The organism is Streptomyces sp. NPDC052396 (assembly GCF_044593195.1).
Taxonomy (GTDB): Bacteria; Actinomycetota; Actinomycetes; order Streptomycetales; family Streptomycetaceae; genus Streptomyces.
Genome location: NZ_JBIUAW010000006.1, coordinates 108318 through 219956 on the forward strand (window position 1 = coordinate 108318; position 111639 = coordinate 219956).

Sequence of the window (111639 nt, forward strand, 5' to 3'; positions counted from 1 at the left end):
AGCCCCGCGAGCATCCGCAGCGAGGTGGACTTCCCGCAGCCGGAGGGGCCGACCAGGACGAGGAACTCACCGTCCTCGATCTGGATGTCCAGCTGGTCGACGGCGGGCTTGTCGGCGCCCGGGTAGATCCGGGTCGCCTTGTCATATGTGACCGTGGCCATGGTGGTGGGTCCCTTCACCGGCAGGAACGTGCCGGACGATCCGAGTAGAGGGAGTGGTCCAGTCCAATTCGGACAGGTTCCCGGTGACGCTACCCGGGGTCCGGCGGCTTGTCAGTAGGGTGCGGGTCACGAAAATCGGGGCTGGGCCGGGCGGGAAGTCTGGGTAGACTGCTCGCCGTGCCGTCTTAGCTCAGCTGGTAGAGCAGCTGTCTTGTAAACAGCAGGTCATCGGTTCGAGTCCGATAGGCGGCTCTGTGTGAAGCCCGGGTCAGTTCTTCGCTGGCCTGGGCTTTCTTTGTGCCCGGTGGCCGCGATCATCTCTGACGCTGGATCAGGGGGCGGCAAGCGCAGATGCCCCGACCGGAGTCCGGTCGGGGCATCCGCGCTTGCGGGGAGTTGAGTTGGGTCAGGGAACCCGGTCCGGGCTAGTAGCGCCCCACCTGCTCGCCCTCGCGCAGCGGCGCGGGGCCGGACGCGTGGGAGGTCTGGCGGGGGGCGTCCTGGTGACCGGGCCACCAGGCCTTGTGGCCGAGCAGGGAGGTGATGGTCGGGACCAGCAGCATCGCCATGATGAAGGCGGTGAGCAGGATGCCGAAGGCGACCGCGAAGCCCATCTGCTGGAGCATGGAGTTCTCGGAGATCATCAGCACTCCGAAGCTGCCGGCCAGGATGATCGCCGCCGAGGCGATGGTGGGCGCGGAGCGGGAGACCGCCACCCGGATGGCCTCCCGGGAGGAGACGCCTCGCCGGACCTCTTCGCGGAGCCGGGCGACCATCAGGATGTTGTAGTCGGTGCCGATGGCGACCACAAAGAGATAGACGATCACCGGCAGCATGAACAGCATGCCGTCCTTGCCCTTGACGTCCTGGAAGAGCCAGACGGTGGCGCCCAGGGTGGCGCCGAAGCCCAGGGCGACGGCGATCATCAGGTACAGGGGAGCGATCAGGCTGCGCAGCAGCAGGCCCAGGATGATCATGATGGCGAGGCCGGCGACCGGGAAGACCACCTTGTAGTCGTGGTTCACGGCCTTCTCAATGTCGGTCAGCACGGCAGAGGTGCCGCCGACATACGCCTGGGTGCCCTCGGGAGCCGCCTGGTGCGCCGTGTCCCGCAGCGGGCCCTTGGCGATCTCGATGGCCCGGTCATCGGTGGACTCGTACTTCAGCACCACGGGGTACTGGGCGACCGAGTTGTGCGAGCCCATCACGGCGGCGATGGGGTGGCCCTTGTCCACGCCGTCGATGGCGCCGAGCTTGGCGGCGAAGCCGTCCACCGTGCTCTTGCTCAGGGCCGAGCCGTCCTTGGACTTCAGATAGACCAGGGCGGGGTCGGACTGGCCGGCCGAGAAGCCCTTCTGCATGTCCTTGGCGGCCTGGACCGACTCCACCTTCTGCGGCAGCTGGCTCTGGGTGTTGAAGTCGGACTTGAAGCCGAAGGCGCCGATGGCGAGCACCGCCAGGACCGCGGTGGACAGCACCGCCATCAGGCCAGGACGGCCCGAGACCAGCGAGCCCACGCTGTTGGCCAGGCGGTTCTTCGGCAGCTTCTTCCAGGCCTTGGACGGCCAGAACGCCTTGGTGCCCAGCAGGGAGAACACGGCCGGGACCAGGGTGAGCGCGGCGATCAGGGTGACGGCCACCGAGATGGCCAGCGAGGGGCCCCAGGTCCGCATCATGCCCATGGTGGACAGCAGCAGGGCGAGGAAGGCGGCGATCACCGCGCCGGCCGCGGAGGCGATGGTCTCGCCCACCCGGGCGACCGCCTCCACCAGGGCCTCCTTGGGCTGCTGCCCGGCCCGCAGCTGCTCGCGGTAGCGGAACAGCAGGAAGAGGATGTAGTCGGTGCCGACACCGAAGAGGACCACGATCAGGATCGCGGTGATGGAGGGGTCGGCCTTCAGCCCGCCGAGCGAGGCGGCGGTGCCGATCAGACCCAGGGCCACCGAGAACACCGCACCGATGATGAGCACCGGCAGGATGGCGATCAGCGGGCTGCGGAAGATGACCAGCAGCAGCACGATGATCAGCAGCAGGGTCGCCGACATCACCATGGCGTCGGTGTTGCCCGAGGACTCCTGGGCGTCCAGGTTGGTGGCCGCGGTGCCGGTGATCCCCATCTTCAGATGGGTGCCCTTGATCAGGTCCTTGCCGTCCTCACGCATCTTCTTGACGGAGTCGGTGAGGTCTTTTTCGTAGGAGTTCTTGGTGGTGGCGACGACCTGGGCCAGGGCTATCTCACGGTTGGGCGAGACGGACTTCTCGCCCGCCGTCACCACCTTGGCGACCAGCTTGTAGTGCTTGGCCTCCAGCCCCTGGCTGACCTTGGTCACATCGCGTACGTCGGCGGCGTCCAGCTTGCCGCCGTCGGTGCGCTGGAAGACGAGGGTGGCCGAGGACTGGTCGGTGTGCGGGAAGGCGTCTTCCTGGAGCTTGGCCGCCTGCACCGACTCATAGTGCGAGGGCAGGAACTCGGTCTCGTCGTTGGTCGCCTTCAGCCCCGGGGCCAGCATGCCGAGGGCCACGGCTGCGATGATCCAGGCCGCGATCGTCAGCCATGGTCGATGGACGGCGAATCGTCCGATTCGTCGGAACATGGTCGGGGCTCCCCCTCTGGTACTGCCAAGGTGCGAAAGTTCGTACGGGCAGAGCCAAGGTAGGGAGTCTCTTTATGCGGAGACAACAAATCCCAGGGGAATCAGGGGGAAATCGGTCCTGGGGTGGGGGAACCCTCCTCCCTCGGTAGGAGAGGCTCTCACCCGTGGGGTAGAGACCGGACTGCCGAACGCCTGCGCCCGGATTACTCTGCCCCCATGACCGACGCTGCCTCTGCTGCCAGTGCTTCCGAGAACTACGCGGCCCGGATGGAACGCGCCGTCCGGTGTGCCGCCCAGGCCCGCATGGCGGGTCTGATCGTGATGCCGGGCCCCACCCTGACCTGGCTGTGCGGCTACCGGCCGGTGGAAACCGAGCGGCTGACCGCGCTGTTGCTGGTGCCCGGCGGCAAGCCCCGCCTGTTCGTACCCGAGTTGGAACGCCATGATGCCGAAAAGGCGCCGGGAGTCGACCCGTTGACGGTCACCGGCTGGCGGGACGGCGAGGATCCCTACGCGGTGGTGGCCGGGCATCTGACGGCGCCGGGCCGGTACGGGGTCTCCGACAACACCTGGGCGCTGCACCTGCTGGCCCTGCAACGGGCCTGCCCCGACGCCTCTTTCGCGGCGCTGACCGAGGCGCTGCCCATGCTGCGCGCGGTCAAGGACGCCTTCGAGGTGGAGCGGATGGCGGCCGCGGGCGCGGCGGCGGACGCCACTTACGAGGAGATCGTCCAACTGCCCTTCGCCGGGCGGCGGGAGAACGAGGTGGCCGCCGACCTGGCCCGGCTGCTGCGCCGGTACGGGCACAGCCAGGTGGACTTCACCATCGTCGGCTCCGGCCCCAATGGCGCCAACCCGCACCATGAGGCGGGGGACCGGGTGATCGGCAACGGCGACATGGTGGTGCTGGACTTCGGCGGCCTGCTGGACGGTTATGGCTCCGACACCACCCGTACGGTCCATGTCGGCGAGCCCACCGCCGAGGAGCGCAAGGTGCACGATCTGGTGCGCGAGGCGCAGCAGGCCGCGTTCGAGGCGGTCCGGCCCGGGGTGGCCTGCCAGGAGATCGACCGGGTGGCGCGCCAGGTGATCAGCCGGGCCGGCTACGGCGAGTACTTTGTGCACCGCACCGGGCATGGCATCGGGGTCACCACCCATGAGCCGCCCTACCTGGTGGAGGGCGAGCATCTGCCGCTGGTGCCGGGGATGTGCTTCTCCATCGAGCCGGGCATCTATCTGCCGGGCCGGTTCGGGGTGCGCATCGAGGACATCGTGGTGTGCACCGAGACCGGCGGGCGGCGGCTGAACAACACCGCCCGGGAGATGTGGATCGTCTCCTGAAGCGGCCCCGGAAAATCACTGGCGGCCCGGGCGGCGCGTACGCAAGCTGACCGCATGCTGATCAGAGACGCGCAGGCCGGCGACTGGGCCGCCATCTGGCCGTTCTTCCGGGAGATCACCGAGGCCGGGGAGACCTATGTCTACCCCCGGGACCTCTCCTTTGAGCAGGGCCGCGAGTGGTGGATGGAGTCGCCGCCGGCCCGGACCGTGGTGGCGGTGGACGAGGACGGCAAGGTGCTGGGCAGCGCCAAGATGGGGCCCAACCGTCCGGGCCCCGGCTCCCATGTGGCCACCGGGAGCTTTATGGTCGCCGCCGAGCACGGCGGCCGCGGTGTGGGCCGGGCGCTGGGCGAGGAGCTGGTCTCCTGGGCGCGCTCGGCCGGTTACCGGGGCATCCAGTTCAATGCCGTGGTGCAGAGCAACACCCGGGCGGTGGCGCTGTGGCGGTCGCTGGGCTTCACCGTCGTGGGCACCGTCCCGGAGGCGTTCCGGCGCCCGGACGGCTCGTACACCGGGCTGCACATCATGTACCTGCCGCTGCATGGCTGAGCGGCGCTTTCCCTTACGGGGCGCCCCCTAGCCGGCCCGCATCCGACGGGCGCCATAGGGCGACGCCCCCCGGTCCGCGGGGACGCGGTCCCGGTGTTTGGGGGCCGGGGCGGTGATCAGCGTCCAGCAGGTGGCCGCGGCCAGCAGCATGATGCCGGAGGCCCAGGCCAGGCCCACATGGAAGCCATGCACCTGGCCCTGTTTGACGATGGCCTCGTGCACGGCCGGGTTGATGGCGCCCGCCGCCCTGAGGTGGCTGCCGATATAGCCGGCCGCGGTGGTGGTGGCGATGGTGTTGAGCAGCGCGGTGCCGATGGAACCGCCCACCTGCTGTGAGGTGTTGACGGTGGCGGAGGCGACGCCGGAGTCGGCGGGGGCCACCCCGCGGGTGGCGGTGTCCATCACCGCCACAAAGGTCAGGCTCATCCCGATGCCGAAGAGGATCATCGAGGGCAGCACATGGGCCGCGTAGGAGGCCCGTACCGGCAGGAAGGTGAGCAGGAACAGGCCGACGGCGGACAGCAGGGCGCCGGGCACGATCATCAGCCGGGGCGGCAGGTGGTGCAGCAGCCGGGCCGAGACCATGGTCGAGGTCAGCATGATGGTGGCGGACAGCGGCAGGAAGGCCAGGCCCGCGGTGACCGGCCGGTAGCCGAGGACGCCCTGGAAGTAGTACGTCATGTACAGGAACATCCCGAACATGGCGACCACGGACAGCGCCAGGGTGAGGAAGGCACCGGCCCGGTTGCGGTCGCGGATGATGCGCGGGGGCAGCAGCGGGCCGGCCGCCCTGGTCTGCCACCAGCCGAAGACGGTGAGCAGCAGCACCCCGCCGGACAGCGCCCCGAGCACCGCCGGGCTGCCCCAGCCACGGGGTCCGGCCTGGCTGCAGCCGTAGACCACCGCCACCAGGCCGGAGCAGGCCAGCAGCACCCCGGGCAGGTCCAGCCGGGTGTGCTGCTGCGGGCGGTGGTTGCGCAGCGACCAGGCGGCGCCCAGCGAGGCCGCCACCGCGATGGGCGCGTTGACATACAGGCACCAGCGCCAGTCCAGGTACTCGGTGAGCAGCCCGCCGGCCAGCAGGCCGATCGCCGAGCCCGCGGCGGCGATGCCGCTGTAGACGCCGAAGGCCTTGCCGCGTTCCCGGGGGTCGGTGAAGGTGGTGGTCAGCAGGGACAGGGCGGACGGGGCCAGGACGGCGGCGAAGACGCCCTGCAGCGCCCGGGCGCCGAAGAGCTGCCACTCGGTGCGGGCGGCGCCGCCCAGGGCCGAGGCCACCGCGAAGCCGGCCAGTCCGGCCAGGAAGGTGCGCCGCCGCCCCACCAGGTCGGCGATCCGGCCGCCGAGCAGCAGCAGGCCGCCGAAGGCCAGGGTGTAGGCGGTGATCACCCACTGCCGGTTGGCGTCGGACATATGGAGCTCGCGCTGGGCGGAGGGCAGGGCGATGTTCACGATGGTCGCGTCCAGGACCACCATCAGCTGCGCCAGAGCGATGAACACCAGTCCCCACCAGCGGCGGGGGTCGGCCTCCGAAGCGGTCATGGACAGGGGAGCCGAAGGGGGTATGGGGGGTTCGCTGGATGCGCTGGTCGAGCCCATGCACTCAGCGTAGGTGCGGCCATCGGGGAGCGCGCGCCGAGTTTGCCCGGACTTGAGCCCTCACTTGGACCCTCCGTACCGTGGCCGTCACACCCGGGGAAAGCGGGACTGGAGGTCCCAGACGGCCGGGTTGTCGGCCAGCCCCTCGTGCATATCGGCCAGGTCGGCGATCAGGTCGTGCAGGAAGTCCCGGGCCTCCCGGCGCAACTCGGCGTGGTTGAAGGTGAGCGGGGGCTCGTCGGCCGGCACCCAGTCGGCGCTGACCTCCACCCAGCCGAAGCGGCGCTCGAAGAGCATGCAGTCGGTGGACTCGGTGAAGTCCAGCTCGGCGAAGACCGGGGTGGCCGAGCGGCTGCCGCGCGGGTCCCGGTCGAGCTGTTCCACGATGTCGCACAGGGCCCAGGCGAAGTCCAGCACCGGCACCCATCCCCAGGCTGTGGACAGCTCCCGGTCCGCCGCGGTGTCGGCGAGGTAGACATCGCCGCAGAACAGGTCGTGCCGCAGTGCCCGTACGCCGACGGTGCGGTAGTCGGTCTGCGGGGGGTCGGGGAAGCGGCGGGAGAGCGAGTAGCCGAGGTCGATCACGTCCCCGATGGTGTCATGGCGGGCCGGTGCCCCCGGCGGTGGCCGGGGGCACGGCTCGGGCTGTGTGGCGCTGCCCGGGCTACTTGACGTTGATCGCGGTCCAGGTGGCCGCGACCGCCTTGTACTCCTTGCTGTTGTTGCCGTACAGGGCGGCGGCCGCCTGCAGGGTGCCGGTGCGGGCCGCCTTGTAGTTGGTGGTGGAGGTGAAGTACGTGGTGAGCGCCTTGAACCAGATGCGCTCGGCCTTGTCCCGGCCGATGCCGGCCAGCTTGGAGCCGTCGGCGGTGGGGCTGTCATAGCTGAAGCCGTTGACGACCTTCTTCCCGCTGCCCTCGGACAGCAGATAGAAGAAGTGGTTGGCCGGGCCGGAGGAGTAGTGCACATCGATGCCGCCGATGCCCGAGGACCAGTAGTCCTTGGAGCGGCCGTCCTTGCTCGGCTGGTCCATGTAGCGCAGCGGCTTGCCGTTGCCGAAGATGTTGATCTGCTTGCCGACGAAGTAGTTGCCGGGCACCGCCGGGTTGTTGGCGTAGAACTCCACGGCCTTGCCGAAGATGTCGCTGGTGGCCTCGTTGAGGCCGCCGGACTCACCGCTGTAGATCAGCTTGGCGGTGGCGGCGGTGACGCCATGGGTCATCTCATGGGCGGCCACATCGAGCGAGGTCAGCGGGTGGGTGTTGCCCTGGCCGTCGCCGTAGGTCATGCAGAAGCAGCTGTCGTTCCAGAAGGCGTTGACATAGCCGTTGCCGTAGTGGACGCGCGAGTAGGCGGCCTTGCCGTCGCCCCGGATGCCGCTGCGGCCGAAGACGTTCTTGTAGAAGTCCCAGGTGACCGCGGCGCCGTAGTGGGCGTCCACCCCGGCGCTCTGCCGGCCGCCGCCCCAGGTGTCGGTGTTGTTGGTGAACAGTGAGCCGGTGCCGGAGCTGCCGCCGTTGAGGTCGTAGGTCTTGTGGCCGCCGCGCTTGCCGTCGCTGAGGGTGTACTTGGCGCCGGACTTGGTGGTGTCCAGCGGCACCTTGCCGCTGTAGGTGCTGGTGCCGGTGCCGGTCTCGATGGCCTCCTGGCCGAAGAGCTTCTTGCCGGTGGCCGCGTCGGTGACCACATGCAGTTCGCTGGGCGTGCCGTCCGGCTGGACGCCGGTGACCACGGTCTCGTACGCCAGGACGGGCTTGCCCTGTGCGGCCCAGATCACCTTGCGCGGGGCCTGGCCGGCCTCGGCCTTGGCGGTCTTCTCGGCGGCGGCCGCGCTCAGCGCGCTCCGCTGGGCCGCGGCGGGCGCCAGCCGGGCGTCGGTGGAGGCGACGGCTATCTTCTCCTCGGTCGCCTTGGTGACGGTACGGCTGCCGTTCTTCGCCTGATGGACCACCAAGTCGCCGCCCAGCACCGGCAGTCCGTCATAGGTGCGCTCATAGCGGGTGTGCACCGTGCCATCCGCGTCCTTGATCACATCGCGGACGATCAGCTTCTCCTTGGCACCCAGGCCGATCTTCCCGGCCGTGGCGGCCGCCTCCTGCTGGGCGCCGGCCAGGGCGTCCGCCCGCTGGGCCGCGGAGAGGGCCAGCGGCGCTCCGCCGCCCTGGTCGGACGAGGCGGTGGCGGAGCCGGTCTGCGCACCGACCGCGACCATCGCGGCGGAGGCGACCAGCGCGGCGGCGCGCAGGGCGTTCTTGCGGGGGCCGGCTGTGCGGATGCTTCTCAACTCGGTCTCCTCTGAGGGGGGTTCGGGCCGACGGGGGGTTGACGGCCCGCTGGTGCACAAGATGTGGGAGCGAATTGAGCAGAGCGTGCCAGCAAATGCTCACCTTTGACAGGGGCGCAACAAGGATGTGATCTAGCGTTATCCAAGGAGGGGTCAATTCCGGTCGTGCTCGGCCGAGTTGGTTTAGGCCACGTGCAAGTGGGCCGCCGCGAAGGATGCGGCGGCCCGTGGACAGCAGTGGGCCCCACCGGTCGCGGGGCCGGTGGGGCCGTCTGGGGAAAGGAAGTTGATGCAGGTCAGGACGTTCGCGGCGGATGAGGTTCCGGCCGCGCTGGCCCGTCAGGCCGAGGCGCTGGCCGAGCGGGAGTGGCCGGGCGGCGGCGCGCATGACCCGGCGCTGCGGCCGGTGGCCATGCTGCTGGTCTCAGCGGAGCGGGAGGTGGTGGCCGCCCTGGATGTGCTGTCCAAGGAGCTGGTCCACCGGGGTCGTGCCTGCCGGGCCTCGGGGCTGAGCGCGGTGGTCACCGACCCGGCGCGGCGCGGCCGGGGGCATGGGCGGCATCTGGTGGCCGCCGCCCGTGAGTTCATCGCCCGGAGCGGCGCGGATATCGGCCTGTTCACCTGTGACCGGCCGTTGCGCGCCTTCTATGAAAGCGCCGGGTGGGAGGCGCTGGAAGGCACCGTGCTGATCGGCGGAACGCCCGGGGATCCCCTGCCCGGTGACGCTCCCGGCTTCGACAAGGTCACCATGGCCGGATTCTTTTCCGCACAGGTGAAGCGCGACGCGGCGTCCTTCCGGAACGCCCGCATCGCGCTTCACCCAGGGGTGATCGACAGGCTGTGGTGAGAGGGCTACGGCTGGTCGTCGGTCGGCGGACGGCTGCCGATCTGCTCGTCGAGCCTGCGCTGGGCCGCGTCGACCTGGCTCTGGTACTTGTCCCCGGTCCTGGCGTCAAACGCGTCCCCGGCCTTCTCCACCCCCTGGCGGGCCGTGTCCTCGTGGCCCTTCAGCAGGCCCTTGAGCTTGTCGAGCATGGACATGGGTGTCCTCCTTGGAAAGGTCTGACTCAGCCAGGATCACGGCATTCGCCCCGTTGTGCATCCCGGGTGGCGACCCGTAGGGGGAGCCCTCCTCCCTTGGCATGATCATTCAAGTGACCGCCGCGCCCTAAGGTGATCCCGCATCAGCTCACAAAGATCGAAAGGCCCGGCTGCCGCTATGAAGCCGTCCCGCAGAACCACCGCCCTCGCCGCGCTGCTCGCCGCCGGTGTGCTGGCTTCCACGGCCGCTCCGGCCCTCGCGGCCCCGGCGGCCCACCGGCCCGTCGACCGGACCGCGCTGCAGCGGGCGCTGGACAGGCTGGCGGCCGACGGTGTGCCCGGCGCGGTGGCCGAGGTGCGGGACGAGCATGGTGTCTGGAACGGCTCGGCCGGCCGGGAGGACCTGCGCGGCAAGCAGCGCCCGGCCGTCGACGACCGGTTCCGCGCCGGCAGCGTGACCAAGAGCCTGGTGGCCACGGTCGTCCTGCAGCTGGTGGCGGAGAAGAAGGTCGGCCTGGACGACCGTGTCGACCGCTATCTGCCGGGCCTTATCCCGGCCGACCACTATGGCAGGCAGATCACCGTGCGCCAGCTGCTGCACCACACCAGCGGGCTGCCCGACTTCCTCGACATCCTGAAGAGCCGGCTGATGGGGGAGTGGCACGGCGACTACAACAAGCTGCGGACCGAGCACTACACCCACCGCCAGCTGGTCTCGATGGCCCTGACCCTGCCCTCGGAGTTCAAGCCGGGCGAGAAGGGCAAGTGGGAGTACTCCAACACCAACTATGTCGTGCTGGGCCTGCTGGTGGAGCGTGTCACCGGCCACTCCCTGAGCCAGCAGGTCGACCAGCGCATCATCCGGCCGCTGCACCTCAAGAACACCTCCATGCCCACCACGTCCCGGATCAACGGGCGTCATCTGCACGGCTATCAGCGGTTCCCCCGGCCCACCGGCCCGTTCGCCGACATCACCGAGTACGACCCCAATGTCTTCTGGGGCCCCGGCAATGTGGTCTCCAACGCCCATGACCTGAACACCTTCTACCGCGCCCTGCTGGGCGGCAGGCTGCTGCCGGCCAAGCTCGGCAAGGAGATGCGGAATGTGACCCCGGACGGCGCGGACCGCCCGGGCCGCTACTACGGCCTGGGGCTGGAGGGCACCACCGAGTACACCCAGGCGAAGGCGTACGGCCACACCGGCAGCGTCCCCGGCTACCTCACCTACAGCTTTGTCACCGAAGGCGGAAAGCGGCAGGTGACCCTGGCGCTGGGCAGCAACCTGGACCTCAACCCGAACCAGAAGGCGGCCGATGACGCCAAGGCGTTCATCAAGGCCGCGCTCAACGGCAAGTAAGGCCCGCCGGAGGGGAGTCAGGCCGCCGGGCGCCGCCGCAGGTGCACATGCCCGGGCTGGCTGTAGTGCGGCGGCCAGGGGTCCAGGATCCGGTCGAAGCGGTAGCCGGCCTTCTCGGCCACCCGGCAGGAGGCCTGATTGCCCTCCTGATGGCGCAGCTCCAGCCGCTCCAGCCCCTCGCCGGCGAAGGTCTCGAAGGCCCAGTCGGTGAGGGCGTCCAGCGCGGCCGGGGCCACGCCCCGGCCACGGGCGGGGGCCGCGGTCCAGTAGCCGACGTTGGCGCAAGTCCGGTCCGGGCCCGGCCATTTGACGACCACATGGGCGGCCACGGCGGCTTCCAGGCACACCGCGAAGCTCAGCCGCCGCCCGCTCTCCCAGCCGGCCTGCTGGGTCTCGATCCAGCGGGCCGCGTCCTCGGCGTCGTCCACGGTCATGGAGGTCCAGCGGCGCAGTTCGGCGTCCCGGGCGGACTCCACCAGGGCCTGGGCGTCCTGCTCGGTCCAGGGCCGCAGCAGCAGTGCGGGGTCCGTGGTCCGCAGGGTGACGGTCATCAAGGCCCTCCAGGGGACGTGCGGTTGAGCGTTGCCCCATTCGAGCACGGAACGATCACTTCCGGGTGGGTGCCGTGGGTCACCTCGCCGGGGGGTGACCCACGGTGCTGTCCGGTCCGGTTCAGTCCGGCTCAGACGTTGACGCCGAAGTCCTTGGCGATGCCCACCAGGCCGGAGGCGTAACCCTGGCCCACCGCACGGAACTTCCACTCCGCGCCGTGCCGGTAGAGCTCGCCGAAGACCATGGCGGTCTCGGTGGCGGCGTCCTCGCTGAGGTCGTAACGGGCTATCTCGGCCTCGCCGGCCTGGTTGACGATGCGGATGTAGGCGTTGCGCACCTGGCCGAAGTTCTGCGCGCGGGACTCGGCGTCATAGATGGAGACCGGGAAGACGATCTTGTCCACATCGGCCGGCAGCGCGGCCAGGTTCACCTTGATCTGCTCGTCGTCGCCCTCGCCCTGGCCGGTGGTGTTGTCACCGGTGTGCACGATGGACTGGTCCGGGGTGGACTTGTTGTTGAAGAAGACGAAGTGGGCATCGGAGTAGACCCGCCCGGCGGCGTTCACGGCGATGGCGCTGGCGTCGAGGTCGAAGTCCGTGCCCGTGGTGGTGCGGACGTCCCAGCCGAGGCCGACGGTGACGGCCGAGAGACCGGGGGCCTCCTTGGTGAGGGAGACATTGCCGCCCTTGGACAGGCTTACCGGCATGGAAGTGATCCTCTCGTCGAGTCGCGTGGCGGGCCGGGCGAGGCCGCCCGCCGTCACCCTCCCCAACGCCCGGCACGGGCCCGGCGGTTCCGGATTCCTTTACTTTCTTTACCGGCTTCGGATGCCGCACCGGCCGGGGGCCGGGCAAATCGAGGTGACGGACCGCTCCGGGCGAGGGACCATGGGGTCATGTCCGGTCCCCATGTCATCCGCGGCTCCGTCACGCTGCCCGAGTCCGAGCTCCAGTGGCGCTTCTCGCGTTCCTCCGGGCCGGGCGGCCAGCATGTCAACACCAGCGACAGCCAGGTGGAACTGCGCTTCGACCTCGTCAGTACCGAGGCCCTGCCCCCGGTATGGAAGGAACGGGCGCTGCAGCGGCTGGCGGGCCGGATGACCGGGGGCGTGCTGAGCGTACGGGCCAGTGAGCACCGTTCGCAGTGGCGCAACCGGGAGGCCGCCGCGGTGCGGCTGGCCGCACTGCTGGCCGAGGCCACCGCGCCGCCGCCCAAGAGCAGGAAGCCGACCCGGATCCCGCGCGGCATCAATGAGCGGCGGCTGCGGGAGAAGAAGCAGCGGGCCGACACCAAGCGCGGCCGCTCGGGCCGCGACTGGCACTGAGCCCGCCCAACTGCCGCGTCCGAACCGCCCGTCCGCCCAACTGCCCGCCCGCTCAGGCCAGATGGCGGTAGCGGCCGCGGAAGTAGGTCAGCGGGCCGCTCTCCGTACCGGGCGCGGTGGCCGTCAGCACCCGGCCGATGACCAGGATGTGGTCGCCGGCCGGCACCCGCTGCTCGGTCCGGCACTCCAGGGTGGCCAGCGCCCCGCCGACCAGCGGCGCGCCGGACGCCTCGCCGCGCTCCCAGGGGAAGTCCGCGAACAGCAGCCGGTCGCTGACCCGGCCCTTCATGGCGAACCGCCCGGCGATCTGGCGCTGTCCCTCGCCCAGTACCGATACCGCCCACCGGTCCACCCGGGCCAGCAGGTCGTCCATCCGGGAGTCATTGCGCACGCTCACCAGTACCAACGGCGGGTCCAGGGAGACCGATACAAAGGCGGTGGCCGTCATCCCGACGTCCTCGCCGCGTGGACCGTCCTCCGGGTCATGCGCGGTGACCAGCACCACGCCCGCGGCGAGGCGGGCGAGGGCGGCGCGGAACTCGTCGGCGGTCACCCCTTCAGGATGCGCTATGCCGGTCGCGGAGGGCTGGGTGGTATCGCACGTCGTCTGGAACACATGAGCACGCTATCCGCACCGCGCCGGCCGCGGCATCGGGCTGCGGCCCCACTCCGCTTCTGGTATTGGTCCTAGGCCCCGTCACCCTTCTCGGTCAGCCGCCGGACGGACCGTCGCCTTTTCCTGAGCAATTCCGCGCGGCTTTCGCGCAAATGCATTGCATGGCCTGCCCAATTTGCGTTGAGAAAGCGTGAGAGGGCGCTCAAGCCCCAGGTCGGGACCGCTTCGTCACGCGCTGTGACATGACTCACAGCGGCGGTTATTTGTTGACCCTGTGTACCGAGTTGTCAGCTCGCTGTGATTCAGTGGCGTGGTAAGTGGACGACAAGAAAATCTGGAGTAGCTGTCGAGGTCTCGGGGGAGAGCGAGCTATGGAGTCCGAGTCGGAGCCGTATGTACGCCTGGCGACCTTGAGGCAGGTTCACCAGGCCGTGGCGGATCTGAACACCGCGCGCAGCCTCGCCGACACCCTGCAGACCGTCGCCGACGGTGTGGTGTCCGGCCTGGGCTATGAGCTCGCGGCGGTCAATCTGGTGCGGCCGGACGGCGATCTGGTGGTGGCCGCGGTCGCGGGCAGCGCCGGCGCCGAGGCCTTCCTGGCCGGGCGGGTGGGCTCCCGGGTGTCCTGGGAGCGCCGGCTGGCCATGGGTGACCGCTGGGGTGAGCTGCGCTTCATTCCGTACACCGAGGGCTGGGTGCTGGACGACGACGACGTCCCGCAGTGGCGCACCACCGGTCCGGCGCCGCGTTTCCCCGATGAGTGGCACCCCATGGACCGCCTCTTCGCCCCGATGCACACCGCTGGAGCGTCGGGCGGGGAGCTGCTGGGGGTGATATCCGTCGACAAGCCGCGAAACGGACGTCGGCCCGGCGCCTGGGGGCGTGAGGCTTTGCAGATGTATGCGTTCCAGGCGGCGGTGGCGATCAGTAACGCTCATCTACGCGCAAATATGCAGCGCGCCCTGGTCCGGCTGGAACGCGAAGGGCAGGCGCTGCGCGCCAGCGAGGAGAGTTTCCGGCAGGCCTTTGAATTCGCGCCCAGCGGTATGGCCATCGCCGAGATGGGCGGCGACCAGCACGGCCGGCTGCACCGGGCCAATGACGCGCTGTGTCGGTTGCTGGGCCGGTCGGCCTCCCAGATGCGCCGCTACTCCTTCTCCGACCTGGTTCACCCGGAGGACATCGGCACCCTGCTGCGCACCTCCGCCGAGGGCGGCCGGGCCGAGCTGCGCCTGCAGCGCCGGGACGGCAGCTATGTCTGGGTCTCGCTGCGGAACTCGGTGGTCGCCGACGCCGCCGACGGCCCCCGCTACCTCCTCACCCATGTAGAGGACATAGAGGACCGCAAGCGGCATGAGCTGCAGCTGGCCCACCGGGCCAGCCATGACTCACTGACCGGCCTGCCCAACAGCGCCGAGCTGCGCGCCCGGCTCAGCAGCCGGCTGTGCTCCCGCCCGCCGGGCAGCGACGCGCATGCGGCGGCCACGCTCTCGCCCTTCGGCCGGCTGGACGGCTTCGCCGAGGTCACCAGCCTGGTCTCCACCGCCGGCTATGGCCATGGCTTCGGGGGCCAGGGCGTCCCCGACCGCGCCCCCCAGCCGTCCGGCGACGAGCACGCCGCCGAGCCGGCCGGTGAGTACCGGACCGGTGACGGCTTCTGGGACGGCGGGGCGTACGACCACCATGAGCACACCGTCGCCCTGGACGAGACCAGCGACGACGGGTCCAAGGGCCTGGCCGTCCTCTTCTGTGACCTGGACGGCTTCAAGTCGATCAACGACCGGTTCGGCCACCACACCGGCGACGCGGTGCTGATCGAGGTGGCCCGCCGGCTGACCAGCGGCGTCCGCGACGGGGACACGGTGGCCCGGCTGGGCGGCGACGAGTTTGTGGTGCTCGCCGATGGCCTGGGCCGCGCGGACGCGGAGGACCTGGCGGTCCGGCTGCGCAACGCGATCATCCCGCCGATCCGGGTGGACGGCCGGGCGGTACGGGTCGGCGCCAGCTTCGGCATCGGCTGGGCCGGCTGCGGGATGTCCGCGGATGAGGTGCTGCGCTCGGCGGACCAGCGGATGTATGTGGAGAAGCGGTCCCGGGCGAAGGCCGGGCGGCGGGCGGGCTGAGCCTGTTCTCATCTCGCTCGGGTAGGCTGCGCCGATGCGGCACCGCCGCCGATCGTGGTGGCCGGACCGGCTCCCGACATCGCGGACCGGGCGAGCAGAGCAGGGGTGCCGACGGGCGGACCACTTGGGGAGTGACACGGGATGACGGCCGGTAACAATGGCACGGGCACGCCACAGGACGACGACCCGTTCGCCTATCTCTACCGCTCGGAGGGCGGTGAGCAGGGTGGCGACGGTGCTCCGTCCGCACCCCAGCCCGGCGTCCCGCGCACGTCGTACAACCAGGTCCGCCCGGTGGGCTCGCGCCAGTACGGCCAGCCGCAGGGCGGCACCTACGGCGCCCAGGTGCCCGGCGGTACCTACGGCGGCGGGCAGCCGATGCCCCCGCACCAGCCCGCGCCGCACTACGCCGCCCCGGAAACGCTCCCCGGCGGCGCCCCCCGGCACCCCGCCGCCTCCGGCCATGGCCATGGCCACGCCACCGCCGAGCGCCCCAAGCGGCGGGGGCTGCTGGTGGCCGCGATAGCCGTGGTGCTGGTGGTCGCGGGCGGCATCGGCGTGGCGATGCTCAACAACTCCTCCGACGACTCGGGGAAGAGCTCGGCAGCGGACAGCTCCAACCAGCCGAGCTCGCCGTCCAGCGGTAAGCCGTCCGGCAAGAAGAAGGGTTCCGACGATTCCCAGAACCAGACGGTGGACGGGGAATGGAAGCGGGACGCGGCCGAACTGAAGCTGAGTGGCGGGGCCACCACGGCCAAGAATGTGCCGGGGGCCAAGGCCGCAGGCGGCACCTACATCACCGGAGTCAACCAGCCGGGGTCGGGTGTGGAGTGGGTGGTCGATGTCAAGGACGCGGGTACGTACCGGCTGAACGTCGGCTATGGCACGCCCAGCGGGGGTGGAAACCTTTCTGTCACCACCAATGGCAAGCGGGACAGCCGGGCGATAGACCTCAGGAGCTACGGCTCGGACGGCTGGTTCAGCTCCTGGCAGCTGGTCGAACTCACCAAGGGCAAGAACACCATCAAGGTGTCCTGCGAGACCGGCAACAAGTGCGGGATGAATCTTGACCAGCTGTGGCTGAGCAAGCCGTGATGCCACGCATGACTCTCATCAAGCCCCCGGCTGTGCGCCGGGGGCTTGTTCAGATGTCTGTCAGTTGAGCCGGAGGTACGCGGCCACTGCTGATGCCATCGCCTCTCGGGCAGGGGCGAGGTACTTGCGCGGGTCGACGGTGGAGGGGTGGGCCTCCAGGAAGGCGCGGACGGCGCCGGTGTACGCCTTGTTGAGGGCGGTGCCCACATTGACCTTGCGGATGCCGGCGGCGATCGCGCGGCGGAGTTCGGCGTCGGGGACGCCGGAGGAGCCGTGCAGGACGAGGGGGACGGGGACGGCCTCGCGGAGCCGGGCGATGAGGGTGTGGTCGAGGGTGGCGGTGCGGTCGGTCATGGCGTGGGAGCTGCCGACGGCCACGGCGAGGGCGTCCACGCCGGTTTCGGCGGCATAGCGGGCTGCCTCGGTGGGGTCGGTGCGGATGCCGGGGGTGTGGGCGTCGCCGGGTTTGCCGCCGATGCGGCCCAGTTCGGCTTCGAGGGTGATGTCTCGCCGGTGGGCCCAGCGGACGGCTTCGGCGGTCGCTTTGACGTTGTCGGCGTAGGGGAGCCTGGACGCGTCGAACATCACGGAGCTGAAGTCGTGGGCGGCGGCCGCGTGGAGGAGTTCCTCGGACTCGATGTGGTCGAGGTGGAGCGCCAGTTGGGCGGTGGAGGTGCGGGCCACCGCGGCGGTTGCCGTTGCCAGGGGGGTGAGGTTTCCGCCGTGGAACTTCACGGCGTTCTCGGAGATCTGGAGGATGGCCGGGGCGTTGGCGGCTTCGGCGGCGGTGGCGATGGCTTCGGCGTGCTCGGTGGTGATGACGTTGAAGGCGAACAGGGGGTGGGCGGTGGTGAGGAGTTCGCGGGTTCGGGCCAGGGGCACGGGTCACCTCCAGGTGGTTGGGTGGGCACGCCCCTTCGGGGCGTCGGTGCCATCCCCACCCACGCGCCGCAGTCGCCGACGGCGGCCCGCCCCCACTGGCGGCCTCGGCCAACGCGGGGGACGGTAACGGATGGTGCGTAGGTGGGGCTGACCGCCGGAGGCGGGAAACGGCGCCGCGCCCGGCAAGGTGCGGGGGTGGAACTCCGCGGGAAACGGCGCCGCGCCCGGCGGCCCGGCTCACGCCGGGGTGACCTTCACCCGTGGCAGCAGGGCTTCGTACGTCGCACCGTCGAACTCCCCGGCCGTGCCGGCCCGAACCGTCGCGCCCGACAGGGCGACGGCCTGGGCCAGCCGCTCGGGCCAGGGGACCCCGCGCACCCAGCCGGAGAGCAGCGCGGCGACCACCGCGTCCCCGGCCCCGGTCGGGTTGCCGGAGAGGCGTTCCGGCGCGGCCGCCCGCCAGGAACCGTCCGGCGTGACGGCCAGCATGCCCTCCGGCCCCAGCGAGGCCACCACCGCGTACGCGCCCCGGCGGCGCGCGTCCAGCGCCGCCCGCAGCGGATCGGTGGAGCCCGTCAGCTCGGCCAGTTCCGCCGCGTTCGGCTTGACCACATCCGGCCGCGCGGCGATCCCGCGCCGCAACGGTTCTCCGCCGGTGTCCAGCAGCACCGGCACGCCCCGCGCCCGCGCGGTGCGTACCAGAGGGGCGTACGCCCCCACCGGCACCCCGGGGGGCAGGCTGCCGCACAGGGCCACCGCCCGGGCGCCGTCCAGAAGTTGGGCGTAGCGGTCGGTGAACTCGGCCCACTCGGCGGCCGAGACCTCCGGTCCGGGCTCATTGAACTGGGTGGCGTCACCGGTGGCGGTGTCCACCACCCCCACCGTGCGCCGGGTGTTGCCCGCGACCGGGACCAGCGCGTCGGCCAGCACCCCGGCCCGGCCCCGCGCGGCCCCGGCGAGCAGGGTGCGCAGCGACTGGCCGTTGACGCCGCCGGCGAAGCCGGTGACCGTGACGTCATGGCCCAACTCGGCCAGTACACATGCCACGTTCAGCCCCTTGCCGCCGGCCCGTTCGGCGACCTGGACGACCCGGTGCGAGCTGTGCGGACGCAACCGCGGTACGCGGTACGTCAGATCGAGCGCGGCGTTGAGCGTGACCGTGAGGATCACCGGCGCCTCCCTCCCAGGATTGCGGGAGCGATCATGCCAAAACAGAAGCGGCAGGCCCAGAGTCCGGGACCCACCGCTTCTGTTCAAGAGAGTTCAAGGGCGCTTGGAGCGCACTTCAAGGGCGGGATGAATCACCGCACTTCTGGACGGACCAGCCAGTCGCCCTTGCGCATCACCCCGACGAGCTCGAAGGAGTGGTCCAGCACCACCAGGTCGGCGTCCTTGCCCGGTTCCAGGGAGCCGACCCGGTCGTCCACGCCCAGCAGCCGGGCCGGGTTGGCGGACAGGGCCCGCACCACGTCCTCGACCGGCAGCCCGTCGATGGTCACCGCGCGCCGGAAGGCGGTGTCCAGGGTGAGCGTGGAGCCGGCGATGGAGCCGGCGGTGGGGCCGTCGGCGATCCGGGCCACCGCGTCCTTGACCTCCACCCGCATCGGGCCGAGCGCGTACATGCCGTCGCTCATCCCGGCCGCGCCCATGGCATCGGTGATGAAGGCGACCCGCCGCGCGCCGGCGCGGGCGAAGGCGAGCTGCAGGACGGACGGGTGCAGATGGGTGCCGTCGTTGATCAGCTCCACGGTGACCCGCTCGTCCTCCAGCAGCGCGGCGATCGGGCCGGGGTCCCGGTGCAGCAGCGCGGGCATGGCGTTGAACAGGTGGGTGGCCACCGTGGCGCCCGCCTCGATGGCCTCCAGCGTCGCCTCGTAGGAGGAGTCGGTGTGGCCGACGGCGGCGATCACACCGAGGTCGGCGAGCATCCGGACCGACTCCAGGCCGCCGGGCAGCTCCGGGGCGAGGGTCATCATCCGGGCGGTGCCATGCGCGGCGTCCACCAGCTTGCGGACGTCGGACGGGTCGGGTGCGCGCAGCAGCCCGGGCTGGTGGGCGCCGCAGCGGTGCGGGGAGATGAACGGGCCCTCGAAGTGGACGCCGGCCAGGTCGCCCTGCTGGGTCAGCTCGGCCAGCACGGCCGCCTGCCGGGCCAGGTCGTCCAGGTCGCCGGTGACGGTGGAGGCGGCCATGGTGGTGGTGCCATGCGCCCGGTGGGCGTTGATGGCGGTGAGCGCCTCCTTGGGGTCGCCGGAGGCGAAGGACGCTCCGCCGCCGCCGTGGACGTGCATGTCGACGAAGCCGGGGACGATCCAGTGGCCGGTGAGGTCCAGGGTGGGGCCCTCCTCGGACCGGTCCGCCCCGGGCCGGAGGTCTGCCTCGGGCCGGAGGCCTGCCTCGGGCCGGAGGTCCGTCTCGGGCCGGACGGCCGTGATGCGGCCGTTCTCGATCGTCAGGCGGCCGCCGTCGGCCACTCCGGTCGGCAGCACCACGCGGGCGCCGGCGAGAACCGTTCGATCCACCATCAGGCGGTTACCTCCGTGAATTCCATGGCGAGCAGGTCCCAGGCGAGCAGGCCCGCGCCCAGGCAGCCGGCGGTGTCCCCGAGGGCCGCCGGGACGATCAGGGGGAGCCGCTGGAAGGTCAGGCGCTCCTGGACGGCCGCGCGCAGTGGTGTGAACAAGGTTTCCCCCGCCTCGGCCAGGCCGCCACCGATGATCAGGGTATGGGGGTCCAGCAGGGTGAGGCCGATGACCAGGCCGTCGGCCAGGGCGTCCACGGCCTGCTGCCAGACGGCCCGGGCACGCGGGTCGCCGGAGCGGACGGCCTTGGCGCAGTCGGCGGCGTCGGCGGTGCGGTCGCCGGTGGTCCGCGCCCAGGCCCGGCTGATGGCGGAGGCGGAGGCCAGGGCCTCCAGACAGCCCGTGGCGCCGCAGCCGCAGGGGGGCGCGTCCGGGCCGGAGCGGACCCGGATATGGCCGATCTCGCCGGCGGAGCCGTGGGCGCCTTCCTCGATGCGGCCGTCGATGCCGATGGCTCCGGCGATGCCGGTGCCCACGGGCATGAACAGGAAGCGGTCGGTGGCGCGGCCGGCGCCGATGCGGCCTTCGGCCAGGCCGCCGGTGCGGACGTCGTGTCCTACCGTCACGGGAAGGCCGAGGCGCTCGCCGAGCCGCTCTTTGAGCGGGACGTCGCGCCAGCCGAGGTTGGCGGCGTAGACGGCGGTGCCGGTGCGGGTGTCCACGATGCCGGGGACGGCTATGCCGGCTGCTTCGGGGGTGCGGCCGTAGCGGGTCTCGCCGAGGGTGCGGAGTTCCGCGGCGAGGTCGAGGATGCCGTTGACGACGGCGTCGGGGCCTTTGGCGGCGGCGGTGGGGCGGCGGGTTTCGTGCAGCAGGGTGTGGTCCTGGCTGACGAGTGCGGCCTTGATGGTGGTGCCGCCCACGTCCAGGGCGATGACGTGTTTCACGTCGTCCAGTGTCGCGTGTGCGGGGCGGAAAGGTCTAGTCCACTGTCCCGTTCGGGTACGGGTGCGGGTGCGTTGCCGGGTGCGGCGCCGTTTCCCCGCCTCCGGCGGGGTTCGCCCCACCCGCGCCCCACCCGTGACCGTTGTCCGGGTTGGTGGGACTCGCCGGTGGGGCTTGCCCGCCATCGGCGACTGCGGGCCGTAAGCCGCCAACGGCGGGAAACGGCGCCGCACCCGGCAACGGTGGAACCCGCCTACGTCCCCTCCGGCAGGACCACGCTCCGCGTCAGGTTGCGCGGAGTGTCGGGGTTCAGCCCCCGTCCCTCCGCCACCGCGACAGCGACTCGCTGCGCCCGCACCAGATCCGCCAGCGGATCCGCACCCACCTGCACCAGCGTGCCGCCCGCCCCGACCACATCCGCCGCCAGTCCCTCCGGCAGCGGCCCGAACGCCCACACCACCCGCCCCGGTGCGGCGATGGCGACCGGCCCATGCCGGTACTCCATCGCCGGGTACGCCTCCGTCCAGGCCCCCGCCGCCTCCCGCATCTTCAGCGCCGCCTCCTGCGCCAGGCCGTACGCCCACCCCAGGCCCAGGAAGGTCCACTGCTCCGCCTCCAGCACGGCCGGCGGTATCGGGTCGGTCAGCGCCGCGTCGGCCTCGTCCGCGGCCGCCGCGACCGGCCCGACGGCCTCCGGAAGCGCGCCATGCCCCTCCAGCCCCGCCCGCAGCAGCGCCAGCGCCGTGGTGGCGAACCGGGTCTGCACTACGGACTCCTCGTCCGCCCAGTCCAGCACCACCGCCGAGCCGGCGGCCCGCCGCACCGGCGCGGTGGCGTCCGCCGTGATCGCCACCGTGCGGGTGCCGCTGTCCCGCAGCCGCTCCAGCAGGGTGAGCACCTCCGTGGTGGTGCCGGACCGGGTGATCGCCAGCACCCGGTCATAGCGCCGCCCCACCGGGAACTGGGAGGCGGCGAAGGCATCCGTCTCGCCCTGCCCCGCGGCCTCGCGCAGAGCCGCATAGGACTGGGCCATGAACCAGGAGGTCCCACAGCCGGTGACGGCGACCCGCTCGCCCGGCCGGGGGAGCTCCCCGGCCGACGGCGCCAGCGCGGCGGCCCGCCGCCAGCAGTCGGGCTGGGTGGCGAGTTCGCTGGCAGTGCGGGAGGGGGAGGGCTTCATGCGCGGGCTCCTTGCCGGATCGGTTGCCGGAACGACGGGTGAACGACGGGCGGCACGGTCATGATCGGTAGTCCGCCTCCGTGGATAGCAGCCGCCCCGTAGGGGAGGGAAGGGCGAGGGCGGGGCGAGTGTCCGTTCGAGTAGCGCTTAAGGTGGCGCGGAAGAGATGGCGGTCTCCCGTCAGGGATGGCGGTCTCGATCCGAACTCCATCCGAATGGATTTCTCACCGATCACGAGGGCGGAAAGCAAGTGCAGCGGCGGCGTTTCTTGGGTCTGACGGCGGCTGGTGCCGCCACGGCGGCGATGGCGCCGGCTCTGGCGGGGTGCGGCAGCGGAGCGGGCGGTAGCAAGACGATCACCCTGGTCGCGGCGGAGTACGGCGACGGCAAGCCCGCCAACAGCTCCAAGCGGTACTGGGACTCGGTGGCCCGTACCTTCGAGGGCGACCACAAGGGCGTGAAGGTCTCGGTCGAGGTCTACAGCTGGACCGAGGTGGACAAGCGGGTCGCCGACATGGTCGCCGCCGGCAACGCCCCGGACATCGCGCAGATCGGCGCCTACGCCGACTTCGCCGCCGCGGGCAAGCTCTACAGCGCCGACCAGCTGCTGTCCGTCCCCACCCAGGCCGACTTCATCGACTCCATCGCCGCCGCCGGCGATGTGCACCGGATGCAGTACGGCCTGCCCTTTGTCTCCTCCACCCGGCTGCTCTTCTACAACAAGACGCTCTTCGAGAAGGCCGGCGTGCTGCGCGCCCCGCAGAGCTGGGACGAGCTGCAGGCCGCCGCCATCAAGCTCAAGGCCGTGGGCGTGAAGATGCCCTTCGGGCTGCCGCTGGGCCCCGAGGAGGCGCCCGCCGAGACCCTGCTGTGGATGCTGGGTGCCGACGGCGGCTACACCGACAAGAACGACGACTATGTGATCAACTCGCATGAGAACGTCCAGGCGTTCACCTGGCTGCGCGACGAACTGGTGGGCAAGAAGCTGACCGGCGCCGACCCGGCCCGCACCAACCGCCAGGACGTCTTCGACGCCTTCTGCAAGGGCCAGGTCGGCATGCTCAACGGCCACCCCAGCCTGATGCAGCAGGCCGAGGCCGGCGGCATCAAGTACGGCATGGCGCAGCTGCCCGGTATCAGCGGCAAGGCCAAGTCGACCATGGGTGTGGCCGACTGGCTGATGGCCTTCAAGCAGCACGGCCACCGCAAGGAGATAGGCCAGTTCCTGGACTCCGTCTACGGAACCCAGACCGTGCTGGACTTCACCAGCCAGTACGGCCTGCTGCCGGTGACCCAGTCCGCCTCCGACCAGATGCACAAGGACGGCCAGAACAAGAAGCTGCTGCCCTTCCTGGAGCCGCTGCAGAACGCCGTGTTCTACCCGGCCAACAAGACCTCCTGGGCCAAGGTCAGCAAGGCGATCAAGGAGAAGGTCGGCCAGGCGGTGCAGCCGGGCGGCGACCCGATGGGCGTGCTCAGCGAGATCCAGACGCAGGCACAGTCGGTGGAGGGGCCCCGTTAACCTGGGCGGCATGGACCAGGGCGGTACGGACCAGGACGGCACGGCGGAGGGCGGGCACGCGCTCTCCGCGCGGGACCGCGCCGTGCTCGCCCTGGAGCGGGAGTCCTGGCCGGGGCCGGGAGCCAAGGAACGGGCCGTCCGGGAGCGGCTGGGCATCACGCCGACCCGCTACTACCAGCTGCTCAACGCCCTGCTGGACGATCCCCGGGCGCTGGCCCACGACCCGGTCACCGTCAACCGGCTGCGGCGCCTGCGGGACGCCCGCCGAGAGCGCCGTTGAGTCCCCGGGGAGCCCGGGAAATCGGTAGGGTCGGGGCATGGGCAGCCACCCTCTCCCGGAACCCGTCACCCAGGCCGGCCGCGACGGCCTGGCCGCACTGCTGAAGCGGCCCGAACGGGCCGTGCTGGCACTGGACTTCGATGGCACGCTCGCCGAGATCGTGCCCGATCCCGAACAGGCCCGGGCCCACCCCGCGGCCGTGCCGGCCCTGGCCCGGCTCGCCCCGCACCTGGGCTCCGTCGCCGTGATCACCGGCCGGGCGGCCGGGGTCGCGGTGCGCTATGGCGGCTTCGCCTCGGTGCCGGGCCTGGAGCGCCTGGTGGTGCTGGGCCAGTACGGCGCCGAGCGGTGGGACGCCGCCACCGGCACCCTACGGGCCCCGGCCCCGCACCCCGGAGTGGCCGGGGTCCAGGCCGAACTGCCCGGAGTGCTCGACGAATCCGGTGCCTGGCAGGGTACTTGGGTCGAGGACAAGAGCCGCGCCATCGCCGTCCATACCCGCCGCGCGGCCGACCCGCAGGGCGCCTTCCAGGCCCTGCTGGGTCCGCTCACCGAACTCGCCCACCGCCATGGGCTGATCACCGAGCCCGGACGGCTGGTGGTGGAGCTGCGCCCGCCGGGCGTCGACAAGGGCGTGGCGCTGGCCGAGTACGTCCGGGAGACCGGAGCCGGCTGTGTGCTCTACGCCGGCGACGACCTCGGCGACCTCGCCGCCTTCGCCGCCGTGGAGCGGCTGCGCACCGAAGGAGTGGCCGGGGTCCTGGTGTGCAGCGGCAGCGCCGAGGTCGCCGAACTGGCCGCCCGGGCCGACCTGGTGGTCGACGGGCCGTCCGGGGTGGTGGGCCTGCTGACCGCCCTGGCGGAGCGGCTGGGCTGACGGTCAGTCGTCGTCCGGGTCCTTGGCCACCGCCTTCTTGCCGTCGTCCTTGATGCCCAGGCCGGCCAGCGCGGTGGTCCAGTCATGCGCTATGGCCCGCTGGACATCGGCCAGTTGGGCCTTGCCGGAGCAGATCGCGGTCTTCAGCTTGGTCTCCACCACGTCCTTGGGGTTGTTGGGGCCGGCGCCGTCCTTGTGACCGGGCGACGGCGGCTCCACCCACAGATTGCGCGGGTCATTGGGGTCCCCGCCCAGCTGAAGGCTGATGAGGTGGTCGTACTCGGCGTCCCGCATCGGGCCCTTGTAGCCGTAGGAGGCCGCGTTGGCGGTCTTCTCCTTGCCGGTGACGCCCACCGGCGGCCGGATGTCCTTGGTGTAACCGGCCTTGCAGATGGTCTCCTTGATGGTGGCCTGGGTGACCTTGGGGTTGGTGGCGCCCGGGGTGCACTTGGGGTCGGGCAGCGGCTGCTTGTCCGCGGTGTAGTGATAGGAGCAGCTGCCCGCGGCGGGCTGCTGCTGCACGGCGTACTTGGTCTGCGGGCCGGCCCCCACCGGCACCGCGCCGGACGAGGACGAGGAACCGGGCGAGGCCTTGCCGTTGGCGGAGGCCGAGGAGGAGCCCTTGGTATCCGACTTGGCGTCGGACTTCTTGCCGGAATCGGAGGAACAGCCGGTGGCGGTGAGGGCGAGAACCGTCACCGAGGCGGCCGCAAGTGCGGCCCAACGGGGAGCAAGTGACATGGCACCATGATTACCCGTGCGCGGGGCCGTCCAGCCGGGGCCCCGAAGCGGGGCCGCGCACGGCCCGCGCCGGGCGAGCGCCGTGCGCTCCGGCGCACTAGATCCGCTGCAGGGCCGTCAGCTGGTCCATGAACCACCGGGCCGGCGGCAGCGCGGTGGCCGCCGCCGCCAACCGCTTGCAGCGCTCGGCCCGTTCGGCCGGGTCCATCAGCAGCGCCCGGTGCAGCGCCCGGGCGGTGGCCTCCACATCGTAGGGATTGACCAGCAGCGCATCCTCGCCCAGCTCCGCCGCCGCACCCGCCTCACGGGACAGCACCAGCACACAGCCGGCGTCGGAGACCACCGGAACCTCCTTGGCCACCAGGTTCATTCCATCCCGGATCGGGTTGACCAGGGCCACGTCCGCCATCCGGTACGCCGCCAGCGAGCGGGCGAAGTCATCCTTGACATGCAGGTCCACCGGCTGCCAACCGGCGCCGCCGAACTCGGCGTTGATCTCCCGGGCGACCCGCTCCACGGTGGCCGTGTAGTCCCGGTAGACGGCCAGGTCCTGCCGGGAGGGATAGGCGAAGGCGATATGCACCACCTGCCCCCGCCACTCCGGCCGCTCCTGGAGCAGCCGCCGGAAGGCGAGCAGGCCGCGCACGATGTTCTTGGACAGCTCGGTGCGGTCCACCCGCACAATCGTCCGGCGCCCGCCGGTCCGGGCGCGCAGCGCCGCCATCCGCTCCTCGACATCCGCCCGGTGCGCCCGCTCTCGCAGGAACTCCCCGTCCGTGCCCAGGCCGTGCACCCCCAGCCGGGTGGTACGGCCCTCGAAGCGCACCGCGGTGGCGATGCCGTTCTCCCGTTCGGTCTCCGCCCCCAGCACCTGCTCACAGCAGTCCGCGAAGGACTGGGCCCAGCGCCGGGTCAGGAAGGCCGCCCGGTCGCCGCCCAGGATGCCGGACAGCACCTGCCGGGCGACATCGTCCGGCAGCAGCCGGTAGTAGTCCGGCGGCGCCCAGGGGGTGTGCGAGAAGTGCCCGGTCCGCAGGTCCGGCCGCAGCGCGCGGAGCAGCCCCGGCACCAGCGTCAGGTGGTAGTCCTGCACCAGCACCACCGCCTCCGGCGCGGCCTCCTCGGCCAGCGCCTCGGCGAAGGCGGCGTTGTACGCCTCGTAGGCGGCCCACTGGGCGCGGAAGGCGTCGTCGAAGACGGGCTCCAGGGGCGTCTGGTAGAGCAGGTGATGGACAAACCACAACACCGAGTTGGCGACGCCGTTGTACGCGGCGGCGAAGGTGTCCGGCGCGATGTCCAGCATCCGCACCCGGTGGCCGCCGGTGTCGGCGGCGTCGAGTCTGCCGCCCGAGCGGCGGGCCGCCAGGCGATCGCCCTCGCCCAGGGCCGCGCACACCCATACCGCCCCCGACTCCGGGCCGATGGCGCTCAGGCCGGAGACCAGCCCGCCGCCGCCCCGGCCCGCGGCCAGCGAACCGTCCTCCCGCACGTGGTAGGAGACCGGGCCCCGGTTGGAGGCGACGACGATCGGGGCCGAGGGCCGGTGCTCAGTGACCATGACGCGAGCCTTGCCGCCCCGCCATCCGCTCAAACGTACGCTTAGGCCGCGCGATGCCGGGCGTACTCGGGGACCTCGGCCATCGGCGGACGCTCCTCGGTGTCCACCGCATAAGTGCGTGGAACGAAGCCTTCCGCCGTCCTTTCGAACTGGGTCAGAACCGGACGTACCAGGGGCGGCCGGGCGAGCCGCAGCTGGGCGGTGCGGTAGATCGCGGCCGCCATCCGGCCGAGGGCCCGGCCGTCCTGATGACGGTGCTTGCGCACGCCCACGTCCACCTGGGCCAGCGCGTCCAGGCCCACGGTGTGCAGCGCGTCCACCAGCAGCCCCAGCTCCACCCCGTACCCCACCGGGAACGGCAGCCGCTCCAGCAGCGAGCGGCGGGCCGCGTACTCCCCGCCCAGCGGCTGGACAAAGCCGGCCAGCTGCGGCCAGTGCAGATTGAGCAGTGGACGGGCCACCAGCTCGGTCACCCGGCCGCCCTGGCCCACGGCCTCGCCCAGGGGGCGGTCGTACATCGCCTTGACGAACTCCACCCCGGGATCGGTCAGCAGCGGCCCCACGATCCCGGAGACAAAGTCCGCCGAGAAGTCCCGCAGGTCGGCGTCGATGAAGCACACGATGTCACCGGAGGTCACCAGCAGCGACCGCCACAGCACCTCACCCTTGCCGGGCAGCGCGGGCAGCCGGGGCAGCACCGAATCCCGGTGCACCACCCGCGCCCCGGCGGCCGCGGCCACCTCGGAGGTGCGGTCGGTGGAACCGGAGTCCAGCACCACCAGCTCGTCCACCAGGGGCACCGCCTCGGTCATCAGCGCCCGGCGGATCTCGGCGACGATCTCCCCGACCGTCGCCTCCTCGTTCAGTGCGGGCAGCACCACGCTGACCGTGCTGCCGGTCTCGCGTTTGGCGGCGAGGAGCCGGTCGAGCGGACGGTCTGTGACGGACCAGGACCGCCGGGCGAGCCAGCGCTCCACCTCTTCCAGCACGTGAATGACTCCTCGTTGTGTGATGCGTCTCGCCTTACGGACGGCCCTGAACACGGCCATGGCCTTCCGATACAGTCTTGAACAACGCGGAACCCCGTCCTATGTCGGGGGTCGCCGCACGCATAAACGCCTGGGCCCCGCCCAGTGCCATACCGCTCATCCAGAGGGGCAGAGGGACACGGCCCGTTGAAGCCCCGGCAACCCTCCAGCCGGTCTCCGCAGACAGCGCGAGGCTCCCGGCGGGGAAGGTGCCAATTCCGTCTCATGGCGAGGTTCGCCATGAGGAAGATGAGGAGAAAGGGCCTCGCCTGTCATGGCTGCTGCGCATACCGTCGCACCCTCTTCCGTCTCCCTGGGCCCCGCCGTGGCGCTGTCCTGCCGCGAGTGCGGCGAGCGCGTTCCGCTGGGGCCGGTGTTCGCCTGCGCGGCCTGCTTCGGGCCGCTGGAGGTGGCCTACTCGACCGGTCTTCGCGGTGCGGAGCTGAGGCGCCGGATCGAGGCGGGCCCCGCCAGCATCTGGCGCTACGCCCCCCTCCTTCCCGTCCCCGCCGATGTGGCGGACCGGCCCAACCTCAACCCCGGCTTCACCAAGCTGGTCAGGGCCGACAACCTGGCGCGCGAACTCGGCGTCACCGGCGGCCTGTTCGTCAAGGACGACTCCGGCAACCCCACCCACTCCTTCAAGGACCGGGTGGTGGCCATCGCCGTGGAGGCCGCCCGCGCCTTCGGCTTCACCACCCTGTCCTGCTCCTCGACCGGCAATCTGGCGGGCGCGGTCGGCGCCGCCGCCGCGCGGGCGGGGCTGCGCTCCTGTGTCTTCATCCCGCATGACCTGGAGGCGGGCAAGGTGGTGATGGCCGCCGTCTACGGCGGCGACCTGGTGGGCATTGAGGGCACCTATGACGAGGTGAACCGCTTCTGTTCCGAGCTCATCGGCGACCCGCTGGGGGAGGGCTGGGGCTTTGTCAACGTCAATCTGCGCCCCTACTACGCCGAGGGCTCCAAGACCCTGGCGTACGAGATCTGCGAGCAGCTGGGCTGGCGGCTGCCGGACCAGATCGTGGTGCCCATCGCCTCCGGTTCCCAACTCACCAAAATCGACAAGGGCTTGCGGGAGCTGATCGCGCTGGGACTGGTCGAGGACCGGCCGTACCGGATCTTCGGCGCCCAGGCCGAGGGCTGTTCCCCGGTGGCCCGGGCCTTCAAGGACGGGCTGGATGTGGTGCGGCCGGTACGGCCGGACACCATCGCCAAGTCGCTGGCCATCGGCAACCCGGCGGACGGGCCCTATGTGCTGGACATCGCCCGGCGCACCGGCGGTGCGGTGGAGGATGTCACCGACCCGGAGATCGTGGACGCCATCCGGCTGCTGGCCCGCACGGAGGGGATCTTCGCGGAGACCGCGGGCGGGGTGACGGTGGGCGTCACCCGCAAGCTGATCGCGGCCGGCGTGCTGGACCCCTCGCTGACCACGGTGGTGCTGAACACGGGCGACGGTCTCAAGACGCTGGACGCCGTGGCCGCGGGGCCGACGGCGGTGATCCGCCCCAGCGTCGAGGCGTTCCGCGCCGCGGGCCTGTGAGCGTCCGGCTCCGCCGTATCACCGGGCACCACCCGGAAGTTGACCACCGACATCCACCGAAGGTGAGAACCCCATGAGCGTGACCGTCCGCATTCCCACCATCCTGCGCACCTACACCGGCGGGCAGGCCGAGGTGCCGGCGCAGGGCGCCACCCTGGCCGAGGTGATCGACGACCTGGAGCGCAACCACCCCGGCATCGCGGCCCGAGTCCTGGACGACAGCGGCACGTTGCGGCGCTTCGTCAATGTCTACGTCAATGACGACGACGTCCGCTTCGAGGGCGGCCTGGGGGCGGTGATCCCGGACGGCGCGGGTGTCTCCATCATCCCGGCGGTGGCCGGCGGCTGAGGAACAGCCGGGCCCGCGGCTGAGGAACAGCCGACAAGTTTCGCAACCTTCCTGCACGGATACCGGAATCGCCCCGCCCGTTAAACGGACGGGGCGATTCCGGCTGTTGAAGCGCGATACAGTTGGGGCGTTCCCCCATCGGTGTCAGTGCCGAACGCATATGAGAACTCGTCAAGTTGCGCGAGAAATACGCGAGCGATTTGTCGGGTTGGCCGGGTATGCCCGGCCCGACTTGCCCTGGCTCACCCCGAGTTGGCCGGTTATTAGCCTTGGGTTGCCATGGGATTTCTCGTCCGTCTGACCTGTTGCGGACGGCATCCGTACAGATACATTCAGCCGCGGTCGACGCGTTCCGGCGCACACCCCCAACCTCTCGGGGGTGAGGTCTGACCCGGGTCCGCGAAGTGCGGTCCTGTGCAAGGGCCAGTAATAGGGGAGTTAGGCATGGCTCAGGGCACCGTCAAGTGGTTCAACGCGGAGAAGGGCTACGGCTTCATCGCGGTCGACGGTGGTGCGGATGTTTTCGTCCACTACAGCGCGATTCAGATGGACGGCTACCGCACCCTCGAGGAGGGGCAGCGGGTCGAGTTCGAGATCTCGCAGGGCCAGAAGGGGCCTCAGGCGGACATGGTGAAGGTGACCGCCTGACCGCGGCGCATCGACCACCCGGTCATCAGGCTCGAGCGAGGGCCCGCACCCATGGGGTGCGGGCCCTTCGTGTACCCGCGCGCACCCCGGACGGCGCCCCGGAGATATCCCCGAGTGGCTTGCACTCACCTACCCCGAGTGCTAATGATTGGGCTTAGCACTCTCCAAGTGAGAGTGACAGATTTGGACCGTCGGTGAGGTCGGCGCGTCAGGCGGGGCAAGGAACCGCCGGGCCCGCGGGCCGTCCGTCGCGGGCGCCAGAGCGGTCCGGAGCACTCCACCCCAGTCCTGGGAGGACCACTTCACATGGCCAAGATCATCGCGTTCGACGAGGAGGCACGGCGCGGTCTCGAGCGCGGGATGAACCAGCTCGCCGACGCCGTCAAGGTCACCCTCGGCCCCAAGGGCCGGAACGTCGTCCTCGAGAAGAAGTGGGGCGCCCCCACGATCACCAACGATGGTGTTTCCATCGCCAAGGAGATCGAGCTCGAGGACCCGTACGAGAAGATCGGCGCCGAGCTGGTCAAGGAGGTCGCGAAGAAGACGGACGACGTCGCCGGTGACGGCACGACGACCGCGACCGTCCTCGCCCAGGCACTGGTCCGCGAGGGCCTGCGCAACGTGGCCGCCGGCGCCAACCCGATGGCCCTGAAGCGCGGCATCGAGAAGGCCGTCGAGGCTGTCTCCGGCGCCCTGCTCGACCAGGCCAAGGAGGTCGAGACCAAGGAGCAGATCGCCTCCACCGCCTCCATCTCCGCCGCCGACACCCAGATCGGCGAGCTGATCGCCGAGGCCATGGACAAGGTCGGCAAGGAAGGCGTCATCACCGTCGAGGAGTCCCAGACCTTCGGTCTGGAGCTGGAGCTCACCGAGGGTATGCGCTTCGACAAGGGCTACATCTCGGCGTACTTCGCCACCGACATGGAGCGTATGGAGGCCTCTCTCGAGGACCCGTACATCCTGATCGTCAACTCCAAGATCTCCTCGGTGAAGGACCTGCTCCCGCTGCTGGAGAAGGTCATGCAGTCCGGCAAGCCGCTGCTGATCATCGCCGAGGACGTCGAGGGCGAGGCCCTGTCGACCCTGGTGGTCAACAAGATCCGCGGCACCTTCAAGTCCGTCGCCGTCAAGGCCCCGGGCTTCGGCGACCGCCGCAAGGCCATGCTGGGTGACATTGCCATCCTCACCGGCGGCACGGTCATCTCCGAGGAGGTCGGCCTCAAGCTGGAGAACGCCGGTCTCGACCTGCTCGGCCGCGCCCGCAAGGTCGTCATCACCAAGGACGAGACCACCATCGTCGACGGTGCCGGTGACAGCGACCAGGTCCAGGGCCGCGTCAACCAGATCCGCGCCGAGATCGAGAACAGCGACTCGGACTACGACCGCGAGAAGCTCCAGGAGCGTCTGGCGAAGCTGGCCGGCGGCGTGGCCGTCATCAAGGCCGGTGCCGCCACCGAGGTCGAGCTCAAGGAGCGCAAGCACCGCATCGAGGACGCGGTGCGCAACGCCAAGGCCGCCGTCGAGGAGGGCATCGTCGCCGGTGGTGGCGTGGCCCTGCTCCAGGCGTCCGCGGTCTTCGAGAAGCTGGAGCTCGAGGGCGACGAGGCCACCGGTGCCAACGCCGTCAAGCTGGCCCTGGAGGCCCCGCTGAAGCAGATCGCCGTCAACGGTGGTCTCGAGGGCGGCGTCGTGGTGGAGAAGGTCCGCAACCTGGCCGTCGGCCACGGCCTCAACGCCGCGACCGGCGAGTACGTGGACATGATCGCCGAGGGCATCATCGACCCGGCCAAGGTCACCCGTTCCGCGCTGCAGAACGCCGCCTCCATCGCGGCGCTCTTCCTCACCACCGAGGCCGTCATCGCCGACAAGCCGGAGAAGGCCGCCGCGGCCGCTCCGGGCGGCATGCCGGGCGGTGACATGGACTTCTGAGCGAACTCGCTTCGCTCGGCTGTTCAGTCGGTACGTACCGAGGGCGGTACCCCATCACGGGGTACCGCCCTCGGGCGTTTCCGGCGCCCGGTAAGGGGCGCCCTGCACGCCCCGGCACCCGAAGGCATATGTCGCCGCGAACCCGGCCGCGTACCCCACCAGCAGCCCCGCCCCGTACACCGCCATCGCCTGCGCCGGCCCCTGCCCGCCACCGCTGAGCAGGGGGAACAGGGCCCAGCCCGAGGGCCCGATGGCCCGGGCGCCGATCGGTTCGCCCCACTGGCCCAGCAGCCCCAGGAAGCCGCCGCCGAACGCCCCGCCCACACAGGCGGTGACAAAGGGGCGGCCCAAGGGCAACGAGACGCCGTAGACCAGCGGTTCACCGATGCCCATCAGGCCCGCCGGGAGCGCGGAGCGCACCGTGCGGCGGATCTCCGGATGGTCGCGGGCCAGCCGGAGGTAGACCGCCAGCGCGGCGCCCACCTGGCCAGCGCCCGCCATGGCGAGCAGCGGCAGCAGGGTGGTCTGCCCCTGCTGGGCGATCAGTGTGGCGTGGACGGGGATCAGCGCCTGGTGCAGCCCCAGCATCACCATCGGCAGGAACAGCCCGCCCAGCACAAAGCCCGCGGCCGCGCCGCCGCCGGACAGCAGCCGGTCGGTGAAGTGGCCCAGCGCCAGGGAGAGTTCGCCCGCCGCGTACATCAGCCCATAGACCGTGGCCAGGCCCGGCAGCAGGACGGTCAGCGCCGGGGTGAGCAGCGCATCCAGCGCCCGGGGCACCAGACGGCGGCAGGCCCGCTCCACCCACACCGCCAGCAGGGCCGCGGCCAGCGCGCCCAGCACTCCGCCCTGGCCGGGCGCCAGGGTGGTGCCGAAGGGGTGCGCCCGGGCCACCGCGGGGCAGACGATCACGGCGGCAACCGCCCCGCCCAGCACCGGAGTTCCGCCGAACTCCCGGGCCGTCTGCCAGCCCACGAACACCGCGATCAGCGACATAAAGCCGGAGGAGACGGCGGTGAGCGCCGGGGCCAGCGAGGGCGCCCAGCCCAGGTTGCCCAGCGTCCCGGCCAGGGCGGCGACCAGGCCGCAGCCCACCAGGGCCGGGATCAGCGGGACAAAGACCTGGGCGATCCGGCGCAGGGTACGCCCGCCGGGCGGGGAGCCCTGGGCGGGACCCGGCTCCGGCCGCTCCTCGGTGGCCGTCCGGGCGTCCGCGACCAGGCGGTCCAGGGCGGCGGCGGTCCGGGCCGCGGTGCCGGGGCCCAGCACCACCTGGTACGCACCGCCGCCGTCGACCACGCCCAACACCCCGGGCAGCGCCCGGAGTTCATCGGCCCGGACCAGGGCCGGGTCGTGGACCACCGGCCGCAGCCGGGTCATACAGTGCGCCAGGGAGGCGATGTTCGCCGCGCCGCCCAGCAGGGGCAGCAGCGCGGCGGCGGTGCGATGGGGGTCCTGCGGGTCGTTCATGGGTCCTCCGCGAGCCGGCGGCCCCCCTCGGTGTGCGGTAGCGCGGCATGGGCCCGGCTAGGTGGTGTCCGGCGGCGTGTGACCGGGCCGCGCGATGGCCAGCGCCCGGCGCAGATGGCCGTCGGCCCGCTCCAGCAGGCGGGCGGCCTCCGGTCCGTCCACTCCGGCCAGCAGCACCAGGATGGCCGCCTTGACCTCGCCGCCGGTGGCGGTGAGCGCCTGCTCGATCTCCGGGTCCGGCGCACCGGTGGCCAGCGAGACGATCTGCCGGGAGCGGGCGCGCAGTTTGTCGTTGGAGGCGCGGAGGTCCACCATCAGATTGCCGTAGGTCTTGCCCAGCCGGATCATGGTGATGGTGGAGAGCATATTGAGCACCAGCTTCTGCGCGGTGCCGGCCTTCAACCGGGTGGAACCGGCGATGAGTTCGGGTCCGCAGACCACCTCGATGGCGTGTTCCGCGGCCGCGCCCAGCGGTGAACCGGCGTTGCCGGCCAGCCCGATGGTGAGCGCCCCGGCCCGGCGGGCGTGGCGGACCGCCGCCACGGCGTAGGGGGTACGGCCGGAGGCGGAGACGCCCACCACCGTGTCCGGCGGCCCGATGCCCAGTGCGGCGAGGTCGGCCTCGGCCCGCCCGGGGTCGTCCTCGGCCCCCTCGACGGCGCTGACCAGGGCCGTGGGCCCGCCCGCGATCAGCCCGAGGACCTGCTCCGGCCGGGTGTTGAAGGTGGGCGGGCACTCGCTGGCGTCCAGCACGCCCAGTCGCCCGGCGGTGCCGGCGCCCGCGTAGACCAGCCGGCCGCCATCGGACATCCGGGCGCTGATGGCGTCGATGGCGGCTGCTATGGACGGGAGTTGGGCGGCCACCGCGCCGGCCACGGTGGCATCCTCGCCGTTCATGAGGGTGGCGATGGCCAGGGTGGGCAGCCGGTCGATCCCGGCCAGCCCGGGGCGGACGGCCTCGGTGGCCAGGGCGGCCAGCTCGGTGCGCAGGGTGTCGGCGGCGGGGGAGGTCATGGCGCTACCGGCCGGTGCGCGGGTCGTGGCGGTGGACCAGCGCCTCGTAGGAGGCGGCCAGCGCGGGTGCCGCCCGCTCGTAGGTGCGCTGGGCGACCCCGATGAACAGGCAGTCCACCACCAGGAGTTGGCTGGTGCGGCTGGCCATGGCGGCCGGGCGCAGCTCGCTCTCCCGGGCCGTGGAGGTGGTCAGCACCAGGTCGGCGTACTGGGTGATCTCACTGTCCGGGCGGCCGGTGACCGCGATGGTGGTGGCGCCGCGCTCGAAGGCCGCCCGCAGCGGTTCGATGACATCGGTGGTGCGCCCGGAGTGGGTGATGGCTATGGCCACATCACCGGGCCGCAGCTGGACCGCGTTGGTGACGGCCAGGTGGGGGTCGGCGGGGGCGTGCGCGATCAGGCCGATGCGCAGCAGCTTCTGCACCAGGTCCTGGCCGACCAGGTTGGAGGCGCCGACGCCGTAGACATCGGTCCGGCGGGCGGCGGCCAGCGCGGCGGCGGCCGACTCCAGCTGGGCGGTGTCCAGGGCGGCGGCGGTGTCGGCCAGGCACTGGGTCTCCTCCTGGGCGAGCTTGGCGACCACGCGGGCCATTGGGTCGTCCACGGAGATGTCGGCGGTGACCACGGGTGCCCGGCCGGCCGCCTGTTCGGCGGCCAGGGCGGCCAGGGCCAGGCGCAGGTCGCGGTAGCCGGGGTAGCCCAGCACCCGGGCGGTGCGCACCACGGTGGCCTCGCTGGTGCCGGTGCGCTCGGCCAGGCCGGTGACGGTGAGCGCGGCCGAGGCCGCCGGATCGTCCAGCAGGGCGTCGGCGACGCGCTGCATGGAGCGGGTCATGCCGGGGGCGAGGGTGCGGACCTTGGCGGCCAGGGCGGCGGGCCGGGGAACGCTGAAAGTTTCCTTCAGTCGGCTGCTCACCCTTGGAAGGTATTTTCGCCTCCGGGCGCCGTCAAGCGCCGTTGTCCCTGACAATGGTTCCCATGGAGCTCGAACAGGCGCTGCACACGGCGCGGGCCATGGTCCTGGCCGATCTGTCCGCCGGAGGCGTGGCGGAACCCGATGTGGTCTCGCTGGTCGAGGACGCCGTGGCGGGCCGCCGCTGGTGGGTCGAGCAGTGGCCGGAGGGTGCCGAGTTCCTGGTGGGGCTGGTGGCGCAGGACGTTCAGGACGCGCTGCTGGACCGCTACGGCCGCTGGCCGCTGTGCCCGGTGTGCGCCTCGGGCGATGTGCACGCCCTGGAGGTCGAGCCGGAGCTGGGCCCCGATCCCCGCTGGGCCTGCACCAAGCAGGCGGTGCTGGTGGCGCGGGTGGGCGCGCTGGCCTCGGTGCTGGGCGGCTGAGCGGCCCGGGCGGCCCTCCCGTGGCCCTCTATATCGACCCGCCGGTCTGGCCCGGGCACGGCCGGATGTGGTCGCACCTGATCAGCGACCAGAGCTTCGAGGAACTGCACGCCTTCGCCGCCCGGCTGGGCGCGCCCGCCCGGGCCTTCGACCGCGACCACTACGACGTGCCGGCGGATGCGTACCCGGACGCGGTGCGGCTGGGCGCCGTCGAGGCCGGCAGCCGGGAGCTGGTGCGGCTGCTGCGCCAGGCGGGGCTGCGGCGTCCCAAAAGGGGGCCGGGGCGGGTGCCGGGTGGGGTTCCGGATGGGGCCGCCGAACATCCGCACGGAGGGTGACGGGGCGCATGCGGCGGTCGGGGCGGGGCAGCCGTGGAGGTGTCGGCTCCGATGACCCGGTAATCCGAAGAAGAGGTATTTCATGCGCCCCATCGCTGTGATGACCCTCGGAACGGCCGCGATTCTCGGACTCCTGAGCAGCCCGCGGGGTACGGTGCCGCGGCGCTCGGGCGCGGCGGGGGCGTCGGACGCCCGCCCCTCGGGCTCGGCGGAGAGGGGCCGGCCGGCCCGGCGCTGAGTGGTGCGGCCGGATGGACGGGCGGGTGTTGGGGTGCGGGCGCTTCCCGCGAGGCGGTCGGCTCTCTTGTGCCGCGGTGGCGTTTTGGGGGCGGGCTGTTCGTGGCTGGTCGCGCCCACGCGACGGAGCCGCCTATCAGGGCTTCTCCGCGCCCCTGAGGGGGCGCCCCCTCAGTCCTCCCGCGCGGCCCGTACGGCCGTCGGCTGGCGCTCGCCGCGGGCCACCACTCGTGAGGTGCCCGCCGCGCCGCCCAGCCGGGCGGCCAGTGCCTCGATGGCCAGGGCCAGCACCGCCAGGCCGCAGGCCGTCCAGGCCACCGCCGGGTAGCCCCAGCCGGCGCTGATCACCAGGCCGCCCAGCCAAGGGCCCACCGTGTTACCGATGTTGAAGGCCGCGGTGGTGGTCGCCCCGGCCAGGGTGGGGGCGGCGTCCGCCACATTGAACATGCGGGCGTTGAGCGCGGGGGCGGTGGTGAAGGCGGTGACGCCCAGCAGCACCGCGACCAGCACCGCCGCGACGGCGTAGTGGGCGGTGAGGGCCAGCAGAGCCAGGACCGTGGCGGAGGCGGCGATGCCGCCGTAGATGGTGCCCATGAGGCGGGCGTCGGCGATCCGGCCGCCGACCGTGGTGCCGATCAGGGCGCCGACCCCGAACAGCGCCAGCACCATGGGCACCCAGCCCTCGGACAGACCGGCGGTATCGGTGAGCAGCGGGGCGAGGTAGGAGAAGAGGCAGAAGGTGGCACCGGCGTTGAGAGCGGTGACCGCCAGGGCCAGCCATACCTGGCGGTCGCGGTAGATGACCACTTCGTCGGCGAGGCGCGGCGCCTGCTCAGGGGCCTTGGTGGCCGGGACACACGCCAGCACCCCCACCAGCCCCACCGCGGAGAGCGCGGCCACCGCCCAGAAGGCGGCCCGCCAGCCCGCGTGCTGGCCCAGCAGTGCGCCGGCCGGGACACCGGCGATATTGGCGATGGACAGTCCGCCGATCATCACCGACATGGCCCGGGCCCGGGCGGTCACCGGCACCAGGGACACCGCCACCGCCGCGCCGACCGCCCAGAACCCGGCGCAGGCCAGCGCGCTCACCACCCGGGAGGCGAAGAGCACCCAGTAGGAGGGTGCCAGCGCGCCGGCCACCTGGCCGAGGCCGAACACGGCCAGCAGTCCCACCAGGGTGGTGCGGCGCGGCAGCCGCAGGGTGGCGGCGGCCAGCAGTGGTGCGCCCACCACCATGCCGATGGCGAAGGCGGAGACCAACAGCCCGGCCTGCGGGATGGAGACCCCCATGTCCCGCGCGAGCGGCTGCAGCAGCCCGGAGAGCATGAACTCCGAGGTGCCCAGGGCGAATACGGACAGGCCCAGCACATGGACGGCCGCCGGCATGCGGTTCGCGGTAGACATATCCATGGCCAGCGACAAGCGGTGCATGGATTATTCCCGGCGCTGGATGTGTCAGACCGTCAGCAGCTCCAGCTCGCCGCGCAGATTGTGCCGGGCGGCCTGCTCCCAGCGCTCATATCCCAGTGGGGTGCGGAACAGCCTTGGCAGGGCGAGGAGTTGGCGCAGCACCGCGGCGCGGCCTTCGCGGAAGGCGTCGGGCGGGACGAAGCCGTACTCCTGGCGCACGGCGGCCGCGTACGCCGCGTAGTCCTGGGCGCCGCCGGCCAGTACGGCCAGGTCGGCGTCGCAGAGCACCTCGCCGTCGCGGTCGCCGGGGGCCGGGTCATGACTGGTGGTCAGCCGCACCAGGCGGACGACTTCGGCGATCAGCCGCTGGTCCAGGCCGAGTTCGGCCAGGGCGCGCTCGGCGAGGCGGGCGCTGCGCTCCTCGTTGGTGGAGCGCTCGGGGAGGTAGACCGCGTCATGGAACCAGGCCGCCAGCCGTACCGCGGTGATGTCCTGGGCGTACTCGGCCAGCTCGTCGACCCGGTCCAGCACCGCGATCAGATGGTCCACGGTGTGGTAGCGGCGCTGCGGCTCGGACCAGCGGGCCAGCAGGGCGTCGGCGTAGCGGTACGGGCCGGCCGGGGGCGCGTCGGCGGCATGGGCGTCGAGGACGGTGCGCGCCCAGCGCCGGCGCAGATCGTCGGCGGCGGGATGGTCGACTGTGGGAGCCATCCGTCAATTGTGACCCCGGTGGGTGTGGTTTCGGTTCGGGTGGCGGGTGTGGCACCCTGTGCTACATGTCTAGACCAATTCTTGAAGTGATCGCGCTCGGGCCCCAGGACGCGGCCGCGGCCCGGGCCGGCGGGGCGGACCGGCTGGAACTGGTCAGCGACATGGCGGCGGACGGCCTCACGCCGGCCCGGGAGACCTTCGCCGCGGTGCGGGCCGCCGTGGACATTCCGGTGCGGGTGATGCTGCGAGCGGCGGACGGCTTCGCGGCCGGCGGCGCGGCGGCGCTGGAGGAGCTGTGCGAACGGGCCCGGGCGCTGTGCGCGGAGGGGGCGGAGGAGTTCGTCCTGGGCTTTCTGGCCGAGGACGGCCGGGCCGACCTGGCGGCCGTCGAGGCACTCACCGAGGCGATCGGGCCCCGGGCGCGCTGGACCTTCCACCGCGCCCTGGACCGGGCGGCCGACCGGGAGGCGGTGCGTAGGCAACTGGCCGGCCGGCCGGGCCTGGACACCTATCTGACCGCCGGATCCGCCGCCGGGGTGGACGAGGGCCTGGCCACCCTGCTGGCCGAGGCGGCCCGGGGCGATGAGCCGGGGTACGAGCCGCGGCTCCTGGTCGGCGGCGGGCTGCGGCTCACCCATGTGCCGGTGCTGCGGGCGGCCGGCATCGACGCCTTTCACATCGGCGGGGCGGCCCGGCCCGCCGGCTGGGACTCGCCGGTCGACCCGGCGGCGGTACGGGCCTGGCGCGAGGCGCTGGACCGGCCGTAACGGCGCCCGGCGGCGCCCTCGGGCCGGGTGGTGGTGGCCCGCGCGATCAGCACCGCCGCCGCGGCCAGCGCCGCCGCCGTCAGCGGGAACCAGCGCTCGCCGGACAGGGCGATGGCCAGACTGCCGGTGCCGCCGCCGGCCGCCATGCCCAGGTAGAGGGCGCTGCTGTTGAGGGAGATCAGCAGCGGGGCGTTGACCGGGTCGATGGAGGCCATCCGGTGGGGCAGCGCCACACCCATCGCCCAGCCCGCCGCCGGGGCGACGGCGGCATAGACCAGGGCGCCGGCCAGGCTCTGGGAGAGCCAGGGCAGGGCGGCCAGGGCGAGGGTCACCACGCTGCCGGTGGCCAGCAGCACGGTGCGCACCCCCGCCCGGTCCACCGCCCGGCCGCCCAGCCAGCTGCCCGCCACCGAAGCCAGGCCGTTGACCAGCAGGACCAGGCTGAGACGGTCCTGGTCGCCGCCGGTGGCCGGGTGGATCGCGGTGGCCAGGTAGATATAGACCGCCTGGAAGGCCAGGAAGAAGACAAAGGTGGTGGCGGCCGCGCCGACCACCCGGCGGTCGCGCAGCGGGGCCAGCCGCTCCCTGAGTCCCGGCGCCACGGTGGGCGCGGGCAGGTCGCGCAGCAGCGCGGCCAGGCCCAGCAGGGCGGCGGCGCCCAGGACCACCACCAGCCACATGGTCCAGCGCCAGTCGGTGCGGCCGAGGTAGGCGCCGATCGGTACGCCCAGCGCGGTGGCCACGGTCATGCCGCCCAGCACGGTGGCGATGGCGCGCCCGCGCCGCTCGGGCGGCACCAGGGTGGTGGCGACGGCGTTGGCGGTGGGCGTGTAGAGCGCGGCACCGGCCGCGGCGAGCACCCGGGTCGCCAGCAGGAAGGGGTAGTCGGGGGCCAGTGCGCTGAGCGCGTTGGCGGCGGTGAACACGGCCAGCGCGGTGAGCAGCAGGCGGCGGCGGTCCCAGCGGGCGGTGAGGGTGGCGAGGGTCGGGGCCAGCAGCGCGTAGCCCAGGGCGAACACGGTGACCAGCTGTCCGGCGGCGGCCACGGTGACGCCGGTGTCCCGGGCGATCTGGTCCAGGATGCCGGCCATGACCATGGAGTCGGTTCCCATGGCGAAGGTGCCGAGGGCCAGCAGAAGCAGGCGGAGACGCACAAACGGTCCTTCCGGGCGGGGGCAGGGTAGGTTGGACGTGCGTCAAACAATTGCTGAATGTTGGATGGGTGTCAAACAGTGGTGGATGAGGAACGGCTGCCGCAGCCGGACGCGGCGGACATCGAGCTGGCCAAGGTGCTTCAGGCGCTGGGGGATCCGGTGCGGCTGCATCTGTTCCGGGTGTACGCGGCCGGTGGTGAGTACCACTGCTCCGCGGAGGGGCTGGGCGTGGATCATCTGCACAAGTCGACGGTCTCGCACCATATGCGGGTGATGCGGGAGGCCGGGTTGACCAGCACCCGGGTCGCCGGGCGCAATCGCTATGTGTCGTTGCGCCGGGCGGAGTTGGACGTACGGTTCCCCGGCTTGGTCGCCGCGCTGCTGGCTGCGGAGGGTGCCCCGTAAGGGGCGCGATCGCGGCGGAGCCGCATATCAGGGCTTCCCCGCGCCCCTTACGGGGCCCGCCAGTTGTTCGGGCAGTGGCTGGGCGTGCAGGATGGTCAGGCCCGAGACGGCTCGGGTGAGGGCCACGTACAGGCGGCGCAGGCCGGTGCGTTCGTCCGGTTCGCCGGAGACGATCGCCGCCGGTTCGTCGAGCACCACGTAGTCGTACTCAAGACCCTTCGCCAGCGAAGCCGGGACCAGCGTGAGGCGGGCCTGGTCCGAGGTCTCCTCGCCCGGGGCGAGGTACGGCAACCCGGCGGCGTCCAGCGCGGCGGACAGCGCCGGCAGCCGGGCGTCGGCCGCGATCAGGCCGATCGAGCCCTCCCGGCGCAGCGCGGCCCGGCAGGCCGCCACCACCGCCGCGTCCAGGGCGGCGGGATCGGCTACCGGGCGCACGGCGAAGTCGCCCGGGGACTCACGGACCGAGGTCGCCTCGGTCAGCTCCGGGGCGATGGCGGGCAGCAGCCGTGAGGCATAGGCGATCACCTCGCGCGGCACCCGGAACCCCTGGGTGAGCTCCTCCACCGTGGCGTCCGGCTTGCCCAGATGGGTCAGGGCCTCCGCCCAAGTGGGCGTGGCCCAGGGGGTGGTGCCCTGGGCGAGGTCGCCCAGCACCGTGGCCGAACCGGTGCTGCACCGGCGGCCCACCGCGCGGTACTGCATGGGGGAGAGGTCCTGCGCCTCGTCCAGCACCACATGCCCCAATGAGGGCGTGCGGGTGATCAGATCAGCCGCCTCGTCCACCAGCACCGCGTCCGCCGCCGACCACTTGGCGCCCTTGACGCCGCGCGCCGGCTTCGCCCAGAGGACGGCCGCCTGCTCCTCGGCGGAGAGCACTCCGGCCGCCTGCTCGGCCAGGAACTCCGGGTCGGACAGCAGCCGCAGCACCAGCTTGGCCGGATCCACCGGCGGCCAGACGGCCTTGACCGCCGCCTTCACCGCGGCGTTGCGGGCCACCGCGTCCTGCACCCGGTCGTCCGGCGCCTCGCCCGCCTGCTCCATCCGCACCAGCACCGCATGGGCGATCCGCTGCGGCAGGGCCTCCCGGGCCGCGCCATAGCGGATGTCGCGGTCCAGCAACTCCCGGACGATCTCCTCAAGTTCATACGCCGGCACCCGCCAGCGGCGCGAGCCGCGCACCACCACCACCGGCTCCACCGGCATGGTCACACCCGAGTGGACCGCCCGGCGCAGCACCTCGGCCATCCGGGCGTCGCCCTTGATCCGGGCCGCCTCGGCGCTGTCGGTGCCCCGTACCTCCACATGGGCCACCAGGTCGTCCACCGTGGCCTGGGCCACATTCAACTCACCCAGTGCGGGCAGCACTTGCTCGATGTAGTGCAGGAAGGACCGGTTGGGGCCGATGACCAGGGTGCCGGTCCGGGCCAGCCGCTCGCGGTGCGCGTACAGCAGATAGGCCACCCGGTGCAGGCCCACCGCCGTCTTCCCGGTGCCCGGCGCGCCCTGAACGCACACCGTGCCGCCGATCCCGGCGCGCACGATCTCGTCCTGCTCCGGCTGGATGGTGGCCACGATGTCCCGCATCGGGCCCACACGGGGCCGCTCGATCTCGCTCTGCAGCAGCCTGCTGGCCCGGTCGGCGGAGGAGGCGTCGGTCAGGTCCTCGTCCTCGTAGGCCGTCAACTCGCCGCCGGTGTAGCCGAACCGGCGCCGTGTCGCCACGTCCATCGGGTCCTTTTTGGAGGCCCGGTAGAACGGCTGGGAGACCGGGGCCCGCCAGTCGATGACCATGGGGTCGCCCTCGGCGTCATGGACGTGCCGCCGCCCGATGTACAGAATCGTCGAGCCGCCTCCGGCGGACGGGCGCTCCTCGCGGGCCCCTTCCGCCCGCTCCGCCCCGGGTGCGTGCAGATAGTCCAGCCGGCCGAAGAAAAGCGGAGTGTCCGCCAGGTCGGCCAGCGCGGTGATGCGCTGCTCGATCTGTTGTTGCAGCACCTTGGCGTTGACCCAGTTGGCGGCCACGTCCTTGATGTCCAGCGACTCCACATCGGCGCGCATGGCGCGCAACGCGGCCCGGGAGGAGGCGAGATGGGCGCGCTCACGGTCGAGCGGGTCGGTGGCGCGGTCTGCGATCGGATCCGGGACGTGCGCGGGCACGGGTCGCCTCCAGGCGGTGCGGACGGGCGGGACGATACGGGACCGGCCGGTTTCCGTCCGGGCGGCGGCACTCCACGGGCGCGGGAGGCGGGCAGACGCGCGATCCTAGCGATCGGCCCAGGGGCGCGCGAGCGAATTACCCACGCCCGGGGGAGCCTCTCAGGGTTGGAGTCCGTCTCCCGTAGGGGATGCGGTGATCCTTCAGTCGTACGGCGGGGCCCTCGTGGTTACACCGGCAGGCCGATGCCCGGGGCGGTCCCGGACGCCACCATGGAGACATGACCACCGCAGCCATCGCCCCGGACGTCCAGGCCGCCGACCAGAGCGGCGCCACCCACTCCTTCGGCCACGCCCTGCGCGCCATCAAGGCGTTCGCGGGCGCGGCGGTAAGCGTGGTGCTGCTGGGGCAGCACGCGCCGGAACTGCACGTCAAGCGCTGACCGTTGTCGGGCGCGGAGCCGGATGCCGAGCCCCGGCCCGCCGGTGGCGGATCTCAGACGTCCTCGCCCGCCAGCAGCTCATGGGCGTCCACGATCCGGTAGGCATAGCCCTGTTCGGCCAGGAAGCGCTGGCGGTGCGCGGCGAAGTCCTGGTCGATGGTGTCCCGGGCGACCACCGAGTAGAAGCGCGCCTCATGCCCGTCCGCCTTGGGCCGCAGCACCCGGCCCAGCCGCTGCGCCTCCTCCTGGCGGGAGCCGAAGGTGCCGGAGACCTGGATGGCGACGGTCGCCTCGGGCAGGTCGATGGAGAAGTTGGCCACCTTGGACACCACCAGCACCGAGATCTCGCCCGCCCGGAAGGCGTCGAAGAGCTTCTCGCGCTGGGCGTTGGTGGTCTCGCCCTTGATGACCGGAGCGCCCAAGTGCTCGCCCAGCTCGTCGAGTTGGTCGATGTACTGGCCGATGACCAGGGTCTGCTGGCCCTGGTGGCGACGCACCAGCGCCTCGGTGACCTTGCGCTTGCTGTCGGTGGTGGCGCAGTAGCGGTACTTCTCCTCGGCCTCGGCGGTGGCATAGGTCAGCCGCTCGCTGTCGGTGAGGTTGACCCGTACCTCCACACAGTCGGCGGGGGCGATATAGCCCTGTGCCTCGATCTCCTTCCAGGGCGCGTCAAAGCGCTTGGGCCCGATGAGGGAGAACACATCCGACTCCCGGCCGTCCTCGCGCACCAGGGTGGCGGTCAGGCCCAGGCGGCGCCGGGCCTGCAGATCGGCGGTGAACTTGAAGACCGGCGCGGGCAGCAGGTGCACCTCGTCGTAGACCACCAGGCCCCAGTCCCGGGAGTCGAACAGCTCCAGGTGCGGGTAGATGCCCTTCCGCTTGGTGGTCAGCACCTGGTAGGTGGCGATGGTGACCGGGCGGATCTCCTTCTTCGCCCCGCTGTACTCGCCGATCTCGCTCTCGGTGAGCGAGGTGCGCTTGATCAGCTCGTGCTTCCACTGGCGCGCCGAGACGGTGTTGGTCACCAGGATCAGCGTGGTGGCCTTGGCCTCGGCCATGGCGCCCGCGCCGACCAGCGTCTTGCCCGCGCCACAGGGCAGCACCACGACGCCCGAGCCGCCGTGCCAGAAGCCGTCCACGGCCTGCCGCTGGTACGGGCGCAGCGCCCAGCCGTCCTCGGTGAGCTCGATGGGGTGCGCCTCGCCGTCCACATACCCGGCCAGGTCCTCGGCGGGCCAGCCCATCTTGAGCAGCGCCTGCTTGATCTGTCCGCGCTCGGAGGGGTGCACGGCCACGGTGTCGTCATCGATCCGGGCGCCGACCAGCGGCTGGATCCGCTTGGACCGCAGCACCTCCTCCAGCACCGGCCGGTCGGTGCTCTCCAGCACCAGGCCATGGGTGGGGTGCTTGAGCAGCCGCAGCCGGCCGTAGCGGTCCATGGTCTCGGCGATGTCGACCAGCAGGGCGTGCGGCACCGGGTAGCGGGAGTGGGTGACCAGCGCGTCCACCACCTGCTCCGCGTCATGGCCGGCGGCCCGGGCGTTCCACAGGCCCAGCGGGGTGATCCGGTAGGTGTGGATGTGCTCGGGCGCCCGCTCCAGCTCGGCGAAGGGCGCGATGGCGCGACGGCAGGCTTCGGCCTGCTCGTGGTCGACCTCGAGCAGGAGGGTTTTGTCCGACTGGACGATGAGGGAGCCTTTCACGCCCGCCCTTTCGCTGTCCGGGTGCTGTCGGACCGGCCCCGGTGGGGCCGGTCGCCAAACTCCCAGTGTCGCCCATGGGGGCCGGTTGTGGAGCGGGTGTGACTATTCGCTCTCGCACACCGCGTAGGCGGTGACGCTCACCGTCTCCTTGGCGGTGCCGTGGTAGCCGATGGCGGCGGTCCAGCCCTTGCCGTCCTCGGTGGGGCGGCTGTAGAGCAGGCTGAAGTCCCTGCCGTGGCTGCCGTCGAAGCCGCCGCCGGTGAGGTGGGTCTTCTCAGGGCAGTAGACGGTGGCGGACGCGGAGGTCTCGCCGGCCCGGGAGCTGCCGGCGATGGCGGTGTGCTTGACGACCACCGCGTGCTCGGCGGAGTCTGCGGCGGCCGGGGCGGCGCCGGCGGCCAGGCCGGTGAGGACGAGGGCGGTCAGGGTGAGTCGGTTGATCTTCGGCATGCCGTGGTCAACGGCCGCCCGGCGCGGGGGTCACGCCGTGTCGTCCGCCAGCTCCGCCACGCCCGTGATGCGGTGCAGGGGATAGGTCCGCACCTCGTCCGCGGTGTGGTCGTAGGCGGTGACAAAGCCGCCCTCGACCTTGACCGGGGCGATCACCCGCTGGCTGGCGGCGCCATCGGCGTTGACATAGCCGATCCACAGGACACTGCCGGTGAGGACGGCGGCTTGCATGGTGGCCAGCGTCTCGGCGGAGCTGGTGCGGGGCAGGCCGCCGGCGGTGGCCGTGGGGGCGGGCTTGCGTTCGGCGGTGGCGGCGCGGTCGCCGGCCCGGATTGCGCGGACGGCGGCGTCGAGCAGGGTGGCGTCGGGGGCGGGCGGGCCCTCGTGGACGGGGGCCGGGGCGGTGCGCGGCGGGGTGCGGTGGGCGTCGGGGCGGCTGATCAGGACGTCGCCCTCGGCGGACTCGGCGGCCGGGGCGTAGCCCATGGCGCGCAGCCCGGCCAGCAGTTCCTCGGGGTCGGCCTGGGCGGCGAGCACGGTGGGGGCCAGCCGGCGCAGCCGCAGCGGGGCCGAGCGGCGGTCGGCGAGGAGCTCGGCGAGCAGGGCCTCGTCGTCGCAGCGCAGATAGGCGGAGGCGGCGCCGACCCGCAGGGTGCCATGCCGGCGGGCCACGTCCTCGATGAGGTAGGCGAGTGGCTGGGGCACGGGTGTGCGGGAGTGTTCGGCGAGGAAGGTGAGGAGGTCGGCGGCGGTGCGTCCGGCGTCCAGGGCCCGGCGCACCGAGCCGGGGGAGAAGCGGTAGACGGTGGCCCCGCCCTTGGACTCGATGTCGGCGAGCACGCCCAGCGTCTGGGCGAGCGGGCGGTGCAGCGGGCCGGGGGCGACGGCGGTGAGGTCGGCCTGGAGCAGGACGTGGTCCAGGGGTTCGGGCAGCAGTGGGGCCAGGGCGGCGGCCGGGTCTGTGCCGTGTTCGCCGTGAGTGCCCTGTTCGCCGCCGAGCAGGGCGCGGCCGTGGGCGGCCAGGGCGCCGCGGCCGGTGACGCCGAGGAGTTCGGCCTCGGTGAGGGCCCACCGGGCCAGCCGGGCGCGTGACTCCTGTCCGGCCGGGTGCTCCCAGGCGAGCCTGTCCAGTACGGCCTGGTGCGGGACGGCGGCGCCGGGCGGCAGCGCGGCGAGCAGGGTCAGGGCGCGGCGGCGGACCTCGGGAGCGGCGGTGCGGTCCAGGCCGGGGCCGAGGACGGCCAGGGCGCGGCCCTTGGCGTCCCGGCCGCCGGCCAGGCCGGGGGTGCGGGTGGTGGCCAGCCAGGCGGTGGCCAGCCGGGCCCAGCGCAGTTCGGGCGGCAGCTGGAGCCAGTCGTCGTAGCCGGGGGTGGGGGCGTAGCGCTCGTTCACCTCGCCGTCGGAGGCCAACAGGCCCGCCGTGTGGGCGAGTTCGACCCAGAAGGCGGCGGTGGGCTCGGGGCAGTCCAGGACGGTGGCGGTGCGCTTGAGGTCGCGTACGCTCAGGCCGCCCGCGCGCAGCACCAGGGGGCCGGCCGTCTCCCAGTCGGTGAGCAGTTCCTCGACGGTGGTCAGGGCGGTGAACGCCTGGCCGGCGGCGGTGGCGTCCACGGTGGCCGGGGAGTGCCCGGTGACCGGGGCCGGTTCGGGCGGCACCGGTTCCGGGGTGCGGTGGGCGCGGCCGGCGCGCAGATGCAGGGCGACCTCGCGGGGGAGGACGACCGAGCCGGGTGCCGTGGGGAGGAGCAGGCCGCGGTCGAGCAGCCAGCGCAGGTGGGGGGCGGGGTCGGCGGTGACGGTGCCATAGGGCGGGCCCCACAGCAGCCGGTCCAGGACGTCCCGGGCCTCGGCGGGGGCGGTGTCGAGCAGGGCCGCCAGCCGGGTGCGGTCCTCGAACAGTTCGGTCAGCGCGCTGACGGCCGTCACCGGGTCATGGGTGGCGGGCAGCCCGGCCGCGGACAGCAGCTGTTGCAGCCGGCCGGGGGACATCCCGGCGGTGGCCTCGGCAACGGTGGGGCCGAGGCCGGTGGGGGACGGGCGGCCGGCGGTGGGGGTGAGCAGGTCACGGACGGTGCGGACCAGGCGCAGCCGGTCCTCGGGACCCCAGAGCAGGGCCTGCTCGCGCAGGGTGGCCAGGGCGTGCGGGAGGCGCTCGGCGATCCGGGGGTCGGTGGGCCGGTCACCGGTCAGCAGGGCGGCCAGGGTGTCGTACCGGCAGGGGTCCGGAGCCACCGCCAGGGCCTCGGCGGTCTGCAGGGCGAAGCGGTCCAGACGGTCCACGGCGCGGGCCACCGAGGCCCGGGTGGCGGCGCGGGTGGCCAGCTGGGTGAGGTCGCCGGGCACCGGGTTCAGCAGATCGGGGCGGGCCCGCAGCAGCGCGGCCAGCGCCTCGTCGGGGCGCTCGCGCAGTTCCTCGGCGAGCGTGCGGGGGGCTGCGCCCGTCCTGTCCGTCTCCCGCGACATGGTCATTCTGTTAACGGTACCGGGTCGGTGCCGGACGGTCAGGGGCGTGAGCTGGGCCGGTGGTCGTCCACCGGTTCCCAAGGACGGCGAGATCCGGAGCCGGTACCGTCGGGATGACGCTGCCTTGCTGGGGGGCTGCATTGTTGGGGGAACTTGGGGAACCTGGGGGATTTCGTGGGGATCGAGAGCGATCAGCTGGTCTTTGACTACCTGAGCCGGGTCGGTGATCTCGCTCAGCGGACCCCGCTCACCTCCGGTGAGCGGATGCGGCTGGTCTCCCGGCTGCGGACCGAGATCGAACGGCAGCGGGCGGCCGAGAACGCCGAGACCCCGGCCGCCGTACAGCGGATCCTCGACCGTCTGGGCACCCCTTCGGACGCGGTGGCCGGGGCGGGCGGCGGCGGCTCGGCGGAGCCGGCCGGGGAGACCCGCCGGGTGCCGGCCCAGCGGCGCGGTGGCGAGGGGGTGTGGTTTCCCGACGCGGGGGCGCCGCCGCACCTGGCCACCGAGGAGGAGCTGCGCGGGGGCGGCCCGGAGGCCGATGAGTGGTGGCGGGTGGAGGCCGCCCAGGCCGGGCCCGGGGACCGGGTGCACGGCTTTGTCGGCGGGATCGAGATCCCCGACATGCTCAGGCCGCCCCGGACGTCGCCGGAGGCACCGGCGCCCGGAGCCCCGTCCCAGCCGGTGGAGCAGGAGCCGGAGCAGGAGCCGGAGTCGGTGGAGGAAGGCGCGGAGCAGCCGCCGGCCCGCTTCGGGCTGCTGCGCTCCGCCGACGGCGCCCCCATCAGCCCGGTGCTGCTGCTGGTGGCCCTGCTGCTGCTGGTGGGGGCGGTGCTGGGCAACTGGATGGTGTGCGGGGCGGGGTGGGCGCTGGCCTATGTGACCCGCCGCCTCTCCGAGAACGAGTCCAAGGGCGCGGTGCTGGTGGTGCCCGGGACGGTGGCGGCGGGCGGGGTGCTGTGGCTGTGGGGCCGCAGCGGCGGCCACTGGGGCGCCCCCATACCGCACGGCCAGCTGGGCCCCGCCCTGGCGGAGACCTGGCCGGTGGTGCTGCGGGTCGCCGCCCTGGCCTCGGCGGTGTATGTGGTGTGGCGGGGGCGCAAGGTGGGCTGAGAGGGGTGTGGCTTTGAGAGGGCCGGCCGCCCTACCGGGCCGGGCGTCCTACCGGGCCGGGCGTCCTACCGGGACGGGCGTCCCACCGGGACGGGCGTCCCACCGGGACGGGCGTCCCACCGGGCCGGTCGCGCCCCACCGCACAATGAGCCCATGACCCCCGCCGCCGCCACGCCCCCGTTCACCATCGGCTTCGACCTCGACCTCACCCTGGTCGACTCCCGCCCCGGCATCCGCGCCGCCTATGTCGCGCTGGCCGCGGCCACCGGTACCGCCATCGATGTCGACCTGGTGGTCAGCCGGATCGGGCCGCCGCTGGAGCAGGAGCTGCGCAACTGGTTCCCGGAGGAGCGGGTGGCCGAGGTCAGCGCGCGCTATATCGCCGAGTACCACCGGCACGGCATCGCGCCCTCGCCCGTCATGCCCGGCGCGCGGGAGGCGGTGGCCGCCGTGCGGGAGCTGGGCGGCCGGGTGGTGGTGGTCACCGCCAAGCACCCGCGCAACGCCCGGCTGCACCTGGACCACCTGGGCATCGAACCGGATGTGGTGGAGGGCCTGCGCTGGGCCGAGGCCAAGGCGGAGGCGCTGCGGCTGCACGGGGCCGGGGTCTATGTGGGCGACCACACCGGCGATGTGCGCGGCGCCCGCACCGCGGGCGCCCTGTCGGTGGCCGTGGCCACCGGCCCATGCGGCGCCGAGGAGTTGCGGGCGGCCGGGGCGGATGTCCTGCTGGCGGACCTCACCCACTTCCCGGCCTGGCTGCGCGGCTACCTGGGCGCCGTCTGACGCCCCTGGCGTCGCTGCTCGGCCACCGAGCGCAGCACTCCGGCGGCGGCGATCACAAAGCCGACGCCCATCAGCATGCAGACGAAGTACGCGGCCGGCGGCAGCGGATGGGCACCGATGAACAGTGGGGCCACGGTGGCCAGTGTGGCCAGCGCGCCCACCAGGAACACGATGGCGCCGGTACGTACAAGCAGGTCCCCGGGCCGGGGCGTTTCATCACTCACCCTTGCAGGGTAGTTCCCCTGCCGTCGGACGATCCCGAGGACGTCTTGTCACCGGGCCCGGGACCATTAGCCTTGGGGGGTAGCGGGTCTTGAGGCCCGCTGAAGTGTTATTACCGGCGTTCCCAACGAGTACGAGGACGAGGACAGACGTGCCTACCGGCAAGGTCAAGTGGTTCAACAGCGAGAAGGGCTTCGGCTTTCTCTCCCGCGACGACGGCGGAGACGTCTTCGTACACTCCTCGGTGCTCCCGGACGGGGTCGACGCCCTCAAGCCCGGCCAGCGCGTGGAGTTCGGTGTGGTCGCCGGTCAGCGTGGTGACCAGGCGTTGTCGGTGATCCTGCTCGATCCGACCCCCTCGGTCGCGGCCGCCCAGCGCCGCAAGCCCGATGAGCTGGCCTCCATCGTGCAGGACCTCACCACCCTCCTGGAGAACGTCACCCAGCAGCTGGAGCGGGGCCGTTACCCCGACAAGGCCCATGGCGCCAAGATCGCGGGCATGCTGCGCGCGGTGGCCGACCAGCTGGACGTCTGACCGGCCGGACGTTCATAGCCGGTCGGATACAGCCAGTTGGACATCTGACCAGTCGGACGCCCGATCAGTCGGACGTCCGACCAGCCGGACGCCCGGGCTCACCGGACGTCCGAGCCGCGGCTCAGGGGAACTTGAGCGCATCCGGGCCGAGGGGCGGTACCAGTCCCTCGGCCGCGGCGCGGGTCAGCAGCCCGCGCACCGCCGCATAGCCGGCCTCGCCGAGGCCGGCGGTGAACTCATTGACGTACAGCCCGATGTGCTGGTCGGTGACGGCCGGGTCCATCTCCTGTGCGTGCCGCAGCACATACGGCCGGGACGCCTCGGGGTCGTCCCAGGCCATCCGCACCGAGGTACGGGCCGCGTCCGCCAGCCGCCGCAGCATCTCCGTGCCCAGCGAGCGCTTGGCGATGATCGCGCCCAGCGGGATGGGCAGCCGGGTCGTCTGCTCCCAGTGCTCTCCCATGTCGGCCAGGCGGTGCAGACCGTACTCCGGGTATGTGAACCGGGCCTCGTGGATGACCAGTCCGGCGTCCACCTTGCCGTCCCGTACCGCCGGCATGATCTCGTGGAACGGCAGCACCACCACCTCGCCGACCCCGCCCGGCACCTCGGTCGCCGCCCACAGCCGGAACAGCAGATAGGCGGTGGACCGCTCGCTGGGCACCGCCACCGTCCTGCCCGCCAGCTGTGCCGCGTCGCCCGGCTCCCTGGTCAGCACCAGTGGCCCGCAGCCCCGGCCCAGCGCGCCGCCGCAGGGCAGCAGCGCGTACTCCTCCAGCACCCAGGGCAGCACGGCGTAGGACACCTTGAGGACGTCCAACTCGCCGCGCTCGGCCATGCCGTTGGTGAGGTCGATGTCCGCGAAGGTGACGTCCAGCGCGGGCGCCCCCGGCACCCGGCCGTGCGCCCAGGCGTCGAACACAAAGGTGTCGTTGGGGCAGGGCGAGTAGGCGATGCGGACCGTCTCGGTCATGGGCGTGGCTCCGATTCCCCGGCGTGCGCCGGTCGCAGTCCTGCTGAGATGGCGCCGAAGGCCCCGGTCAGCGCGGCCAGGGCCGCTCCGATGCGCCAGGCCGAACGGTCGCGCGGACCGATGGCGTTGGAGACGGCCCGCAGCTCCAGCACCGGCGCGCCGTGTGCGGCGGCCGCCTCGGCGACCCCGAAGCCCTCCATGGCCTCGGCCAGCGCCCTGGGGTGACGGGCCGCCAACTCGGCGGCGCGTTCGGCCGTGCCGGTCACGGTGGACACCGTCAGCACCTCCCCGCGCAGCGCGCCCACCGCCGCCGCCACCGCCGCCAGCAGCGGTTCCGGGGCCGGGTGCGCGTCCACGCCGAAGCCCAGCGCGGTGACCGGTGCGAAGCCCTCGGCGGTCTGGGCCCCCAGGTCGGCGGCGACCAGCCGGTCCGCGAGCACCAGGGCGCCCAGCGGCGCGCGGGGCGCGAAACCACCGGCGATGCCCGCCGAGATCACCAGCTGGTACGGGGCACCGCCCAGCGCGGCGGCGGTCAGCGCGGTGGCGGTGCCGCCCGCGGCGGCCGCCGGGCCGACGCCCGCGGCCAGTACGTCGAACACCACCCCGTCCAGGGCCGTCCGGTGCAGCTCGGTGCCGCCCGGCAGGGCCACCGGCAGATACTCCGGTGCGGCGGCCGTCACCGCATCCCGTTCGGCGGTGACGGCGGTGACGACCAGGACCCGCTGGACCGGCATCGTCAGGAATTGTCCTCGATGGTGAAGTTCCAGAAGCCATAGACGCTGCCGCCGTCGGCCTGGACCACGCTCAGCACCACCTTGTTGCCCTTGGCGCCCTGCAGCAGGCGGGCCGCGGGGATGTTGCGGAAGGTCTTGGTGCTGGGGTTCACCAGGCCCTGGCCATTGGCGACGACCGTCCAGCCCTGGTCGGCGATCTTCTTGTCCACGCCGATACGGATGGTGTCGTCCACCGACGCCTTGACGGTCTTGCCCTCCTCCTTGAGGCAGGAGGGGATGTCCTTCTTGTCGAGGGCACTGCCGTCGTCGTAGCAGGCGGCCTCGCTGGTCACCGTGGTCGATCCGACGGTCAGCGTCGCCAGCGGAGTCGGCTTGTCGCAGGCGGAGAGGGCGACGAGCCCGAAGGTCACGGCCCCGACGGCGGCAGCGGCGCGGCGGCGGCGGCCCCGGAAAAACGCAGCGGTCATGGGGGGCAGGCTATCTGGCCTGTCCAGTCACGCTACGCGCGGGTGCGGCGAGCCGCGCCGGGCCGCCGCCAGCAGGCCCCGTACGGCAGTGGTCACCCCCAGTGCCAGGAAGGCCGCCGCCACCGACATGCCCAGCACCCCGTTGAGCGGCAGCAGGATCCCGATGCCGCCGCCGACCACCCAGGCCATCTGCAGCGCGGTCTCCGAGCGGGCGAACGCGGAGGTGCGCACCTCCTCCGGCACATCCCGCTGGATCAGCGAGTCCAGCGACTGCTTGCCCAGCGCCTGGGAGATGCCGGCCACCGCCGCCACCACCACCACAAAGAACCAGCCGTAGAACACCGCGGTGGCGATGGTGGTGCCCAGGGTGGTGGTGAGCACCAGGGCGATGGTCTTCTCCGGGCCGCGCGAGCGCAGCAGCGCCCCTATCGCGGTGCCCAGCGCATTGCCCGCGCCCGCCGCCACCGCGGCCAGGCCCAGCGAGAGGGCCGGGCTCAGCCCGTCCAGTGGATGCACCCGCAGCAGAAAGGCCAGGAAGAAGGTGAGGAAGCCGGAGAGCATCCGCAGCGCCGCGTTCGCCTGCAGCGCGTGCAGCACCGAGGGGCCCACATTGCGCAGCCCGGGCTTGCGGATCCGCTTGCCGCGGGGCCGGTGCTCGGCCGAGGTCAGCCGGGCCCGGGTCTCGCCCTTGTCGGAGTCCACCGTGTGCGGCAGCGACAGCGAGAGGTAGGTGCCGAAGGCGAACACCAGAGACGCCCCGTACAGCGGATAGGGCGGCCCCAGCTGGTGCAGCGCCCCGCCCAGCGGGGCGGCCAGGCCGGTGGCCAGCAAACCGCCCAGGGTCACCCGGGAGTTCGCCTTCACCAGGGAGATCCGTGGTGGCAGCAGACGGGGCACCACCGCCGAGCGCACCACCCCGTACGCCTTGGACGCCACCAGGACGCCCAGGGCGGCCGGATACAGCTCCAGCCCCCCGGTGGCCACCGCGCCGGACATGGTCAGCGCCAGCACCACCCGGGTGAGCATCGCCGAGGCCATGGCGGCTCGCCGGCCATGCGGCACCCGGTCCAGCAGCGGGCCGATGACCGGGGCGAGCAGGGTGAACGGGGCCATGGTGACGGCCAGGTAGAGCGCCACCCGGCCGCGCGCCTGGTCGGTGGGGACCGAGAAGAACACGGTGGAGGCCAGCGCGATGGTGACCAGCATGTCGCCGGCCGAGTTCACCGCGTGCAGTTCGATCAGCTTCGCCAGGCCCGACTCGCCCGCCCCATGGGCGTGGGTGGCCTTGCGGATGCCCCGGGCGGTGGCCGTGACGGGGATGCGGACCACCCGGCCGACACTCCGGCCGGTACGGCGGAGCGGGCCGCCACTGGCTGACCGGCCTGACCGGATGGCTCCCACCACGCCATACTGCCCCAACTCCGGGCCCTGACGGCACTCACGGCGCGTGGGTCCGGCATCGGCGGGGGCGCGGGGGAGCGCCCCGAGGGTGCTTGATGAAACCCGGGTATGCCCCGGGTGGCCACCCGAGGTAGCGTGCCTCACGCGCCACCGGCGATCGTTCTTGGCCGCGCCCAGAGTCTCCATCCCGCAGAATGGACATGACCAGGTGCGCTCGGGGCCGATCGGGCGCGGACGTCGACGCGGTCCTGAGGTCCGCTCCGTCCGCCGACCCGGCCGCTCGGCTGGCGCACTCGTGAGACGGCGTGGAAGAGAGAATCGATTCTTGTGAGTGCTGCGATGCGAAGCCGTACCCCGGACCGCCTGTGCGCCGAGGCGGTCGACATGGCCCGCGCGGCGGCCCTGGAGGCCGCGCTGCCCGGGCAGGTCGGCGAGCACGTCGACCTGGTGGCCGACGGGGACCGGGTCGTCACGCACTACTTCGCCTGCCTCGACCCCGGCTACCGCGGCTGGCGTTGGGCCGTCACCGTCGCCCGCGCCTCCCGGGCCAAGGTGGTCACCCTCGACGAGACGGTCCTGCTGCCCGGCCCGGACGCGCTGCTGGCCCCCGAATGGGTGCCGTGGAGCGAGCGGCTGCGCCCCGGCGACATGGGTCCCGGCGACCTGCTCCCCACCAACGCGGACGACCTGCGGCTGGAGCCGGGCTGGACCGGCGAGGAGGAGCCGCCGCCCAGCTCCGCCGTCTCCGAGGAGATGGCCGAGCTGGCCGACGCCGAGGACGCGGACGTCTCCGCCGGCCCGCCGTCCGCCCAGCCGACCACTCCGGCGCGCGGCTCCATCGCCTCGGTCGCCGAGGAACTCGGCATGCGCCGGGCCCGGGTGCTCTCCCGGTACGGGCTGCACACCGCGGCCGACCGCTGGGACGAGTCCCACGGCCCCAAGACGCCCATGGCCCAGGCCGCCCCCGCCTCCTGCGTCAGCTGCGGCTTCCTGATCCCCATCGGCGGCTCGCTGGGCCAGGCCTTCGGCATCTGCGGCAATGAGTTCGGCCCCGCCGACGGGCATGTGGTCTCCCTCTCCTACGGCTGCGGCGGCCACTCCGAGGCCGCGGTGATGCCCAAGCCGCCGCGTCCGGCGCCGCCGGTGATCGACGAGACGGTGGTCGACGTCCTGCCCATGGAAGAGGGCGCCGAGGACGCGGACCTGGGCCACGCGTAACGGCTCCGCCGGTCTGGGCTCGGGTTTCATCGCCGGGTGCGCCCCTTCAGGGGCGCGGGGCGGTTTTGATATGCGGCTCCGCCGCGTGGGCGCGACCAGCCACCCGCGGCCCGCGCTCGAAGCGCGAGGGGAAGCGCCCACAACCCCCTGAGGTACCTTCTGCACGGCGGAGCCGCCGGCGTGGCGGCAGGCAGAGGGAGACGACGTGAGCGGCACGGCGATGGTGCGCAACCCGGCAGGCGAGGACGACCCGTTCCGCACCGCCCGCCTCCGGCGCGGCGTCCTGGACGCCTGGGCCGCCTCGCCCGCCCGCTTCCGGGAGGACGCCAACGCCGAGGAGGACCTGGCGCTCGGCGGCTACCGGGACCGCCTGGTGGTGGAGCTCGCCCAGAACGCCGCCGACGCGGCCGCCCGCGCCGGCGTCCCCGGCCGGCTGCGGCTGACCCTGCACCCGGCCACCGCGGACGGCCCCGCCGTGCTGGCAGCGGCCAACACCGGCGCCCCGCTGGACGCCGCCGGCGTGGAGTCGCTCTCCACCCTGCGTGCCTCGGCCAAGCGGGACGACGCGGAAACCGTCGGCCGGTTCGGCGTCGGCTTCTCCGCCGTGCTGGCGGTCACCGACGAACCCGCCGTGGTGGGCCGCTCCGGCGGCGTCCGCTGGTCCCTGCCCGAGGCCCGGGCGCTGGCCGAGGATACGGCCGGCCGGACGCCCGGACTGGCCGAGGAGATCCGCCGCCGCACCGGCCATGTGCCGCTGCTGCGGCTGCCGTTGCCCGCCGAGGGCTCCGCGCCGGAGGGCTATGACACCGTGGTGGTCCTGCCGCTGCGAGACGGAGCGGCGGAGGATCTGACGGCCCGGCTGCTGGCGGACATCGATGACGCGCTGCTGCTGGCCCTGCCCGGCCTGGTCGAGGTCGTGGTGGAGACCCCGGGCGCCGAACCACGCCTGCTGACCCGCCGTCAGGAGGACGGCTGCACCGTGGTCGAGGACCGCGGCGTACCCACTCGCTGGCGGGTGCACCGCACCGGCGGCCGCCTGGACGCGGCGCTCCTCGCCGACCGCCCCGTGGAGGAGCGGCTGCGCCCCGGCTGGTCGCTGGCCTGGGCCGTCCCGGTGGGCGAGGACGGCGAACCGGTACGCCCGCGCACCGCGCCCGTGCTGCACGCCCCCACCCCCACCGACGAACCGCTGGGCCTGCCCGCCCTGCTGATCGCCAACTTCCCGCTGGAGCCCACCCGCCGGCACACCGCCCCCGGCCCGCTCACCGACTTTCTGATCGAACGCGCCGCCGAGACCTACGCCGAGCTGGTCGCCGAGTGGCGCCCGGTGCTGACCACCACCATCGACCTGGTGCCCTCCCCGCTGGCACAGAGCCCGCTGGACGCCGAGCTGCGCCGCCAGGTGCTCCAGCGGCTGCCCAGGGCGGCGTTCCTGCCCGCCGCCGCGCCGGTGGAGGGCGAGGAGGAGTTCGCACTCCGCCCGGTGGAGGCCGAGATCGTGGAGGGCGCGGGCGCGCAGACCGTGGCCGTGCTCGGCGAGGTGTTCCACAGCCTGCTGCCGGCCGGCCTGGAGCGCCGCACCGAGCTGCGGGCGCTGGGTGTGGCCCGGGTGCCGCTGGGCGAGGCCATCGACCGGCTGGCCGGGGTGGAGCGCGACCCGTCCTGGTGGTGGCGGCTGTACGACAGCCTGGCCGGGGTGGACCCGGACCGGCTGAGCGGTCTGCCCGTCCCGCTGGCCGAGGGGCGCACCGCCATCGGCCCGCGCCAGGTCCTGCTGCCGCCCGCCGACCAGGCCGAGGCCGGACGGCTGGCCCGGCTGGGCCTGAAGGTGGTCCACCCGGACGCCGCCCACCCGCTGCTGGAGAAGCTGGGCGCCACCCCGTCCTCGCCGCGCGCCATCCTCACCACCCCGCAGGTGCGGGCGGCGGTCGCCGCTTCCCTGGACGAGGGCGAGATCTGGGACGAGGACGCGCTGGGCCATGACGAACTGGCCGAGACCGTCCTCGCCCTGGTGCGCGACGCCGACCTGGCCCCCGGCGACGAGCCCTGGCTGGCCGCCCTGGCGCTGCCCGACGAGGACGGCGAACTCGCCCCGGCCGGCGAGCTGGTGCTGCCCGGCAGCCCCTTCGAGAGCGTCATCCGCCACGGCGAACTGGCCGCCTGTGACGCCGAGTTGGCCGAGCGCTGGGGAGAGCAGCCGCTCACCGCGGTCGGCGTGCTGGCCGACTTCGCGCTGGTACGGGCCGCCGATGTGGTGCTGGACCCGGACGAACTGGAGCCCAGGGACGGCGACTTCGCCGAGCCGGACGACGCCGGTCTGCTGGACGCGGTGGACGTCTGGTGCGAGGACGTCCTGGACGGGCTGCCCGACACCCCCGTACCGCCGGTGGCCACCGAGATCACCGCGGTACGCGACCTCGACCTGGTGGACGACGACGCCTGGCCGCAGGCGCTCGCCCTGCTCTCCCGTCCCCCGCTGCGCGACGCGCTGACCACCCCGGTGCGGGTGCTGCTGCCGGACGGCACCACGGAGTCGGTCCGCCCGTACACCGCCTGGTGGCTGCGCGGCCACCCGGTCCTGGACGGCCGCCGCCCCGCCGGGCTGCGCGCCGAGGGCGGCGACCCGCTGTTGGAGGGCCTGTACGAGGCGGTGGACGCGGCCGGGTTCGCCGATGAGCAGGTGCTGCGGGCGCTGGGGGTGCGCACCTCGGCGGCCGCCCTGCTGGACGAGCCGGGCGGCGCGGCCGAACTGCTGGGCCGCCTCGCCGACCCGGAACGCCCGGTGGGCGCCGCCCAACTGCACGCGCTCTACGGACTGCTGGCCGAACTGGACCCGGAGGAGGTGACCCTCCCGGACGAGCTGCGCGCCGTGGCCGACGGCGAGGTCCGGGTGGTGGACGCGGCCGAGGCGCTGGTGGCGGACGCCCCGGACCTGCTGCCGCTGGCGGCCGGGCGGGCCCTGCTGCCGGTACGGCCCGACCGGGCCGCCGCGCTGGCGGAACTGCTCCAGGTCAGGCGGCTGAGCGAGGCCGTGCCGGCCCCGGCCGAGGCGGCGGACGGCGAGCTCCGGGAGGTCCCCGACGAACTGCGGGCCCTGCTCCCCGGCGCGCCGCGGACCTATGTGGAACACGAGGAGTTGCTGGTCGACGGCGTGGAACTGGACTGGCGCCTCGGCCCGGACGGAGTGCTGCACGCCGCCACCCTGGAGGGCCTGGCGGCCGGCCTGGCCTGGGCGGCCGGCTCCTGGTCCCGCCGCTTCGAGGCGGCGGCCCTGCTGGAGGACCTCTCCCGCGCCGAAGAACTGGCCCACTCCCGCTGGTTCGACTGAGACCCGCGGCCGAAATACCAGGGTGCGCCCCGTCAGGGGCGCGGGGCGGTTTTGATATGCGGCTCCGCCGCGTGGGCGCGACCAGCCACCCACGGCCCGCGGCCGGTGCGCCAAGGGTCGTCGGCAGACGCCGTTTCCCCGCCGGGTGCGCCCCGGTGGGCACAACGCGGCAGGCACCCCCCCCGCCCTACCCTGGAAGGGAAGGCACCCCCGGAGGGAAGGCACCCCCCGTTACACCAGGAGGCACCGGAAATGACCAGAAAGGTCGCCGACTGTCGCCGCTTCCCCAGTGAAACCAACTGCACCCTCACCATCGCCGGCGAGGAGGAGGAAGTCGTCCAGGCGGCCACGGAGCACGCCGTCTCCGTGCACAAGCACACCGACTCCGCGGAGCTGCGCGAGCAGATCCGCAACACCCTGGAGCTGGAGAAGACCACCGACGCCGGCTGAACACCGGGCTCAGGCGGGGAACCGTCGCCCCACCCACCGCCAGGTGAACTCCAGCACGGCCGCGGCGGCCACCGCGATCCCCACCGCGGCCCAGGGCAGAGCCGTACCCACCAGCTTGAGCGCGAAGAACCGCTGCAACCAGGGCACCCCCAGCACCACCAGGAACCCGGCCCCCATGGCCAGCACCAGTGCCACCCGCCACCAGGTATAGGGCCGGGCAATGATCGCCAGCACCCAGAGCGAGACCAGGAACAGGGTCAGCGTGGCCGCACTGGTCTCCGCGGCCAGCGCCCCGCTCTGCCCCGCGTAGTGGGCGCGCGCCAGCAGATAGACGGCGAAGGTGGCGGCCCCCGCGATCAGCCCGGCCGGAATGGCGTAGCGCATCACCCGGCGGACGAAGTGCGGCCGGGCCCGCTCCTTGTTGGGCGCCAGCGCCAGGAAGAAGGCGGGCACCCCGATGGTCAGCGTGGACAGCAGGGTCAGGTGCCGGGGCAGGAAGGGATAGGGCACCCGGGTGCACACCACCAGGACCGCCAGCAGCACCGAGTAGACCGTCTTGGTCAGGAACAGCGTGGCCACCCGGGTGATGTTGCCGATCACCCGCCGCCCCTCGGCCACCACCGAGGGCAGCACCGAGAAGCTGTTGTCGAGCAGCACGATCTGGGCGACCGCCCGGGTCGCCTCCGAGCCCGCGCCCATCGCCACCCCGATGTCCGCGTCCTTCAGCGCCAGTACGTCATTGACGCCGTCTCCGGTCATGGCCACGGTGTGGCCGCGTGACTGCAACGCGCCCACCATCTCCCGCTTCTGCTGCGGGGTGACCCGGCCGAAGACCGTGCCCCGGTCCAGCGCCTCGCCCATCTCCTCGCGCACCACGGGCAGTTGACGGGCGTCCAGGGTGGACTGGGCGCCGGGCAGGCCCAGTTTGGCGGCCACCGCGCCCACCGACACCGCGTTGTCCCCGGAGATCACCTTGGCGGCGACCTCCTGTTCCGCGAAGTAGCGCAGGGTGTCCGCCGCGTCCGGGCGCAGCCGCTGTTCCAGCACCACCAGGGCGGTGGGCCGTACCCCCTCGGCCACCCGGGGGTCGTCCAGCTCCCGTTCGGCCCGGGCCAGCAGCAGCACCCGCAAGCCCTGGGCGTTGAGCTCCTCGGTCTGGCCGAGCGCCGGATCGCCCGCGGCGAGCAGTACATCGGGCGCGCCCAGCAGCCAGGTGCCGGTTTCGCCGTCCGGGCCGCGCAGCGCGGCCCCGCTGTACTTGCGGGCGGAGGAGAACGGCAGCGCCCGGGTGCAGTGCCAGCCGCTCTGCCCATTGGGATAGGCGTCGATGATGGCCCGCAGGCTGGCGTTGGGCCGGGGGTCCGCATCGCCCAGCGCGCCCAGCACCTGGTGCACCTGGCGCTCCTCGGCCCGGGCCAGCAGCCGCAGTTCGCTGACGTCCATGCCGCCCTCGGTGAGGGTGCCGGTCTTGTCCAGGCAGACCACATCCACCCGGGCCAGCCCCTCGATCGCGGGCAGCTCCTGGACCAGGCACTGCTTGCGGCCCAGCCGGATGACGCCGATGGCGAAGGCCACCGAGGTGAGCAGCACCAGCCCCTCGGGCACCATGGGCACAATGCCCGCCACCATCCGGCGCACCGCCTCCCGCCAGTCGTGTTCCTGCACCACCAGCTGGCTGATGATCAGGCCGAGGGCCGCGGGCAGCATCAGCCAGGTCACATATTTGAGGATCTGGCTGATTCCGGTGCGCAGTTCGGAGTGGACCAGGGTGAACCGGCTGGCCTCCTCGGCCAGTTGGGCGGCGTATGCCTCCCGTCCCACCTTGGTGGCGGTGCAGGCGCCCCCGCCGGCCACCACAAAGGAGCCGGACATCACCTTGTCCCCGGGCTTCTTGAGCACCGGGTCGGCCTCGCCGGTGAGCAGTGACTCGTCGATCTCCAGCCTGTCGGACTCGGCGACCTCGCCGTCCACCACGCATTTGTCGCCGGGCCCCAGTTCGATCAGGTCGCCCAGCACGATCTCGCCGGTGTGCACGGCGGTGGCCCGTCCGTCCCGGCGCACGGTGGGCTTGGCCTCGCCGATCACGGCGAGCGAGTCCAGCGTCTTCTTGGCGCGCAGCTCCTGGACGATGCCGATGGCGGTGTTGGCGACGATCACAAAGCCGAAGAGGCCGTCCTGGACGGGCCCGACGATCAGGATGATCAGGAAGAGGACGCCGATGATGGCGTTGAACCGGGTGAACACATTGGCCCGGACGATCTCCGCCAGCGAGCGTGAGGACCGTACCGGTACGTCATTGACCTCGCCCCTGGCCACCCGTTCGGCGACCTCGCGCGCGGTCAGCCCGCTCAGCGCGGGCGGCGCCGGACCACTCATGCCTCCGACGGTACGGGCGGTCAGCCCGCTTCACCTGCCGGGGGAGTGTTCCCGGCCGCCCGCTGGGCCGCCTGATGCCGCTTGATGGCGGCGTCCCGCTTGCGCACGTACCAGACGCCGATCAGGCCCAGTCCGCCGCCGGCCAGGCAGGTCCACAGCCACCACAGGTGGCCATGGTCGTCCAGCCAGCCGTAGAACGGCAGCAGGCCCAGGAAGAGGACGAACCACAGCAGGGTGCCGCCGGTGACAGTGGCGACCACATTGCCCTCCAGGGGCTCCGGCGCCTCATGGGTGGGGGTCCACTTCGTCATGGCGGCCAGCCTAGTCCGTCCGCTTCAGGTGATCTTGGGCGGATCCCAGAGCCCATAGGGGTCTACGCGCGGAGATAGCAATTCGGCGCTTGTTTATTCATACTGAACCGGACCGGATCCGACCGTTCTCTTTTGTTCGATACTCCAAAAGGTCTCCGTATGTCCTCCTCGGCCGCAGCCGCCGTCGACGCCCAGCAACCGCCCCAGGAACCGTCCGGCGGTCTGCTCGACCGGTACTTCCGGATCGCCGAGCGGGGCTCCTCCATTGCCCGGGAGGTGCGCGGGGGTCTGGCCACCTTCTTTGCGATGGCCTACATCATCGTGCTGAACCCGATCATTCTTGGGTCAGGTCACGACAAGTTCGGGCACCAGCTGGACAATGCCCAACTGGTCACCGCCACCGCCCTGCTGGCCGGGCTGACCACGGTGCTGATGGGTGCCATCGGCAATGTCCCCATCGCCTGCGCCGCCGGCCTGGGCATCAACGCGGTGGTCTCGCTCCAGCTGGCTCCCAAGATGAGCTGGCCGGACGCCATGGGCATGGTGGTCCTGGCCGGCCTCGTCCTGATGGTCCTGGTCGCCTCCGGCCTCCGGCAGCGCGTCATGGACGCCATCCCCAACGGGCTGCGCCGGGCCATCGCCATCGGCATCGGCATGTTCATCTCGCTGATCGGCCTGGTGGACTCCGGCTTTGTCTCCCGCAACCCGGACGCCGCGCACACCACCGTCCCGATGTCCCTGGGCCAGGGCGGGCAGCTGCACGGCTGGCCGGTGCTGGTCTTTGCCTTCGGGCTGGCGCTGACCTTCATCCTGGTGGTCCGCAAGACCTCCGGCGCCATCCTGATCGGCATCGTGGTGACCACCTTCCTGGCCATCCTGATCAATGAGATGGCGGTCATCCCCGACCTCAGCTGGGGCCTGAGCATCCCGCGCATCCCGGACAAGGTGGTCGGCGCCCCCGACTTCGGCCTGATCGGCAAGATCAGCCTGTTCGGCGGCTTCCATGAGGTCGGCTACCTCACCGGCTGCCTGTTTGTCTTCACCGTGCTGCTGTCCGGGTTCTTCGACGCGATGGGCACCATCATCGGCGTCGGCGAGGAGGCCGGACTGACCGGCCCCGACGGCCAGCTGCCCAACATGGGCAAGATCCTGATGATGGACGGCGTCGCGGTGGCGGCCGGCGGCCTGGGCTCGGCCTCCGCCAACACCTGCTTTGTGGAGTCCACCGCCGGCGTGGGCGAGGGCGCCCGCACCGGCCTGGCCAACCTGATGACCGGCGGCCTCTTCCTGCTCGCCCTGATCTTCACCCCGCTGGCCACCGTGGTCCCCGCCCAGGCGGCCACCCCGGCGCTGGTGGTGGTGGGCTTCCTGATCATGGCGTCCAATGTCCGGGCGATCGACTGGAGCGACTTCACCATCGCCATCCCGGCGTTCCTGACGATCGTCACCATGCCGTTCACCTACTCGATCACCAATGGCATCGGCATCGGCGTGCTGGCCTTCATCCTGCTGCGTATCGCCGACCGCCGGACCCGGGAGATCCCCTGGCTGCTGAATGTGGTCGGGGCCTGCTTCCTGGTGTACTTCATGCTCAATCCGATCGAGCAGTTGCTGGGCGCCAAGTAGCGGACGGCGCCTTGGGGCGGAATCGATCGTTCCTCCAACGCTCCCTGTCGTGATCTCCCCGTTGACCTCGGGGAGATCACGACAGGGAGCGTTTCTTTATGAACAACCTGAAGCGCAGAACGGCCGCCGGCCTGGGGGCCATGGTGCTGGGCGTGGTGCTGGCCGGAGCCGGCGCGGGTTCGGCGTCCGCCGCCGACGACGACTTCCAGGACTACGGGGTGCAGTGCGCCGACCAGGTCTGTGCACATGTCCAGTACACCCAGACCGGGGAGCACCTCCAGGTGCGCGCGGTGGGCACCGCCCCCGCCGGGCAGTCGGTGAGCATCGTGAAGGTGACGCTGGACGAGACCGCCTACCCCAACAAGGTGCCGGTCCCGCCCTCCAGCTACCAGCAGGCGGTGACGGACCAGGTGGTCACCAGCGGGGGGCAGCAGATCGCCACCACCGCCGGCGTCCAGTGGTACTGCCTGTGGATGAACGGCGTCGACCACTCGGCCACCGTGCAGTACCGCGTCAACGGCGGCGCCCTGAAGACCGTCAGCGCGACCGTCAGCGACTACACGCCGCATAACTGCACCTGGTCGTAAGCCTGTGCTGCCCCGGGCGGCTGACGTCGCCCAGGGCCGGAATCCAAGGTTCCTTCAACGCTCCCTGTCAGTCCCCCCCCGTTGACCTCGGGAGGATCACGACAGGGAGCGTTTTTCGTGAACAACTCACTGCGCAGGGCGGCCACCGGATTTCAGCGCCGTGGCGCTGGGCTCCGTGCTGGCCGGTGCAGGGGTCACCTCGGCGTCGGCGGCGGAACTCGTCGACAACTGAGGCGGAGTCCAAGGTTCCTCCAAGTTCCGCTGCCAGTCTCGCGGTTGACCGCAAATGATCACGACAGGGAGTGTTTTTCGTGAGCAATCTCAAGCGCAGAATGACCGCCGGCCTCGGCGCGGTGGCACTGGGCGGCGTGCTGGCCGGTGTCGGGGTGGCTCCGGCTTCGGCGGCGGACGGGTTCACCGATGGCGTCGTCAACTGCACCAAGGGCGCCGTCCAGGTGTGTGCGCACGTTCAGTACACCACCGGTGACAACGCGCAGGTGCGTGCTGTGGGCACCGCGCCCGACGGTAAGCAGGTGACCATCACCAAGGTGACGCTGGGCAAGTGGTACGACGGCAACAAGATTCCGGCGCCGATCTATGTCACGCCGCTCGCTTCGACGGACAAGACCGTCAAGGACGGCGGCCAGCTGACCGCCGCCACCAACAGTGTCGCCCGGGAGTACCAAGACTGGTTCCCCCTGTTCTCCTACGAGGCCAAGGTCGAGTACCGGATCAACGGGGGCGCCGTGCAGACGTGCTACGCGGAGATTCTGGCGTAGTTCTGCTGCTGAGCCGCCGGTAGCGCCGGACCGGCGAGAAGGCCGGCGATGAGCGGGCCCTGTCGCACCCGTGCCCCGGGTGTGACAGGGCCCGCTCCCGTGCGCCCCCGATATCGACTTTCCTTAGGCGAGGTAATGAGTTAATCTAATAAACATGCCGGACCTTTCCCGTGCCGCCGAAGACGCCGCCGCCGTGAACGCCCTGCGCTCGGGTGTGATGCGACTGTCCCGGCGGCTCAAGCACCAGCGGGTGGACGAGTCGCTCAGCCCCGCCGAGATGTCGGTGCTGGGCACCCTCGCCCGCTGTGGCTCCGCCACCCCGGGTGAGCTGGCCCGCAAGGAGCATGTCCAGCCGCCCTCGATGACCCGCATCGTGGCGCTGCTGGAGAGCAAGGGGCTGGTCAGGCTGGAGCCACACCCGGAGGACCGCCGCCAGAAGGTGGTGACCCAGACCGAGCGGGCCGAGGCCATGCTCGAGGAGAGCCGGCGCAAGCGCAATGCCTGGCTCGCCGAGCTGGCCGGACGGCTGGACGAGGACGAGTGGGCGACCCTGCGGGCCGCCGCGCCCGTACTGGAGAAACTCGCGCATCTGTAACCGCAGTTGCCGCAAAGGAGGCGAACCCACTTTGAGTTCGGGACCCGGAGCAGACTCCGCACCCGCACCGAACCACCCCAACGACGACGCACCCACCACCTCTCTGCGCCAACCGGCGTCCAAGGGAGGCATGTTCAGCTCGCTGCGCGTCCGCAACTACCGGCTCTTCTTCCTGGGTCAGGTCGTCTCGAACACGGGCACCTGGATGCAGCGCATCGCCCAGGACTGGCTGGTGCTCAGCCTCACCGGCTCCTCCGCGGCCGTCGGCATCACCACGGCCCTGCAGTTCCTGCCCATGCTGCTGTTCGGGCTCTACGGCGGTGTGATCGCCGACCGCTTCCCCAAGCGGCGGCTGCTGCTGATCACCCAGACGGCCAGCGGCCTCACCGGGCTCGGCCTGGCGGTGCTCACCCTCTCCGGACACGTCCAGGTCTGGCATGTCTACCTGACGGCCTTCGCACTCGGTGTGGTCACCGTGGTCGACAACCCGGCCCGCCAGGTGTTTGTCGCCGAGATGGTCGGCCCCGCGGAGCTGCGCAACGCGGTCAGCCTCAACTCGGCCAACTTCCAGTCCGCCCGGCTGGTCGGTCCGGCCGTCGCCGGTGTCCTGATCACGGCGGTGGGCAGCGGCGCGGCCTTCCTCCTCAACGGCCTGTCCTATCTGGCCCCCATCGCCGGCCTGTTGCTGATGCGCACCGGCGAACTGCACAAGCCCTCGGAGCGGACTCCGCGCGGCAAGGGGCAGTTGCGTGAGGGGCTGCGCCATGTCCGGCAGAAGCCGGATCTGATCTGGCCCATTGTGCTGGTCGGATTCATCGGCATGTTCGGCTTCAACTTCCCCATCTGGCTGACCGCCTTCGTGGGTGATGTCTTCCACGCCGGCGCCGGTACCTACGGCCTGCTCAACACCCTGATGGCGTCCGGCTCCCTGGTGGGCGCCCTGCTCGCCGCCCGCCGCGGCAGCTCGCGCCGCCGGCTGCTCTACGGGTCCGCGCTGGCCTTCGGTGTGCTGGAGGTCGCCGCCGCGCTCGCCCCCTCGTTCTGGGTGTTCGCGGTCCTCCTTGTGCCCATCGGCGTATGCGGCCTGACCATCAATGTCACCGCCAACTCCGGTGTCCAGCTGGCCTCGGACCCCGCGCTGCGCGGCCGGGTGATCAGCCTGTTCATGATGGTCTTCATGGGCGGCACCCCGCTGGGCGCGCCGCTGGTCGGCTGGATCACCGACACCTACGGTCCCCGCGTCGGCTTCCTCTCCGGCGGAGTGATCTCCGCCCTGGCCGCGGCCGGCATCGGCCTGGCCCTGGCCCGCCACGCGGGCGTCCGCCTCAAGGTGGACCTGCGGCGGGGCCATGAACACCTGGTGTTCGTCCCCCGCGAGCGGACCGAGCGTCCGGAGGCGGCGGTGGCGCCGGCCGCCTGATGGTTGTGTCCCGGGCCCGCCGGATTCGTTCCGGCGGGCCCGGGGCGGGACGCCCACTCGCGGGCGGCTTCGAACGGGGTACTGAGCAGCTGGCTCACCTCTCCGTCCTCCCGGCGGCGTTGACCGCCTTGACCTTGGCGCTCAGCACCTCGGCGGAGCTCGCCGGACGTACGTCCTCGGGCCGGGCGTCCCACTCCAGCCCACCCTGAACCGGCCGGAGTTGGACGCGGGACTCCAGGTGGTCCATGACCTGCCCGACCCGGTTCCGGGCGGTGTCGACCACGAACGAGCCCTTGGCGGGCCGGTGCGGCGGTGCGGTGGTCCCGGTGGGCGGGCGGTGGGTGGGGTCGGGCATATCAGCGCTCCTGTCAGCGTCGGCCAAGGCCCGGGACCGGTTGCTCGGTCGCCGGGGTCCGGGCTGCCATGACACCGGATGCGGGAAGTCCGGCGGGAGTTGACGGACGTTGACTATTCTTGAGGGCTATGGTCAACGCCCCCGGAGGCGAACGGTGAGTGACTTTGCTTCCCGTCTGCGAGACGCTCTGGACGCCAAGGGAATGTCCATGCGAGCCGCGGCGAAAGCCGCCCAGTACGACATCGCTTACGTGTCCCGGGTGCTGAACGGGAAGCAGCAGCCCTCCAAGAGCCTTGCCCTTGCCCTGGACCGGGTTCTGGCGGCAGATGGTGAACTGGCGGCCTCAGTGGTCGCGAACGGTGTGCCCGACGTGGTGGGCGCCGATGACGAACTCCGGCATATGCGTGCCACGGTTCGCCACCTCCTGGACCATGACAACCGCCATGGCGGCGACGCCGTGGCATCCGCTGCGGTGCAGGTCTGGCGGACCGGTCAGAGGAAACTGGACAGCGGGTCGGTACCAAGCCGCTCGCAGCTCGGGTACCTGGGCATGTTGGCGGAACTCGCCGAAATCGCCGGATGGTTGCTCTTCGATGCCGAGCGGGTGACCGAGTCCAGGTCGGCCTTTCTTGAGTCGCACATCCTCGCGGTCCAGGCCGGCGACCGGCCGATCCAGTGGTTCGCCCTCGATATGCTGGCAATGCATGGAATCGAGCATCAACGGCCGAACGAAACACTGCGCATTGCCGACCAGCTTCTCGGCGAATCGCGCATCCCCCCGAGGGTGGCGCTGCTGGCGCGTATTCGCCGAGCGCGGTCGTTGGCTGTCGCGGGGTCGCGCCAAGGTGCCTTGCGGGACTTCATGGCGGCGCGCAGTGCGCTGGACGATTCGATATCGCGCCGGGATCCTTCCTGGACCTGGTGGGTCGACGATCGTGAGCTCACCGGACACGAGGGGGAAGCCATGCTGGCCCTGGGTGAACCGAATGCCGCCGTACCCAAGTTGTGGCGTGCGCTTGAACTCTCGGCGGGCGCCGACCCCAATCGTCGGGTGAACCTGTACTACAGCGTCGCCCTGCTGACCGCCTACGCCCACGGGCGGGCGTGGCGCGAATGCGAGTCCACGCTGCTGTCCATCCTCCCGGTTCTGGAAATCGTCACCTCGGGTCGCAGCCGCCGAAGGCTTCGGGCGACGCTTTGTGAGCTCGTTCGTACCTCCGAGGCGCCCAGCCGGCTGTGCGACGTGGCGCGGGACGTCGCGACCACGCTATAGGCAGCGGCCATGGGCCGGAATGCGGCCGCGGGGCAGCCGGTTGCACTGCGATATGCAACATGATCTGGAAGTGTCCGGCGGCATCCACCCCCTGCTGGCGGAACGGTTTAGCCCGCACAAGTTCGACCCGTCGGCCACGGTCGACGACCGTTCCCTCGGGCTGCTGCTGGAAGCCGCGCGGTGGGCGCCGTCCGCGGGGAACTCCCAGCCGTGGGGGTTCTTCACCGGACGGCCCGGTGAGCGGGACCACGAGCGGCTGGTGCGTCATCTCGCGCCCAGCTCGGCCCGGTGGGCGACCGATGCCGGCCTGCTGGTCGTTACCCTGGCGCACCGCTACGTGGAAGACACCGAGCTGCTCTACTCCGAGTTCGCGGACTACGACCTCGGCCAGGCGGTCGCCCACCTGACCGTCCAGGCCCAGGTGATGGGGCTGGCCGCCCACCAGTTCCGGGCCTTCGACATGGCAGGTCTTACCGAAGAACTGAGTCCGAGTCCGGGATGGGCGATCGTCTCCATGATCGCGCTTGGCAGGGCCGCCGACGAGCCGCCGGTGAGCCGTGAGCGGCGCAGCATCGCCGAACTGCGGTCCGGACCCTGGACGTTGTCGGACTAACGCCGCGACGGGGCAGGCCAGGCCGGGGCGGAGACGGCGGCCGACCCTCACACCCGCCGCTCCAGCACCTGCACCGGACTCTCCCGCACCAGCACCCGCTCCGTGGGCGTGAAGCCCTGCCGGCGGGTCTCGGCCACCGCGTGGGAGAGCAGGGCGCCCTGGGCGTTGAGCCACAGCACGGCGGCGTCCAGCAGGGCGAGTATCGCGGGGATGTCGGCCACCCCGCCCCTCCTGATCTCCACGGCATCGGGCTTCATCCGGGCGACACTAGCTCCATGCGCCTGTTTGTCGCAGTGACCCCGCCCTCAGCGGCCCTGACCGAACTGGGCCGTGCCGCCCAGCAGTTGCACGCCCTGCCGCACGCGGACCGGCTGCGCTGGACCGACCCCGCCACCTGGCACTTCACCCTGGTCTTCCTGGGCGAGGTGGGGGAGGAGCTGCTGCCCGAGCTGGACGAGCGGCTGGGCCGGGCGGCGCGCCGGCATCCGCCGCATGAGGTCCGGCTGGCCGGTGGCGGACGGTTCGGGGACCGCACCCTGTGGGCGGGGGCCGAGGGCGAGCTGGAGACCCTGCGGGCGCTGGCCCGCTCGGCGGGCGCCGCGGCCCGCCGCTCCGGGGTGGCGGTGGACGAGTCGCGGCCCTTCCACGCCCACCTCACCCTGGCCCGGGCCACCGGCAGGGCCCGGGTGAACCTGCGGCCCTTCGCGGACGCCCTGGCCGGCTTCACCGGCACCCCCTGGCGGGTCGGGCGCCTGGAGCTGGTCCGCAGCCACCTCCCCGGCTCCGGGCAGCCGGGCGAGCGCCCCAGGTACGAAGGCGTACGGGCCTGGGACCTGGGGCACTGATCCGGCCGGTTACGCTCAAGGGGTGGACCCCAAGACCAGAAACCGGATCATGACCGGGGCGCTCGCCCTGATGCTCGTCGTCATCGCCGTGGTGGCGGCGGTCAGGTAACCCCTGCCCCGGCGCTCACCAGGCGAAGGCCTCCGGTGACTCGCCCGGCCCCGGGAACAGCTCCTCCAGCGAGGTCAGCAGCTGCTCCGGCAGCCGCAGCCCGACGGCCAGGACCGCCGACTCCAGCTGGGCGGCGGTACGCGGCCCCACGACCGGACCGGTCACCCCGGGACGGGTGAGCAGCCAGGCCAGGGCCAGCTCACCGGGCTTGAGGCCGTATTTGTCGGCCAGGTCCTCATAGCGCTGGATCTGGTCCCGGTTCTCGGCCTTGGCCAGGGCCTCGGCGGACCGTCCACCGCCCTCGTCGGACCTGCGGATCGCCCCGCCCAGCAGCCCGCCGGCCAGCGGTGACCAGGGGATCACCCCCAGTCCATAGGCCCGGGCCGCCGGGATCACCTCCATCTCGGCGCGCCGCTCCACCAGGTTGTACAGGCACTGCTCGCTCACCAGGCCGTAGGAGCCCAGCCGCCGGGCCGTCTCACTGGCCTGGGCCAGATGCCAGCCGGCGTGGTTGGAGGAGCCGGTGTAGAGCACCTTGCCCTGCTGGACCAGGACATCCATGGCCTGCCAGATCTCCTCCCAGGGAGTCCGGCGGTCCACATGGTGGAACTGGTAGAGATCGATGTGGTCGGTGCCCAGCCGGCGCAGGCTGCCCTCCACCGAGCGTCGGATGTTCAGCGCGGAGAGCCGGGCCTCATTGGGCCAGTGGGTGTCGTCCGGTGCCATCGAGCCAAAGCCCTTGGTGGCGATGACCACCTTCTCGCGGCGGCCGCCGCCCTTGGCGAACCAGCTGCCGATGATCCGCTCGGTGCGGCCCTTGTTCTCGCCCCAGCCGTACACATTGGCGGTGTCGAAGAAGTTGACGCCCGCGTCCAGCGCGGCGTCCATGATCGCGTGGCTTTCGGTCTCGTCCGTGGCCGGCCCGAAGTTCATGGTGCCGAGGACGATCCGGCTGACCTTCAGTCCCGTACGCCCGAGTTGCGTGTACTCCATGGGTCCGTAGCCAACTGCGGTCGGCTTGATCGACTCAAGGGTGACTCTTTCGAGGGCGCGGCGGGTGGTCAGTCCCGGGGGAAGTCCTCGGTGGCGAGGGTGATGCCGGCCGGGGTTTGCGTGAGATCGATCGGGTGACCGAAGGTGACGGTCAACTCGCTGGTGTACTCACCTTCCTTGGGGTCGGTATGGAGGTGGCAACGCCCCGTGTACGGGTCGACGATCAGCAACGCCGGGACTTCGGCGGTTGCGTAGGCAGTCTTCTTGGGGCCGTAGTCGTTGGTGGCGGTGTCCTTGGAGATCACTTCGGCGATGAACTCGACATCTGCGGCGAGCCATGGGCCCTTGGGGTCGCGGGCAGCGTCATCGCGGAATTTCGCGAGGTCGGGTGCAAAGCCGTTCAGGGTTCCCGGGAAGTCGATGCGTACGTCCGTCAGGATGTCGGACTCCCTCCCGAACTTGTCTTCGAGGGCATGCATGATGCGGCGGATGATCTGCCAGTGGACGTTCCGCTGCGGCGACATGAAGATGTTCCCCCCGACGATCTCGACCTTGACTCCTTCGGGGACAGGCAGCTTCTCAAGCATGTCGAACATCGCGTCAAGGCTCAGCTCGTTGCTGTTGTCGGCCATCTCGATCCTGTCGATCTCTACGACGGTCACGTGGCGCTCCTCCCCGCCGCCGCACGGTCGCGGGCAGCCGCGCAGTACAACGATACGCACGGCGAGCGGGACACGCTCTCGTCAATGCCCGTACAGCCCGCCCACCTCCCACCCCTGCCACATCGCATCCGCGAATGCCCCCGCCAGCCGGTGCTCGCCCCGCGCGCTCAGGTGTGTGCCGTCATGGGTGTCCCACACCATGTCCCAGCCCTCCGGAAGGGATGCCAGCAGCAGCGGTGACCCCGGCTGGTCCAGGTCCGCGACCGTTTTCGCGAGCAACTCGTTGAAGCGCACGACCTCCGCCCCGAACTCCGGCTCATCCCGGGCCCGGACGTTGTGGATCACGGGCAGCAGCACGGCCCGCAGGCGCGGGTTCGCCGCCCTCGCCCCGGCGAAGAAGTGCCGCACATTGGCCGCCGTCTGCTCGGCGTTGGTGTAGAAGCCGAGGTCTATCAGGCCCAGGGAGATCAGCAGGGTGTCGGCCCGGTGGGTGCGCACCGCGTCCCCGATGAGGGGCGCCAAGTGCTGCCAGCCGCGCCCCCAGCCGGCCAGGTGCGCCCGGGCGTGCTCGGGGAAGTCGGCGGCGCCGTAGTCCAGCGAGGTCGCCGCGTCGGTGGCCGGGTCGTACAGCTCATGGTGCGGGCCGACCACGCGGAACGGACGGCCGTAGTTGGCGCACAGGTGCTGCCACATGCGGTAGCGCCAGGTGAGGTCACCGGCGCTGCCGATGGTCATGGAGTCGCCGACGAACATCAAACGCATGGCTGCATTCAAGCAGCCGCCCACCCCCGCCAGCGCTGTACCCGGACCGTCACTACCGGGCCGTCCGGTGGACGCCCCGCGTACTGGGGGTACTTGGCGCACAGCAGGTCTACCGGGGCCCGGCGGCGGGCCGGGTCGTCCTCGATCTCCGCTTGGCCGTCGGCCCGTACCCACCACAGCCGGGACCAGTCGTCCGCGTAGTGGTCCACCAGCAGCGCCACCCGGGGGTTGGCGCGGATATTGCGCAGCCGGCGCAGGTCGGTGGTGCGTTTGGGCTTGAGGGTGTCGATGGCGAAGTACAGGGTGCCGCCCTCGTCCAACGCGAAGGTGACCGGTACCAGATGGGGCAGGCCGCTCGGGTCGGCCGTGGCCAGCCGGGCGACCGGGGCGGCCGCGAAGCGGGCCCGGGCCTCGGCGGGCGGGAGGGCGGTCATGGCTCCAGCCCAGCACAGGAAGGCCGTCGGCGCAGGCCGGGAGGTCACCGGAGTGCCGGGGCCGTTGGGCCCGGGGCGCGCCGCCCCGGGCCCAACGGCGCGGTCACAGGCGCTCGATGATGTAGTCCACGCAGGCCGTCAGCGCCTCGACATCCGCCGGGTCGATGGCCGGGAACATCGCCACCCGCAGCTGGTTGCGGCCCAGCTTGCGGTAGGGGTCGGTGTCCACGATGCCATTGGCGCGCAGTACCCGGGCGATGGCGGAGGCGTCGATCTCCGGGTCGAAGTCGATGGTGCCGATGACCGCGGACCGCTGGGCGGGGTCGGCGACAAAGGGGGTGGCGTACTTGGACGCCTCGGCCCAGTTGTAGAGCGTCCGGGCGGAGGTGGCGGTGCGGCGCACCGCCCAGTCCAGCCCGCCCTGGCCGTTGATCCACTTCAGCTGCTCGTTCAGCAGGAACAGGGTGGACAGCGCGGGGGTGTTGTAGGTCTGGTTCTTCAGGGAGTTGTCGATCGCGGTGGGCAGCGAGAAGAACTCCGGAATGTGCCGGCCGGAGGCGTGCACCCGGGCGGCGCGCTCCAGGGCCGCCGGGGAGAACAGGCCGATCCACAGGCCGCCTTCGGAGGCGAAGGACTTCTGCGGGGCGAAGTAGTAGACGTCGGTCTCCGTCACGTCCACCGGCAGACCGCCCGCGCCGGAGGTGGCGTCCACCAGGACCAGCGCCCCGTCGTCCGCGCCCGTGACCCGGCGGATCGGCATGGCCACACCGGTGGAGGTCTCGTTGTGGGTCAGGGCGTAGACATCCACCCCCGCCTCGGCCCGGGGCTCGGGGTGGGTGCCCGGCTCGGCGGAGACGATGGACGGCTCCTGGAGCCAGGGCGCCAGCCGGGCCGCCTTGGCGAACTTCGAGGAGAACTCGCCGAACGACAGATGCTGCGACCGGGACTCGATCAGACCATGGGTGGCGACGTCCCAGAAGGCGGTGGAGCCGCCGTTGCCCAGGACCACCTGGTAGCCCTCGGGGAGGGAGAACAGCTCGCGAAGTCCCTGGCGTACCTCGCCCACCAGGTTCTTCACCGGGGCCTGGCGGTGGGAGGTGCCGAGGAGGGAGGTGCCGGTGGCCGCCAGGGCGGCGAGCGCCTCCGGACGCACCTTGGACGGGCCCGCGCCGAAGCGACCATCGGCGGGCTTGATGTCAGCGGGGATCTGGATATCAGCCACAGGCGAAGCGTAAACGCTGGCACCGCACCGGGACGGGCGGTCCGCTGGTTGAGACGGTCCGTTCCGCCGGACCCGTGCCGGGCCCGGGGCGGACGTCCGTCCGTCCCGGCGGGATTTGGGCCGGTCCGGTAGGGCCGCTGATGGGCGGGGCAGGCTCTGGCCATGGCCGATCATGACGAACTGGCGGGCGCGCTGCGCGCGGTGGTCCGCGGGGATGTGGACTTCTCCGCCGCCGCCCGCGCGCTGACCACCATGGACGCCTCCAACTACCGCCGGGTCCCCCGGGGCGTGGTGGCGCCCCGGGACACCGAGGATGTGGCCGCGGTCCTGGCCGTCTGCCGTGAACACCGGGTGCCGGTGGTGCCGCGCGGCGGCGGCACCTCGACCGCCGGGCAGGCCACGGGCGAGGGCGTGGTGCTGGACTTCACCCGTTATATGAACCGGGTCAAGTCCCTTGACCCACAGGCGGGTACGGCCGTGGTGCAGCCGGGGGTGGTGCTGGACGAGCTGCGCGCGGCGGCCGGCGCCCACGGTCTGACCTTCGGGCCGGACCCCTCCACCCATGCCCGCTGCACCCTGGGCGGAATGATCGGCAACAACGCCTGTGGCGCCCACTCGGTGATCTGGGGCACCACCGCGGACAACGTCCGGGAGCTTCAGGTGCTGACCTATGGGGGTGAACGGGCCGTACTGGGGCGGGGCACCGAAGGGCTGCCGGCCCGGCTGGCGGAGGGCATCGAGGCCCTGATCGCGGCGGAACGGGCCTTGCTGCGCACCGGATTCCCCCAACTGCCGCGCCGGATCTCCGGATACGCCCTGGACGCCCTGCTGCCCGAACGGCACACCGATATGGCCAGGGCCTTCACCGGCAGCGAGGGCACCCTGGGAGTGCTGACCGAGGCCACCGTGCGCTTGGTGCGCCCGCCCGCGGCGCGGGTGCTGGCCGTCCTGGGCTACCCGGACGAGAGCGCGGCCGCCGACGCCGCCCATCTGCTGCTGCCGCACGGCCCGTTGACCGTGGAGGGCATGGCCGCCGACCTGGTGCCGGAGGGGCATGGCCTGCCGGACGGGGCCGCCTGGCTGTTCGCCGAGGCGGGCGGGGAGAGCGTGGCCGAGGCCCGGGCCCGGGCCGGGGAACTGTGCCGGGCCGGCTCGGCGGCGAGCTCGGCCCTGGTCGGTGACCCGGCTCGGCAGCGGGCGTACTGGCGGCTGCGCGAGGCGGCGGCGGGCACCGCCACCCGGCTGCCGGACGGCGGCGAGGCCTGGCCGGGCTGGGAGGACTGCGCGGTGCCGCCCGCCCGGCTGGGCGCCTATCTGCGCGACTTCCGCGCCCTGCTACGCCGCTATGGGCTGCGGGGCGCGCCCTATGGCCACTTCGGCGAGGGCTGTGTCCATGTACGCATCGACTTCGACCTGTTGAGCGCGGAAGGGGTGCGCCGGTTCCGGGCGTTCTCCGCCGACCTGGCCGAGCTGGTGGTGGGCTACGGCGGCTCGCTGTCCGGGGAGCACGGCGACGGGCAGGCGCGCGCCGAACTGCTGCCCAGGATGTACGGGCCGGAACTGGTGCGCGTCTTCGAGCGGTTCAAGGACCTCTGGGACCCGGCCGGCGGGCTCAACCCGGGCATGCTGGTCCGCCCCCACCGGCTGGACCGGAACCTGCGCTTCGAGGTGCTGCCCCGGCGGCCGGTGCCGGTGGAGTTCTCCTACCCGGGGGACGGCGGGGACTTCGCGGGGGCGGTGCGGCGCTGTGTGGGGGTGGCCAAGTGCCGGGAGAAGACGGCGGGTTCGGGGGTGATGTGCCCCTCGTACCGGGTCACGGGGGAGGAGCGCCACTCCACCCGGGGCCGGGCCCGGCTGCTGCACGAGATGCTGGCGGGCGAGGTGGTCACCGAGGGCTGGCGCTCGCCGGAGGTGCGCGAGGCACTGGATCTCTGCCTGTCCTGCAAGGGCTGCCGCAGCGACTGCCCGGTGGGGGTGGACATGGCCACCTACAAGGCGGAGTTCCTGCACCACCACTACGCGGGACGGCCGCGGCCCGCCGCCCACTACACCATGGGCTGGCTGCCGTTGTGGCTGCGGGTGGCTCCGCCGGTTACCCGGGCGCTCCGGCTGAGACCGCTGGCCGCGCTGCTCAAGACGGTGGGCGGGCTGGCCCCGGAGCGGGAGATCCCGCTGCCGGCGGAGCGGACCTTCCGGCGGTGGTTCGCGGAACGGAAGGCTCCGGCGGTGGCCGAGGTGCTGCTGTGGCCCGACACCTTCACCAACCACTTCGCCCCACAGGTCGGCCGGGCGGCGGTACGGGTACTGGAGGCGGCCGGGCGGCCGCCGGTGCTGCCGGCCGGGCCGGTGTGCTGCGGGCTGACCTGGGTGTCCACCGGCCAACTCGGTATGGCCCGGCGGGTGATGCGGCGCACCCTGGACCGGCTGGAGCCGGTGCTGGGCCGGCTCCCGGTGGTCGTCCTGGAGCCCAGTTGCGCCGCGGCGCTCCGTACCGATCTGCCGGAGCTGCTGCCGGACGATCCACGGGCGCGGCAACTGGCCGCCTCCGTCCTGACCTTCGCCCAGGCGCTGGACGGCTGGACGCCGCCCCGTGTGGACCGGCCGGTGGCCGGACAGACCCACTGCCACCAGCACGCGGTGCTGGGCGACACGGCCGAGCGGCGGCTGAGGGCGGCGGCCGGGCTCAACGGCGAGCTGAGCGCCGGGTGTTGCGGGCTGGCGGGCAACTTTGGGTTCGAACGCGGCCATTACGGGGTTTCGGTGGCCTGCGCGGAGGAATTGTTGCTGCCGTCGGTTCGTTCGGCGCCGCGGGACGCGGTGCTGCTGGCGGACGGGTTCTCGTGCCGTACGCAGCTTCTCCAGCTTGCCGGGCGGCGGGGGTTGCACCTTGCGGAGGTGCTGGGCGCTGCGCTGGGCGAGGGGTAGTGCGCGGGTTCGCTGTCGGCCGCGGGTCGTCCGGGGCTGGTCGCGCCCACGGGGCGGAGCCGCATGAGGTAACCGCCCCGCGCCCCTGTGGGGCGCCCCTTACGGGGCGGGCCGGGCCCGCCCCGTTGGTGGGCTAGCGGCCCGCCATCTCCGGGTAACCCTCGACCTCCCGCGGGTCCCGGGGGCCCGGCCCCACATAGCGGGCCGAGGGACGGACCAGGCGGCCCGTCCGCTTCTGCTCCAGGATGTGCGCGCTCCACCCGGCCGTCCGGGCGCAGGTGAACATGGAGGTGAACATGTGCGCGGGCACCTCGGCGAAGTCCAGCACGATGGCCGCCCAGAACTCCACATTGGTGGCCAGCACCCGGTCCGGGCGGCGGTTGTGCAGCTCCTCCAGCGCCGCCTTCTCCAGCGCCTCCGCCACCTCATAGCGCGGCGCGGCCAGTTCCTTGGCCGTCCGTCGCAGCACCCGGGCGCGCGGGTCCTCGGCGCGGTAGACGCGGTGGCCGAAGCCCATCAGGCGCTCGCCCTTGTCCAGCGCCTGCTTGACATAGGCGGTGGCGTCACCGGTGCGCTCGATCTCCTCGATCATGCCCAGCACCCGGGACGGCGCCCCGCCGTGCAGCGGCCCGGACATGGCGCCCACCGCGCCGGACAGCGCGGCCGCCACATCGGCCCCGGTGGAGGCGATCACCCGGGCGGTGAAGGTGGAGGCGTTCATGCCGTGCTCGGCGGCGGACGTCCAGTAGGCGTCCACGGCCTTGACATGGCGGGGGTCGGGCTCGCCGCGCCAGCGCTTCATAAAGCGCTCGACGATGGTCTCCGCCTTGTCGATCTCCCGCTGCGGCACCATCGGCAGGCCCTGGCCGCGCGCCGACTGGGCCACATAGGACAGCGCCATCACCGCGGCGCGGGCCAGGTTGTCGCGGGCGGTGGCCTCGTCGATGTCGAGCAGCGGCTTCAGGCCCCAGACCGGGGCCAGCATGGCCAGGGCCGACTGGACGTCCACCCGGATGTCACCGGAGTGCACCGGGATGGGGAACGGCTCGGCGGGCGGCAGGCCGGGGTTGAACTGACCGTCCACCAGCAGGCCCCAGACATTGCCGAACGAGACCTGGCCCACCAAGTCCTCGATGTCGACGCCTCGGTAGCGGAGCGAGCCGCCTTCCTTGTCTGGTTCGGCGATCTCCGTCTCGAACGCGACGACTCCTTCGAGTCCGGGTACGAAGTCGGACATCAGGCGGCTCCTCGTGATGTGTTCGACAAGCGAACGCCGACCTGCCGGTGTCTCCGGCCGGTGGTCGGCGGAATGTCTGCTACGGGTGTCTGCTGTTGCTGCGGCTGCTTGTGGCGGGCCGAACCGGCTACGCGGCTGTGGATCAGGCTCGCGGTCCGTATCGGTCTACCCGGTCATGCCCCGTCCGGGCGCACTTCACCCCGGCCCTTCACCCATCCTCCGTCAGGATGCCGGGCCGAGCCGGAAACCAGGGTCCTCGGCGTGGGCGGCCATCGCACGCCCGCCAGGTGATTTTCGCGCCGGGCGGGAGTGCGGGGAAGGGTGATGTCCGGCACACCGACCGGTTGGCCCGGAGGAGGGTTGGACGGCGGCGGCCGGGGGCAGGATGTGGGGCCCGTGTGCCGGCGGTTCCGCCGGTGGTTCTGTCGGATGGCCGCCGGTTGCTGCAAGATGTGGCCGTGTCGCACGCCGAGGAGCTGGACCCCGCCGTGATGCGGGCCCATTACCGGTCCGCGGGCCTGCACGAGGCCGAGCTGGCCGCCGGTCCCGTCGAGCAGTTCGCCCGCTGGTTCGCGCAGGCGGTGGCCAGCGGGCTGCACGAGCCCAATGCGATGGTGGTGGCCACCGCGGACCCGGACGGCCGGCCCGGGGCACGGATGGTGCTGCTGAAGGGATATGACGAGCGGGGCTTTGTCTTCTTCACCAACTACGGCTCCCGCAAGGGAGTTGAGATCACCCGCAATCCGTCGGTGGCGCTGGTCTTCCCCTGGCATCCGATTGCCCGTCAGATCGTGATCGAGGGCCGGGCCCAGCGGGTGGCGCCCGAGGAGACCGCCGCCTACTTCCACTCCCGGCCGCACGGTTCACAGATCGGCGCCTGGGCCAGCGCCCAGTCCACGGTGGCCGCCTCCCGGGAGGAGATCGAGGGGGCCTATCTGCGGCTGGCGGCGCTGCATCCGGAGGGGTCCGAGGTGCCGGTGCCGCCGGAGTGGGGCGGCTTCCGGGTGGAGCCGGACCGGGTGGAGTTCTGGCAGGGCCGGGAGAACCGGCTGCACGACCGGCTGCGCTACGTCCGGGACGGGGCCGGCTGGCGGGTGGAGCGGCTGTATCCCTGAGGCCCCGGAACGCAGACGATCCGTGGGCCGGGTCCGCCGCACCTGGCGGTGCGGCGGGCCGAGCGGACGACTCGGCGGCCCACGGATCGGGTGACTGCTTGGGATTGGCCGGCGGAGCCGGCGTTGCGCTCTGCGCGACGACGGGCGCTAGCCCGCAGTCACCTCACGCGTCCGGACTGAAATCATTGGCCGAACCACCTCCCTTCTCGTGTGCCCCACACCCTAGGAAGCGGTCCACGGGGCGACAACCGAATTTCCGGGAGCATCGATTTCACCGAAGCCGGTGTGGTTTCCGGCCGGGTCGAGTTGAATGACCCGTCGTGCAGCAGATGCAGACGCGTCCCGCTGGGGGTATCTCGTGACCGCTCCACACCAGTCCGGCCCTGCCCGTCCTCCCGCCGCCGACGCCGGGGAGACCGAGGACCACGACCTGCTGGCCGCCCTGCTGGACGGCATGGACGCCGCGCTCTGCGCCTTTGACGCGGAGGGGACGGTCACCCACTGGAACCGTGAGGCCGAACGGATACTGGGCTGGAGCGCCAAGGAAGCCGTCGGACGGCAGGGGCTGGCCGGCTGGGCGGTGCGCGAGGCGGACGCCGAGGAGGTCACCCGGCGGCTGCTGGACGCCATGCGGGCGCCGGGCCGCCAGGTGGACGAGTTCGCGCTGCTGACCAAGGACGGCGGACGGGTCCTGGTGCGGGTGCAGACCTCGGCGGTGCCCGGCGCGGACGGCCAACCGGCCGGTGTGTACTGCGCGTTCAGCGAGGTGCACACCCAGATCGACCTGGAGCGCTCGGTGGCGCTGAGCGAGGCGCTGTTCGGCGACGCGCCCTGGGGCGTGGTGCTGGTCGACGCGGACCTGCGGCCCGCGCTGGCCAATGCCACCGCCGCACGGGCGCTGCGCACCACCCGCACCGCGCTGCTGGGCCGGCCGCTGGGCGACCTGCTGGAGCATGGCGCCGAGGACCTGGAAGGCGCGCTCCAGCACGTCCTGGCCGCGGGCGCCCCGCCGGCGCCCGCGGAGCTGTGGGTGACGGTGCGCGGGGACTCCGATCGCTCCGCCGAGGGCACCCGGGCCGGGAGCCAGGGCGGCGAACGGCGCTGCTGGCGCAGCGGCTTTATGCGGCTGTCCACTCCGCTGGTGGAGGAGCCGGTGCCGCTGGGGGTGGCCTGGTTGTTCCTCGATGTGACCAAGAACCGGCTGGCCGAGCAGGAGAGCGCCCGGCTGCGCTTCCGGGGCAGCCAGCTGCACCGCGCGGGCCGGGCGGTGGCCGAGTGCGAGGACCCCATGGAAGCGGCCGCGCTCTATCTGGACTTCGCGCTGGCCGGCTTCGCCGACCATGCGCTGATCGACCTGCTGCCGCGCCCGGAGTCCGAGCCCACCCTGCCGGTGCGGCTGTTGCGGGCGGCGGCCGCGCCGGCCGGCGCCGGGCCGTCCCCGGCCGGCGCGGCGCTGCCGGTGCCGTACCAGGAAGGCCATCCGGCACTGCAGGCGGTGGAGCGCTGTGGCTCGGTACGGGCGGTCACCGACCGCAGCCGGGACTGGGCGCCGTCCCACCGCTGGCCGTCCGGCACCCAGTACGCACTGGCCACCGCGCTGCGCAGCCGGGGACGGACGGTGGGGGTGGTGACCTTTCTGCGCGGGCCCTCGCGACGGGCCTTCGACCGCTCGGACGCCACCTATGCCGAGGACATCGCCACCCGGGTCGCGGCCTCCATCGATCTGGCGGTGCTGACGGCGGGCTGAGGTTCCGGAGGGGCGCCGCTCAGCGCCGGAAGAAGATCCGGTCGCCGTACTCGCCCAGCACCCGGCCGTTCCACTCATGGCCGCCGTCCACATTTCCGGAGCGCAGCATCGGCGGGTCGATGCCGCGGGCGGCCAGCTCGCCGGCCGCGGCGGCCACCACGGCCTGCATCAGGGCGCAGGTGACCACGGTGGAGGCGGGGGCGAAGGGGGCGGCGATGCCCTCGGCGGTGAGTTCGGCGTCGCCGACCGCGATCTTGCTGTCGATCACCAGGTCGCAGTGGTCCTTGAGGAAGGTGTCCGAGGCATGCCGGGACTTGGTCTCCTCGGCGTAGGCGAGCGAGGTGACGCCGATGACCTTCAGGCCCAGGGCACGGGCGTTCATGGCCATCTCCACCGGCAGCGAGTTCCGCCCGGACAGCGAGATGACGATCAGTACGTCGCCGGGCTGCGCCGGACTGGTGTCCAGCACCGCCCCGGCCAGTCCGTCCACCCGTTCCAGGGCGCTGCCCAGGGTGGCCGGGACCACGTCCACGCCCACCGTGCCGGGCACCGCCAGCAGGTTCATCAGGGCCAGGCCGCCGGCCCGGTAGACCACGTCCTGGGCGGCGATCGAGGAGTGCCCGGCGCCGAAGACGAACAGCCGCCCGCCGTCCGCCACCGTGCCGGCGATCAGCGAGGCGGCGGCGGCGATGTGTTCCGCCTCCTCGTCGCGGACCCGCCGCAGCAGATCGACCGCGGCATCGAAGAACCGCCCGGCCAGCTCGTTGGCGCTCATCGCAGGGGGCTCCCTCGCGGTCGTGGGTGTCTGGTGGCGCCGATCACGGTGCGTTGTCCACCTGCGCCATGTCAATACGGCGGTAGGGCCGGAGGGGCCACTCTTGTCGGTGCCATGCGTCAGAATTGGGGCAGGGCCAGCGCACGACTTATCGAGGGGCACGGCATGTCCGGACTGATCGACACCACGGAGATGTATCTCCGCACCATTCTTGAGCTGGAAGAAGAAGGCGTGGTCCCGATGCGTGCCCGCATCGCCGAGCGGCTCGACCAGAGCGGCCCGACGGTGAGCCAGACGGTGGCCCGCATGGAGCGTGACGGCCTGGTCACGGTGGCCGGTGACCGTCATCTGGAGCTGACCGAGGAGGGCCGCCGGCTGGCCACCCGGGTGATGCGCAAGCACCGGCTGGCCGAGTGCCTGCTGGTCGATGTGATCGGCCTGGAGTGGGAGCAGGTGCACGCCGAGGCATGCCGCTGGGAGCATGTGATGAGCGAGGCGGTGGAGCGGCGGGTGCTGGAGCTGCTGCGCCACCCCACCGAGTCGCCGTACGGCAACCCCATCCCGGGCCTGGAGGAGCTGGGCGAGAAGCCGGAGGCCGACCCCTATGACGGCATGGTCAGCCTGACCGACCTGGAGCCCGGCAGCGAGGGCAAGACCGTGGTGGTGCGCCGTATCGGCGAGCCCATCCAGACCGACGCTCAGCTGATGTACACGCTGCGCCGGGCCGGGGTGCAGCCGGGCGCCGTGGTCAGTGTGACCGAGTCGCCCGGTGGGGTGATGGTGGGCAGCAGTGGCGAGGCCGCCGAACTGGCCTCCGACATTGCCTCGCACGTGTTTGTCGCCAAGCGCTGACCGGCGCTTTCCGGGATCCTTCCGTGCCTTCGAGGGCCGGGCGGCCAGTGGCCGCCCGGCCCTTTCGGCTGTCCGGGGGCGGGCTGCGGTGAGGTCCATGGTGTGGTCAACTGCCGGTGGCGCGGCCGGAGTCGGCGGAAAGGGCGCGTGCTGTGGCGGGGCGTGTCACGCTGGCCTGGTGGCATATGCGTGCGCGCCGCCGACCAGGGAGGGGGCTCCATGACGAGGACTGACAAGAGCCCCGGTGCCCTGCCGGGCACCGGGGCTCCGCCTCCCCGTATTCCCCCCGCGGCGACCCGGGGCCCCGAGCTCCCAGGGTGCGCCTCGCGGACCTTTTTCCCCGAGCGGTCCGCGCCCAGGTCGATTACTCCCCTGGGCGTCGACCGCCAACCCTCGACCCCGGTCACTCGAACGAGGGGTGTTGCGCACAACGACCAGCTCATTCGAAAGGGGGTTCCATAAGGTGGATCCGTCCGGGGGTGAAGTGGGGGTGTCAGGAGTCATGGCGCAGCGAATCGAAGTCAGCGGAAGCGGTGGAGTGCGGCTGGCCGCCTGGGAGTTCACCGGCCGGGGCGGGCCGGCCGGTGAACCGGAGGGGGCGGGGTCCGGCGGCGCGGGCGGGGTGCTGTTGCTGCACGGTCTGATGGGCCGGGCGGCGCACTGGGCGGAGACGGCCCGCTGGCTGTCCGCCCGCTACCGCACGGTGGCGCTGGACCAGCGTGGGCACGGCCGCAGCGAGAAGCCGGTCGGCGGCCTCTATGTCCGGGAGGCGTATGTGGCCGACGCCCAGGCCGCCATTGAGCAGTTGGGGCTGGCCCCGGTGATTCTGGTCGGCCATGCCATGGGCGCCCTGACCGCCTGGCAGCTCGCCGCCCGGCGGCCCGATCTGGTGCGGGCGCTGGTCATCTGCGATATGCGGGCCTCGGCATTGGGGGCCGCCACCCAGCGCCGGTGGGGGGAGTGGCTGGGGTCCTGGCCGGTGCCCTTCGCCACGCTGGCGGAGGTGCGCAAGTGGTTCGGCCAGGACGATCCCACCCTGGAGCGGCCCGCCCCGGCGCGCGGTGACTTCTACGCCGAGGTGATGGCCGAGCGGGCGGATGGCTGGCGGCCGCTGTTCTTCCGCCGGCAGATACTGCTCGCCCGGGAGTCCTACGCCCATGACGCGCACTGGGAGGAGCTGGCCCAGGTGGAGTGCCCCGCCCTGGTGGTGCGCGGGCTGGACGGTGAGCTGGGCCGGGCCGAGGCCCAGGAGATGGTGCGGGTGCTGCCCCGGGGGCGCTATGCCGAGGTGCCGGATGCCGGGCACTTTGTCCACTACGACCAGCCGGGGGCCTGGCGGCGGGTCGCCGAGCCCTTCCTGGAGGCGGCGGCCGCCGGGGTCTGAGGGCGAAATTCAACGCCCGTTGACATAGCTGTCCGGCAGGTGTGCACTGGCAGTAGGACGAGCACGCTCACTGGGCACTCCCGGAGGTGTGGGGTTCATGACCACTGACGCACAGGCCGACGCGGAAGTCATCGTCATCGGAGCCGGTCCCACCGGGCTCCTGCTGGCCGGAGACCTGGCCGCCGCCGGGGTGCGCACCCTGCTGCTGGAGCGGCGCGGCGAGGAGTCCAACCTCACCCGGGCCTTCGCCGTGCACGCCCGCACCCTGGAGGTGCTGGACGCCCGGGGGCTGGCGGAGGACCTGCTGGCCACCGGCACCTTCCGCAAGGACCTGCAGATCTTCGGCGGCGCCCGGCTGGACATCGGCGCGCTGCCCACCCGTTTCCCCGGGGTGCTGCTCACCCCGCAGTACGAGACCGAACGGGTCCTGGAGCGGCGCGCCCTGCGGGCCGGGCTGGAGATCCGCCGGGGCACCCGCTGCACCGGGGTGCGGCAGGACGCCGGGGGCGTCGAGGTGGTGGTCGAGGGTCCGGACGGGGCCGGGCACACCCTGCGCGCCCGCTATGCGGTGGGCGCGGACGGGGTGCACAGTGCGGTCCGGCAGGCGCTGGGCATCCCCTTCCCCGGCCAGGCCATCATCAGCTCGGTGCTGCTGGCCGATGTCCAACTGGCCACCGACCCGGGCGAGGTGCCCGCCATCAAGGCGGGCGCCGAGGGCTTCGGCTTTATCGTCCCCTTCGGCGACGGCTGGTACCGCGTCATCGGCTGGCGCACCGGCAGCCAACTGCCCAGCGACGCCCCGGCCGACTTCGACGATCTGCGCGCGCTGGTGCGCACCCTGTTCGGCACCGACTTCGGCATGAGTGAGCCCCGCTGGACCTCGCGCTTCCACAGCGATGAACGGCAGGCGCCCCGCTACCGCGAGGGCCGGGTCTTCCTGGCCGGCGATGCCGCGCATGTCCACTCCCCGGCCGGCGGCATGGGGATGAACACCGGCATCCAGGACGCCGCCAATCTGAGCTGGAAACTGGCCGCCGTGCTCCAAGGGCGGGCCGGGGAGGCCCTGTTGGACAGTTACCAGGCCGAGCGGCATCCGGTGGGCCGCCAGGTGGTGCGGGTCAGCGGGGCCATCATCCGGGCCGTCCTGGTCACCTCGCCGCCGCTGCGGGTCGCCCGTGACCTGGTGGGCGCGGCCGTGGGCGCGCTGCCGGCCGTCACCCGCCGGGCCGCCCGCACCATCAGCGGCCTGGGCATCGCCTATCCCGCACCGCCCGGCGCCCACCGGCTGGTCGGCCGCCGGGCTCCCGATCTGCCGCTGGCCGAGCGGGACTCGGGTCCCACCCGGCTCTATGAGGCGCTGCGTTCCGGGACTTATGTCCGGGTGCTGCCGCGGGCGGCGGGTGCGGGGGCCGCTGGTGCGGAGGACGGCGTCCGCACGGTTACCCGTGCGGACGCCGTCGGTACTACGTTGCTGGTCCGGCCGGATGGCTATGTGGAGCAGGCCGAGGGCTGACCGGTTCGTCGCCGGGTGCGGGTTGTCTGTGGCCGGTCGCGCCCACGCGGCGGAGCCGCATCAGGTAACCGTCCCGCGCCCCTGCGGGGGCGCTCGTTACGCCTTGCCGACCGCCGTCAGGATCTCCGGCAGTCGCCGGACCAGTCGTGGTGCCGCGATCCGCAGCCCCGCCCAGGCCATCAGCAGGCCGTAGCCGGCGCCCAGCGGCAGCAGTACGGGCAGCCAGCCATGGTGTCCCGACAGATGCAGCCAGACGGTCAGCGCCGCCAGGGGTACGCACTGCGCCGCGGCCATCAGCAGGCCGCCCAGCATCCCCAGCCAGGCGATGGAGGTCTGCCCCGGCGCGACGTTCTTGAAGGCGCTGCCCTGCGGAATGGTGTAGGGCAGGACCACCGAGGTCACCGCGCCGGTGGCGAACATGGTGCCCAGCAGCGCCAGGCCCAGCCCCAGCACCTCCCAGAAGGCGCCCCACTGCCCGCTGAACGCGGTCAGCGCGGACACCAGCAGCACCAGATAGGGCACCGACGGCAGCGCCAACGCCAGGGCACGGCCGCGCAGTTCGAGGTAGGCGTCGCGCCGCCCGTTGATGGTCTGCATCACCATCCAGAAGGCCGAGCCGTCCTGGCCGAACTGGTTGTACATCATCCCGCCGACCAGGGCGACCGCCATAAACGCCCAGTAGCTGTTGCCCCGGTGCTGAGCCACATTGAGGAACGGCACCAGCGCGCCGACGACCAGCTGACTGGTCCAGCTCATCCTGGTCTTGGGGTCGCGCAGCACATAGCGCAGGGTGCGGAGCATCACCGCTCCCGTCCGGCCGGCCGGCAGCAGCCGCAGCAGGCCGGTGCCCAGGCGCTTGCGCTCGGGTTCGGCGGCGGCCAGGGTGGAGGAGTCGGGCGAGGTCATCACCTTGGTCAGGCCGCGCTGCCACCACCACAGCAGCAGTGCCAGCACCACGGCGGACAGGGCGAGTTGGGCCATGGCCAGGCCGTAGGAACCCCGTCCGGCGGACCGTACCGCGTCCAGCGCCGAGCCCGGCGGCACCCAGCGTGCCACCTTGGCCACCGGCTCCAGCCGGGCCAGTCCGCCGGCGTGGCTGATCTTCTGCAGACCGAAGTTGACCAGCTGGATGCCGACCGCGATCACCAGGCCGCTCAGCAGGGCCAGATCGCGGCCCTTGCGGCTGGACAGCAGCCGGACGTTGGCGGTGGCCACCGCCCGGGCCAGTGCCACACAGATCAGCAGGGAGAGCACCACGGCCGGCACACCCACCGCGAAGGCCGCGCCGCCCTGGGCGGTGGCGATCACCGAACCGAGGATGATCACCAGGGTGAACGCCGGACCGATACCGATCAGCGAACTGACCAGCAGGGCCACGGTGAGCGGCCCGGGCCGCAGCGGCAGCATCACCAGCCGGCTCGGGTCCAGGGTCTCGTCCCCGCTGGAGAAGAACAGCGGCATAAACGCCCAGCCCAGGGCGAGCAGCACCACCAGCGACACGGTCAGTGCCGCCACATGCGGCTGGCCGCGCAGCACGATCAGCCCCAGCAACTGCACCGCCGCGTACAGGGCGGTGAGGACGATGGAGGTGATGTAGACGGCCTTGCGCTTGCCGGACTGCCGCAGCCCGTTGCGCAGCAGCGCCAGCTTCAGCCGGACGAAGACCGGGGTCAGGGAGACGGCGGGGGCGGTGGAGGGGCTGCTCATCGGACGCCGCCGCCCAGCCAGTCGAGGTTCTCGCCGGCCGACTTCCCCTGGGCGCCCACCAGTTCCAGGAACGCCTCCTGCAAGGTGGCGGCCTCGCCACGGACTTCGTCCAGCGTCCCATGCGCCCGGATCCGGCCGCCGGCCAGCACCGCCACCCAGGAGCACAGCGACTCCACCAGCTCCATCACATGGCTGGAGAAGATCACGGTGGCACCGGAGGCGGTGTACTGCTGGAGCACCTTGCGGATGGACTGGGCCGAGACCGGGTCCACGCCCTCGAAGGGCTCGTCCAGGAAGAGGACTTCGGGGTTGTGCAGCAGCGCGGCCGCCAGCCCGATCTTCTTGCGCATGCCGGTGGAGTAGTCGACGACCAGCTTGTGCTGGGCGCCGGCCAGGCCCAGCACATCCAGCAGCTGGGTGGCCCGCTGGTCCACCTGGTCACCGGGCAGCCCCCGCAGCTGTCCGGTGTAGGTGAGCAGTTCGCGCCCGGAGAGGCGCTCAAAGGTGCGCAGTCCCTCGGGGAGCACCCCGATCCGGGACTTCACCGCGGCCGGATCCTGCCAGACATCGTGCCCGGCGATCTCCACCCGGCCGGAGTCGGGCCGCAACAGCCCGGTGACCATGGAGAGTGTGGTCGTCTTGCCCGCCCCATTGGGGCCGACCAGTCCGACGAACCGGCCCGACGGAATCTCCAGATCGATCCCGGCGACCGCCACCTGCTCGCCGAACCGCTTCCACAGTCCCTCGATCCGCACGGCGGCGGGTATGCCGTCCCGTTCCACTGCCATCCCTCACTTCTGTGGTGCCCGGGAACGGCAACCCGCCCCCGGAATCAGCCTAGAGGCGCCCGGAGGCGGGGCGGGATGACAAACGTCAGGGGTTCGCCGGCGGTTTGTCAGGAGGTGCGGGAACCGGCCATCTCGCCGCCGCAGGCATAGGCGAGCGCGCTGACCAGCTCCTCCGCGTCCGGCAGCCAGCGATTGACGGCCGTGGGCTGCCGGGCCCACTGGACGGCGCCCCGGTTGCCCACCCGGCTGGGCGGGGCGATCACATAGTCGCCCTCGCCCCGGGCCACCAGGTCCAGCGAGGAGGGCCGCCAGCCGAGCTTGCGGATGGCGTCCGCCACCTTCTGGGCGCCGCCGGGGAGCACAAAGAACTGCATCCGCCGGAACGGGGTGCAGCTGATCGGCCCCAGCTCGATGCCCATCCGCTCCATCCGGGCCAGGGCCAGGCAGCCGGCCGACTCCGAGACATCCAGCGCGTCAAAGGTGCGGCCGGTGGGCAGCAGCACCGAGGCGGACGGGTTCCTGGCCCACATCCGGCGGGCGCCGCCCGGGCTGCCGGTGGCCTGGGTGGCCCAGTCGGGGCGGGCGGGGTGAACTCCGGGTGCGGGGCAGTCGAGTTCGCCGCACGAGCAGCGTTCGCGGCCGTTGTCGGCCTCCAGCCAAGTACCGGCGACGACGTCCCAGTGCCGTTCGTCCGTGTACCGGACGGCGGCGTCGAGCACGCGCTCGCCGCGTTGTTGGGGGATGCGCGGCGCTCCTACTCCGATGGTCTCTTCCACGCCCATCACAACTCCCCTTGTCACCAGGGGTTACGGCTCAGGCTCGGGCTTATGACGCGCCCGGGGCGACAGCACGTGGGGCGCACGGGTGCATGTACGGGGGCGCAGAGGCGGCTTCGCCCCGGCGAAGGGGTAGCCACCTTCGCGGCGGAAGCCGGGCACAGCGCAGGGCGATACCGGTAAGTACCGTAAGTCCCGCATTCTCCGGACATCTGGGGGGAAAAGATCGCAGAAGGCAGCGTTCCGGCTGCCCCAGCTTCTCGCTCCGTAGTTGGCAGTCTCAGGGGGTTTCAGATGGCCGCACGGCCACTCGTGGCGCGGCAGCCGAACGAACGGCTGCAGGCGCTCATCCAGGAAGCCGGCTGTTCCAATGCCGGGTTGGCGCGCCGGGTCAATATGTGCGGCGCCGAGCACGGTCTCGATCTGCGCTATGACAAGACCTCCGTGGCCCGTTGGCTGCGGGGCCAGCAGCCGCGCGGGCGGGCGCCGGCCGTGATCGCCGAGGCGCTCGGGCGCAAGCTGGGGCGCAGCGTCACCATCGACGAAATCGGCATGGCCAACGGCAAGAACCTCGCCTCCGGCGTGGGCCTGCAGTTCTCCCCGACCGTGATGGGGGCCATCGAGCAGGTCTGCGAACTGTGGCGCAGTGATGTAGGCCGCCGGGACTTCCTCAGCGGCACCTCGGTGGCCGCCTCGGCGCTGGTGGAGCCCAGCCGGGACTGGCTGATCACCGGGGCGGACGCCCAGGTGGCGCGGAGCGCCGGGGCCCGGGTCGGGCCCTCGGATGTGGAGGCGGTGAAGTCCACCACCGCGGCGCTGGTGGAGCTGGACCACCGCTATGGCAGCGGACATGTCCGCCCCGTGGTGGTGCACTACCTCAACAGCGTGGTCTCCGGGCTGCTGGCCGGCTCCTACCGGGAGGCGGTGGGCCGCGAACTCTTCGCCGCCGTCGCCAGGTTGACGGAGCTGGCCGGATATATGGCCGTGGACACCGGGCAGCCGGGGCTGGCCCAGCGCTACTACATCCAGGCGCTCCGGCTGGCGCAGGCCGCGGGCGACCGCGGTTACGGCGGGTATGTACTGGCCGCCAGCATGAGCCACCTGGCCGCCTCGCTGGGCAACCCCCGGGAGATCGCCCAGCTGGCCAAGGCGGCGCAGGAGGGGGCCCGGGGGCAGGTGACGCCCCGGGTGGAGTCGATGTTCTACGCCGCCGAGGCGCGCGGTCACGCACTGCTCGGGGACGCCCGATCCTGCCAGACGGTGGCCGCCAAGGCCGTCACCAAGCTCGAACAGGCCGACGGGGGAGGGGAGTCGGGCGACGACCCGGTGTGGATCCGCCACTTCGACCGGGCCTATCTGTCCGATGAGCTGGCCCACTGCCATCGCGACCTGGGCCAGCCGGAACCGGCCCGCCGGCACGCGGAGGAGGCGCTGGCGGTACACCCGCCGGGCCGGGTGCGGCGCCGGGCGATCGGGATGCTGCTGCTGGCCACGGCACAGGTGCAGCAGCGCGAGGTGGAGGCCGCGTGCGCCACCGGCACCCGGGCCGTGGAGTTGCTGGGCACGCTGCGTTCCAACCGGGGCGCGGAGTATCTGGACGACTTCCGGCAGCGGCTGGAGCCGTTCCGGGAGGAGCCGATGGTCCGCGAGTTCGGGGCGCGGATGGAGTTGCAGGCGGCGTAGCGGGGTGCGGCCGGGGCGCGCGTGGCCCGCTGCCGGGGCAGCGGGTAGCGTGAGCCGCCGGTCGTAGTCCCGAACAGCAGCCTGAGGAGTCCCGGTGACGCAGAGCGGACAGGGGAATGAGTCGCGGCTCCCGGGTGAGCCAGGTGAGCCCTGGGGGCCGCGGGCCCCGCTGCCACCGGAGGTTCCGGCGGGCGCCGGGCCGGTGCCGGGTGCGCCCCCGCGATGGGGTGCCGGAACGGTGCCGGGTGCGCCGGAACCACCGGCGGTGCCGCCCGCCCGTCCCCCTATACCGGGGCCCGCCGGTGCGGGTGCCGGCGCGCCGGGTTCCTGGGTGCCGCCCACGGGGATGACGGCTCCGGGCCCGACGCCGGGGTGGGCACCGCCCGCGCCGGGCGGGGAGGCCGTGGCCACGCAGTACCTGCCACCGGTGCCGGGCGGACGGCCCGCCGGTGCGCTTCCCGCTGCTTCGGGGGCGGATGCGGGTGCGGCTACTCAGTACCTGCCGCCGGTGCCGGGTGCGGGCCCTGGGGGTGCGGCCGGATCTGTCGCGGGTGTGGACGCCGGTGCGGCGACGCAGCACTTGCCGGGTGGGCGGCATGCCGCCGGTGGTGTGGCCGAGGGTGCGACGCAGATGCTGCCTCCGCAGGGCGGGGCTCATGGCGTTCCGGGTGTGGATGCCGGTGCGGCGACGCAGCACTTGCCGGGTGGGCGGCATGCCGCCGGTGGTGTGGCCGAGGGCGCGACGCAGATGCTGCCTCCGCGGGGCGGGGCCCATGGCGTTCCGGGTGTGGACGCGGGCGCCGCGACGCAGTACTTGCCGCCGGTGGGTGCGGGCGCGGCCCCGTCCGTCGGGGGCGTTGACGCCGGTGCGGCCACCCAGTACCTGCCGCCGGTGCCGGGTGCGGGCCCCGGGGGTGCGGCGGCCGCTGCCATGGGTGCGGCCGGGTCCGTCGCGGGTGTGGACGCCGGTGCGGCCACCCAGTACCTCCCGCCCGTGCCGGGTGGGCGGCATGCCGCCGGTGCTGCGGCCGAGGATGCGACGCAGATGCTGCCTCCGCAGGGCGCGGCTCATGGCGTTGCGGCTGTGGACGCCGGTGCGGCCACGCAGTATCTGCCGCCGGTGCCGGGTGCCGGTTCCGGGGGCGCGGTGGGTGCTCCGCAGGGCGGCCATGGTGCCGGGGAGCGGTCGCCGCTCATGGAGTTCGACGGGCTGTTCCGCGCGGCGGAGCCGACCCAGCAGCTGCCGCCCGTGCCCCCGGGCGCCGGGCCGGTGCGGACCGGACCGGGGGAGCCGGCACCGCGGCCCCGGCGGCGCAAGACCATGGTGCTGATCGGCGCCGGCGTGGCGGCCTGCGCCGTCGCGGGGCTGGGCGTGGGCGCGCTGCTCAGTGGCGGCGGCGGGGGCGACGACAAGAGCGCCGCCACCGACACCCCGCAGAGCGTGGCCAGCACCCAGCCTGGCAGCAGCAGCCCGTCCGCCGCCCCCACCAAGGCCGCCGATCCGGCCCAGGCCCAGGCCAAGGCGCTGGACGCGCTGCTCGGCGACAGCGGAAACAGCCGGGACTCGGTCATCAAGGCCGTCGATTCGACCAGGAGCTGTAAGGACCTGGGCAAGTCCGCCGGAGATCTGCGCACCGCCGCCGGGCAGCGCAACGACCTGGTGAGCCGGCTGCAGAAGACGGCCATCGACAAGCTGCCCGGCCATGACGAGCTGGCCGCCCAGCTGACCAAGGCATGGCAGTCCTCCGCCGCCGCGGACAACAGCTATGCCTCCTGGGCCGACCACGCCGGGCAGAAGCACGGCTGTATCAAGGGGCACGCCCGTCCCACCAGGGACGCCGTGGCCGGCGACCGGGCCAGTGGCGACGCCACGGCCGCCAAGAAGAAGGCGGCGGACCTGTGGAATCCGATCGCCACGAAGTACGGGCTGCCGCAGCGTCAGTGGACGCAGCTCTGACCCGGCGGGCAACGGAACGTACGATCGATTCTGTGCAAGGTTCGGAGAAGTCTTCCCGCCGCGGCCGCCGCTCGACCACCATGGACGGCATGCCGCTCAATGACATGCCATGGTGGCGCTGGCGAGCGAATGTGCGCTCCGCGCTGCACATGCTCTCGGACCCGGACTTCCAGCGGGAGTGCTGGCTCGCCGGGCGCGAGGGCTATGGGGACGTGACCGACGCCGTCTACCGGCTGGTCGAGGACACCTGGCTGGACAACTGGTCGGCCGAGAAGTACGTGGGCACGGTCTTCCGTGACTCCGGCGAGGCCGCCCTGGTGGACCTGGCCGTGCTCCGCGTTCTGCGGATCATGCACCAGGTGGGGGCGGACGCCCCGGTCTCCGCCTTCCTGGAACACCACGGCTGGCCCGAAGCGATGCGGGCGGCCCGCGAGGCCCATGTCCGGATGGCGGCGGGCGATGGCGACGACCCGGATGTGCCGCCGCGCTCGCTGCCGGTGCTCGCCATGCTCACCCGGGTCTGAGGGTCTGAGGGTCTGACGGAGCCGACGGGTCCGGCCCGGTCGGGGCCGGGCCATGGGTGTGCGACGCTATTGGGCTATGAACGCCTCGCAGCCCGCCCCGGCCGGCCAGTACGTCCTGACCCTCTCCTGCCCGGACAAGCAGGGCATCGTGCACGCGGTGTCCAGCTATCTGTTCATGACCGGCTGCAACATCGAGGACAGCCAGCAGTTCGGCGACCACGACACCGGGCTGTTCTTTATGCGGGTGCACTTCGGGGCCGAGGCTCCGGTGACGCTGGAGAAGCTGCGGGCCAGCTTCGCGGCCGTCGGGGACTCCTTCCAGATGGACTGGCAGATCCACCGGGCCGACGAGAAGATGCGGATCGTGCTGATGGTGTCCAAGTTCGGGCACTGCCTCAACGACCTGCTGTTCCGCTCCCGGATCGGCGCCCTGCCGGTGGAGATCGCGGCCGTGGTCTCCAACCACACCGACTTCGCCGAGCTGGTCGCCTCCTACGGCGTGCCCTTCCACCACATCCCGGTGACCAAGGAGAACAAGTCGGAGGCCGAGGCCAGGCTGCTGGAGCTGGTCCGCGCGGAGAACGTGGAACTGGTGGTGCTGGCCCGCTATATGCAGGTGCTCTCCGACAACCTCTGCAAGGAGCTGTCGGGCCGGATCATCAACATCCACCACTCCTTCCTGCCGAGCTTCAAGGGCGCCAAGCCGTACCACCAGGCACACGCCCGGGGCGTCAAGCTGATCGGTGCCACCGCCCACTATGTGACCGCCGACCTCGATGAGGGCCCGATCATCGAGCAGGAGGTCGAGCGGGTGGGACACCAGGTGACCCCGGAACAGCTGGTGGCGGTGGGCCGGGACGTGGAGTGCCAGGCGCTCGCTCGTGCCGTGAAGTGGCACAGCGAGCACCGGGTGCTCCTCAACGGCAGCCGTACCGTCGTCTTCGCCTGACCCCCGTCATGGCCGGGACAGCGAGGCGGTCGCGAAGAGCACATCGCGGATCGCCTCGAGGTCGCCGTCCTGCCCGGCGGCCGCCTCCTGCGGGGGTATCCGCCCGGCGGCCAGCCGGCAGAACTCCACGCCCTCCAGGGCCACATGGGCCACCTCCGCCTCGCGGGCGGCGGTGACCGTGGGCGAGTCCAGCGCGATGTACCAGTGGCCGCCGCCGCTGCCCTCGATCTCCAGGTGCAGCGAGCGGCCCGCGGCGGCGGCCGAGCGCAGCATGTGCGGCGGCGGTGCCAGTCCGGCCCGGCGGCGCCTGGCGATCACCCGGGGCAGCATCCGGGCGGCCAGGTCGATCATGTGGTTGAGGTGGGACGGGGCCGGCGGCCCATAGGGGTAGTCCACCGCCTCGGCGATGTCCTCGGCATGCACCCAGCACTCAAAGGCGCGGTCCAGGAAGGCATCGCTCATCGGCAGGCTGAACGTGCCGTAGTCCACGGGCAGTTGGGCGATCCGGTCGTCGGCGAAGGACACCGAGCGGACCAGGGCCCGCCCCTGTTCGCGCCAGTGCCCGCGCACCTCGGTGACCGGGCGGCCGCCCTCGTCCGGGGCCCCGGTGCGGGCGGCGGACGGGCCGGCGGTCAGCGGACCGGACGGGCCGAGGGCCTCGGCGATCAGGCCGTCCACCGCGGTGAGATGGCTGATCACCGTGGCCACGGTGGCGTCCCGGGTGGCCGGGCGCCGGCCGTCGAACCAGGCCAGCCGCACCGGAGCCCGCCAGTCCGCCTCGTCGATGTCCCGCAGCAGGGCGTCCAGCCGGGCGGTCTCCGCCTAGTACGGCACCGCCCAGGCGGGCACCGGAACCCGGGCCGGGCGGCGGCCCAGGCAGTGCGCCAGCACCCGGGAGCGCAGCGCCGGATCCAGGTCCAGACTGTCCTCGGGGTGCAGCAGCGCCACCGCGTCCCGCAGCCGCAGGGCCTCCTCCGCGCAGTCGGCGCAGTCGGTCAGATGGGTCTCCACGGCGGCGGTCTCCTCCGCCGAGCAGGCGGCCAGCGCCCAGGCGCCGAGCAGGGACTTGAGCAGCTTGTGGGGGACGGCCGGGCTCATCGTGGACTCCCGGCATCCGGCGGCGCCATGGCCTGGGGCCGGCGGGGCCCCTGGTGTGCGGTGGAGAGCAGTTGCAGACCGAGGCGGAGCCGGCGGCGGGCCTCGTCCTCGGTGACGCCCAGGCCGGCGGCGGCCCGGGCGCAGTCCAGCCGGTGGAAGTAGGCCAGGTCCAGGGCCTCGCGCAGCGGGGCGGGCATGGAGCTGACGATGTAGTCGGCGCGGGCGGCGGCGGAGGCGGCGTGCACCTTCTCCTCGATCTCCCGTGGTCCGGCGGCGCCCTCGCTCGCCTCCCGCCGCAGCCGGGCGACCGCCTGCCGGTGGGTGAGTGAGGCCACCCAGGAGCGTAACGAGCCGTCCTTGGGGTCGTACTCCTCCGGGTGTTCCCAGACATGGCCGAAGACCTCGCGGGTGACCCGGTCCGCGCCGGCCTCGTCGCCCAGCACCCGGTGGGCCAGGCCGTGCACCAGGGAGGCGAAGCGGTCGTAGAGCTCACCGAGGGCGGCGGCCTCGCCATGCGCCAGTCGCTGCTGCATCCTGCGGTCCCACCGGGGTGGTGCCTCGTTCGTCATGTCGCCCCCTGATCGCTTGCCTGGTGCCGCGCCTTGTGCCGTGCCCGTGCCGTGCGTGCTCACCCAGGTGTCTCGCATGGGTGTACGTCGTACTGATGCCCAAAGACGCTCCCCGCCCACTGTCACATGCTCATCGAATGTAGTGGGCGGGTCGGACGGTGATCGCTCCTTCGGGGCGAAAACCGGTGATCGCTGCCCACGTCAGGGCTCTGGCTGGTATGGCTATGTTCGCTTTATGGCGTTCTGGTCGATCGGCGTGGATCGGCCCTGGCCGAATGTGCCGATGTGTTATGCGGGTGTGACCGTATCCCGGGGAATCCCGGGGAAGGACCGCTTCAGGGCTGGGCATAGGCTCAGCGGCGGCCGGCCCATGCCAGTCATCGATCTTGATGCGCACCGCAGGCGTGCGCCGGGCGGCCTTACCGCGGAAGGGCTCATTCCGAAACCCGGAGAACGACGAGTGAAAGGGCTCGGGCGCGTGGCATTGAAGGTGTCGGAGCACGAGCGGGGGAACTGGGCCGTGCTCCAGGTCTGCGGCGAGATGGATCTGGTGACCGCCCCCGCGGTCCGCCAGCATGTCCATGAGGCGGTGGCCGAGGGACGGCGGAGTCTGGTGCTGGACCTGGCCGAAGTGCGGTTCTGTGACTCCAGCGGGGTGGGGGTGCTGATCGCCGCCCGGCGGCTGCTGCGGTCCTGCCAGGGCCGGCTGCGGCTGATCCTGCCCGCGCAGGGGGCGGTCGAGGGGTCGCACGTCAACCGGGTGCTGGCGGCGTTGGGGGTGCGCCGGCTGTTCGAGGTCTATCCCGATTTGGCCAGTGCGACGGAGGAGGGTGCGGACCCGTTGTCCGCGTAAGCGCTCCGCGTAGCGCTCCGCTGGGAACGGGGTTGCTTATGCGGTCGGGCGGCTGCGGGTTGGTGGTGGCTGGCCGCGCCCACGCGGCGGAGCCGCATGATGACGCTGCCCCGCGCCCCCAGGGCGCCCCTTAGGGCGCCGGGAAGTCGGCCCGCACTACGAAGCCGCCGTCCTCCGTGGGCTCCGCCCGCAGCGTGCCGCCCAGGCTCTGGGCCCGTTCCCGCAGGCCGACCAGGCCGTGGCCGCCGCCGGGCAGGCCGGGGGCCGGTACCGCCGCGTCCGGAGGGCCGTTGCGGACCTCCACCCGCAGCCCGCCGTCCGGTTCGCTCAGCCGCACCCGTACCGCCGCGCCGGGGGCGTGTTTGCGCACATTGGTCAGTGCCTCCTGCACGGTGCGGAAGGCGGCCCGTTCCACCGCCTCCGAGTGCCGCCCGGCCGGGCTCATGGCGTTCTCGAAGGTCACGTTCAGCGCGCTCAGCTCGAGCAGCCGGGGCAGGTCGTCCAGCTCGGGCTGGGGAGTGAGCTCCTCGGTGTCGGCGCCCGCCGCGCGCAGGATGCCGACCATATGCCGCAGTTCGTCCAGGGTCCGTACGGACAGCTCGCGGATGGTGCGCGCGCCCGCCCGCGCCCGGGTGTCCTTGGTGCTGACCAGGACCGCCCCGGCCTGCAGGCTGATCAGGCTGACCTGGTGGGCGACCACATCGTGCATCTCCCGGGCCAGCCGGGCCCGCTCGGTGGCCAGCACCCGGTCGGCCAGCAGCCGGTCCTCGCGCTCCCGGCTGCGGGTCAGCTCCGCCAGGCGCGCGGCCAGCTCCCGCCGGGTACGGGCCAGCAGGCCCACCGCGATCGGGGTGATGGCGTCGGCCACCGCGTCCACCAGGTCCAGCGCCACCTGCCGGTGCGGGCTCAGCGACAGGTGGGACAGGGGGTACGGCAGGAAGTGCGCGGCCGCCAGCAGCAGCCCGCACCCCGTCAGCAGCCGGCGGTCCGGGCGGCGGGCGGCCACCGTGTAGAGCGCGATCAGCGGTGCGAACCAGATGTAGCCGATATAGATCCCGGGCAGGGTCAGCAGGAAGACGGTCACCGGGAAGCGCCGCCGGGCCGGCAGCGCCACGGCGGCCAGCAGCGACAGCGCCAGCGGCAGTCCGGGGGCTATCCCATTGACCAGGAACGCCTCCGCCAGCGCCAGCAGCGCCGGGAGGACCACCGGTGCCCAGCGCGGAAAACGGCTCACCGGGACCCGTCCCCGCCCGCCGGACCACTCGTGCCCAGCAGCCCGGCCCGGTCCGCGACCACCGCCGCCTGCACCCGGTTGACCCCGCCCAGCTTGACCAGCACCGCCCGCACATGGTCCTTGACCGTGCTGGGCGCCAGCCCCATCCGCTCGGCTATCTGCGGATTGGCCAGCCCCGCGGCCAGGTGGCCCAGCACCTCCCGCTCGCGCGGGGTCAGCGTCCCCACCGCCCGGACCGCCGTGCCCTTGGCCTCCGAGGCCAGATAGCCGCCGATCACCGCCCGGGTCACCCCGGGGTCCAGCACACTGCCGCCCGCCGCCAGGGTGCGCACCGCCCGTACCAGCTGTTCGGGGTCGGTGTCCTTGAGCAGGAAGCCCGAGGCCCCGGCGGTCAGCGCGGCGGCCAGATATTCATCGGCGTCGAAGGTGGTGAGCATGGCCACCACCGGCGGCCGGGGCAGCGCGCGCAGCTCCGCCAGCACGGTCAGCCCCGGCACATCCGGCATCCGGATGTCCAGCAGCACCACCTCGGGGGCGTGGGCGAGCACGGTGTCCACGGCCTGCCCGCCGCCGCAGTCCGCGACGACCTCGATATCCGGGGCCGAGCCCAGGATCATCCGCAGCCCGGACCGGACGAGCCGTTCGTCGTCCACCACCGCAACACGGATCACTCGCCACTCCCTCGTCCCATGGGCATCTCCAGCCTGCCGCACTGACAGGCGCACCACATCTTCCGGGATCTTTAGGATTTTCCTTCCCGGCCCGCCGTCGGGCAGAGTGCTGTTTATGCTGCTCAACGCCAGGATCCGGTTTCACAGCGCCGTTGCCGTCACCGCCTGCGCCGTGCTGGCGACCGGCTGCGGCGGAAAGGCGCAGTCCGCGGCCCCGGCCGGTAGCGGCAGGGTGACGGTCTCCTATGCGGAACCCCGGGACGACGGTGCCGACGAGCGGCCCTTCCTGCGCAAGCACCGGCTGCCGGAGCGGGTCGCGGACGACCTCAACCGCACTGTGCGCCTCCCGGAGCCCATACGCATAGTCAGCCGCACCTGTGACGGGGACAGCGACTACCCCGAATACGACGATGAGCAGGGCCGGATCGTCCTCTGCTACGACTATGTGGACGAGGTGCGCGCCATGTTCAAGGCCGCCCGGGACGAGGACCCGGACGGGCGGACCGCCGGTGTGATCACCGAATCGCTCTACCACGAGGCCGCGCACGCCCTGGCGGACAAGCTTCAACTCCCCTTCACCGGCCATGAGGAGGATGTCGCCGACCAGTTCGCGGCGTACCGGATGATCCCGCGTGGCGCCCAGGGCCGGGACGGCCTGCTGGCCGCCGCCGACAACTACGCCCAGTCCGCCGCCGGCGACGAGGACGAGGAGGACTTCGACCCCTCCGACGAACACGCCCCGGACGCGGTGCGCGCCGCCAACTACCGCTGCTACCTCTATGGTTCCCGGCCCAAGGAGGCCGACCGGCTGATCGACGGCACTCTGCTCACCGATGAACGGGCGCGCGGCTGCGGCGAGGAGTACCGGGCGCTGCGGCGGGGCTGGGACAAGCTGCTGGCGCCACACGCCCGTTGAGCACCGGTGCGCCTACCCGTTGCGGGCGGGTCAGCACGGGCCCAGGGTGGTGGTGCCGGGCGCCGCCCGGTGCCCCAGTCCGGTGCGGTAGGCGCCCAGCGCCGCCTCGGTGCGGCCGCCCCGCCACAGCAGATCGCCCAACAACCGGCATAGATCGGCCAGATCGCCGGCCGCGCCGGTGCGCTCCAGCAGGGACAGCGCCGCGCAGTAGTGCTCCTCCGCCGCCTCGGTGTCCCCGCCCTCCTCCGCCATGATCCCCAGCAGCCGGTGCGCCCCGCCCGCGTGCACCGCGCCCCGCTCGTCGCCCAGCGCCGAGGGTGCCAGCAGCGGGCGCAGCAGCTCCGCAGCCTCGGCCGCCTTGCCGCGCCGCCGCAGCACATCCGCCAGTTCCACCTCGACCTGGCCGGTGAACAGCGCGGCCCGTTTGGCGGCCAGCATCTCGCGGGCGGTGCGCAGTTCATGTTCGGCGGCGTCCAGATCGCCCTCCTGGGCGTGCACATAGCCGCGCATCCAGTGGCAGTGCGCCAGTTCGGTGCGGATGCTCAGCTGTTCGTAGAGTTCCTGTGCCTTGGCCAGCGAGCGGCCCGCCTCGGCGATCCGGCCCTCGGCCACCAGCGTCCGGGCGACCGCCCGGTGGGTGCCGGCGACCAGGGTGGGGTTGTCCACCAGCGGGGCCAGCGCCAGCGCCAGTTCGGCGGCGTGCGCGGCCCGGGCGTACGCCCCCATGTCCATATAGGGGCCGATGGCCGCGGTGTGCAGCGCGAGCAGCGATTGCGGGTCATCCGGCCCGGCGGTGGACAGTTCGTCGATGGCGGTCTGCAGCAGATGGCAGGCGTAGCGCAGTTCGCCGGCCAGCAGATGGGCGGTGGCCCGGCCGCGCAGGGCCGGCACCCGGTGCGCCAGGGGCTCACCGGCGAGCAGGAGTTCGGCCTGGGCGAAGTGGTCGCGGGCGGCCGCCGGTTCGCCGGACTCCAGGGCGCAGTCGCCCAGCCCCTGGAGGGCGGCGGCCTGTTCGGCCACCAGCCGGTGCTCGGCCGCCTCCGCGCACAGGGCGCGGAAGACGGCCGCGGCATCCTCGGCGGCCCCGGTGGTCAGTATCCGCCGGGCCAGGGCCAGGCGCGGTGCGAAGTCGGCCGGCCCGCGCGCCGGTATGTCCTGGGTGCTGCTGTTCTCGGCCACGTCCACCCCTGGGTTGATGACGTCGCGGTCAAGCGGTGGGTTGCGCCCTCATGGGGTCATCTATGCCCAGAACAGGCGCATTTCGCTCCTCCCGCGCCCCCGCTCGCACCCATGCCGCTCAACCGATACCGCTCAACCATGTCGCTCAACCATGTCGCTCACCGGACCAGTTCGCGCTCCAGGGGCGTACGGAACCGGGGTGTGACCCGCACCGTACCCAGCCAGGAGGCCAGCCGCCGGGCCTCGTCCTCGATCGCTACCGTCGCCTCACGGCCCACATCCGCCAGCAGGCACCACACCACTTCACCGTCGGCCCGCTGGGCCCAGCCGCCCACAATGCGGCCGTTCCACCACACGGTGGGGCCGATATTGCCCGCCCGGTCGAACAGGGCGGGTACGTCCCCGGGGGAGAGATACCAGTCACGGCCGCGCCAGCCCATGGCGGTCGGGTCCAGCGCGGGCAGCAGCGCCGCCCAGGGCGCCGGCTCCTCCGCATGGTCCGGCTCCTCCGGATCGTCCGGCAGTACGTACCCCGTGCCCACGTCCGTCAACTCGGCCTGGACGGCACCCATATCGGCCAGGGCCCCGCGAGTGTCGCGCAGCGTCCAGCCGGTCCACCACTTGAGGTCGGCCTCGGTGGCCGGGCCGAAGGCGGCCAGCCAGCGCCGGGCCAGTTCGGCCCTGGCCTCCCGCTCGGGCAGTTCCGGCAGCCGGGGAGCCGGCGCCCAGGGGTAGCTGCTGCTGGTCCAGGAGCCGCGCGGCCGGGCCCGCCGCAGCTGACCGTCACAGGCCAGCAGGCGCACCACCCGGCTGCCCACGCTCTGCCGGGACTGGTACGGCTTGCCGCGCGAGACGATGACCGACTCCCGCAACGCCGGGATCTCCTGGGCCAGTTCGGCGGTGGTGGCCTCGCCACGGGCCGCCAGTACGTCCAGTACCCGGCGCTCCACCGCGGCCAGCCGGCGCTCGTCCCACGCGGTGCCGTCCTCGCCATGCTCCCGCAGGAATTTCAGCACCGTCCGGCGCTCCCGGGCCTGGATCGCCCGGCCCGTGGAGGACTCCACATACGGCGCCATGTCGAGGGTCACCGCGAACAGGGTGTGCCGCATGGAGAGCAGCTTCACCAGCGTCACATCCTGGTAGAGGGCGCGCTCCACCTCGTCGGGGGAGGGCGCGGCCAGCCGGGCACCGGCGGACAGGTACACCGTGGCGGCATCGCTGGCATGCAGCCCCACCAGGGCGTCGGCCACCGCCTCGACGGTGTCCGCGCGCAGCGCCGGCAGCAGGAGGTGACGGCGGGCCAGCCGGGCGCGGCGTTGGCCGTCGGTGATGCGGAGGGTGCTCATGGGGGTGAGGGTAGGGGCCGTCCAGGTCGCCGGCTGTCCGCTATCCGTCCTTCTTGGCCCGGCCGGGGAACGAAGGTTCCCGGGCGGCGCCCTCACCGGTCGTGTTCCGTGTGCGGGCTGCCGGTGGCCGGTCGCGCCCACGCGGCGGAGCCGCATGACGCGACCGCCCGCGCCCCTGGCGGGGCCCCGTGCGGCAAGATGTGCGCATGGGGAGCTTCGCCGTGGACGGTGACGCGCAGGACGGTCTGATCGCCGGCCGCTACCGGCTGGGCCGCCGCATCGGCCGGGGCGGCATGGGCACCGTCTGGCGTGCCACCGATGAACTCCTGGGCCGCGAGGTGGCGGTGAAGGAGCTGCACACCGAGGACGGCGCGGGACAGCGGCAGGACCTCACCCTCCGGGAGGCCCGCACGGTGGCGCTGATCAAGCACCCCAATGTCATGGTGCTGCATGACATCGTGGCGCAGGACGGCCGCCCGTGGATCGTGATGGAGCTGATCGACGGCCGTTCGCTCGCCGACCGGCTGGCGGCCGAGGGCCCGGTCGGCCCCCGGGAGGCGGCCCGCATCGGGATCGCCCTGCTGGGCGCGCTGCGCGCCGCCCATGACCGGGGCGTACTGCACCGGGACATCAAACCGCCCAATGTCCTGATCGAGTCCGGCACCGACCGGGTGGTGCTCACCGACTTCGGGATCGCCCAGGTCCCCGGCGCCACCACGCTCACCGACACCGGGGCCTTCGTCGGCTCGCCCGAGTACACCGCGCCGGAGCGGATGTCCGGCGGCCGGGCCGGGCCGGAGTCCGACCTGTGGTCGCTGGGGGTGCTGCTGTGCGCCGCGCTCAGCGGTGAATCCCCGTTCCGCCGTGATTCCCTGGGCGGCATCCTGCACGCGGTGGTCTATGACGAGATCCGCCCGCCGGAGTCGGCCGGTGAACTGCTGCCCGTGGTGCGCGGGCTGCTGGAGCGGGACCCGGCCCGCCGGATGGCCGGGGACGAGGCGGAGCGGCTGCTGCGCGGATACCTGGAGACCGGCCGGACACCCGCCCCCTCGGTGCACTACACACCGACCCAGCGCAGTGTGCCCACACCCGCCGCGCCCCCGGGCGCCGCGGCCGCGCCCCGGCGGTCCGCCCGGGTCCGTACCGCGCTGCTGGCGGCGCTGGCCGTGATCACCCTGGCCGGGCTGGGGGCCGGGGTGGCCGCCACCCTGCTGGACCGGCACGAGGACCGGGAGGACGCCAAGGCGGCCCGCTCCGCGAGCCGTTCCCCGGCGCGGCCGCCCACCACCGCACCGGCCGCCTCCTCCCCGCCGCCCGCGCCGGCCACCGCCGCCGTGAACGCGCCGGACGGCTTCCACGCCGTCCAGGACCCGGCCGGCTTCGCGTTCGCCGTGCCGGACGGCTACGCCCGCTCCTTTGAACCGCCCCGGGTCTTCTACTATTCGCCCGGCAAGGAGTTCCGCATCGGCATCCTCATCCAGGACCCGCAGGACGGCGGCCCCATCGGCACCATGCGCACCTCCGCCTCCCAGGCCCCGGACCGCTACCCCGGCTACCGCGACGGCCGGGTGGCGCAGACCCGGCACCGCGGCGGGTCAGCCGCCACCTGGGAGTTCACCTGGGACGGCTTCGACAGGGCGGAGGGCCCTCGGCACACCTACGACCTCAGCTGGAACGAGGCGGACAAGATGTACGACGTCTGGGTCTCCGCCCCGGAGGCCAAGTCGGAGGAGGGCCGCCGCTACTTCCGGACCGTGCTGGACACCTTCGCCAGAACCCGGCCGTCCTCGGGTTCCTGACGCGACCGCCGGCCGTCCTGCCCCCAGGGGCTACCGGCGGGTACCAAAACCGGGGGAGCGCCCCTACGCTCGCCCTCATGACTGCAGCGCACTCGCGGCACCAATCCACCGGCGGCGGCAACCCGGTGGCCCCTCCGGCCGGACGCACGGCGGCCGATGTGGTCACCCCCGAGCTGGTGGCCCGGCTGACGCACCCGGTGGCCGGCACCGGCCGCACCGTCAGCCACACGCCGTTCACCGGCAAGGTCCTCGCCGAACTGCCGGAATCCACCCCCGAGGATGTCGCCGCGGCCTTCGCCCGGGCCCGCGCGGCCCAGCGCCGCTGGGCCGGGGTGCCGGTGCGCTCCCGGGCCGCGGTCCTCACCCGCTTCCACGACCTGCTGCTGGCCCGCCAGTCGGAGGTCCTGGACCTGATCCAGCTGGAGACCGGCAAGGCCCGGCTGCACGCCCATGAGGAGGTGCAGGCGGTCGCGGTGGCCGCCCGCCACTACGGCCTGGCCGGCCCGGGCTATCTGCGGCCGCGCCGGCACATCGGCGTCCTCCCGCTGCTCACCAAGGTCACCGAACTGCGAGTGCCGCGTGGGGTGGTGGGGCAGATCGCGCCCTGGAACTATCCGCTGGAACTCTCCGTGGGCGACGCCCTGCCCGCCTTCGCGGCCGGCAACGCGGTGGTGATGAAGCCGGACACCGAGACCGCGCTCACCGCCCTGTGGGCCCGCGAACTTCTGGTGGAGGCAGGGCTTCCGGAAGATCTCTGGCAGGTGGTGCTGGGCGAGGGACCGGTGGTGGGCCCGGCGGTGGTCGCCCACGCCGACTATGTCATCTTCACCGGCTCCACCCGCACCGGCCGCGAGGTCGCCCAGGGCGCCGCCGTCCGGCTGGTGGGCTGCTCCCTGGAACTCGGCGGCAAGAACGCCATGGTGGTGCTGGACGACGCCGATGTGGACAAGGCCGCGGCCGGCGCGGTGCGCGCCTGCTTCTCCTCGGCCGGCCAGCTGTGCATCTCGGTGGAGCGGCTGTTCGTCCACTCCTCCGTCGCCGGCAGGTTCCTGGACCGCTTCACCGCCCGTACCCGGGCCATGCGGCTGGGCGCCTCGCTGGCCTATGGCGCCGACATGGGATCGCTGGCCTCCGAGCGCCAACTGGCCGCCGTGACCCGGCATGTGGAGGACGCGGTGGCCAAGGGCGCCACGGTCCTGGCCGGCGGCCGCCCCCGCCCCGACATCGGGCCGCTGTTCTATGAGCCGACCATCCTGGACGGCGTCGGCCCGGAGATGACGGTATGCGCCGAGGAGACCTTCGGCCCGGTGGTCTCCGTCTACCGCTTCGACCAGGAGGACGAGGCCGTGGAGCGCGCCAACGCCACCCCCTACGGCCTCAACTCCAGTGTCTGGACCCGCGATGCCCGCCGCGGCCGGGCGGTGGCGGCCCGGCTGCGCAGCGGCACGGTCAATGTCAACGAGGGCTATGCGGCGGCCTATGGCAGCGTCCGGGCGCCCATGGGCGGCATGGGCGACTCCGGCCTCGGCCGCCGGCACGGGGCGGAGGGCATCATGAAGTTCACCGAGGCACAGACCGTCGCCGAGCAGCGGGTGATGCCGATGGCACCGGCCTTCGGCCTGGACGACCAGGCGTACGCCCGGCTGCTGACCGGCGGGCTGCGGGCGCTGAAGACGCTGCGGCTGCGCTGAGGAGGGCGGCGGCGTGGACTATGACGTGATCGTGGTCGGCTCGGGCTTCGGCGGCGCGGTGGCCGCCCTGCGGCTGACCGAAAAGGGCTACCGGGTGGGGGTGCTGGAGGCGGGCCGCCGCTTCACCCCCGAGACCCTGCCCAGGAACTCCTGGGACCTGCGCAACTACCTCTGGGCGCCCCGGTTCGGCCTCTACGGCATCCAGCGCGTCCATCTGCTGGGCAAGGTGATGGTGCTGGCCGGGGCGGGCGTGGGCGGCGGCTCGCTCAACTACGCCAACACCCTCTATGTCCCGCCCCGGGCCTTCTTCGACGACCCCCAGTGGGCCGGCATCACCGACTGGCAGCGGGAGTTGGGCCCGTACTACGAACAGGCCCGGCGGATGCTGGGCGTCCGGCTCAACCCGACCACCACGCCCTCCGACGTCCATCTCAAGGCGGCCGCCGAGCGGATGGGCATCGGCCACACCTTCCACCCGGCCCCGGTCGGCGTGTTCTTCGGGGACGGACAGGACGCCGACGGCACGGTACGGGCCCGGCCGGGCCAGGAGGTGCCCGATCCCTACTTCGGCGGCGCGGGACCCGCCCGCCGGGCCTGCACCGAGTGCGGCGAGTGCATGACCGGCTGCCGGCACGGCGCCAAGAACACCCTCAACGAGAACTACCTCCACCTCGCCGAACGGGCCGGGGCGGTGATCCACCCGATGACCACGGTCCTCGCGGTGGGTGAACACCCCGACGGCGGCCACCGGGTGGCCATCGTCCCCACCGACCGGCGCCGGGCGCGGCCCAGGGTGCTGCGCGCCGGACAGGTGGTGATCGCCGCCGGCACCTATGGCACCCAGACGCTGCTGCACACCATGCGGGACACCGGCACCCTGCCCCGGCTCTCCGCCCGGCTGGGCGAGCTGACCCGCACCAACTCCGAGGCGCTGTGCGGCGCGCAGACCGACGACCGCCGCTACCGCAAGGCCCATGGCGAGCGGAAGGCCGACTTCACCCGGGGCGTGGCCATCACCTCCTCGGTGCACCCCAACCCCGACACCCATATCGAGCCGGTGCGGTACGGCAAGGGGTCCAACGCCATGGGCCTGCTGTCCGTCCTCCAGGTGCCGGTGGGCACCCGGGCGCCCCGGGCGGTGGCCTTCGCCGGCCGGTGCGCACGCCACCCGCTGCTGCTGCTCCGCTCGCTGTCCAACCGCCGCTGGTCCGAACACACCATCATCGCCCTGGTGATGCAGTCCCTGGACAACTCGCTGACCACGTACCGGCGGAAGCGGGGACCGGGCAAGGGGCTGCTCACCGCCCGGCAGGGGCATGGCGCCCCCAACCCCCAGCAGATCCCTGAGGCGGCCGAGGCGGCCACCCAACTGGCCCGGGAGATCAACGGGTTCGCCGGCAGTAACGTCGGCGAGCTGATCGGCACCCCGCTGACCGCGCACTTCCTGGGCGGCTGCCCGATCGGCGCCGACCGGGACAGCGGGGTCATCGACCCCTACCACCGGCTCTACGGGCACCCGGGGATCTCGGTGGTGGACGGGGCGGCGGTCTCCGCCAACCTGGGCGTCAACCCGTCGCTGACCATCACCGCCCAGGCGGAACGGGCCATGGCGCTGTGGCCCAACAAGGGCGAGGCCGACCCCCGGCCCGCCCAGGACGAGGAGTACCGGCCGCTGACCGCGGTGGCCCCCCGCCATCCCGCGGTCCCCGAGGGGGCGTTCGGCGCCCTGCGGCTGCCTTTCCTTCCGGTGCCGGAGGTGCCGCCCAAGGGGTGCCCCGAAGGGGCCCCTTAAGGGGCGCGGGGCAGCAGTGATGTGCGGCTCCACCGCGTGGGCGCGACCAGCCACCCACGGTCCGCAGTTGAACGCCTAGCGGTGGCCCCTACCCGTGGCGCGCCGCCGGGAAAGCACCACCGCCCCGGCCCCGGCGAGCACCGCGGCCCCGCTCAGCGCCCCCAGCGCCGGCATCGCCGAGGACGAACCGGTATGGGCCAGCTCGCCGGTGACCGGCAGCTTGGACAACTCGCCCTGCGGCGCGGGCCGGTTGGACTCCGAGTCCGACTTGTCCGTGGGCCTGGCCTCACCCTGATGCTCCGGCTTGCTGCCGGCCGCCAGCACCTCGAAGGAGTAGGAGGTGCCCGGCGAGTAGCCGCAGCCGTGGTCGGCGGTGCGGTAGTAGCCGACCTGGAAGGCGGCCCCGGTCCCGGCGGGCGCCTTGGCGTCGACCGCCAGCCGCAGCCGGGCGTTGGCATGGTGACCCGGCCGCAGCACCGGCACCTCGGCGAAGTAGCCGGAGCCATAGCGGATGGTCTGCCACCGGCGGGCGCCCGGGTCGTACCACTGCAGCCGCAGGTGCTCGCTGGTCTCGGTGGCACCCCGGTAGGAGAAGACCTCCACATAGGCGGCCACCGAGTGCAGCTCCCGGGCGGAGGTGTTGCTCACCCGGTAGGTGAACTCATGCCAGCCCGAGCCGGCCACCAACTGGCCGGGCAGGCCGTGCAGTTCGGTCCGGGCGAGGGCGGAGTCCGCCGTGCAGGGGGTCGGGGTGGCGGTCGCGGTGGGCCCGGCCGTGGTGGTGCTCGCGGACGGTTCCGGCGCCGTGGCGGTGGAAGTGGAGGTGGCGGTGGAAGTGGTGGACGGGGCGGTGGCCGGGGCCGTGCCGGGCCGAGTCGCCGCCGGATCAGGGGACTTGGGAGGCTGCTCCGGGCCGGCGGTGGTCGTGGCGCTGGGCGTCACGGTGGCGGACGGCTGCTCCGCCGCCATGGCGGACGTCGCGGTGAGCAGCGCGGCGGGGCCGACGGTGGCAGCGGCGGCCACCGCCACCAGAGCACGGCGAAGCTTCATGGAGCCCTCTCCCGGGATCAGTGCGTTAGCACGTACATGACCAGTCGCCCCAATGAAGGGTTGTACGGGGCCGGAACCGCCCGGGGTGTGATTGATCTCACCTGGTCGCGGCGGGGTGCGCCGGGCAGGCGAAGGGCCCCGGGCCGTCTACGCGGGGGCGAGCGGACGGCCACGGGGCCCTTGAGTGCCGGCACCGAGGGTCAGGGTGGCCCGGTGCCGCGGCGCGGCGCCGGGGGGAGCGCCGCTGGCTGGGGAAGTGGTTGAACCAATGTCGGTGCTGGGCAAGGGACTTGGTGTTCCCTTTGCATCGTGGGGTATGGACCTGGCCGGGCGCAACCGTTCGGGCCGGATACGGCCGGCTCCAGGCGTCCCCGGAACCGGCCGCCCTTGGATGGCGACCGGGCTGCTGTCCCCTGCTGACCGATCACCGCCACCGGAGCGAGGTCCCATGAGGCGCGTCCGGGCGCGTCTCACACTCCGGTGGTTCCGCCCCGTCGATGTCGGGCGCCCAGCTGAACGGGGGCGGAGGCCACGCGTGGATTTCTTGGGGTTTCCCCGCCCGGGCGAGACCGGGCTCGGGGGAGAGGCCGCTCCTGGCTGGCGCGGCAACCCGTCCAACGAAGCCCGTCCCGAGCCGGTCACGCTTCGTACGAGTGATGGGCCGGGCGCCAGGTTTCCCCGCGCCCGGGCGTCCGGCGGCGGTCAGACCCGGCCCCGGCACAGCTCCAGCAGGGTCATCGCCAGCGCGGTACCGCTGCGGCCCAGCTGCTCGCTGTAGTGGTGGAGCACCTCCATCTCCCGGGAGAAGCTGATCCGCCGCCCGCCGGAGCCGATGCGCTCGCGCTGGATCGCCGAGGAGACGGCCATCCGCTCCTGGATCAGCCCGATGATGCGGCCGTCCAGCTCGTCGATCCGCTCCCGGGCGTCCGTGATCATGCCGGCCGCCTCCGGGGTGCGGGCGCCGGTGTCCTTGCCGGCGTCCTTGGCGGTGGCCTTGATGCTGTCCGTGGTCATGTCCGTGTCTCCTGGGGTCCGGCCCCGGCGAACGGCCCCCGGCCTGTGGAGACTGTGGAAAACGACACAGCGCCCCGGGCCTTGGGCCGGCCCGGGGCGCTGTGTCGAAGTCGCTTGTCAGTGGTTCAAGCAGCACGACCATGGCAGCCGGACGGGCCGGTGCCATACGTAAAGACGAAGGTCGTGTGCTGACGCATGGGGCTCAGTATGGCCTCCGGGCGGCCGCAGAACCAATCCGGGGATAAATCCGGGGCCGGTCCGGGCCCGGGTCCGGGGCGGGGCCCGGCGCCGGATTGCGGCTGGTTTGGGACCCCTCCGGGACCGGTTTTGGAGCCCGGAGTGGGATGCGATTCGGATGGTGAGACAAAAGCAAGCACCCGCGCGCCGGTAGAATCGACAAAGAGAGAGACCCATCCCCGATCCGCCGGAAGGCCGCCGAAGTGTCATCAGCGACTCAAGCCGCCGCCCACGACCACACCGCGGAGCCGGTGCTCGTTGTCGACTTCGGTGCGCAGTACGCCCAGCTCATCGCCCGCCGCGTCCGTGAGGCGCGGGTCTACAGCGAGATCGTTCCGTCCACCATGCCGGTGGCCGAGATGCTCGCCAAGAACCCCAAGGCGATCATCCTGTCCGGCGGCCCCTCGTCGGTCTATGAAGAGGGCGCCCCGCAGCTCGACCGCGCCATCTTCGAGGCCGGGGTCCCCGTCTTCGGTATGTGCTACGGCTTCCAGCTGATGGCCACCGCCCTCGGCGGCACCGTGGACAACAACGGCGCCCGGGAGTACGGCCGCACCCCCCTGCATGTCTCCAAGTCCGGCTCCACCCTCTTCGAGGGCACCCCGGACGAGCAGTCGGTGTGGATGTCGCACGGCGACGCCTGCTCCGCCGCCCCCGAGGGCTTCACCGTCACCGCCTCCACCGACCAGGTGCCGGTGGCCGCCTTCGAGAACGACGAGAAGAAGCTCTACGGCGTGCAGTACCACCCCGAGGTGATGCACTCCACCCACGGCCAGCTGGTCCTGGAGCACTTCCTCTACCGGGGCGCGGGCATCGAGCCCACCTGGACCACCGGCAATGTCATCGAGGAGCAGATCGAGGCGATCCGCGCCCAGGTCGGCACCAAGCGCGCCATCTGCGGCCTGTCCGGCGGCGTGGACTCCGCGGTCGCGGCCGCTCTGGTGCAGAAGGCCATCGGCTCCCAGCTGACCTGCGTGTACGTCGACCACGGCCTGATGCGCAAGGGCGAGACCGAGCAGGTCGAGAAGGACTTTGTGGCCGCCACCGGCGTGCAGCTGAAGGTGGTCGACGCCCAGGAGCAGTTCCTGGTCGCGCTCGCCGGGGTCAGTGACCCCGAGGAGAAGCGGAAGATCATCGGCCGGGAGTTCATCCGGGTCTTCGAGCAGGCCCAGGCCGAGATCATCGCCGAGGGCGACGAGAGCGGCGAGCCCGTCGAGTTCCTGGTCCAGGGCACCCTCTACCCGGACGTCGTCGAATCCGGCGGCGGCACCGGCACCGCCAACATCAAGTCCCACCACAATGTGGGCGGCCTGCCGGAGGACCTGGAGTTCAAGCTGGTCGAGCCGCTGCGCCAGCTGTTCAAGGACGAGGT

104 protein-coding genes, 1 tRNA gene and 1 riboswitch (2 of these 106 running past the window's edge) are annotated in these 111639 nt (G+C 72.4%); of the genes, 50 read left to right on the forward strand and 55 right to left on the reverse strand.

The window, feature by feature from the left end; genetic code table 11:
• A protein-coding gene (locus ACIHFE_RS17070; protein WP_400107240.1) for an ABC transporter ATP-binding protein crosses the window boundary here: on the reverse strand, nt 1-161 show its 5' portion. Its footprint begins 958 nt before the window's first position; the window shows 161 of its 1119 coding nt (coding positions 1-161); its start codon is at nt 159-161; the stop codon falls past the left edge of the window.
• A gap of 179 nt (nt 162-340) precedes the next feature.
• Between ACIHFE_RS17070 and ACIHFE_RS17075 the strand changes: the two genes are divergently transcribed.
• A tRNA-Thr gene (locus ACIHFE_RS17075) sits at nt 341-413 on the forward strand.
• Nucleotides 414-586: 173 nt separating this feature from the next.
• On the opposite strand, the gene ACIHFE_RS17080 is transcribed toward ACIHFE_RS17075, so the two are convergent.
• The gene (locus ACIHFE_RS17080) at nt 587-2755 is read right to left on the reverse strand and encodes an MMPL family transporter (protein ID WP_400107241.1); all 2169 of its coding nucleotides are present in this window, start codon (nt 2753-2755) and stop codon (nt 587-589) included.
• Between the two features lie 216 nt (nt 2756-2971).
• Between ACIHFE_RS17080 and ACIHFE_RS17085 the strand changes: the two genes are divergently transcribed.
• Nucleotides 2972-4096, forward strand: a complete 1125-nt coding sequence (locus tag ACIHFE_RS17085) for an aminopeptidase P family protein (RefSeq protein WP_400107243.1) — start codon at nt 2972-2974, stop codon at nt 4094-4096.
• Nucleotides 4097-4150: 54 nt separating this feature from the next.
• Nucleotides 4151-4645, forward strand: coding sequence for a GNAT family N-acetyltransferase (locus ACIHFE_RS17090; protein WP_400107245.1), 495 nt, complete (start codon nt 4151-4153; stop codon nt 4643-4645).
• Between the two features lie 27 nt (nt 4646-4672).
• Here the strand turns inward: ACIHFE_RS17090 and ACIHFE_RS17095 are convergent, their stop codons facing one another.
• The 3 genes from ACIHFE_RS17095 to ACIHFE_RS17105 form a co-directional block, all read right to left on the reverse strand.
• Nucleotides 4673-6187: an MFS transporter gene (locus ACIHFE_RS17095; RefSeq protein WP_400107246.1), complete on the reverse strand. Its 1515-nt coding sequence runs from the start codon at nt 6185-6187 to the stop codon at nt 4673-4675.
• Nucleotides 6188-6331: 144 nt separating this feature from the next.
• A complete protein-coding gene (locus ACIHFE_RS17100; RefSeq protein WP_400107248.1) occupies nt 6332-6829 on the reverse strand; it encodes a hypothetical protein in 498 nt (165 codons plus the stop codon).
• Nucleotides 6830-6908: 79 nt separating this feature from the next.
• On the reverse strand, nt 6909-8456 hold the full coding sequence (locus ACIHFE_RS17105; RefSeq protein ID WP_400108013.1) for a M4 family metallopeptidase: 1548 nt from the start codon (nt 8454-8456) through the stop codon (nt 6909-6911).
• A gap of 361 nt (nt 8457-8817) precedes the next feature.
• On the opposite strand from ACIHFE_RS17105, the gene ACIHFE_RS17110 reads away from it, so the two are divergent.
• Nucleotides 8818-9375 (forward strand): GNAT family N-acetyltransferase, encoded by a 558-nt coding sequence (locus tag ACIHFE_RS17110; protein WP_400107249.1) that lies wholly within the window; start codon nt 8818-8820, stop codon nt 9373-9375.
• 5 nt (nt 9376-9380) lie between these two features.
• Here the strand turns inward: ACIHFE_RS17110 and ACIHFE_RS17115 are convergent, their stop codons facing one another.
• Nucleotides 9381-9569: an antitoxin gene (locus ACIHFE_RS17115; protein WP_400107251.1), complete on the reverse strand. Its 189-nt coding sequence runs from the start codon at nt 9567-9569 to the stop codon at nt 9381-9383.
• A 178-nt stretch (nt 9570-9747) separates the two neighbouring features.
• Between ACIHFE_RS17115 and ACIHFE_RS17120 the strand changes: the two genes are divergently transcribed.
• Nucleotides 9748-10926: a serine hydrolase domain-containing protein gene (locus tag ACIHFE_RS17120; RefSeq protein ID WP_400107253.1), complete on the forward strand. Its 1179-nt coding sequence runs from the start codon at nt 9748-9750 to the stop codon at nt 10924-10926.
• 17 nt (nt 10927-10943) lie between these two features.
• On the opposite strand, the gene ACIHFE_RS17125 is transcribed toward ACIHFE_RS17120, so the two are convergent.
• Complete coding sequence (locus ACIHFE_RS17125) at nt 10944-11477, reverse strand: GNAT family N-acetyltransferase (protein ID WP_400107255.1); 534 nt, start codon at nt 11475-11477, stop codon at nt 10944-10946.
• Nucleotides 11478-11608: 131 nt separating this feature from the next.
• Entirely contained in the window at nt 11609-12184 is a 576-nt protein-coding gene (locus tag ACIHFE_RS17130; protein ID WP_400107257.1) for a TerD family protein, read from the reverse strand.
• A gap of 189 nt (nt 12185-12373) precedes the next feature.
• Between ACIHFE_RS17130 and arfB the strand changes: the two genes are divergently transcribed.
• Nucleotides 12374-12802 carry an alternative ribosome rescue aminoacyl-tRNA hydrolase ArfB gene (gene arfB / locus ACIHFE_RS17135; protein ID WP_400107259.1) on the forward strand — a complete coding sequence of 143 codons (429 nt, stop codon included), beginning with the start codon at nt 12374-12376 and terminating at the stop codon, nt 12800-12802.
• A 52-nt stretch (nt 12803-12854) separates the two neighbouring features.
• On the opposite strand, the gene ACIHFE_RS17140 is transcribed toward arfB, so the two are convergent.
• On the reverse strand, nt 12855-13418 hold the full coding sequence (locus tag ACIHFE_RS17140; protein WP_400107261.1) for a flavin reductase family protein: 564 nt from the start codon (nt 13416-13418) through the stop codon (nt 12855-12857).
• Nucleotides 13419-13789: 371 nt separating this feature from the next.
• Here ACIHFE_RS17140 and cdgB point away from each other — a divergent pair, with 371 nt between their 5' ends.
• Nucleotides 13790-15541, forward strand: coding sequence for a diguanylate cyclase CdgB (cdgB, locus tag ACIHFE_RS17145; protein ID WP_400107263.1), 1752 nt, complete (start codon nt 13790-13792; stop codon nt 15539-15541).
• 141 nt (nt 15542-15682) lie between these two features.
• Nucleotides 15683-16636, forward strand: coding sequence for a CBM35 domain-containing protein (locus tag ACIHFE_RS17150; RefSeq protein WP_400107265.1), 954 nt, complete (start codon nt 15683-15685; stop codon nt 16634-16636).
• Nucleotides 16637-16696: 60 nt separating this feature from the next.
• On the opposite strand, the gene ACIHFE_RS17155 is transcribed toward ACIHFE_RS17150, so the two are convergent.
• From ACIHFE_RS17155 to ACIHFE_RS17175, 5 genes are all read right to left on the reverse strand, one after another.
• On the reverse strand, nt 16697-17518 hold the full coding sequence (locus ACIHFE_RS17155) for a ketose-bisphosphate aldolase (RefSeq protein ID WP_400107267.1): 822 nt from the start codon (nt 17516-17518) through the stop codon (nt 16697-16699).
• Between the two features lie 237 nt (nt 17519-17755).
• Nucleotides 17756-18688 (reverse strand): 1-phosphofructokinase family hexose kinase, encoded by a 933-nt coding sequence (locus ACIHFE_RS17160; RefSeq protein ID WP_400107269.1) that lies wholly within the window; start codon nt 18686-18688, stop codon nt 17756-17758.
• Between the two features lie 131 nt (nt 18689-18819).
• The gene (gene nagA / locus ACIHFE_RS17165; RefSeq protein WP_400107271.1) at nt 18820-20043 is read right to left on the reverse strand and encodes an N-acetylglucosamine-6-phosphate deacetylase; all 1224 of its coding nucleotides are present in this window, start codon (nt 20041-20043) and stop codon (nt 18820-18822) included.
• Nucleotides 20043-20987 (reverse strand): ROK family protein, encoded by a 945-nt coding sequence (locus tag ACIHFE_RS17170; RefSeq protein ID WP_400107272.1) that lies wholly within the window; start codon nt 20985-20987, stop codon nt 20043-20045. The genes nagA and ACIHFE_RS17170 overlap by 1 nt, the downstream gene beginning before the upstream one ends.
• A 251-nt stretch (nt 20988-21238) precedes the next feature.
• Nucleotides 21239-22165 (reverse strand): SIS domain-containing protein, encoded by a 927-nt coding sequence (locus tag ACIHFE_RS17175; protein WP_400107274.1) that lies wholly within the window; start codon nt 22163-22165, stop codon nt 21239-21241.
• A gap of 304 nt (nt 22166-22469) precedes the next feature.
• Here ACIHFE_RS17175 and ACIHFE_RS17180 point away from each other — a divergent pair, with 304 nt between their 5' ends.
• The 3 genes from ACIHFE_RS17180 to otsB are packed head-to-tail and all read left to right on the forward strand — an operon-like array spanning nt 22470 to nt 24844.
• The gene (locus tag ACIHFE_RS17180) at nt 22470-23687 is read left to right on the forward strand and encodes an extracellular solute-binding protein (protein ID WP_400107276.1); all 1218 of its coding nucleotides are present in this window, start codon (nt 22470-22472) and stop codon (nt 23685-23687) included.
• Between the two features lie 10 nt (nt 23688-23697).
• On the forward strand, nt 23698-23967 hold the full coding sequence (locus ACIHFE_RS17185; RefSeq protein ID WP_400107278.1) for a DUF3263 domain-containing protein: 270 nt from the start codon (nt 23698-23700) through the stop codon (nt 23965-23967).
• Nucleotides 23968-24004: 37 nt separating this feature from the next.
• A complete protein-coding gene (gene otsB / locus ACIHFE_RS17190) occupies nt 24005-24844 on the forward strand; it encodes a trehalose-phosphatase (RefSeq protein WP_400107280.1) in 840 nt (279 codons plus the stop codon).
• A 3-nt stretch (nt 24845-24847) separates the two neighbouring features.
• Here otsB and ACIHFE_RS17195 read toward each other — a convergent pair whose 3' ends face one another.
• From ACIHFE_RS17195 to ACIHFE_RS17205, 3 genes are all read right to left on the reverse strand, one after another.
• Nucleotides 24848-25585, reverse strand: a complete 738-nt coding sequence (locus ACIHFE_RS17195) for a hypothetical protein (protein ID WP_400107282.1) — start codon at nt 25583-25585, stop codon at nt 24848-24850.
• A gap of 97 nt (nt 25586-25682) precedes the next feature.
• On the reverse strand, nt 25683-27143 hold the full coding sequence (locus tag ACIHFE_RS17200) for a trehalose-6-phosphate synthase (RefSeq protein WP_400107284.1): 1461 nt from the start codon (nt 27141-27143) through the stop codon (nt 25683-25685).
• Nucleotides 27144-27184: 41 nt separating this feature from the next.
• The gene (locus tag ACIHFE_RS17205; RefSeq protein ID WP_400107286.1) at nt 27185-28132 is read right to left on the reverse strand and encodes a glucosyl-3-phosphoglycerate synthase; all 948 of its coding nucleotides are present in this window, start codon (nt 28130-28132) and stop codon (nt 27185-27187) included.
• A 153-nt stretch (nt 28133-28285) separates the two neighbouring features.
• Nucleotides 28286-28427, forward strand: a riboswitch (SAM riboswitch).
• 18 nt (nt 28428-28445) lie between these two features.
• Between ACIHFE_RS17205 and thrC the strand changes: the two genes are divergently transcribed.
• The 4 genes from thrC (at nt 28446) to groL (ending at nt 32640) form a co-directional block, all read left to right on the forward strand.
• Nucleotides 28446-29714 (forward strand): threonine synthase, encoded by a 1269-nt coding sequence (gene thrC, locus ACIHFE_RS17210; RefSeq protein WP_400107288.1) that lies wholly within the window; start codon nt 28446-28448, stop codon nt 29712-29714.
• A gap of 73 nt (nt 29715-29787) precedes the next feature.
• Nucleotides 29788-30063 carry a MoaD/ThiS family protein gene (locus tag ACIHFE_RS17215; RefSeq protein WP_400107289.1) on the forward strand — a complete coding sequence of 92 codons (276 nt, stop codon included), beginning with the start codon at nt 29788-29790 and terminating at the stop codon, nt 30061-30063.
• 444 nt (nt 30064-30507) lie between these two features.
• Nucleotides 30508-30711, forward strand: coding sequence for a cold-shock protein (locus ACIHFE_RS17220; protein ID WP_004954158.1), 204 nt, complete (start codon nt 30508-30510; stop codon nt 30709-30711).
• 306 nt (nt 30712-31017) lie between these two features.
• On the forward strand, nt 31018-32640 hold the full coding sequence (groL, locus tag ACIHFE_RS17225; RefSeq protein WP_336416037.1) for a chaperonin GroEL: 1623 nt from the start codon (nt 31018-31020) through the stop codon (nt 32638-32640).
• Between the two features lie 54 nt (nt 32641-32694).
• Here groL and ACIHFE_RS17230 read toward each other — a convergent pair whose 3' ends face one another.
• Genes ACIHFE_RS17230 through ACIHFE_RS17240 form a run of 3 tightly spaced genes read right to left on the reverse strand, consistent with a single transcriptional unit; the run spans nt 32695 to nt 36040 of the window.
• The gene (locus tag ACIHFE_RS17230) at nt 32695-34110 is read right to left on the reverse strand and encodes a PTS transporter subunit EIIC (RefSeq protein ID WP_400107292.1); all 1416 of its coding nucleotides are present in this window, start codon (nt 34108-34110) and stop codon (nt 32695-32697) included.
• A gap of 57 nt (nt 34111-34167) precedes the next feature.
• Complete coding sequence (murQ, locus tag ACIHFE_RS17235; RefSeq protein ID WP_400107294.1) at nt 34168-35124, reverse strand: N-acetylmuramic acid 6-phosphate etherase; 957 nt, start codon at nt 35122-35124, stop codon at nt 34168-34170.
• 4 nt (nt 35125-35128) lie between these two features.
• The gene (locus ACIHFE_RS17240; protein ID WP_400107296.1) at nt 35129-36040 is read right to left on the reverse strand and encodes a MurR/RpiR family transcriptional regulator; all 912 of its coding nucleotides are present in this window, start codon (nt 36038-36040) and stop codon (nt 35129-35131) included.
• A 62-nt stretch (nt 36041-36102) separates the two neighbouring features.
• Between ACIHFE_RS17240 and ACIHFE_RS17245 the strand changes: the two genes are divergently transcribed.
• A complete protein-coding gene (locus ACIHFE_RS17245) occupies nt 36103-36462 on the forward strand; it encodes a hypothetical protein (RefSeq protein ID WP_400107298.1) in 360 nt (119 codons plus the stop codon).
• A gap of 20 nt (nt 36463-36482) precedes the next feature.
• The gene (locus tag ACIHFE_RS17250; RefSeq protein ID WP_400107300.1) at nt 36483-36800 is read left to right on the forward strand and encodes a DUF4031 domain-containing protein; all 318 of its coding nucleotides are present in this window, start codon (nt 36483-36485) and stop codon (nt 36798-36800) included.
• Nucleotides 36801-37208: 408 nt separating this feature from the next.
• Here the strand turns inward: ACIHFE_RS17250 and ACIHFE_RS17255 are convergent, their stop codons facing one another.
• Together ACIHFE_RS17255 and ACIHFE_RS17260 are read right to left on the reverse strand one after the other, a co-directional pair.
• Complete coding sequence (locus ACIHFE_RS17255; protein WP_400107302.1) at nt 37209-38423, reverse strand: Cmx/CmrA family chloramphenicol efflux MFS transporter; 1215 nt, start codon at nt 38421-38423, stop codon at nt 37209-37211.
• A 69-nt stretch (nt 38424-38492) separates the two neighbouring features.
• A complete protein-coding gene (locus ACIHFE_RS17260) occupies nt 38493-39158 on the reverse strand; it encodes a hypothetical protein (RefSeq protein ID WP_400107304.1) in 666 nt (221 codons plus the stop codon).
• 65 nt (nt 39159-39223) lie between these two features.
• Between ACIHFE_RS17260 and ACIHFE_RS17265 the strand changes: the two genes are divergently transcribed.
• Nucleotides 39224-39925: a copper homeostasis protein CutC gene (locus tag ACIHFE_RS17265; RefSeq protein ID WP_400107306.1), complete on the forward strand. Its 702-nt coding sequence runs from the start codon at nt 39224-39226 to the stop codon at nt 39923-39925.
• Here the strand turns inward: ACIHFE_RS17265 and ACIHFE_RS17270 are convergent.
• Complete coding sequence (locus tag ACIHFE_RS17270; RefSeq protein WP_400107308.1) at nt 39832-41079, reverse strand: MFS transporter; 1248 nt, start codon at nt 41077-41079, stop codon at nt 39832-39834. The genes ACIHFE_RS17265 and ACIHFE_RS17270 overlap by 94 nt on opposite strands.
• Before the next feature lie 81 nt (nt 41080-41160).
• Here ACIHFE_RS17270 and ACIHFE_RS17275 point away from each other — a divergent pair, with 81 nt between their 5' ends.
• Complete coding sequence (locus ACIHFE_RS17275; protein WP_400107310.1) at nt 41161-41484, forward strand: ArsR/SmtB family transcription factor; 324 nt, start codon at nt 41161-41163, stop codon at nt 41482-41484.
• Nucleotides 41485-41511: 27 nt separating this feature from the next.
• Here ACIHFE_RS17275 and ACIHFE_RS17280 read toward each other — a convergent pair whose 3' ends face one another.
• Complete coding sequence (locus ACIHFE_RS17280; RefSeq protein ID WP_400107312.1) at nt 41512-43641, reverse strand: HelD family protein; 2130 nt, start codon at nt 43639-43641, stop codon at nt 41512-41514.
• Between the two features lie 278 nt (nt 43642-43919).
• On the opposite strand from ACIHFE_RS17280, the gene ACIHFE_RS17285 reads away from it, so the two are divergent.
• Entirely contained in the window at nt 43920-44081 is a 162-nt protein-coding gene (locus tag ACIHFE_RS17285; protein ID WP_400107314.1) for a hypothetical protein, read from the forward strand.
• Between the two features lie 53 nt (nt 44082-44134).
• On the opposite strand, the gene ACIHFE_RS17290 is transcribed toward ACIHFE_RS17285, so the two are convergent.
• From ACIHFE_RS17290 to ACIHFE_RS17300, 3 genes are all read right to left on the reverse strand, one after another.
• Nucleotides 44135-45784 (reverse strand): DNA repair helicase XPB, encoded by a 1650-nt coding sequence (locus ACIHFE_RS17290; protein WP_400107316.1) that lies wholly within the window; start codon nt 45782-45784, stop codon nt 44135-44137.
• 102 nt (nt 45785-45886) lie between these two features.
• Nucleotides 45887-46234 carry a hypothetical protein gene (locus ACIHFE_RS17295; protein WP_400107318.1) on the reverse strand — a complete coding sequence of 116 codons (348 nt, stop codon included), beginning with the start codon at nt 46232-46234 and terminating at the stop codon, nt 45887-45889.
• A gap of 30 nt (nt 46235-46264) precedes the next feature.
• The gene (locus ACIHFE_RS17300) at nt 46265-48697 is read right to left on the reverse strand and encodes a helicase-associated domain-containing protein (RefSeq protein ID WP_400108015.1); all 2433 of its coding nucleotides are present in this window, start codon (nt 48695-48697) and stop codon (nt 46265-46267) included.
• Nucleotides 48698-48871: 174 nt separating this feature from the next.
• Between ACIHFE_RS17300 and ACIHFE_RS17305 the strand changes: the two genes are divergently transcribed.
• Together ACIHFE_RS17305 and ACIHFE_RS17310 are read left to right on the forward strand one after the other, a co-directional pair.
• Nucleotides 48872-49810 carry a hypothetical protein gene (locus tag ACIHFE_RS17305; protein WP_400107320.1) on the forward strand — a complete coding sequence of 313 codons (939 nt, stop codon included), beginning with the start codon at nt 48872-48874 and terminating at the stop codon, nt 49808-49810.
• A gap of 153 nt (nt 49811-49963) precedes the next feature.
• Nucleotides 49964-50596 (forward strand): HAD family hydrolase, encoded by a 633-nt coding sequence (locus ACIHFE_RS17310; RefSeq protein ID WP_400107322.1) that lies wholly within the window; start codon nt 49964-49966, stop codon nt 50594-50596.
• Here the strand turns inward: ACIHFE_RS17310 and ACIHFE_RS17315 are convergent.
• On the reverse strand, nt 50578-50820 hold the full coding sequence (locus tag ACIHFE_RS17315) for a hypothetical protein (protein WP_400107324.1): 243 nt from the start codon (nt 50818-50820) through the stop codon (nt 50578-50580). The genes ACIHFE_RS17310 and ACIHFE_RS17315 overlap by 19 nt on opposite strands.
• A 149-nt stretch (nt 50821-50969) precedes the next feature.
• Between ACIHFE_RS17315 and ACIHFE_RS17320 the strand changes: the two genes are divergently transcribed.
• A complete protein-coding gene (locus ACIHFE_RS17320) occupies nt 50970-51353 on the forward strand; it encodes a cold-shock protein (RefSeq protein ID WP_400107326.1) in 384 nt (127 codons plus the stop codon).
• A gap of 121 nt (nt 51354-51474) precedes the next feature.
• On the opposite strand, the gene ACIHFE_RS17325 is transcribed toward ACIHFE_RS17320, so the two are convergent.
• The 4 genes from ACIHFE_RS17325 to ACIHFE_RS17340 are packed head-to-tail and all read right to left on the reverse strand — an operon-like array spanning nt 51475 to nt 54919.
• Nucleotides 51475-52326: a 1,4-dihydroxy-6-naphthoate synthase gene (locus ACIHFE_RS17325; RefSeq protein WP_400107328.1), complete on the reverse strand. Its 852-nt coding sequence runs from the start codon at nt 52324-52326 to the stop codon at nt 51475-51477.
• Nucleotides 52323-53060 carry a futalosine hydrolase gene (locus tag ACIHFE_RS17330; protein WP_400107330.1) on the reverse strand — a complete coding sequence of 246 codons (738 nt, stop codon included), beginning with the start codon at nt 53058-53060 and terminating at the stop codon, nt 52323-52325. The genes ACIHFE_RS17325 and ACIHFE_RS17330 overlap by 4 nt, the downstream gene beginning before the upstream one ends.
• 2 nt (nt 53061-53062) lie before the next feature.
• Complete coding sequence (locus ACIHFE_RS17335; protein WP_400107332.1) at nt 53063-53527, reverse strand: DUF2771 domain-containing protein; 465 nt, start codon at nt 53525-53527, stop codon at nt 53063-53065.
• 27 nt (nt 53528-53554) lie between these two features.
• Complete coding sequence (locus ACIHFE_RS17340) at nt 53555-54919, reverse strand: MFS transporter (protein WP_400108017.1); 1365 nt, start codon at nt 54917-54919, stop codon at nt 53555-53557.
• A 348-nt stretch (nt 54920-55267) separates the two neighbouring features.
• Between ACIHFE_RS17340 and ACIHFE_RS17345 the strand changes: the two genes are divergently transcribed.
• The 3 genes from ACIHFE_RS17345 (at nt 55268) to ACIHFE_RS17355 (ending at nt 59924) form a co-directional block, all read left to right on the forward strand.
• The gene (locus ACIHFE_RS17345; protein ID WP_400107334.1) at nt 55268-56146 is read left to right on the forward strand and encodes a DUF3027 domain-containing protein; all 879 of its coding nucleotides are present in this window, start codon (nt 55268-55270) and stop codon (nt 56144-56146) included.
• A 220-nt stretch (nt 56147-56366) separates the two neighbouring features.
• Nucleotides 56367-59474 carry a sacsin N-terminal ATP-binding-like domain-containing protein gene (locus ACIHFE_RS17350; protein ID WP_400108019.1) on the forward strand — a complete coding sequence of 1036 codons (3108 nt, stop codon included), beginning with the start codon at nt 56367-56369 and terminating at the stop codon, nt 59472-59474.
• A 252-nt stretch (nt 59475-59726) separates the two neighbouring features.
• Nucleotides 59727-59924, forward strand: coding sequence for a DUF1059 domain-containing protein (locus tag ACIHFE_RS17355; RefSeq protein ID WP_400107336.1), 198 nt, complete (start codon nt 59727-59729; stop codon nt 59922-59924).
• Between the two features lie 9 nt (nt 59925-59933).
• On the opposite strand, the gene ACIHFE_RS17360 is transcribed toward ACIHFE_RS17355, so the two are convergent.
• Together ACIHFE_RS17360 and ACIHFE_RS17365 are read right to left on the reverse strand one after the other, a co-directional pair.
• Complete coding sequence (locus ACIHFE_RS17360) at nt 59934-62300, reverse strand: HAD-IC family P-type ATPase (protein WP_400107338.1); 2367 nt, start codon at nt 62298-62300, stop codon at nt 59934-59936.
• Between the two features lie 20 nt (nt 62301-62320).
• Complete coding sequence (locus tag ACIHFE_RS17365; protein ID WP_400107340.1) at nt 62321-62611, reverse strand: DUF2530 domain-containing protein; 291 nt, start codon at nt 62609-62611, stop codon at nt 62321-62323.
• Nucleotides 62612-62770: 159 nt separating this feature from the next.
• On the opposite strand from ACIHFE_RS17365, the gene ACIHFE_RS17370 reads away from it, so the two are divergent.
• The 5 genes from ACIHFE_RS17370 (at nt 62771) to ACIHFE_RS17390 (ending at nt 67618) form a co-directional block, all read left to right on the forward strand.
• Nucleotides 62771-64237 carry an NCS2 family permease gene (locus ACIHFE_RS17370; protein WP_400107342.1) on the forward strand — a complete coding sequence of 489 codons (1467 nt, stop codon included), beginning with the start codon at nt 62771-62773 and terminating at the stop codon, nt 64235-64237.
• A 98-nt stretch (nt 64238-64335) separates the two neighbouring features.
• Nucleotides 64336-64824 (forward strand): hypothetical protein, encoded by a 489-nt coding sequence (locus ACIHFE_RS17375; RefSeq protein ID WP_400107344.1) that lies wholly within the window; start codon nt 64336-64338, stop codon nt 64822-64824.
• Nucleotides 64825-65135: 311 nt separating this feature from the next.
• On the forward strand, nt 65136-65603 hold the full coding sequence (locus tag ACIHFE_RS17380; protein WP_400107346.1) for a hypothetical protein: 468 nt from the start codon (nt 65136-65138) through the stop codon (nt 65601-65603).
• A gap of 154 nt (nt 65604-65757) precedes the next feature.
• Nucleotides 65758-66198 carry a MarR family winged helix-turn-helix transcriptional regulator gene (locus ACIHFE_RS17385; RefSeq protein WP_400107348.1) on the forward strand — a complete coding sequence of 147 codons (441 nt, stop codon included), beginning with the start codon at nt 65758-65760 and terminating at the stop codon, nt 66196-66198.
• 31 nt (nt 66199-66229) lie between these two features.
• Nucleotides 66230-67618 carry an MFS transporter gene (locus tag ACIHFE_RS17390; protein WP_400107349.1) on the forward strand — a complete coding sequence of 463 codons (1389 nt, stop codon included), beginning with the start codon at nt 66230-66232 and terminating at the stop codon, nt 67616-67618.
• A gap of 94 nt (nt 67619-67712) precedes the next feature.
• Here the strand turns inward: ACIHFE_RS17390 and ACIHFE_RS17395 are convergent, their stop codons facing one another.
• On the reverse strand, nt 67713-67973 hold the full coding sequence (locus ACIHFE_RS17395; RefSeq protein WP_400107351.1) for a hypothetical protein: 261 nt from the start codon (nt 67971-67973) through the stop codon (nt 67713-67715).
• 154 nt (nt 67974-68127) lie between these two features.
• Between ACIHFE_RS17395 and ACIHFE_RS17400 the strand changes: the two genes are divergently transcribed.
• Nucleotides 68128-69246: a helix-turn-helix domain-containing protein gene (locus tag ACIHFE_RS17400; protein ID WP_400107353.1), complete on the forward strand. Its 1119-nt coding sequence runs from the start codon at nt 68128-68130 to the stop codon at nt 69244-69246.
• Nucleotides 69247-69298: 52 nt separating this feature from the next.
• Nucleotides 69299-69859: a nitroreductase family protein gene (locus ACIHFE_RS17405; protein WP_400107355.1), complete on the forward strand. Its 561-nt coding sequence runs from the start codon at nt 69299-69301 to the stop codon at nt 69857-69859.
• Nucleotides 69860-69906: 47 nt separating this feature from the next.
• Here ACIHFE_RS17405 and ACIHFE_RS17410 read toward each other — a convergent pair whose 3' ends face one another.
• Nucleotides 69907-70116 (reverse strand): hypothetical protein, encoded by a 210-nt coding sequence (locus ACIHFE_RS17410; protein ID WP_400107356.1) that lies wholly within the window; start codon nt 70114-70116, stop codon nt 69907-69909.
• An 18-nt stretch (nt 70117-70134) separates the two neighbouring features.
• On the opposite strand from ACIHFE_RS17410, the gene thpR reads away from it, so the two are divergent.
• Complete coding sequence (thpR, locus tag ACIHFE_RS17415; RefSeq protein ID WP_400107357.1) at nt 70135-70704, forward strand: RNA 2',3'-cyclic phosphodiesterase; 570 nt, start codon at nt 70135-70137, stop codon at nt 70702-70704.
• Between the two features lie 124 nt (nt 70705-70828).
• On the opposite strand, the gene ACIHFE_RS17420 is transcribed toward thpR, so the two are convergent.
• The 5 genes from ACIHFE_RS17420 to serC form a co-directional block, all read right to left on the reverse strand.
• Entirely contained in the window at nt 70829-71806 is a 978-nt protein-coding gene (locus ACIHFE_RS17420) for an aldo/keto reductase (protein ID WP_400107359.1), read from the reverse strand.
• 68 nt (nt 71807-71874) lie between these two features.
• Nucleotides 71875-72468: a Uma2 family endonuclease gene (locus ACIHFE_RS17425; RefSeq protein ID WP_400107361.1), complete on the reverse strand. Its 594-nt coding sequence runs from the start codon at nt 72466-72468 to the stop codon at nt 71875-71877.
• A gap of 81 nt (nt 72469-72549) precedes the next feature.
• Nucleotides 72550-73230: a GDSL-type esterase/lipase family protein gene (locus tag ACIHFE_RS17430; RefSeq protein ID WP_400107363.1), complete on the reverse strand. Its 681-nt coding sequence runs from the start codon at nt 73228-73230 to the stop codon at nt 72550-72552.
• A gap of 8 nt (nt 73231-73238) precedes the next feature.
• A complete protein-coding gene (locus ACIHFE_RS17435; RefSeq protein ID WP_400107365.1) occupies nt 73239-73664 on the reverse strand; it encodes a TIGR03668 family PPOX class F420-dependent oxidoreductase in 426 nt (141 codons plus the stop codon).
• Nucleotides 73665-73767: 103 nt separating this feature from the next.
• The gene (serC, locus tag ACIHFE_RS17440; protein WP_400107367.1) at nt 73768-74886 is read right to left on the reverse strand and encodes a phosphoserine transaminase; all 1119 of its coding nucleotides are present in this window, start codon (nt 74884-74886) and stop codon (nt 73768-73770) included.
• Between the two features lie 162 nt (nt 74887-75048).
• Between serC and ACIHFE_RS17445 the strand changes: the two genes are divergently transcribed.
• Entirely contained in the window at nt 75049-77811 is a 2763-nt protein-coding gene (locus ACIHFE_RS17445; protein ID WP_400107369.1) for an FAD-binding and (Fe-S)-binding domain-containing protein, read from the forward strand.
• A 133-nt stretch (nt 77812-77944) separates the two neighbouring features.
• Here the strand turns inward: ACIHFE_RS17445 and ACIHFE_RS17450 are convergent, their stop codons facing one another.
• On the reverse strand, nt 77945-79048 hold the full coding sequence (locus tag ACIHFE_RS17450) for a citrate synthase 2 (RefSeq protein WP_400107371.1): 1104 nt from the start codon (nt 79046-79048) through the stop codon (nt 77945-77947).
• A 491-nt stretch (nt 79049-79539) separates the two neighbouring features.
• Here ACIHFE_RS17450 and pdxH point away from each other — a divergent pair, with 491 nt between their 5' ends.
• The gene (gene pdxH / locus ACIHFE_RS17455) at nt 79540-80163 is read left to right on the forward strand and encodes a pyridoxamine 5'-phosphate oxidase (RefSeq protein WP_400108021.1); all 624 of its coding nucleotides are present in this window, start codon (nt 79540-79542) and stop codon (nt 80161-80163) included.
• 358 nt (nt 80164-80521) lie between these two features.
• Nucleotides 80522-81910: a PAS domain-containing protein gene (locus ACIHFE_RS17460; RefSeq protein ID WP_400107373.1), complete on the forward strand. Its 1389-nt coding sequence runs from the start codon at nt 80522-80524 to the stop codon at nt 81908-81910.
• 19 nt (nt 81911-81929) lie between these two features.
• Here ACIHFE_RS17460 and ACIHFE_RS17465 read toward each other — a convergent pair whose 3' ends face one another.
• Nucleotides 81930-82685 carry an SIS domain-containing protein gene (locus tag ACIHFE_RS17465; RefSeq protein ID WP_400107374.1) on the reverse strand — a complete coding sequence of 252 codons (756 nt, stop codon included), beginning with the start codon at nt 82683-82685 and terminating at the stop codon, nt 81930-81932.
• Nucleotides 82686-82850: 165 nt separating this feature from the next.
• On the opposite strand from ACIHFE_RS17465, the gene ACIHFE_RS17470 reads away from it, so the two are divergent.
• From ACIHFE_RS17470 to ACIHFE_RS17480, 3 genes are all read left to right on the forward strand, one after another.
• Nucleotides 82851-83537 carry a metal-dependent transcriptional regulator gene (locus ACIHFE_RS17470; protein ID WP_400107376.1) on the forward strand — a complete coding sequence of 229 codons (687 nt, stop codon included), beginning with the start codon at nt 82851-82853 and terminating at the stop codon, nt 83535-83537.
• Nucleotides 83538-84039: 502 nt separating this feature from the next.
• The gene (locus tag ACIHFE_RS17475; protein WP_400107378.1) at nt 84040-84921 is read left to right on the forward strand and encodes an alpha/beta fold hydrolase; all 882 of its coding nucleotides are present in this window, start codon (nt 84040-84042) and stop codon (nt 84919-84921) included.
• A 97-nt stretch (nt 84922-85018) separates the two neighbouring features.
• Nucleotides 85019-86434, forward strand: coding sequence for an FAD-dependent monooxygenase (locus ACIHFE_RS17480; protein WP_400107380.1), 1416 nt, complete (start codon nt 85019-85021; stop codon nt 86432-86434).
• Nucleotides 86435-86530: 96 nt separating this feature from the next.
• On the opposite strand, the gene ACIHFE_RS17485 is transcribed toward ACIHFE_RS17480, so the two are convergent.
• The 3 genes from ACIHFE_RS17485 to ACIHFE_RS17495 form a co-directional block, all read right to left on the reverse strand.
• Entirely contained in the window at nt 86531-88141 is a 1611-nt protein-coding gene (locus ACIHFE_RS17485; protein ID WP_400107382.1) for a transporter, read from the reverse strand.
• Nucleotides 88138-88929, reverse strand: a complete 792-nt coding sequence (locus tag ACIHFE_RS17490) for an ABC transporter ATP-binding protein (protein WP_400107384.1) — start codon at nt 88927-88929, stop codon at nt 88138-88140. The genes ACIHFE_RS17485 and ACIHFE_RS17490 overlap by 4 nt, the downstream gene beginning before the upstream one ends.
• A gap of 107 nt (nt 88930-89036) precedes the next feature.
• Nucleotides 89037-89711, reverse strand: coding sequence for a bifunctional DNA primase/polymerase (locus ACIHFE_RS17495; protein WP_400107386.1), 675 nt, complete (start codon nt 89709-89711; stop codon nt 89037-89039).
• 288 nt (nt 89712-89999) lie between these two features.
• Here ACIHFE_RS17495 and ACIHFE_RS17500 point away from each other — a divergent pair, with 288 nt between their 5' ends.
• From ACIHFE_RS17500 to purU, 4 genes are all read left to right on the forward strand, one after another.
• Complete coding sequence (locus ACIHFE_RS17500) at nt 90000-91388, forward strand: transcriptional regulator (RefSeq protein WP_400107388.1); 1389 nt, start codon at nt 90000-90002, stop codon at nt 91386-91388.
• A gap of 748 nt (nt 91389-92136) precedes the next feature.
• Complete coding sequence (locus ACIHFE_RS17505) at nt 92137-93345, forward strand: hypothetical protein (protein ID WP_400107390.1); 1209 nt, start codon at nt 92137-92139, stop codon at nt 93343-93345.
• A gap of 89 nt (nt 93346-93434) precedes the next feature.
• A complete protein-coding gene (locus ACIHFE_RS17510; protein WP_400107392.1) occupies nt 93435-93869 on the forward strand; it encodes a hypothetical protein in 435 nt (144 codons plus the stop codon).
• A 76-nt stretch (nt 93870-93945) separates the two neighbouring features.
• Complete coding sequence (gene purU, locus ACIHFE_RS17515) at nt 93946-94818, forward strand: formyltetrahydrofolate deformylase (protein WP_400107394.1); 873 nt, start codon at nt 93946-93948, stop codon at nt 94816-94818.
• A gap of 6 nt (nt 94819-94824) precedes the next feature.
• Here the strand turns inward: purU and ACIHFE_RS17520 are convergent, their stop codons facing one another.
• The 3 genes from ACIHFE_RS17520 to ACIHFE_RS17530 are packed head-to-tail and all read right to left on the reverse strand — an operon-like array spanning nt 94825 to nt 96485.
• Nucleotides 94825-95625, reverse strand: a complete 801-nt coding sequence (locus ACIHFE_RS17520) for a maleylpyruvate isomerase family mycothiol-dependent enzyme (protein WP_400108023.1) — start codon at nt 95623-95625, stop codon at nt 94825-94827.
• Nucleotides 95626-95640: 15 nt separating this feature from the next.
• The gene (locus tag ACIHFE_RS17525) at nt 95641-95916 is read right to left on the reverse strand and encodes an anti-sigma factor family protein (protein WP_400107396.1); all 276 of its coding nucleotides are present in this window, start codon (nt 95914-95916) and stop codon (nt 95641-95643) included.
• Nucleotides 95913-96485 (reverse strand): sigma-70 family RNA polymerase sigma factor, encoded by a 573-nt coding sequence (locus ACIHFE_RS17530; protein WP_400107397.1) that lies wholly within the window; start codon nt 96483-96485, stop codon nt 95913-95915. Before ACIHFE_RS17530 ends, ACIHFE_RS17525 begins: the two co-directional genes overlap by 4 nt.
• 478 nt (nt 96486-96963) lie before the next feature.
• On the opposite strand from ACIHFE_RS17530, the gene ACIHFE_RS17535 reads away from it, so the two are divergent.
• The gene (locus tag ACIHFE_RS17535; protein ID WP_400107399.1) at nt 96964-97338 is read left to right on the forward strand and encodes an STAS domain-containing protein; all 375 of its coding nucleotides are present in this window, start codon (nt 96964-96966) and stop codon (nt 97336-97338) included.
• A 130-nt stretch (nt 97339-97468) separates the two neighbouring features.
• Here ACIHFE_RS17535 and ACIHFE_RS17540 read toward each other — a convergent pair whose 3' ends face one another.
• Both ACIHFE_RS17540 and ACIHFE_RS17545 read right to left on the reverse strand, forming a co-directional pair.
• Nucleotides 97469-98572, reverse strand: a complete 1104-nt coding sequence (locus tag ACIHFE_RS17540; protein ID WP_400107401.1) for a sensor histidine kinase — start codon at nt 98570-98572, stop codon at nt 97469-97471.
• Entirely contained in the window at nt 98569-99243 is a 675-nt protein-coding gene (locus ACIHFE_RS17545) for a response regulator (protein WP_400107403.1), read from the reverse strand. The genes ACIHFE_RS17540 and ACIHFE_RS17545 overlap by 4 nt, the downstream gene beginning before the upstream one ends.
• A gap of 115 nt (nt 99244-99358) precedes the next feature.
• On the opposite strand from ACIHFE_RS17545, the gene ACIHFE_RS17550 reads away from it, so the two are divergent.
• Entirely contained in the window at nt 99359-100159 is an 801-nt protein-coding gene (locus ACIHFE_RS17550) for a DUF4344 domain-containing metallopeptidase (RefSeq protein ID WP_400107405.1), read from the forward strand.
• 30 nt (nt 100160-100189) lie between these two features.
• Here the strand turns inward: ACIHFE_RS17550 and ACIHFE_RS17555 are convergent, their stop codons facing one another.
• On the reverse strand, nt 100190-101338 hold the full coding sequence (locus ACIHFE_RS17555) for a tetratricopeptide repeat protein (protein ID WP_400107407.1): 1149 nt from the start codon (nt 101336-101338) through the stop codon (nt 100190-100192).
• A 158-nt stretch (nt 101339-101496) separates the two neighbouring features.
• The gene (locus tag ACIHFE_RS17560) at nt 101497-102684 is read right to left on the reverse strand and encodes a winged helix DNA-binding domain-containing protein (RefSeq protein ID WP_400107409.1); all 1188 of its coding nucleotides are present in this window, start codon (nt 102682-102684) and stop codon (nt 101497-101499) included.
• A 206-nt stretch (nt 102685-102890) separates the two neighbouring features.
• Here ACIHFE_RS17560 and ACIHFE_RS17565 point away from each other — a divergent pair, with 206 nt between their 5' ends.
• The 3 genes from ACIHFE_RS17565 (at nt 102891) to ACIHFE_RS17575 (ending at nt 107966) form a co-directional block, all read left to right on the forward strand.
• Complete coding sequence (locus ACIHFE_RS17565; protein ID WP_400107410.1) at nt 102891-104483, forward strand: serine/threonine-protein kinase; 1593 nt, start codon at nt 102891-102893, stop codon at nt 104481-104483.
• Nucleotides 104484-104560: 77 nt separating this feature from the next.
• Complete coding sequence (locus ACIHFE_RS17570; RefSeq protein WP_400107412.1) at nt 104561-106174, forward strand: succinic semialdehyde dehydrogenase; 1614 nt, start codon at nt 104561-104563, stop codon at nt 106172-106174.
• 13 nt (nt 106175-106187) lie between these two features.
• Nucleotides 106188-107966 (forward strand): GMC oxidoreductase, encoded by a 1779-nt coding sequence (locus tag ACIHFE_RS17575; protein ID WP_400107414.1) that lies wholly within the window; start codon nt 106188-106190, stop codon nt 107964-107966.
• Between the two features lie 75 nt (nt 107967-108041).
• On the opposite strand, the gene ACIHFE_RS17580 is transcribed toward ACIHFE_RS17575, so the two are convergent.
• Together ACIHFE_RS17580 and ACIHFE_RS17585 are read right to left on the reverse strand one after the other, a co-directional pair.
• Nucleotides 108042-109016, reverse strand: coding sequence for a hypothetical protein (locus tag ACIHFE_RS17580; RefSeq protein ID WP_400107416.1), 975 nt, complete (start codon nt 109014-109016; stop codon nt 108042-108044).
• A 702-nt stretch (nt 109017-109718) separates the two neighbouring features.
• On the reverse strand, nt 109719-110030 hold the full coding sequence (locus tag ACIHFE_RS17585) for a chorismate mutase (RefSeq protein ID WP_400107418.1): 312 nt from the start codon (nt 110028-110030) through the stop codon (nt 109719-109721).
• 440 nt (nt 110031-110470) lie between these two features.
• On the opposite strand from ACIHFE_RS17585, the gene guaA reads away from it, so the two are divergent.
• A protein-coding gene (guaA, locus tag ACIHFE_RS17590) for a glutamine-hydrolyzing GMP synthase (protein ID WP_400107420.1) crosses the window boundary here: on the forward strand, nt 110471-111639 show its 5' portion. It continues 430 nt past the right edge of the window; 1169 of the gene's 1599 nt are visible here — the first part of the coding sequence; the start codon lies at nt 110471-110473; its stop codon lies beyond the right edge, outside the window.

Excerpts from the sequence above, each read along its gene's own strand:
- ACIHFE_RS17080 (WP_400107241.1), bottom strand. The coding sequence starts at position 2,755 with ATGTTCCGACGAATCGGACGATTCGCCGTCCATCGACCATGGCTGACG.
- ACIHFE_RS17085 (WP_400107243.1), top strand. The coding sequence starts at position 2,972 with ATGACCGACGCTGCCTCTGCTGCCAGTGCTTCCGAGAACTACGCGGCC.
- ACIHFE_RS17090 (WP_400107245.1), top strand. The coding sequence starts at position 4,151 with ATGCTGATCAGAGACGCGCAGGCCGGCGACTGGGCCGCCATCTGGCCG.
- ACIHFE_RS17095 (WP_400107246.1), bottom strand. The coding sequence starts at position 6,187 with ATGACCGCTTCGGAGGCCGACCCCCGCCGCTGGTGGGGACTGGTGTTC.
- ACIHFE_RS17105 (WP_400108013.1), bottom strand. The coding sequence starts at position 8,456 with ATGGTCGCGGTCGGTGCGCAGACCGGCTCCGCCACCGCCTCGTCCGAC.
- ACIHFE_RS17110 (WP_400107249.1), top strand. The coding sequence starts at position 8,818 with ATGCAGGTCAGGACGTTCGCGGCGGATGAGGTTCCGGCCGCGCTGGCC.
- ACIHFE_RS17115 (WP_400107251.1), bottom strand. The coding sequence starts at position 9,569 with ATGTCCATGCTCGACAAGCTCAAGGGCCTGCTGAAGGGCCACGAGGAC.
- ACIHFE_RS17120 (WP_400107253.1), top strand. The coding sequence starts at position 9,748 with ATGAAGCCGTCCCGCAGAACCACCGCCCTCGCCGCGCTGCTCGCCGCC.
- ACIHFE_RS17125 (WP_400107255.1), bottom strand. The coding sequence starts at position 11,477 with ATGACCGTCACCCTGCGGACCACGGACCCCGCACTGCTGCTGCGGCCC.
- ACIHFE_RS17130 (WP_400107257.1), bottom strand. The coding sequence starts at position 12,184 with ATGCCGGTAAGCCTGTCCAAGGGCGGCAATGTCTCCCTCACCAAGGAG.
- arfB (WP_400107259.1), top strand. The coding sequence starts at position 12,374 with ATGTCCGGTCCCCATGTCATCCGCGGCTCCGTCACGCTGCCCGAGTCC.
- cdgB (WP_400107263.1), top strand. The coding sequence starts at position 13,790 with ATGGAGTCCGAGTCGGAGCCGTATGTACGCCTGGCGACCTTGAGGCAG.
- ACIHFE_RS17150 (WP_400107265.1), top strand. The coding sequence starts at position 15,683 with ATGACGGCCGGTAACAATGGCACGGGCACGCCACAGGACGACGACCCG.
- nagA (WP_400107271.1), bottom strand. The coding sequence starts at position 20,043 with ATGGTGGATCGAACGGTTCTCGCCGGCGCCCGCGTGGTGCTGCCGACC.
- ACIHFE_RS17175 (WP_400107274.1), bottom strand. The coding sequence starts at position 22,165 with ATGAAGCCCTCCCCCTCCCGCACTGCCAGCGAACTCGCCACCCAGCCC.
- ACIHFE_RS17180 (WP_400107276.1), top strand. The coding sequence starts at position 22,470 with ATGGCGCCGGCTCTGGCGGGGTGCGGCAGCGGAGCGGGCGGTAGCAAG.
- ACIHFE_RS17185 (WP_400107278.1), top strand. The coding sequence starts at position 23,698 with ATGGACCAGGGCGGTACGGACCAGGACGGCACGGCGGAGGGCGGGCAC.
- otsB (WP_400107280.1), top strand. The coding sequence starts at position 24,005 with ATGGGCAGCCACCCTCTCCCGGAACCCGTCACCCAGGCCGGCCGCGAC.
- ACIHFE_RS17195 (WP_400107282.1), bottom strand. The coding sequence starts at position 25,585 with ATGTCACTTGCTCCCCGTTGGGCCGCACTTGCGGCCGCCTCGGTGACG.
- ACIHFE_RS17200 (WP_400107284.1), bottom strand. The coding sequence starts at position 27,143 with ATGGTCACTGAGCACCGGCCCTCGGCCCCGATCGTCGTCGCCTCCAAC.
- thrC (WP_400107288.1), top strand. The coding sequence starts at position 28,446 with ATGGCTGCTGCGCATACCGTCGCACCCTCTTCCGTCTCCCTGGGCCCC.
- ACIHFE_RS17215 (WP_400107289.1), top strand. The coding sequence starts at position 29,788 with ATGAGCGTGACCGTCCGCATTCCCACCATCCTGCGCACCTACACCGGC.
- ACIHFE_RS17220 (WP_004954158.1), top strand. The coding sequence starts at position 30,508 with ATGGCTCAGGGCACCGTCAAGTGGTTCAACGCGGAGAAGGGCTACGGC.
- groL (WP_336416037.1), top strand. The coding sequence starts at position 31,018 with ATGGCCAAGATCATCGCGTTCGACGAGGAGGCACGGCGCGGTCTCGAG.
- ACIHFE_RS17230 (WP_400107292.1), bottom strand. The coding sequence starts at position 34,110 with ATGAACGACCCGCAGGACCCCCATCGCACCGCCGCCGCGCTGCTGCCC.
- murQ (WP_400107294.1), bottom strand. The coding sequence starts at position 35,124 with ATGACCTCCCCCGCCGCCGACACCCTGCGCACCGAGCTGGCCGCCCTG.
- ACIHFE_RS17245 (WP_400107298.1), top strand. The coding sequence starts at position 36,103 with ATGGAGCTCGAACAGGCGCTGCACACGGCGCGGGCCATGGTCCTGGCC.
- ACIHFE_RS17255 (WP_400107302.1), bottom strand. The coding sequence starts at position 38,423 with ATGCCGGCGGCCGTCCATGTGCTGGGCCTGTCCGTATTCGCCCTGGGC.
- ACIHFE_RS17260 (WP_400107304.1), bottom strand. The coding sequence starts at position 39,158 with ATGGCTCCCACAGTCGACCATCCCGCCGCCGACGATCTGCGCCGGCGC.
- ACIHFE_RS17265 (WP_400107306.1), top strand. The coding sequence starts at position 39,224 with ATGTCTAGACCAATTCTTGAAGTGATCGCGCTCGGGCCCCAGGACGCG.
- ACIHFE_RS17285 (WP_400107314.1), top strand. The coding sequence starts at position 43,920 with ATGACCACCGCAGCCATCGCCCCGGACGTCCAGGCCGCCGACCAGAGC.
- ACIHFE_RS17295 (WP_400107318.1), bottom strand. The coding sequence starts at position 46,234 with ATGCCGAAGATCAACCGACTCACCCTGACCGCCCTCGTCCTCACCGGC.
- ACIHFE_RS17300 (WP_400108015.1), bottom strand. The coding sequence starts at position 48,697 with ATGTCGCGGGAGACGGACAGGACGGGCGCAGCCCCCCGCACGCTCGCC.
- ACIHFE_RS17310 (WP_400107322.1), top strand. The coding sequence starts at position 49,964 with ATGACCCCCGCCGCCGCCACGCCCCCGTTCACCATCGGCTTCGACCTC.
- ACIHFE_RS17325 (WP_400107328.1), bottom strand. The coding sequence starts at position 52,326 with ATGACCGAGACGGTCCGCATCGCCTACTCGCCCTGCCCCAACGACACC.
- ACIHFE_RS17330 (WP_400107330.1), bottom strand. The coding sequence starts at position 53,060 with ATGCCGGTCCAGCGGGTCCTGGTCGTCACCGCCGTCACCGCCGAACGG.
- ACIHFE_RS17335 (WP_400107332.1), bottom strand. The coding sequence starts at position 53,527 with ATGACCGCTGCGTTTTTCCGGGGCCGCCGCCGCCGCGCCGCTGCCGCC.
- ACIHFE_RS17345 (WP_400107334.1), top strand. The coding sequence starts at position 55,268 with ATGCGAAGCCGTACCCCGGACCGCCTGTGCGCCGAGGCGGTCGACATG.
- ACIHFE_RS17350 (WP_400108019.1), top strand. The coding sequence starts at position 56,367 with ATGGTGCGCAACCCGGCAGGCGAGGACGACCCGTTCCGCACCGCCCGC.
- ACIHFE_RS17355 (WP_400107336.1), top strand. The coding sequence starts at position 59,727 with ATGACCAGAAAGGTCGCCGACTGTCGCCGCTTCCCCAGTGAAACCAAC.
- ACIHFE_RS17360 (WP_400107338.1), bottom strand. The coding sequence starts at position 62,300 with ATGAGTGGTCCGGCGCCGCCCGCGCTGAGCGGGCTGACCGCGCGCGAG.
- ACIHFE_RS17365 (WP_400107340.1), bottom strand. The coding sequence starts at position 62,611 with ATGACGAAGTGGACCCCCACCCATGAGGCGCCGGAGCCCCTGGAGGGC.
- ACIHFE_RS17370 (WP_400107342.1), top strand. The coding sequence starts at position 62,771 with ATGTCCTCCTCGGCCGCAGCCGCCGTCGACGCCCAGCAACCGCCCCAG.
- ACIHFE_RS17375 (WP_400107344.1), top strand. The coding sequence starts at position 64,336 with ATGAACAACCTGAAGCGCAGAACGGCCGCCGGCCTGGGGGCCATGGTG.
- ACIHFE_RS17385 (WP_400107348.1), top strand. The coding sequence starts at position 65,758 with ATGCCGGACCTTTCCCGTGCCGCCGAAGACGCCGCCGCCGTGAACGCC.
- ACIHFE_RS17395 (WP_400107351.1), bottom strand. The coding sequence starts at position 67,973 with ATGCCCGACCCCACCCACCGCCCGCCCACCGGGACCACCGCACCGCCG.
- ACIHFE_RS17405 (WP_400107355.1), top strand. The coding sequence starts at position 69,299 with ATGCAACATGATCTGGAAGTGTCCGGCGGCATCCACCCCCTGCTGGCG.
- ACIHFE_RS17410 (WP_400107356.1), bottom strand. The coding sequence starts at position 70,116 with ATGAAGCCCGATGCCGTGGAGATCAGGAGGGGCGGGGTGGCCGACATC.
- thpR (WP_400107357.1), top strand. The coding sequence starts at position 70,135 with ATGCGCCTGTTTGTCGCAGTGACCCCGCCCTCAGCGGCCCTGACCGAA.
- ACIHFE_RS17420 (WP_400107359.1), bottom strand. The coding sequence starts at position 71,806 with ATGGAGTACACGCAACTCGGGCGTACGGGACTGAAGGTCAGCCGGATC.
- ACIHFE_RS17430 (WP_400107363.1), bottom strand. The coding sequence starts at position 73,230 with ATGCGTTTGATGTTCGTCGGCGACTCCATGACCATCGGCAGCGCCGGT.
- ACIHFE_RS17435 (WP_400107365.1), bottom strand. The coding sequence starts at position 73,664 with ATGACCGCCCTCCCGCCCGCCGAGGCCCGGGCCCGCTTCGCGGCCGCC.
- ACIHFE_RS17445 (WP_400107369.1), top strand. The coding sequence starts at position 75,049 with ATGGCCGATCATGACGAACTGGCGGGCGCGCTGCGCGCGGTGGTCCGC.
- ACIHFE_RS17450 (WP_400107371.1), bottom strand. The coding sequence starts at position 79,048 with ATGTCCGACTTCGTACCCGGACTCGAAGGAGTCGTCGCGTTCGAGACG.
- pdxH (WP_400108021.1), top strand. The coding sequence starts at position 79,540 with ATGCGGGCCCATTACCGGTCCGCGGGCCTGCACGAGGCCGAGCTGGCC.
- ACIHFE_RS17465 (WP_400107374.1), bottom strand. The coding sequence starts at position 82,685 with ATGAGCGCCAACGAGCTGGCCGGGCGGTTCTTCGATGCCGCGGTCGAT.
- ACIHFE_RS17470 (WP_400107376.1), top strand. The coding sequence starts at position 82,851 with ATGTCCGGACTGATCGACACCACGGAGATGTATCTCCGCACCATTCTT.
- ACIHFE_RS17475 (WP_400107378.1), top strand. The coding sequence starts at position 84,040 with ATGGCGCAGCGAATCGAAGTCAGCGGAAGCGGTGGAGTGCGGCTGGCC.
- ACIHFE_RS17480 (WP_400107380.1), top strand. The coding sequence starts at position 85,019 with ATGACCACTGACGCACAGGCCGACGCGGAAGTCATCGTCATCGGAGCC.
- ACIHFE_RS17485 (WP_400107382.1), bottom strand. The coding sequence starts at position 88,141 with ATGAGCAGCCCCTCCACCGCCCCCGCCGTCTCCCTGACCCCGGTCTTC.
- ACIHFE_RS17490 (WP_400107384.1), bottom strand. The coding sequence starts at position 88,929 with ATGGCAGTGGAACGGGACGGCATACCCGCCGCCGTGCGGATCGAGGGA.
- ACIHFE_RS17495 (WP_400107386.1), bottom strand. The coding sequence starts at position 89,711 with ATGGGCGTGGAAGAGACCATCGGAGTAGGAGCGCCGCGCATCCCCCAA.
- ACIHFE_RS17500 (WP_400107388.1), top strand. The coding sequence starts at position 90,000 with ATGGCCGCACGGCCACTCGTGGCGCGGCAGCCGAACGAACGGCTGCAG.
- ACIHFE_RS17505 (WP_400107390.1), top strand. The coding sequence starts at position 92,137 with ATGCTGCCTCCGCGGGGCGGGGCCCATGGCGTTCCGGGTGTGGACGCG.
- ACIHFE_RS17510 (WP_400107392.1), top strand. The coding sequence starts at position 93,435 with ATGCCGCTCAATGACATGCCATGGTGGCGCTGGCGAGCGAATGTGCGC.
- purU (WP_400107394.1), top strand. The coding sequence starts at position 93,946 with ATGAACGCCTCGCAGCCCGCCCCGGCCGGCCAGTACGTCCTGACCCTC.
- ACIHFE_RS17525 (WP_400107396.1), bottom strand. The coding sequence starts at position 95,916 with ATGAGCCCGGCCGTCCCCCACAAGCTGCTCAAGTCCCTGCTCGGCGCC.
- ACIHFE_RS17530 (WP_400107397.1), bottom strand. The coding sequence starts at position 96,485 with ATGACGAACGAGGCACCACCCCGGTGGGACCGCAGGATGCAGCAGCGA.
- ACIHFE_RS17550 (WP_400107405.1), top strand. The coding sequence starts at position 99,359 with ATGCTGCTCAACGCCAGGATCCGGTTTCACAGCGCCGTTGCCGTCACC.
- ACIHFE_RS17560 (WP_400107409.1), bottom strand. The coding sequence starts at position 102,684 with ATGAGCACCCTCCGCATCACCGACGGCCAACGCCGCGCCCGGCTGGCC.
- ACIHFE_RS17565 (WP_400107410.1), top strand. The coding sequence starts at position 102,891 with ATGGGGAGCTTCGCCGTGGACGGTGACGCGCAGGACGGTCTGATCGCC.
- ACIHFE_RS17570 (WP_400107412.1), top strand. The coding sequence starts at position 104,561 with ATGACTGCAGCGCACTCGCGGCACCAATCCACCGGCGGCGGCAACCCG.
- ACIHFE_RS17580 (WP_400107416.1), bottom strand. The coding sequence starts at position 109,016 with ATGAAGCTTCGCCGTGCTCTGGTGGCGGTGGCCGCCGCTGCCACCGTC.
- ACIHFE_RS17585 (WP_400107418.1), bottom strand. The coding sequence starts at position 110,030 with ATGACCACGGACAGCATCAAGGCCACCGCCAAGGACGCCGGCAAGGAC.